The 98,254-nt window shown below is 55.9% G+C and carries 77 protein-coding genes (1 of these 77 cut by a window edge); 29 read left to right on the top strand and 48 right to left on the bottom strand.

From position 1 onward, the window contains the following. Nucleotides 1-812: 812 nt before the first annotated feature. From BUE18_RS09475 to BUE18_RS09455, 5 genes are all read right to left on the bottom strand, one after another. Entirely contained in the window at nucleotides 813-2,081 is a 1,269-nt protein-coding gene (locus BUE18_RS09475; RefSeq protein WP_073475137.1) for a spinster family MFS transporter, read from the bottom strand. 17 nt (nucleotides 2,082-2,098) lie between these two features. Continuing rightward, the gene (locus tag BUE18_RS09470) at nucleotides 2,099-3,808 is read right to left on the bottom strand and encodes a thiamine pyrophosphate-binding protein (protein ID WP_170868313.1); all 1,710 of its coding nucleotides are present in this window, start codon (nucleotides 3,806-3,808) and stop codon (nucleotides 2,099-2,101) included. Nucleotides 3,809-3,819: 11 nt separating this feature from the next. Continuing rightward, complete coding sequence (locus BUE18_RS09465; protein ID WP_073475136.1) at nucleotides 3,820-4,800, bottom strand: NAD-dependent epimerase/dehydratase family protein; 981 nt, start codon at nucleotides 4,798-4,800, stop codon at nucleotides 3,820-3,822. Nucleotides 4,801-4,921: 121 nt separating this feature from the next. Next, entirely contained in the window at nucleotides 4,922-5,530 is a 609-nt protein-coding gene (locus BUE18_RS09460; RefSeq protein ID WP_073475135.1) for a Crp/Fnr family transcriptional regulator, read from the bottom strand. A 202-nt stretch (nucleotides 5,531-5,732) separates the two neighbouring features. Then, the gene (locus tag BUE18_RS09455) at nucleotides 5,733-6,716 is read right to left on the bottom strand and encodes a rhomboid family intramembrane serine protease (RefSeq protein ID WP_073475134.1); all 984 of its coding nucleotides are present in this window, start codon (nucleotides 6,714-6,716) and stop codon (nucleotides 5,733-5,735) included. Between the two features lie 176 nt (nucleotides 6,717-6,892). Here BUE18_RS09455 and BUE18_RS09450 point away from each other — a divergent pair, with 176 nt between their 5' ends. Further along, complete coding sequence (locus BUE18_RS09450) at nucleotides 6,893-7,471, top strand: flavodoxin family protein (protein ID WP_073475133.1); 579 nt, start codon at nucleotides 6,893-6,895, stop codon at nucleotides 7,469-7,471. Between the two features lie 248 nt (nucleotides 7,472-7,719). Here the strand turns inward: BUE18_RS09450 and BUE18_RS09445 are convergent, their stop codons facing one another. Continuing rightward, nucleotides 7,720-9,366 carry a fumarate hydratase gene (locus BUE18_RS09445; protein ID WP_073475132.1) on the bottom strand — a complete coding sequence of 549 codons (1,647 nt, stop codon included), beginning with the start codon at nucleotides 9,364-9,366 and terminating at the stop codon, nucleotides 7,720-7,722. Nucleotides 9,367-9,552: 186 nt separating this feature from the next. On the opposite strand from BUE18_RS09445, the gene BUE18_RS09440 reads away from it, so the two are divergent. The 4 genes from BUE18_RS09440 to BUE18_RS09425 all read left to right on the top strand — a co-directional run bounded on the left by BUE18_RS09440 (nucleotide 9,553) and on the right by BUE18_RS09425 (nucleotide 11,320). After that, nucleotides 9,553-9,735: a hypothetical protein gene (locus BUE18_RS09440; protein WP_073475131.1), complete on the top strand. Its 183-nt coding sequence runs from the start codon at nucleotides 9,553-9,555 to the stop codon at nucleotides 9,733-9,735. Nucleotides 9,736-9,955: 220 nt separating this feature from the next. Then, nucleotides 9,956-10,363 (top strand): Fur family transcriptional regulator, encoded by a 408-nt coding sequence (locus BUE18_RS09435; RefSeq protein WP_073475151.1) that lies wholly within the window; start codon nucleotides 9,956-9,958, stop codon nucleotides 10,361-10,363. A gap of 44 nt (nucleotides 10,364-10,407) precedes the next feature. Next, nucleotides 10,408-10,599 carry a rubredoxin gene (locus BUE18_RS27885; RefSeq protein WP_073475130.1) on the top strand — a complete coding sequence of 64 codons (192 nt, stop codon included), beginning with the start codon at nucleotides 10,408-10,410 and terminating at the stop codon, nucleotides 10,597-10,599. Continuing rightward, nucleotides 10,553-11,320 (top strand): TIGR02757 family protein, encoded by a 768-nt coding sequence (locus BUE18_RS09425; protein ID WP_073475129.1) that lies wholly within the window; start codon nucleotides 10,553-10,555, stop codon nucleotides 11,318-11,320. The genes BUE18_RS27885 and BUE18_RS09425 overlap by 47 nt, the downstream gene beginning before the upstream one ends. Before the next feature lie 12 nt (nucleotides 11,321-11,332). On the opposite strand, the gene BUE18_RS09420 is transcribed toward BUE18_RS09425, so the two are convergent. Continuing rightward, entirely contained in the window at nucleotides 11,333-12,217 is an 885-nt protein-coding gene (locus BUE18_RS09420; RefSeq protein WP_073475128.1) for a cation diffusion facilitator family transporter, read from the bottom strand. Nucleotides 12,218-12,370: 153 nt separating this feature from the next. On the opposite strand from BUE18_RS09420, the gene proC reads away from it, so the two are divergent. The 5 genes from proC to BUE18_RS09395 all read left to right on the top strand — a co-directional run bounded on the left by proC (nucleotide 12,371) and on the right by BUE18_RS09395 (nucleotide 18,571). Beyond that, nucleotides 12,371-13,216, top strand: a complete 846-nt coding sequence (gene proC / locus BUE18_RS09415) for a pyrroline-5-carboxylate reductase (RefSeq protein ID WP_073475127.1) — start codon at nucleotides 12,371-12,373, stop codon at nucleotides 13,214-13,216. A 62-nt stretch (nucleotides 13,217-13,278) separates the two neighbouring features. Next, the gene (locus BUE18_RS09410) at nucleotides 13,279-14,037 is read left to right on the top strand and encodes a cytochrome c biogenesis CcdA family protein (RefSeq protein WP_073475126.1); all 759 of its coding nucleotides are present in this window, start codon (nucleotides 13,279-13,281) and stop codon (nucleotides 14,035-14,037) included. 12 nt (nucleotides 14,038-14,049) lie between these two features. Then, nucleotides 14,050-14,532 (top strand): thioredoxin family protein, encoded by a 483-nt coding sequence (locus BUE18_RS09405; protein WP_073475125.1) that lies wholly within the window; start codon nucleotides 14,050-14,052, stop codon nucleotides 14,530-14,532. A 21-nt stretch (nucleotides 14,533-14,553) separates the two neighbouring features. Further along, complete coding sequence (locus tag BUE18_RS09400) at nucleotides 14,554-18,030, top strand: UvrD-helicase domain-containing protein (protein WP_073475124.1); 3,477 nt, start codon at nucleotides 14,554-14,556, stop codon at nucleotides 18,028-18,030. A 70-nt stretch (nucleotides 18,031-18,100) separates the two neighbouring features. After that, nucleotides 18,101-18,571 carry a hypothetical protein gene (locus BUE18_RS09395; protein WP_073475123.1) on the top strand — a complete coding sequence of 157 codons (471 nt, stop codon included), beginning with the start codon at nucleotides 18,101-18,103 and terminating at the stop codon, nucleotides 18,569-18,571. A gap of 142 nt (nucleotides 18,572-18,713) precedes the next feature. Here BUE18_RS09395 and uvrA read toward each other — a convergent pair whose 3' ends face one another. From uvrA to BUE18_RS09340, 11 genes are all read right to left on the bottom strand, one after another. Further along, complete coding sequence (uvrA, locus tag BUE18_RS09390) at nucleotides 18,714-21,536, bottom strand: excinuclease ABC subunit UvrA (RefSeq protein ID WP_073475122.1); 2,823 nt, start codon at nucleotides 21,534-21,536, stop codon at nucleotides 18,714-18,716. After that, nucleotides 21,537-22,319, bottom strand: a complete 783-nt coding sequence (locus BUE18_RS09385) for an SH3 domain-containing protein (protein ID WP_073475121.1) — start codon at nucleotides 22,317-22,319, stop codon at nucleotides 21,537-21,539. Next, on the bottom strand, nucleotides 22,316-24,103 hold the full coding sequence (locus BUE18_RS09380; RefSeq protein WP_170868312.1) for a BatD family protein: 1,788 nt from the start codon (nucleotides 24,101-24,103) through the stop codon (nucleotides 22,316-22,318). The genes BUE18_RS09385 and BUE18_RS09380 overlap by 4 nt, the downstream gene beginning before the upstream one ends. Before the next feature lie 14 nt (nucleotides 24,104-24,117). Next, complete coding sequence (locus BUE18_RS09375) at nucleotides 24,118-25,044, bottom strand: tetratricopeptide repeat protein (protein WP_073475119.1); 927 nt, start codon at nucleotides 25,042-25,044, stop codon at nucleotides 24,118-24,120. Then, a complete protein-coding gene (locus BUE18_RS09370) occupies nucleotides 25,016-26,026 on the bottom strand; it encodes a vWA domain-containing protein (protein WP_073475118.1) in 1,011 nt (336 codons plus the stop codon). The genes BUE18_RS09375 and BUE18_RS09370 overlap by 29 nt, the downstream gene beginning before the upstream one ends. Then, nucleotides 26,023-26,949, bottom strand: coding sequence for a VWA domain-containing protein (locus BUE18_RS09365; protein ID WP_073475117.1), 927 nt, complete (start codon nucleotides 26,947-26,949; stop codon nucleotides 26,023-26,025). The genes BUE18_RS09370 and BUE18_RS09365 overlap by 4 nt, the downstream gene beginning before the upstream one ends. Before the next feature lie 6 nt (nucleotides 26,950-26,955). Next, the gene (locus BUE18_RS09360; RefSeq protein WP_073475116.1) at nucleotides 26,956-27,927 is read right to left on the bottom strand and encodes a hypothetical protein; all 972 of its coding nucleotides are present in this window, start codon (nucleotides 27,925-27,927) and stop codon (nucleotides 26,956-26,958) included. Next, on the bottom strand, nucleotides 27,924-28,811 hold the full coding sequence (locus tag BUE18_RS09355; protein WP_073475115.1) for a DUF58 domain-containing protein: 888 nt from the start codon (nucleotides 28,809-28,811) through the stop codon (nucleotides 27,924-27,926). Before BUE18_RS09355 ends, BUE18_RS09360 begins: the two co-directional genes overlap by 4 nt. A gap of 104 nt (nucleotides 28,812-28,915) precedes the next feature. After that, nucleotides 28,916-29,896, bottom strand: coding sequence for an AAA family ATPase (locus BUE18_RS09350; protein WP_073475114.1), 981 nt, complete (start codon nucleotides 29,894-29,896; stop codon nucleotides 28,916-28,918). Nucleotides 29,897-30,004: 108 nt separating this feature from the next. Further along, complete coding sequence (locus BUE18_RS09345) at nucleotides 30,005-30,928, bottom strand: formylglycine-generating enzyme family protein (RefSeq protein WP_073475113.1); 924 nt, start codon at nucleotides 30,926-30,928, stop codon at nucleotides 30,005-30,007. A 1-nt stretch (nucleotide 30,929) separates the two neighbouring features. Then, nucleotides 30,930-32,816 carry a caspase family protein gene (locus tag BUE18_RS09340; protein ID WP_073475112.1) on the bottom strand — a complete coding sequence of 629 codons (1,887 nt, stop codon included), beginning with the start codon at nucleotides 32,814-32,816 and terminating at the stop codon, nucleotides 30,930-30,932. Between BUE18_RS09340 and BUE18_RS27880 the strand changes: the two genes are divergently transcribed. Next, the gene (locus BUE18_RS27880; protein WP_170868311.1) at nucleotides 32,815-32,952 is read left to right on the top strand and encodes a hypothetical protein; all 138 of its coding nucleotides are present in this window, start codon (nucleotides 32,815-32,817) and stop codon (nucleotides 32,950-32,952) included. The two genes, BUE18_RS09340 and BUE18_RS27880, sit on opposite strands and share 2 nt — an antisense overlap. A 68-nt stretch (nucleotides 32,953-33,020) precedes the next feature. Here the strand turns inward: BUE18_RS27880 and BUE18_RS09335 are convergent, their stop codons facing one another. Both BUE18_RS09335 and BUE18_RS09330 read right to left on the bottom strand, forming a co-directional pair. Further along, on the bottom strand, nucleotides 33,021-33,971 hold the full coding sequence (locus BUE18_RS09335; RefSeq protein ID WP_170868310.1) for a D-Ala-D-Ala carboxypeptidase family metallohydrolase: 951 nt from the start codon (nucleotides 33,969-33,971) through the stop codon (nucleotides 33,021-33,023). A 35-nt stretch (nucleotides 33,972-34,006) separates the two neighbouring features. Continuing rightward, entirely contained in the window at nucleotides 34,007-35,698 is a 1,692-nt protein-coding gene (locus tag BUE18_RS09330) for a L,D-transpeptidase family protein (RefSeq protein WP_170868309.1), read from the bottom strand. Nucleotides 35,699-36,119: 421 nt separating this feature from the next. Between BUE18_RS09330 and carA the strand changes: the two genes are divergently transcribed. The 4 genes from carA to BUE18_RS09310 all read left to right on the top strand — a co-directional run bounded on the left by carA (nucleotide 36,120) and on the right by BUE18_RS09310 (nucleotide 42,820). After that, nucleotides 36,120-37,250, top strand: coding sequence for a glutamine-hydrolyzing carbamoyl-phosphate synthase small subunit (carA, locus tag BUE18_RS09325; RefSeq protein WP_073475110.1), 1,131 nt, complete (start codon nucleotides 36,120-36,122; stop codon nucleotides 37,248-37,250). Then, entirely contained in the window at nucleotides 37,250-40,477 is a 3,228-nt protein-coding gene (gene carB / locus BUE18_RS09320; protein WP_073475109.1) for a carbamoyl-phosphate synthase large subunit, read from the top strand. The genes carA and carB overlap by 1 nt, the downstream gene beginning before the upstream one ends. A gap of 129 nt (nucleotides 40,478-40,606) precedes the next feature. Next, a complete protein-coding gene (gene purF, locus BUE18_RS09315) occupies nucleotides 40,607-42,019 on the top strand; it encodes an amidophosphoribosyltransferase (protein WP_073475108.1) in 1,413 nt (470 codons plus the stop codon). 72 nt (nucleotides 42,020-42,091) lie between these two features. Continuing rightward, nucleotides 42,092-42,820: a DUF429 domain-containing protein gene (locus BUE18_RS09310; protein WP_073475148.1), complete on the top strand. Its 729-nt coding sequence runs from the start codon at nucleotides 42,092-42,094 to the stop codon at nucleotides 42,818-42,820. An 18-nt stretch (nucleotides 42,821-42,838) separates the two neighbouring features. Here the strand turns inward: BUE18_RS09310 and BUE18_RS09305 are convergent, their stop codons facing one another. The 8 genes from BUE18_RS09305 to BUE18_RS09265 form a co-directional block, all read right to left on the bottom strand. Beyond that, nucleotides 42,839-43,858, bottom strand: coding sequence for an AAA family ATPase (locus BUE18_RS09305; protein WP_073475107.1), 1,020 nt, complete (start codon nucleotides 43,856-43,858; stop codon nucleotides 42,839-42,841). Further along, entirely contained in the window at nucleotides 43,855-44,547 is a 693-nt protein-coding gene (pnuC, locus tag BUE18_RS09300) for a nicotinamide riboside transporter PnuC (RefSeq protein ID WP_083610896.1), read from the bottom strand. The genes BUE18_RS09305 and pnuC overlap by 4 nt, the downstream gene beginning before the upstream one ends. Nucleotides 44,548-44,751: 204 nt before the next feature. Next, nucleotides 44,752-45,951, bottom strand: a complete 1,200-nt coding sequence (locus tag BUE18_RS09295; protein WP_073475146.1) for a methyltransferase domain-containing protein — start codon at nucleotides 45,949-45,951, stop codon at nucleotides 44,752-44,754. A gap of 676 nt (nucleotides 45,952-46,627) precedes the next feature. After that, entirely contained in the window at nucleotides 46,628-47,398 is a 771-nt protein-coding gene (locus BUE18_RS09285; RefSeq protein WP_073475104.1) for an enoyl-CoA hydratase-related protein, read from the bottom strand. Between the two features lie 9 nt (nucleotides 47,399-47,407). Then, nucleotides 47,408-48,568 (bottom strand): 3-hydroxyacyl-CoA dehydrogenase family protein, encoded by a 1,161-nt coding sequence (locus BUE18_RS09280; protein WP_073475103.1) that lies wholly within the window; start codon nucleotides 48,566-48,568, stop codon nucleotides 47,408-47,410. Nucleotides 48,569-48,884: 316 nt separating this feature from the next. Beyond that, nucleotides 48,885-50,414, bottom strand: a complete 1,530-nt coding sequence (locus BUE18_RS09275) for an acyl-CoA synthetase (RefSeq protein ID WP_073475102.1) — start codon at nucleotides 50,412-50,414, stop codon at nucleotides 48,885-48,887. Between the two features lie 93 nt (nucleotides 50,415-50,507). Continuing rightward, a complete protein-coding gene (gene truA / locus BUE18_RS09270; protein WP_073475101.1) occupies nucleotides 50,508-51,245 on the bottom strand; it encodes a tRNA pseudouridine(38-40) synthase TruA in 738 nt (245 codons plus the stop codon). Nucleotides 51,246-51,290: 45 nt separating this feature from the next. After that, nucleotides 51,291-51,503 carry a hypothetical protein gene (locus BUE18_RS09265; RefSeq protein ID WP_073475100.1) on the bottom strand — a complete coding sequence of 71 codons (213 nt, stop codon included), beginning with the start codon at nucleotides 51,501-51,503 and terminating at the stop codon, nucleotides 51,291-51,293. Nucleotides 51,504-51,623: 120 nt separating this feature from the next. On the opposite strand from BUE18_RS09265, the gene BUE18_RS09260 reads away from it, so the two are divergent. Both BUE18_RS09260 and BUE18_RS09255 read left to right on the top strand, forming a co-directional pair. Next, nucleotides 51,624-53,051 carry an aminotransferase-like domain-containing protein gene (locus tag BUE18_RS09260; protein WP_073475099.1) on the top strand — a complete coding sequence of 476 codons (1,428 nt, stop codon included), beginning with the start codon at nucleotides 51,624-51,626 and terminating at the stop codon, nucleotides 53,049-53,051. Nucleotides 53,052-53,156: 105 nt separating this feature from the next. Beyond that, nucleotides 53,157-56,552, top strand: a complete 3,396-nt coding sequence (locus BUE18_RS09255) for a PAS domain S-box protein (RefSeq protein WP_073475097.1) — start codon at nucleotides 53,157-53,159, stop codon at nucleotides 56,550-56,552. On the opposite strand, the gene BUE18_RS09250 is transcribed toward BUE18_RS09255, so the two are convergent. The 12 genes from BUE18_RS09250 to BUE18_RS09195 form a co-directional block, all read right to left on the bottom strand. Continuing rightward, complete coding sequence (locus BUE18_RS09250; RefSeq protein WP_073475095.1) at nucleotides 56,549-58,198, bottom strand: GAF domain-containing SpoIIE family protein phosphatase; 1,650 nt, start codon at nucleotides 58,196-58,198, stop codon at nucleotides 56,549-56,551. The genes BUE18_RS09255 and BUE18_RS09250 overlap by 4 nt on opposite strands. 2 nt (nucleotides 58,199-58,200) lie before the next feature. Next, nucleotides 58,201-58,665, bottom strand: a complete 465-nt coding sequence (locus tag BUE18_RS09245; protein WP_083610894.1) for an ATP-binding protein — start codon at nucleotides 58,663-58,665, stop codon at nucleotides 58,201-58,203. Between the two features lie 84 nt (nucleotides 58,666-58,749). Then, nucleotides 58,750-59,088, bottom strand: a complete 339-nt coding sequence (locus tag BUE18_RS09240) for an STAS domain-containing protein (protein ID WP_073475091.1) — start codon at nucleotides 59,086-59,088, stop codon at nucleotides 58,750-58,752. 576 nt (nucleotides 59,089-59,664) lie between these two features. Continuing rightward, nucleotides 59,665-60,414 carry an ABC transporter ATP-binding protein gene (locus BUE18_RS09235; RefSeq protein WP_073475090.1) on the bottom strand — a complete coding sequence of 250 codons (750 nt, stop codon included), beginning with the start codon at nucleotides 60,412-60,414 and terminating at the stop codon, nucleotides 59,665-59,667. After that, entirely contained in the window at nucleotides 60,398-61,189 is a 792-nt protein-coding gene (locus tag BUE18_RS09230; RefSeq protein ID WP_073475088.1) for an ABC transporter ATP-binding protein, read from the bottom strand. Before BUE18_RS09230 ends, BUE18_RS09235 begins: the two co-directional genes overlap by 17 nt. A 114-nt stretch (nucleotides 61,190-61,303) precedes the next feature. Further along, nucleotides 61,304-62,494: an ABC transporter substrate-binding protein gene (locus BUE18_RS09225; RefSeq protein ID WP_073475086.1), complete on the bottom strand. Its 1,191-nt coding sequence runs from the start codon at nucleotides 62,492-62,494 to the stop codon at nucleotides 61,304-61,306. Nucleotides 62,495-62,533: 39 nt separating this feature from the next. Then, nucleotides 62,534-63,409, bottom strand: coding sequence for a branched-chain amino acid ABC transporter permease (locus BUE18_RS09220; protein WP_073475085.1), 876 nt, complete (start codon nucleotides 63,407-63,409; stop codon nucleotides 62,534-62,536). Between the two features lie 62 nt (nucleotides 63,410-63,471). Beyond that, the gene (locus BUE18_RS09215) at nucleotides 63,472-64,548 is read right to left on the bottom strand and encodes a branched-chain amino acid ABC transporter permease (RefSeq protein WP_073475083.1); all 1,077 of its coding nucleotides are present in this window, start codon (nucleotides 64,546-64,548) and stop codon (nucleotides 63,472-63,474) included. Nucleotides 64,549-65,429: 881 nt separating this feature from the next. After that, complete coding sequence (locus BUE18_RS09210; RefSeq protein ID WP_073475081.1) at nucleotides 65,430-65,927, bottom strand: YbhB/YbcL family Raf kinase inhibitor-like protein; 498 nt, start codon at nucleotides 65,925-65,927, stop codon at nucleotides 65,430-65,432. A 42-nt stretch (nucleotides 65,928-65,969) separates the two neighbouring features. Further along, complete coding sequence (locus tag BUE18_RS09205; protein WP_073475079.1) at nucleotides 65,970-67,079, bottom strand: DUF362 domain-containing protein; 1,110 nt, start codon at nucleotides 67,077-67,079, stop codon at nucleotides 65,970-65,972. 129 nt (nucleotides 67,080-67,208) lie between these two features. After that, nucleotides 67,209-67,784 carry a flavodoxin family protein gene (locus tag BUE18_RS09200; protein WP_073475077.1) on the bottom strand — a complete coding sequence of 192 codons (576 nt, stop codon included), beginning with the start codon at nucleotides 67,782-67,784 and terminating at the stop codon, nucleotides 67,209-67,211. 138 nt (nucleotides 67,785-67,922) lie between these two features. After that, on the bottom strand, nucleotides 67,923-70,958 hold the full coding sequence (locus BUE18_RS09195) for a PAS domain S-box protein (protein ID WP_073475075.1): 3,036 nt from the start codon (nucleotides 70,956-70,958) through the stop codon (nucleotides 67,923-67,925). 382 nt (nucleotides 70,959-71,340) lie between these two features. Between BUE18_RS09195 and BUE18_RS09190 the strand changes: the two genes are divergently transcribed. Together BUE18_RS09190 and BUE18_RS09185 are read left to right on the top strand one after the other, a co-directional pair. Continuing rightward, entirely contained in the window at nucleotides 71,341-71,862 is a 522-nt protein-coding gene (locus BUE18_RS09190; RefSeq protein ID WP_073475074.1) for a rubrerythrin family protein, read from the top strand. A gap of 9 nt (nucleotides 71,863-71,871) precedes the next feature. Next, the gene (locus BUE18_RS09185) at nucleotides 71,872-73,497 is read left to right on the top strand and encodes a thiamine pyrophosphate-binding protein (protein WP_073475072.1); all 1,626 of its coding nucleotides are present in this window, start codon (nucleotides 71,872-71,874) and stop codon (nucleotides 73,495-73,497) included. Between the two features lie 12 nt (nucleotides 73,498-73,509). On the opposite strand, the gene BUE18_RS09180 is transcribed toward BUE18_RS09185, so the two are convergent. The 8 genes from BUE18_RS09180 to BUE18_RS09145 form a co-directional block, all read right to left on the bottom strand. Continuing rightward, entirely contained in the window at nucleotides 73,510-75,399 is a 1,890-nt protein-coding gene (locus BUE18_RS09180) for a TonB-dependent receptor plug domain-containing protein (protein ID WP_083610892.1), read from the bottom strand. 181 nt (nucleotides 75,400-75,580) lie between these two features. Next, on the bottom strand, nucleotides 75,581-77,836 hold the full coding sequence (locus tag BUE18_RS09175) for a TonB-dependent receptor (protein WP_073475070.1): 2,256 nt from the start codon (nucleotides 77,834-77,836) through the stop codon (nucleotides 75,581-75,583). Between the two features lie 234 nt (nucleotides 77,837-78,070). Then, complete coding sequence (locus BUE18_RS09170) at nucleotides 78,071-78,703, bottom strand: DUF3786 domain-containing protein (RefSeq protein WP_073475068.1); 633 nt, start codon at nucleotides 78,701-78,703, stop codon at nucleotides 78,071-78,073. A gap of 57 nt (nucleotides 78,704-78,760) precedes the next feature. Then, nucleotides 78,761-80,590, bottom strand: coding sequence for a TonB-dependent receptor plug domain-containing protein (locus BUE18_RS09165; RefSeq protein ID WP_083610890.1), 1,830 nt, complete (start codon nucleotides 80,588-80,590; stop codon nucleotides 78,761-78,763). After that, nucleotides 80,587-84,492, bottom strand: coding sequence for a cobaltochelatase subunit CobN (cobN, locus tag BUE18_RS09160; RefSeq protein WP_073475064.1), 3,906 nt, complete (start codon nucleotides 84,490-84,492; stop codon nucleotides 80,587-80,589). Before cobN ends, BUE18_RS09165 begins: the two co-directional genes overlap by 4 nt. Before the next feature lie 18 nt (nucleotides 84,493-84,510). Next, nucleotides 84,511-85,278, bottom strand: coding sequence for an ABC transporter ATP-binding protein (locus BUE18_RS09155; protein ID WP_073475063.1), 768 nt, complete (start codon nucleotides 85,276-85,278; stop codon nucleotides 84,511-84,513). Next, the gene (locus BUE18_RS09150) at nucleotides 85,275-86,348 is read right to left on the bottom strand and encodes a FecCD family ABC transporter permease (protein WP_073475061.1); all 1,074 of its coding nucleotides are present in this window, start codon (nucleotides 86,346-86,348) and stop codon (nucleotides 85,275-85,277) included. The genes BUE18_RS09155 and BUE18_RS09150 overlap by 4 nt, the downstream gene beginning before the upstream one ends. After that, entirely contained in the window at nucleotides 86,332-87,261 is a 930-nt protein-coding gene (locus tag BUE18_RS09145; RefSeq protein WP_073475059.1) for an ABC transporter substrate-binding protein, read from the bottom strand. Before BUE18_RS09145 ends, BUE18_RS09150 begins: the two co-directional genes overlap by 17 nt. A gap of 703 nt (nucleotides 87,262-87,964) precedes the next feature. On the opposite strand from BUE18_RS09145, the gene BUE18_RS09140 reads away from it, so the two are divergent. The 10 genes from BUE18_RS09140 to BUE18_RS09095 all read left to right on the top strand — a co-directional run. Continuing rightward, nucleotides 87,965-88,720, top strand: a complete 756-nt coding sequence (locus tag BUE18_RS09140) for a DUF3450 domain-containing protein (RefSeq protein WP_073475058.1) — start codon at nucleotides 87,965-87,967, stop codon at nucleotides 88,718-88,720. After that, nucleotides 88,717-90,186, top strand: coding sequence for a MotA/TolQ/ExbB proton channel family protein (locus tag BUE18_RS09135; protein WP_083610888.1), 1,470 nt, complete (start codon nucleotides 88,717-88,719; stop codon nucleotides 90,184-90,186). The genes BUE18_RS09140 and BUE18_RS09135 overlap by 4 nt, the downstream gene beginning before the upstream one ends. Beyond that, nucleotides 90,183-90,818, top strand: coding sequence for a MotA/TolQ/ExbB proton channel family protein (locus BUE18_RS09130; protein ID WP_073475056.1), 636 nt, complete (start codon nucleotides 90,183-90,185; stop codon nucleotides 90,816-90,818). The genes BUE18_RS09135 and BUE18_RS09130 overlap by 4 nt, the downstream gene beginning before the upstream one ends. Next, nucleotides 90,815-91,237 (top strand): ExbD/TolR family protein, encoded by a 423-nt coding sequence (locus tag BUE18_RS09125; RefSeq protein ID WP_015948272.1) that lies wholly within the window; start codon nucleotides 90,815-90,817, stop codon nucleotides 91,235-91,237. The genes BUE18_RS09130 and BUE18_RS09125 overlap by 4 nt, the downstream gene beginning before the upstream one ends. Nucleotides 91,238-91,370: 133 nt before the next feature. Beyond that, nucleotides 91,371-91,961, top strand: a complete 591-nt coding sequence (locus BUE18_RS09120; protein WP_170868308.1) for an energy transducer TonB — start codon at nucleotides 91,371-91,373, stop codon at nucleotides 91,959-91,961. A 45-nt stretch (nucleotides 91,962-92,006) separates the two neighbouring features. After that, on the top strand, nucleotides 92,007-93,305 hold the full coding sequence (locus tag BUE18_RS09115; RefSeq protein ID WP_073475053.1) for a tetratricopeptide repeat protein: 1,299 nt from the start codon (nucleotides 92,007-92,009) through the stop codon (nucleotides 93,303-93,305). Between the two features lie 9 nt (nucleotides 93,306-93,314). Next, entirely contained in the window at nucleotides 93,315-94,406 is a 1,092-nt protein-coding gene (locus BUE18_RS09110; protein ID WP_073475051.1) for a FecCD family ABC transporter permease, read from the top strand. Between the two features lie 6 nt (nucleotides 94,407-94,412). After that, nucleotides 94,413-95,465 carry an ABC transporter substrate-binding protein gene (locus BUE18_RS09105; protein WP_073475049.1) on the top strand — a complete coding sequence of 351 codons (1,053 nt, stop codon included), beginning with the start codon at nucleotides 94,413-94,415 and terminating at the stop codon, nucleotides 95,463-95,465. Between the two features lie 72 nt (nucleotides 95,466-95,537). Continuing rightward, nucleotides 95,538-97,580, top strand: a complete 2,043-nt coding sequence (locus BUE18_RS09100; protein ID WP_073475047.1) for a putative cobaltochelatase — start codon at nucleotides 95,538-95,540, stop codon at nucleotides 97,578-97,580. Then, nucleotides 97,581-98,254, top strand: partial view of a magnesium chelatase ATPase subunit I gene (locus BUE18_RS09095; protein WP_073475045.1) — the 5' portion only. Its footprint extends 358 nt past the window's final position; the window shows 674 of its 1,032 coding nt (coding positions 1-674); its start codon is at nucleotides 97,581-97,583; its stop codon lies beyond the right edge, outside the window.

Below are 98,254 nucleotides of genomic sequence, written 5' to 3'. Positions count from 1 at the left end.
GCCGCAAAACATGTTGCTTTGCAACCCAGGCAGGATACTGCTCTGTCTGGGCTACCCTTGTTACGGGATCGAAGAATATTAACCACGGAAACAAATGTGTTTAAAAGGCTCCATTTCCGCATACTAAAGACGTCGGGTTGCTGCGCGCGTATTCTTTCTTTTTTACATTCGAATGCGGCGAAAAAGCATTTTTACGATTCAAGTTCACTTGTACAGCGCCGCGCAACCCGACCTGCACAACACACTGAAATGGCATCAATTAAATCCAACAATTGTAGGTCGGGTCATGCGGAGCCGGTTAGACAGGTATTAAAATCCAGGGCGTACAATCCTTTGGGATTGATGCGGATTCATAGGTTCCCATGCGAAGCGACCCGACAAAAATATCAAACCATGAGAAAAAACGGATGCCGCGCAAATTTTTATTTTCGTGTCTTCCGTGTCTTCCGTGGGTAAAAAATTGGGCGCTGGATTCCCGACAGGGACGTTTGGGAATGACGGGCGAAAATTCGGGCGGGGAAACCCTGCCCCTACGCGGGCGCGGCAAGCAGCGCCTATCCAAATGCGAAGAGTCTCCGACCATTATAAAACGCTAAGGTCCGGCTAAAACCAAAAGGACGCTGGGTCCCCGCTTGCGGGCGATCCTATAAAAAGCGGATCGCCCTTGCGGGGATGACGGTCTTTACCGGCGAATTTGAGTTCATTGGGGGAAAAAACCGGTTGCCGTTTTCCAGGCTATTTTTACGAACCTTGTAACCATAAATGTACCTATCCTACATTATTGCCACCCCTGCCAAACAAATCTCCAAGGGTTACTCTTCTGCGGCGCGCTGCAGGTCGTCGTGATAGGTTTTGGAACTGATCCAGTAGCATGCCGCGCCCAGAAAGCCTCCCAGGGTGGAAATGAGCAGGGCGATTTTCAGGCCGGAGGCGCCGCCGCCCAGCACGTCTGATATGCCCCCCACGATCATGGGCGCCCAGGCGCCTCCCAGGACGTAGCAGCAAAAGGCGTTCATGCCCCAGGACACGCTTTTCAGATGCGAAGGCGCCACGTCCTGGGTGACCGCCGTGATGGCCGGCAGGGGGATCACCGAGGCGGCGCCGTAAATCAGGCCCAATACAAAGCCGATCCCGGACAACTCCATCATTAGGGAAAGAACCAGCAAGACGGACGCCGCCGCCAGCCCCCAGAAGGCCGTGAGCATGCGGCCCCGTTTGTTGCGCTTTTGCCAGGCGTCGGCCGCAATCCCTCCCAGGATCGACCCCAGAACGGCCATCATGGCGATGAGGCCGATCTTCATTCCTGCTGCTGTGGCGTCCACATTGTGGGCGCGCATGACATAGGCCGGGGTCCAGGTCAGGAAGGAAAACAGGGTGATGTTCTGCATGGCGAACCCAAGGTAAAGCCAGCGCAGGGTCGGTATGCGATATAACGAAATCGCCGCCTTGAAAAAGGAGATGTCATCCTCGGTTTTTTCCATCTTGGTTTGTTTCGAAAAATCCTTCATCCACAGAGCCAGACATCCCAGGAGCACGCCCGGCGCGGCGAATATAAAAAAGGCCGCTCGCCAGGTCCAGGTGCTGGCAATCACGCCGCCCAACAACATGCCTACTGCCGATCCGATGGGAATGGCCATGTTGAAAATCCCCATGGCCAGGCCCCGCGCTTTTTCGGGAAAAGCCGAGGCGATGAGGGGAATGCCGCCGGAGGTAAAGCCGGCTTCGCCCACGCCCACCAGGGCCCGGGGCAGAAGTACCCCCAAAAAGCTCCGCCCCAGGCCGGTGATGAAGGTGAACAGGCTCCATAATACGGCCATGATCGCCACGCACTTGGGCCGGCTCCACCTATCGGCCAGATAGGCGGCCGGAAAGGCGAACACGGCCATGCTCATAAAAAATACGGTCTGGATGATTCCGATCAAGGTGTCGTTCAGACCCAGCTCCGCCTGAATATGGACCACCGTGATCGACAGAACCTGGCGGTCAATATAATTGACCATGTATAGGAGGCTGCAGATGATCAGGATGTACCAGGCCGAAAATCGGCCGTCATTCAAATGCGTCGTTTCACGATGGTCCATGGCGTCCTCATGTTTGGTTAGAATTCATTGCCGGCAATCATGGCCAGTCCGGCGGAGCCTGGCCCCATGATGCCGGGATCGGTCATGACGTTGACGATGGCCGGGCCGCCAGCGTCGAACGCGGCTTCCAGGGCCGGGCCGATGTCAGCAGGATTTTCCACAAAAAATCCCTGAATGCCGATGGCTTCCATCAACTTGTGGTATGGAACGAAATTCAGTTCCACGGTATCGGGGATGTGGCGCTTGAATTTCAGCTTCATGCTGTTGGCGGTCATGCCCCACAGGTTGTTGTTGCCTATGACGACCACGATGGACAGGCCTTTCCGCACGCAGGTTTCCAGTTCCATGAAGCTAAAGCCGATGGACCCGTCTCCGGTGCACAGCATGACCCGGCTTTGGGGGCGTATCAGCTTGGACGCGGCGGCGTAAGGCAGGCCGCAGCCCAGGCAGCCGTAAAGGCCGGAGGCCATTTCATTCCAGGGGGCGACGCAGGTGCGATAGGACAACATCCAGGTGGGCATATCTCCTCCGTCATAAACGATGATATCGTCGGGCCTATCCATGAACCGGTCGATTTCCTTGGCCAGTCTGGCTGGGTGGATGGGGACCTGATCGCTTGTATAGTGAAATTTGGACAATTCCTTGTTATTGTCGTTCTCTTCCTGCAATTGAGCGACCCAGGGAGTAAAACGCTCCCGCAGAAATTCTCCAGCGCCCTGGGCGTCAATCCATTGGTTGCATCCTTGCAGCAGCCTTTTGATGTCGCCGAAAATGGCCGCGTCCACGGAGCGATTCCGGCCGATTTCCTCAGGTTCGATGTCCACCTGGATGATTTTTGCGTCCCGGCGGTATAAATCTCCGGTGGCGTTGTACAGACACAGGCGGTTCCCTAAAAGGATGATGCAATCGGAATCGATGGTGGCCAGGGCCGCCGCGCCCGGCCTTAGGCCCACCGAGGACTCAAAGCACATGGGATGGGCGTCGGAGACGATTCCCCGGCCGAATTTTCCCGTGAATACGGGGATTCCGGCTTTTTCCACGAAGTCGGTCAGTTCCGGTCCGGCCTGGGAGAAATAAGCCCCGCTGCCCGCCATGATGACGGGTTTTTGGGACGCCTTGATAAGGGACATCATTTTTACCACGTCGTTGGGATCGATGGGCCGCGACTCCACCGAGGTGTGCAGCCGCACTGCGTTTTCGGATTCCACGGCGCCGTCCAGCACGTCGATGGGCAGTTCCAGAAAAACAGGCCCGGGCCTGCCGCCTGCTGCGCAGCGAAAAGCCATGTCGATGTAATCCGGCAGGCGTTCCGTGTGACGGCATACCAGGGACTTTTTGACGATGGATTCGATGATGGGCTCCTGCTTCATATCCTGGAGGCCCAGGCGATCCGGGGATTTTGCGCCGTGGGCCCCGGCCATGAGGATCAGGGGCGAATTGGACAGATTGGCGTTTTGAATGGCCGATAAGGCGTTGGTGAATCCGGGGCCGAAAGTGACGGCAACCAGGCCCGGCTTGCCTGTCATGCGGCCGTAGGTTTCGGCCATGAAGGTTGCGGCTTGCTCGTGCCTGGCGGAGACGATGGGGATGCCGGAGGCTTCGGCTGCGCGCTGAATGGGGGATATGCTTTCCCCCGGCACGGTAAAGAGGTATTCCACGCCCTTTTGGGCAAAGGCTTCGGCGATGAGCTCCCAGCCTTTTTTCAAGTTCTTGGGTTCATTATCCATGATTTCCTCCATTAATCGTTCAAAAGGTTTTCCTGCCGCAGCCAGTGGTAGCTGTCGGTGAACATTTCTTCGAGAGGCGCCTTTTGCAGACCCAGGTCATGGACGGCCAACTGGTCGTGGCACAACTGGGTTCCCACCAGGCGCTTATACTTTTCCAGGGTGATCAGCGGTTCTTTTCCATCGAACCACGACTTGATTTGCAACAGGTACATGAACGCCTTGAGCTTGCTTTTTGAGATGACCTTCCCCGAATGGGGTTTTCCGAGAATTTTTTCAATCACGGCGAAAACCTGTTCAAACGCGGCAGGCGTTCCGCCCAGAACGTATTGGATCTCCGGGTTTTCATGCCCGGCTGCGGCTATATGGGCGGCGGCAATGTCCCTGACATGGGCGAAAGTGCCTGTCCCCGGGGGATAGCCGGGCACGCGATCCTGATGTACGGCCTTGATCGTCTGCGCCCAATTGACCCGGTCGTAAGGACCGATGACGTTGCAGGGATTGAGGATCACCGAGCGGATTTCGTCGGCTTTTTTCCTGATTTCCTGTTCGGCGGTATATTTGCTCAGATGGTAATTCACGCCGGATTCCTTGGCGGTGGAGATGGTGGCTTCCGACATGGGGCCGTTGTGGAAGCCGAATGCTGAGATGGACGACGTGTAAATGAACCGGCCTGCGTTTTGGGCGATGGCCGCGTTCAGGACGTTAATGGTCCCGTCAACATTGATTTTCCATTGACGTTCATTGTTTTTGGACCAGGTGCTGGTGTCTCCTGCCAAGTGGAAAACCGCGTCCACGTTTTTCGGCATGGCCTTCTTGATGGATCCGGGATCAAGGATGTCGCCGGCTATGGCTTGAACCTGAAACCGTAACAATTGCCCAAGGTTCTCGCCCGGCAAATGCAGGGCATGGAGTTCCCAATCCTGGCGGCTCAGCTCCTCGATAAGATTTAGCCCAAGAAAACCGGTTGCGCCGGTGATAAACGCCTTTTTCATAAAACCTCCCGTCATCAAGCCGACCGTTCGCCCGCCGCGAGAGGCGGCGCCAGATTAGTCGGCGTTGCGCTTTATTTTCGGGAAGTTTAAGTCAGGTTAGGGTTTAGGGCATTAACATAGGTTAAGAGATTTGATTTTTGTTACGAAGGGCTTTGCGGATGCGGCTTAAGGCCACGGGGGTGATTCCAAGGTAGGAAGCGATCTGATATTGCGGGGCTCGGTCTTCGAGGCCGGGATATTCCCGCAGGAAGTTCAGGTACCGGGTTTCGGCGTTTTCGGTCAGGAAATCCCGTTCCCGCCTTTCTTTTTCGATAAAAAGGTTTTCCACATATTTGCGGCTGATCTGGCACCAACAGGGATGGCCGGCCATCAGGCGCTGGTATTGCTGCAGGTCAAAGCAAAGTAAGATGCTGGGCTCCAGGGCCTGGATGCCGTACCAGGAGGGCTGGCTTTCCAAAAAAGGGCTGAAGGCGGACAAAAAACGGTTTTCGCCCCTAAAAGCCATGATCCGCTCGTCGCCCTGTTCGGTAATGCAGAAAATCCGAAACAAGCCGGACCAGATAAAGCCCATTTTGTCCGGAACGTCCCCGATGCGGAGAAAATGCTCCCCCTTCTCGTATCGGACCGGCGTGAACGCCGTGCGGTCGGTCTTATCCCACTCGTCGTCGGGAATCGGGGCGTATTTCTCCAATTCCTTGCGGACGCGCTCCAAAAAGATGTTGGGATCCATTGGCATCTTGTCCTCAAAAGGGGCGTTAACCGCACCGGCCGCCCAAACTTAGGCGCGGGATTCATCCCGCCCATGGGCTGCGCTGATACGGGATTATTTTTTCATATATCAAGGCCAAAGAAAGAAAATTCGGATGCAACAGCTCTACCGTATATAACATGGAGCCATAAATATGAATGCATTTTTCCGGGAACGGCATGGATTATTGACGTTCCTGGGATCTTCTGTTCAGGGCGATCTCCAAATACAAATCGCCGCGGGTTCCGTCGGCCCGGGCTTTGCCAAGGCCTTTCAAACGGAGCTTGGCGCCGGGATTCATGCCCGGCGGGACGACCACGGTGAACAGCCGCTTTTCATATCCCCAAGGGATGTTCACCAGTTTTTTCGCTCCCAGGAAAGATTCCGAAGGCGTGATGTACAATACGCCGTGCAAATCCGCCGAGGAAGGCGCGGATTCCGGGTGCAGCACCTGAAGCCTGGGCGAACGTTTTCGCTGGGTCACGCTGCGTACGGCGCGGTCCGCTCCTATCTGGGGAACGGTGGAAAAAAGAGGAACCAAAAGCATGCCGAAAATAAAGCCGCCCACGTGCGCCCACCATGCCACGCCTTCGGAGGCCGATCCGGCGGCGTTCACAAACTGCATGAAAAACCAGACGCCTAAAAAGAAAAAGGCCGGAATCTCAAAAAACAGGGGAATGATTATGATGGGAATCAGGGTCAGCACCTTGGCCCGGGGATGAAGCAGAAAATAGGCGCCCATGACTCCGGCGATGGCCCCGCTGGCGCCCACGGTGGGCAGCTTGGAGTATGGGTCCGAAACAATATGAACCATGGCGGCCAGAACTCCGCAAGCCAGATAAAACACCAGGTATCGGAAATGGCCCAGCCTGTCTTCCACGTTATCCCCGAAGATGTACAACATCCACATGTTCCCCAAAATATGCATGAAACCGCCGTGGAGGAACATATAAGAGATCAACCAGAAAGCCTTTTGAGATAAAGTGAAATGAACGGAGTACTGCTCCACGGTCAACCTGGCCGGAATGAGCCCGAAATGGAAAAGGAATTGAGACGAAGCCTCGCCGTAGCTCAACTGCATCAAAAAAACCAAAACGTTTACGGCAATGATCAGGTTGTTAACAACCGGCACAGTGTTGGAAGGGATGGTGTCTCGAATAGGAAACATGGGCCTTTTATTTTCCTTTCATGGCCCCGGCGTTTTTATTCTCTCGGGACGCGATTTGATTAAATATAACCTCTTTTACCGAACATGCAAATAAGAAGCCTTGTTGACGTGGGTCCTTGAATTCTTATAATGTCAATAATACTCAATCTTGAATACTCTTATACGGAGGCGGAATCATGAAAATTTTAGGAATATACGGCAGTCCCAGAAAGGGCGGAAACAGCGATCTCTTGCTTGACGCGCTGCTCGAAGCGGCCAGGGAGGCTGGGGCGGAAACCCAGGCGATTTACGCCCGCGACTATAAAATATCAGGCTGCCGCGAGTGCGGCGGATGCGATAAAACCGGCAAATGCGTGGTCAAGGACGAGATGCAGGATCTTTATCCTATTTTAAAGGAAGCGGACGCCATTGTGACCGCCGGGCCCATTTTTTTCTATAATTTCCCGGCCCAACTGAAGGCCATTATCGATCGCACCCAGGCCATGTGGTCCGACAGGCTGCTGAAAAAGGGCCAGGGGCCGTCCGCGCCCTATGAAAGCGGGACAGGCTACGCCATTGGCGTGGGCGCCACCCGTGGCAAAAACCTTTTTGAAGGGTGCGAGCTGACCTGCAAATATTTTTACGACGCCATGGACATGGAATACGGCGGCGGCATCTTTTTCAGGCGGGTGGAAGACAAAGGCGCGGTTCTGGAGCACGAAGACGCCATGGACCAGGCCCGGGAGTTGGGGCGCAAGATCGTCAAGGGCGGATAAATTGTGGAAGAAGGTTTTGGGGACGGAAAACCATTTGTTGGGTTTCGCACCTATGTTTTTGGCTTTGATCATTATTTCCGCCGAGAAATGAACAGCCTTTGTAGAAAAAGTTCTGCATGCTCTACCCAACCTACTATTTTTATGGACAATACGTAGGTTGGATAGCGCGCCGAAACCGCGTGATGAAAAACGCCCGGCGGGCCTAAGCCTGCCGGGCGTTTTTTGCTTGATGGAATCCCGGCTGAGAATCAGTCCAGGTTCATTTTTTTGCGCAGGGCCTGGTAACGGTCCGTGAGGTCGGAGAAAAAGTCGTTGCCCTTGTCGTCCACGATGATAAAGGCGGGGAAGTCCCTGACCGTCATAAGCTGAATGGCTTCCATGCCCAATTCGGGATATTCCAAAACCTTCAAGGCCGTAATGCATTCCTTGCCCAATCTGGCGGCCGGGCCTCCGATGGAGCCCAGGTAAAAGCCGCCGAATTTTTTGCAGGCGTCGGTGACGACCTTGGTGCGGTTGCCCTTGCCCAGCATGACCATGGAGCCGCCTTCGGCCTGGAAGATGGGCACGTAGGGGTCCATGCGGCCCGAGGCGGTGGGGCCGCAGGAGCCGCAGGCATAGCCTTCGGGCGTTTTGGCGGGGCCGGCGTAATAGACCGGGTGATTCTTGAAATAGCCGGGCATGCCTTCGCCGCTGTCCAGGCGCTCCTTGAGTTTGGCGTGGGCGATGTCCCTGGCCACGACAATGTCGCCGTTCAGCATGACCCGGGTGGCCACGGGGTATTTGGTCAGGATGGCCCTAATTTCGTCCATGGGCATGTTCAGGTCGATCTGCACGGGTTCGGTTGAGGATTGGAGGCTTTCGGGCAGGAAGCGTTGGGGATTTTCCTCCAACTGCTCCAGAAAGATGCCGTCCGCGTTGATCTTGGCTTTTATGTTCCGGTCCGCGCTGCAGCTGACGCCGATGCCCACGGGGCAGGAAGCCCCGTGCCTGGGCAGGCGGATGACCCGGACGTCCAGGCAGAAGTACTTTCCGCCGAACTGGGCGCCAATGCCAAGATCCTGGGACGCCTTCAAAAGTTTGGCTTCCAGTTCCACATCGCGAAAAGCCTGACCGGAATCATTGCCCTGAACGGGTAGATTGTCGTAATATTTAGCGGTGGCCAGTTTGACGGTCTTGAGGTTGGCTTCGGCGGAGGTTCCGCCCACCACAAAGGCCAGGTGATACGGCGGGCACGCGGCCGTGCCCAGGCTGACCATTTTTTCCAGCATAAAGGCCAGCATGGATTTTTCGTTCAGAACGGCCTTGGTTTCCTGGAAAAGATAGGTTTTATTGGCCGAGCCGCCGCCTTTGGCCATGAACAAAAAGCTGTACTGGTCGCCCGGCGTGGACAGAATGTCAATCTGAGCCGGGAGATTGCACTTGGTGTTGACCTCCTGGAACATGGTCAACGGCGCATTTTGGGAATAGCGCAGGTTGTTTTCCAGGTAGGCTTCCCGGATGCCGGCGGAAAGGGCCGCAGCGTCGGAGCCGTCAGTCCAGACGGCCTGGCCTTTTTTGCCCATGACAATGGCCGTGCCCGTATCCTGGCAGGTGGGAAAGACGCCTTCGGCGGCGATGGCCGCGTTGCGCAGCATTTCAAAGGCCACGTATTTATCGTTGTCCGAGGCTTCGGGGTCTTCCAGTATGGCCGCTTGCTGCTCCAAATGGGCGGTGCGCAAAAGGTGGGAGACGTCCCGAAAAGCCTGTTTCGCCAACAATTTCAGGCCCTCGGGCTCAACTTTAACAACGGTTTTGCCTTCAAATTTCGTTGTGGAAACAAAATCTGACGTGATTTTTTTAAAAACGGTATTATCTTGTGTCAAAGGGAAAGGGTCCTGGTATTGCCAATTGTCCATTTTTAAGTCTCCTGTTTTTCGGACGCGGCCAAATTGCTTGCCGGGATCTAAAACATAAATATATGGGATTCTAATTTCAAACACAAGCTTTGCTTGGCTTATTCTGACACATAAGTCGTTAATATCATGGGCGGCGTGCATCGACTGTTCACCGCCCCGCACATTCACCTAAGAAAGGAGGCTTCTATGTCCAACACACCCCAACATTGTCCTGGTTTTGAGGCGAACAAAGACCTGAAGTCCTTTACCTGCAAGTGCCCTGAATGCGGGGAGGAAATGGAAATTTTTTCCGACGAATTCGACAAACCCCGTACTTGCAAGAAGTGCAACAAGCCCGTCGACTTCACCCAATGCAAGGCCGACTTTTAAGTGAGCAATCAAGTTCAACGCCCGGAGGAAAAACCGCCTCCGGGCGTTTTCTTACCTTGAATTTCCATATTAGACCATTATTTTCTCACGCCGGCGCTTGTTTTTTTGGTCAAGCCGCTTGATTATACGGTGTATTCTATTTCACACAACGAGTGGTGCAAAAAGTCTTGACTAATATACAAATAGGAATTAATACTGCCTGCGGTGAGAGATGATGAATATGGAATCCGACAAACAGCAATTCAGGATGACGCGGCAACGCAAGGTTATCCTTGAAGAGCTCAGAAAGGTTACGAGCCACCCCACGGCGGATCAGGTTTACGAGATGGTCCGTAAGCGTCTACCCCGAATCAGCCTGGCGACCGTGTACCGGAACCTGGAGACCCTCTCTGCAGCGGGAGAGGTGCTGAAACTGGAAGTTTCCGGCACGCAGCGCAGGTACGACGGCGACACAAGCGAGCATCATCATGCCCGCTGCGCCATGTGCGGTTCGGTGATTGACATACCTGCCAAGGCGTTTCCGATGCCTAAAATCCCCTCTGAAGCCATAGAAGGATTTGACATTTCCGGATACCGTTTGGAATTGACAGGGTTGTGCCAGAATTGCAGGGCCACCAAAGCCGTTTAGCTCAGAACCCACAATGAACCAGCCATGAAGGGGGAGGAACCTGAATGGACCAGTACCTTTGCGAGGTATGCGGCTACGTGTACGATCCGCACAAAGGAGACCGGGAGAGCCAGACTCCGCCCGGGACCGCATTTCAGGATTTGGAAAAAGATTGGACGTGTCCGGTCTGCAGCGGGTCCAGGAGACATTTTGAAAAGCGACAAGAAGACCTTAGAATCCGCCTACAAAAAGTATAACCGTCCTGAATATCTTTCCACCGATCCCTTAGAATTCGTCCATTTTTTCCCAGACCTTCGCGACCGGGAAATTGTGGCGCTGCTTGCCGCCTCCCTGGCGTACGGACGAGTTGCGCTCATCCGCCGGAGCATATCCCTGGTTCTGGACCTACTAGGCCCCCGCCCGGCCGAATTTCTGGCCGCATGCAGCCAGAGCGCCCTTCCCTGCCTTTTTGAGGGCTTTTGCCACCGATTTTGCAAAGCGGATCATCTTGCCGCTTTGTTCAGGGCCGTTAAACGCCTGAACCAGGATTACGGCTCCCTGGAGCGAGCCTACGCCCAGGGCGCGAGTCCGGATCATGAGCATGTCATGCCCTCCATGGCGGCGTTTTACGACCTCATGATGAAAGCGGGTTTGGAAGGCGCCGGGCATTTGGTCCCGGATCCATCCAAGGGCAGTGCATGCAAGCGCATGAATTTGTTTTTACGCTGGATTGTGCGAAAAGACGACGTGGACCCCGGAGGGTGGACCTGCGTGCATCCCAGACAGTTGATCGTCCCCATGGACGTGCATATGGGCAGGATATGCCGTTCTTTAAAGTTGACGAGCAGAAAGCAAAACGACTTGAAGACGGCTCTGGAGGCTTCCAGGGCCTTTGGCGAGATCTGTCCGGAAGATCCGGTGCGCTACGACTTCGCCTTAACCCGGATTTCCATGGCGGAGCCGGAGTTATTCATGTGAAGGCCTAAGCCGTTAATCGTCGGCCGGGTCCACGTGAACCACCACGTCCACCACTTCTCTGATTTCGTCAAAAAGGCATTTTTCCACCTCTTTGGCGATGCTGTGGCCCTGGCGGACGCTCAGGTTTCCGTCCACCACGATGTGGACCTGCATTTGGAGCATATCGGCTGAGGTGCGGACTTTCAGGTCATGCACGTCTTGAACTCCGGGCACGGCGCAAATGCAGCCGTTGATTTTATCCAGGGTGTCCGGGTCCGGGGCGGCGTCGGTCAGCTCCTTGATCGCTTCCCAGAACATTTTGACGCCCACCATAAGGACCACAAAGGAAACCAGGAGGGCGGCGTAAGAGTCAAGAACGGCAAGGTCCGGGTGAAACTGGGCGCCGGCCACGCCCGCGAATACCGCGACGGATGACCAGGCGTCGGATCTGTGATGCCAGGCGTTGGCTACGACCACCTTGCTTTTGATTTTATTGCCCACATGGGCGGTGTAACGGTAAAGGAGTTCTTTAACCAAAATGGAAAGGCCGGCGCCGATCAGGGCAATCCAGGAAGGAGGACAGGTGGTGTGAAAATAAATCGCCCGGCCTGCGTCCACCCCGATTCCAACGCCCGCCGCCGCCAGAAAGATGCTGACCACCGTCGTGGCCATGGTTTCCAGGCGTCCGTGGCCGAAATGATGGCGGTCGTCGGCGGTTTTTCGGCCGAAATGGAGGCCCAGAATAACCACAAAATCGGAAAAAAGATCGGATACCGAGTGAACCGCGTCCGCAATAAGGGCCTGGCTGCGCCCCACCACGCCGAGGGTAAGCTTAAGAATCGTGAGCGCCACGTTGGCAATCAGGCCTACCAGGGTTACTTTATAGCCGGCTTTTACTTGAATGGAAACGTCTTTCATGAATGGAATTTTGCCACAATTTTTCCATAAAAGTCAATGGGTATGAGCTATGGAAAAAGCCATTATCGTTGACAAAGAGAGCAAGGGTGTTTACCTCTATAGGGATGCTTATTGACAGCAATGCTTAAAAAGACAGGAGAAACAAACGCCAGTATGAATAAAAACCTATCTATCGGCTTTATAGGGGCAGGAAACATGGCCTGGGCCATAATCGGCGCATTGGTCAAGTCTGAGGTTCTTCCCCCAAAAAATATCATCGCCTCGGACATTGCAGTGGAGCGCCTGGAACTTGCGGAAAAGGAGTTCGGCGTGACAACCACCCAGGATAACGCCCAGGTTTTCGCCAAATCCAATGCCGTGGTGCTGGCTGTCAAGCCCCAGTTTCTTCCTGAAGTATTGGAAAACCTGGCAGCATCTCCCGAATTCCCCGGAGAAGGCCGTAAGCTGATTATTTCCATTGCAGCCGGCGTGGGCTGCGCCAAAATGGAGGACATCCTTTATACAGGATTGGACGAAGATGCCAAATCCAGGCTGCCCATCGTCCGGGTGATGCCCAACACCCCGGCTTTAGTGGGCCAGGGCATGGCCGGCATGGCGGCCAATGCATACACTGCCGAAGAAGACCGGCTAACCGCCCAGACGATTATGGACGCGGCGGGCAAGGCCTTGTGGTTCGACGAAAAGGACATCAACGGCGTGACCGCCCTTTCCGGTTCGGGCCCGGCTTACGTGTTTTATTTGGCTGAAGCCATGGTCCGGGGAGGCGTTGAAGCGGGTCTGCCTGAGGATAAAGCGCTTGCAATGGCCATCCAGACCATTAAAGGCGCGGCCCTGCTTATGGAGGAAACGGGCGAGGCGCCCGGCCTGTTGCGGAAAAAAGTGACCTCCAAAGGCGGCACAACGGCTGCGGCCCTAACTGTTTTCCATGAAAACAAGGTGCTGGAGGCTATTGTCAAGGGCATGCTGGCCGCTAAAAAGCGCGGCGAGGAGCTTGGGTAGGGAACCGGCCGGGGCAAGAAGATTATTCCCCATATCATCTGACCGATTCTGAGAGCGTAATCATGTTTCAAACTGATGTCAGTTTCTTCGCCGCCCTGATCCAGGGCCTGCTTTCCTTTTTCTCCCCCTGCGTGCTGCCCCTGGTGCCTGCTTATTTCGCCTTTCTGGCAGGGGCTTCGCTGGACCAATTGGTGGATAGGCCCGGTGGAAAAGAGCGCAAGGACCTGGTTTTCCACGACAGGGAGGGCGCCCCTCCCGGTCCGGAGCCTGAGGCCGTCCAGAAGAAAATCCGCAGGCGTCTGATTTTATCCACCATCCTTTTTTGCGCCGGGTTTTCCTTTGTGTTCACGGCCTTTGGCATGACCACCTCGGCTTTGGGCGCCCTGCTGCTGGAGCATATGGCGACCATCCGGATCGCCGGCGGCATTGTGGTGATTATTCTGGCCCTGCATGTCATGGGGCTTTTCCACATTAAGGCCCTGGACGTTGAGAAGCGTTTTCACTTCGCAGAGAGGCCCGCCAGCATGATAGGCATGTTCATGGTGGGAATGGCCTTTGGCGCGGGCTGGACGCCGTGCATGGGGCCGTTTATAATGAGCGTGCTCATGATGGCCGCCAACCAGGAAACGGCCATACGGGGCGGAGCATTGCTGGCGGTGTATTCCATTGGGCTGGCGGCGCCCTTTTTGATTCTGGCGATTTTTGTGAATCTGTTGCTGGAATTTCTGGCCAAGGCCAAAAAATATATGCGCTTTATTATGCCCACGGCGGGAGGCGTTATGTTTCTGCTGGGGGTTGCACTTATTCTGGACTGGATTTAAAGGAGACAAGACATGAAACCAGTGAAAACCATTATTCTGGCCCTGGCCTTATGCCTTGCCATGGCGAGTACAGGCCTGAGCGCCTCCACCATTAACTGGACCACCTTGGAGGCGGCCCAGGACAGCGTAAAAAACGGGGATAAGCTGGTTTATCTGCATTTTTATACGGACTGGTGCGGCTACTGCAAAAAAATGGACGCCAGCACCTTCAAGGATCCTAAAGTCGTTAAATACCTGAACGACAATTTTTTATCCGTCAGGCTGAATCCGGAAAAAAGCGACGCCGCCAAAAAAATGGCCTCCAAATTTTACGTCAGGGGATTTCCGGCCAACGGGTTTTCCAACGACGGCCTGGCGCCTTTGTCCACCAACTCCGGCCTGGCGATCAGCCCCGGATTCATGCCGCCGGAGCAATTTATGGTCATGCTGGAGTATTTGGGCTCAAAATCCTATGATAAAATCACACTCAAGGATTTTATGAGCCAAAGAAAATAACCCAAACACGGATTTCCGTTCATGCCATTCGCCGCTGACTTCCACATCCACTCTTGCTACTCCCGGGCGACGGCCCGGGACCTGAACCTGGAAAACCTGCATTATTGGGCGCAATTAAAAGGCCTGACCGTGGTGGGGACCGGGGATTTCACCCATCCCGCCTGGTTTGCGGAAATCCGGGAGAAGCTGGAGCCCGCCGAGCCCGGACTGTTCAAGCTCAAGCCGGAACTGGCGGCGCCCATAGACGCACAAGTTCCCGCATCCTGCAAAGGAGAGGTGCGTTTTATCCTCAGTGCGGAAATCAGCAACATCTACAAAAAAAACGACGCCACGAGGAAGAATCATAACGTCATCCTGATGCCGGACCTGGACAAGGCCGCCAAGTTCAACGAAAAGCTGGACTCCATTGGCAACATCAAATCCGACGGCAGGCCCATCCTGGGCCTGGACGCCAAAATCCTGCTGGAATACATGCTGGAGTTCGATCCTGACGGGCTTTTCATCCCGGCTCATATCTGGACGCCGTGGTTCTCCCTTTTGGGCTCCAAGTCGGGTTTTGACTCCATTGAAGAATGCTTTGAAGACCTTTCGCCCCACATCTACGCCCTGGAAACCGGGCTTTCGTCCGACCCGCCCATGAACTGGCGGGTTTCGGATCTGGACGGCAGAACTCTGGTGTCAAATTCCGACGCCCACTCGCCGTCCAAACTGGCCAGGGAGGCCAACCTGTTCGGCGCGGAGCTTTCGTTTCCCGCCATGAGCAGGGCTTTGAAAACCGGCGAGGATTTTCTGGGCACCATTGAGTTTTTTCCGGAAGAAGGGAAATACCACCTGGACGGGCATCGCAAATGCAACGTTTGCCTGACGCCTCCTGAAAGCCTGGCCAACGGATGCCTGTGCCCGGTCTGCGGCAAGCCCCTGACCCTGGGCGTTTTGCATCGTGTGGAAGCCCTGGCGGATCGCGAAGAGGGTCAACTGCCCGAGCGCCGCCACCCCTTTTACAGCCTGGTTCCGCTGGTGGACATTCTGTCCAACATTCTGGGCGTGGGGCCAGCCAGTAAAAAGGTCAAGACGGCCTATGACGAAACCCTCAAGGCTGTCGGGCCTGAGCTTTACGTCATCAAGGACGCCTCGCCCGAGGAATTGGAGAAGTCCCCCCTGCCGCTGCTGGCCGAAGCTGTCAGCCGCATGCGGTCCGGAAGCATCGTCCTCAAGGGCGGCTTTGACGGCGAGTACGGGACCGTGGCGGTCTTTGACGCCCAGGAGCGGGAAGGGCTTTTAGGGCAACAGGCCCTGTTCGACATTCCCAAGCCGAAAAAAAAAGCCATAACCGGAAAAAAAAAGTCCGTAGAAAATGAACCGGCGGTTGAGCAGGCCGGACTTTTCGACGCCCCCCAGGAAATTGAGGAATATCCACGGGAACCGGAAGAGGAAGTTTCTACGGAAAACGACCTGGAGCCCAAGGAGCTTCTTTCTCTGGCCGTCCGCAATCAAACGCCCAAGGAAAGACCGGCGCCCAAGCCCTTCGCCCTGAACGCGGTCCAGGAAAGCGCGGTCAATCATGAAGGCTCGCCCCTGCTTATCAAGGCCGGGCCGGGCACGGGAAAAACCCGGACCCTGACCCACCGGATCGCCCGATTGGTTGAAAAATCCGGCGCGGCGCCCGAATCCATCCTGGCCATCACCTTCACCAATCAGGCAGCCCGAGAAATGGCCCATCGGCTGAAAGACATGCTGGGCGAAAACGGCGGCAAGGTTTTTGTCGCCACCTTCCACGCCTTTTGCCTGACCTTGCTGCGGGAGCTTGCCGAGGCGGAAGGGCGCGCCATAAGCGTTTTGGGCGAGAAGGACCGGCTTTTTTACATCAAAAAGGCCTTAAAAGAGGCCGGGATAAAAAAGATCAAGCCGGAGCTTGCTTCCCTGCATATTTCTTTAGCCAAGCAGCAAATGGCGTCCCCCTCCTCGGCGGAATTTCAGGATTTGGAAAACAAGGCCGGGGCCATGCAAGAGGCTTACGCAGCTTATCAGACCACGATCTCCGGGCTGGGGCTTTTGGATTTTGACGACCTCATGTACAAGGCGGTCCGGGCTATCGAGGCGGATTCCCTGTATCGCGAATCCTTGCAAAAACGCTTCCCCCATGTGTGCGTGGACGAGTTCCAGGACGTCAACCACGTCCAATACCGGCTGTTGCGGCTTCTTTGCCCGCCGGAGGCCGACTTGACCGTAATCGGTGACCCGGATCAGGCCATTTACGGTTTTCGGGGCTCGGACGCGGGCTTTTTCAACCGGTTCGGGGAGGATTATCCCCAGGCGCGAATCATCGAGCTTTCCACCAATTACCGCTCCACGGAAACGGTGCTGAAAGTCGCCGGCCAGGTCATGGGCGAGCCGGGGCAGGATTTCGGGCTGCATTCCGGCATTGTGGGCGCGGATCAAATTATGGTTATTGACACGCCCACCTCGGCCGCGGAATCCGAAGCCATTGTGCACATCATGGAAAGCATGGTGGGCGGAGTCAGCCATTTTTCCCTGGATTCAGGACGAACGGACATGGACGCAGGCTCCGAGGATTGGAGCTTCGGCGACTTCGCCGTTCTGTTTCGCACCCGCATCCAGCTTCCGCCTATGATGGAGGCCCTGGACCGTTCGGGCATTCCTTACCAGGTGGTGGACAAAAAACGGTTGGCGGACCATCCGGGCGTGGAGGAGCTTTTATCCTATATCCGGCTGATTAATCAAACCGGGACCGACCTGGACCTGTTACGCATCATGAACTTCCCCAAACGGGGCATTGGGGATAAAACCATCGAAACTCTGCGCTCCTGGGGGGAGTCGCAGGGAAAAAGCCTGATCGAAGCCCTGGAAACAGCCCGCAGGCTGCCTTTGCCCGGGCTTTCCAACTCGCAGCAGATCAAGCTCCATACGGTTTGGAAGACCATTGCGGAAGCCCGGAAAAAAATCCTGGACGCCCCTCTTCCGGAAGCCCTGGAGCACCTGATGTACACCATCCCCCTGGAGCCGTTGTACACCCGGAGCGGCAACGGCCGCACCGCCAGCGCTTGCATTCTGGACATGGCCCAGGATTTTAACGGCGATTTGGGCAAGTTCTGCGACATGGTGAATCTGGCCAGCGACGCTGACACCCTGGAGCCGGAGGCGGACAGGGTTTCCCTCATGACCATGCACGCGGCCAAGGGCCTGGAGTTCCGCGGGGTGTTCGTAACCGGCTGCGAAGACGGCCTGATCCCCTATTTCCGGGAAGGCAAGGAGTCCGACCCGGAAGAGGAATTGCGTCTGTTCTATGTGGCCCTCACCCGCGCCCAAAGGCGCTTGTGGCTGACCTACGCCAAGCGGCGCCGTATGTTCGGCAAGGTTATCTCCCAAGATCCGAGTCCTTTCCTCGCACGCATCAAAGAGGAAATGAAAGACTTGAAAAAGCCCTTTAAACGCAAAAAAAAGCCCGCCCCCATACAAATGGGTTTATTTGGGGAGTAAAAAGGAATATTCTTCGGCCGTTTGACGGTCGCCGTCAGTTTATCGCCTAACCCAAACTTTGCGAGGCATTATGGGAAGCAGCCAAATCATTTATGAATGGACTCCGCTGGAAGGCATCGGGCCTTTCGTGTTCAACGAACCGGTGGAAAAGTACGCGTCAAAGTTTTCCCTGTTTCCGATTCCCGACGAGGTGGAAGAGGATGAAGATTGGGAAACCTACGGCATGCCGGGCGACGAAGACGCACGATTTTACTTTGAGGACGGGTTGCTGGAAAGCGTCATCGTCTCGTCCAACTTCTTCTACAACAACGCCAACCTGATCGGCCTTCCTCCTGACGAAGCTCTTGAGGTCCTTGAAATGGCGCCCGACGACGTCGAAAAAATCGAAACCGACGAGGGCGAGGAGGACGCCTATTCCTTTTATGACGTCAACCTCCAGTTCTACGTGCTGGACGGCGTGATCGACACGGTTCTCGTGGGCAGGGATTATGAGGACTATGAGTACGAAGAGGATGACGAGTACGACGACGAAGAAGACTAAAAGGAAGGATTTCCGGGGGACGCGATACTGATTTCCACCGTCTTTTCCCGCGCTGTTTCAGGTCTTGCGGAAATCAGTTCATGTCCCCGATATTCAGGCGCCGGGCTTTTCCAGCCTGACGCCTGTTCTCTTACAGCGCTTGTTATGTTCTTTCCGCTTTGAGGATGTTATCCAAAAACTGGCCGGTATAGGATCGGGCATTGGCGGCCAGTTCTTCGGGAGATCCCACCCCTACAATGGAGCCGCCGTTGTCGCCGCCTTCGGGCCCCAGGTCGATGACATGGTCGGCCGACTTGATCACGTCCAGGTTATGCTCGATGACCACCACAGTGTTTCCGTTATCCACCAGACGATTCAATACGTTCAACAATTTTTGGATGTCGGCGAAATGCAGGCCGGTGGTGGGCTCGTCCAGGATGTATATGGTCCGGCCCGTGCCGCGTTTGGAAAGCTCCCTTGCCAGCTTGATGCGCTGGGCCTCGCCGCCGGACAGGGTGGTGGCGGCCTGCCCCATTTTGATGTAGCCCAGGCCCACGTCAATTAAGGTCTGGAGCTTGGTGCGGATGCTGCCGATCTTGTCGAAAAACTCCCGGGCCTGATTCACGGTCATGTCCAGCACCTGGGTGATGTTCTTGCCTTTGTACAGAATTTCCAGGGTTTCCCGGTTGTATCGCTTTCCGTGGCAAACGTCGCAGGCCACATACACGTCTGGCAAAAAGTGCATTTCGATCTTGATGATGCCGTCGCCGGCGCAGGCCTCGCACCTTCCGCCTTTTACGTTAAAGGAAAAACGGCCGGGCTTGTATCCTCGCACGCGGGAATCCTGGGTTTTGGAAAAAAGCTCCCGGATATGGGTGAACACTCCGGTGTAGGTGGCGGGGTTGGACCGCGGAGTCCTGCCTATGGGCGCCTGATCGATGTGGATGACCTTGTCCACCAGGTGCAGGCCTTCCATTTCCCTATGCTCTCCGGCCTGGATGCGGGTTCTGTTGAGGTGCTGGGTCAGGCCTTTATACAGGGTTTCGATGACCAGGGTGGACTTGCCCGAGCCGGAAACGCCGGTGACGCAAATGAGCCGGGACAGGGGGAATTCCACGTCGATGTTCTTCAGGTTGTTTGCGTTGGCGCCCCGGATGACCAGTTTGCCGTTTTTGGGGGATCTGCGGGATTCGGGCAGTTCAATGCGCTTTTTTCCGGAAAGATATTGGCCGGTCAGGCAGTCGTCCTTGAGCAATTCTTCTGCATTGCCGGAGAAGACCACCTCGCCGCCGCGCATGCCCGCCCCAGGCCCCATGTCAATAATGTGGTCGGCCGCCAGCATGGTGTCGGCGTCGTGCTCCACAACCAGGACCGTATTGCCGATGTCGCGCATGTGGCACAGGGTGTTCAGAAGGCGCATGTTATCGCGCTGGTGCAGGCCGATGCTGGGCTCGTCCAGGACGTACAGGACGCCGGTGAGCTTGGAGCCGATCTGGGTGGCCAGGCGTATGCGCTGGGCCTCGCCGCCGGAAAGGGTGGCGGCGGTGCGGTCCAGGGTCAGGTAGTCCAGGCCCACGTTGGCCAAAAATCCCAGGCGTTCGTTGATTTCCTTAAGGATGCGGCGGGATATGTCCTGATCCCTTTTGCCCATTTTCAGGTCCCGGAAAAAGACCAGGGCTTTTTTGACGGAAAGGGCCGTGACTTCAAAAATCGCCTGGTCGCCCACACGCACATTGCGGCTTTCCAGCTTGAGCCTGGCGCCGTTGCATTCGCTGCACGGCTTAAAGGCCATGAAGCGTTCGATCTCCTCCCGGATTTGCTGGGAGGTGGTTTCCCTGTATCTTCGAATCAGGTTGGGCACCAGGCCCTCGTAAGGCTTGGTGTAGACGTAGCGCTGCCCTTTGCGTTCAAAGTAGAAATTAATAGGCGTTTTTGAGCCGTTCATCAGGACCTTTTTAAACTTCGGGTCCAGGTCCTTGTAGGGCGTGTAGATGTCCACCCCGTAATTGGAGGTGAGGGCGTCCAAAAACTCGAAAAAATGCACGGAACTGCGATTGGCCCAAACCGCCACGGCGCCCTCCCGCAGGCTGAGTTCGTGGTTGGGAATGAGCAGTTCCGGGTCGAATTCCATGGTGGAGCCCAGGCCGTCACATTTGGGGCAGGCCCCCTGGGGCGAGTTAAAGGAGAAGCTGGCCGGGGTGAACTCCGGATAACTGATATTGCATTGGATGCACGCGGAGTGCTCGGAGAACAGGATGGGATCCTCCCCGATGGGATGCACGGTGGCGAATCCCTCGCCCTGGCTGAGGGCCAGCTCCACGGAGTCGGCCAGGCGATTTTCCACGCCTTCCTTGATGACCAGGCGGTCCACAACAACCGATATGGTGTGCTTCTTGTTTTTTTCCAGGGGCCGGATTTCCTCCAGCTCGTAGATCTCGCCGTCCACCTGCACCCGGGCGAATCCCTGCTTGGTCAGTTGGGTGAACAGCTTTTCAAAGGTCCCTTTTTGGCCGGAAACCAAGGGCGCCAGAATCATGGCTCTGGTTCCTTCGGGAAGCTCCATGATCTGGTCCATAATCTGGTCGATGCTTTGGGAAGTGATGGGGCGGCCGCACTTGTAGCAATGGGGCTGGCCCACCCGGGCGTAAAGCAGGCGCAGGTAGTCGTAAATTTCCGTGACCGTGCCCACGGTGCTTCGGGGGTTGTGGGATCCGGTTTTCTGCTCAATGGCGATGGCCGGAGAAAGGCCTTCGATGGTGTCTACGTCCGGCTTGTCCATGCGCTCCAAAAACTGCCGGGCGTAAGCGGAAAGGGACTCCACGTAACGGCGCTGCCCCTCGGCGTATAGGGTGTCGAAAGCCAGGGTGGATTTTCCCGAACCGGACAAACCGGTGACGACCACCAGTTGGTTCTTGGGGATGTCCACATTGACGTTTTTCAGGTTGTGGACTCTGGCGCCCCTGACGATAATCTTGTCTTCTTTCAATTATGCCTCTGTATTTTGTCCGGCCGGCTCGTTACGGAGCGGACGGATAGCCGCAATGCCTTTGTTGGGGGTCCAGCCCCGTTTTTCCTGGGAAAAGCGCACAAGGCTCCAATCGCCCTCCCGCCTTTCCAAAACGACGGGGGACCCGTCGTGGAGTTGGAACAACAAGGTGTCATTGTCTCCCGGGCCCGCCCGCACGTCTATCTTATCTGCGATCACCACCGCGCGATGATCCTGGGAGGCATCATACCATTTTGCAATTCCAAAGAAAACCGCCGTGAGCCAGATGAGGCCCACAGCCATGACCACGTAAAAGTTCCACTCAGCGGGTTTGAACAGCCGCACAATGTAAAAGAAGCACAAGAAGAGATTGAGAACCGCAACTATCCAAAAAATTTCCATGCCCGTAAAACGGCGCACAAGATCGGACATGAAAAATGCGTTTTCCTGCTCGATTTGATCCAGCCTTTTATCCTGGGCGAACCCCAGGTTAAAATGGAGGTCCGGGTCCCGGGGCGTTAAAATCCTCGCTTTTTCATAATTGAGAATGGCCAGCCCGATCCGGTCCATTTTTAAAAACGCGTTGCCCAGGTTAAAATACACGCCGCCGCCCACCGGCGACTTGGCGATCATTTCTTCATACCGGGACGCCGCGTCCTGAAAATTACCTTCCTTGTACGCCTGGTTGGCGGAGTAAAACAGGGCGTGGTCGGCCTCTCCCGCCCAGGTCAGGGCCGGCGCCATCAATGCCATGAAAGCCGCTATGACAAGTAATCGTTTCATACCTTGACCTTTTTATCCACCGCCCTGACGACGTCCAAAAGCTCTTGCCTGACTTCCGGGCTGAACTGGCTGCCGCATTGGCTGAACACGCAGGTTTCCAGGCTGGAGAAAACCTGTTTCAAGCGGGACGCGGACTCGGGGTCGACGCCGGCGGCCAGCATTTTCTCCTCCGCCTCGTGGGAGGTGAGAGTTGCGGCCTCCAGCCCAAGGCGCAGGGCGAGATACTCCTGCAAAGCCCGGAAGGCTTCCACGCTTTTATCCGCCCCCAGGTCCCTTACCGCCTTAGCAAAGGCCGCGTAAGCTTTTTTGGAAGCCCTGACCCCGGCCTGTTGGGCGCGTTTTTCTCCGCCGCTGCGAATAATCAACGCGCCGGCCAAGGGGAGGAAGGGAAAGCCTATTATCAAAACGCCCAACCACACAGGCATGGTCTGGCCCATGCCCGGCGCTACGGCCTTGGGGGTTTCATGAATTTTAAGGATGTCCTCCCCAAGCATTTGCACCCGATGCTTGGAAGCGGAGTTCACCTGCATTTCCTGGGTCGGCGCAGGCGCTGCATGCACGGCGCCGGGCAGAACGTGCAGGTTTATCTCCCGGGTTTTGGCGTATTCGTACTTGCCGGTACCGGTATTAAAATAGGGCACGGAAAAAGCCGGAACGGCCACGTCGCCCTCTGTCTGGGGCACCAAAGCCCACTGCATGGTTTTCTTTCCAAAGGGGCCCTGCCCGTCCCGATTATCCTCCAATTGGGGATCACTGGGATACACCTTCACCCCGGGCAAAGGCGGCAAGTCCAGGTCCGGCAGCAATTGGACGTTTCCCCTGCCTGACAGCGTTACGGTGAGGGTGGCCGAGTCCCCGGCCTTCACCTCTTTGGGGTCCAGGTCCGCTTGGATGGAAAATCGGCCGATGAGTCCGTTAAATCCGCCGGGCGCCCCTTCCGTGGGCAAGGCTTTCACCGAAAACGAAACCGGTTCCGACAACACCCGGGTTTTAACCACTTGTTCGTTGCCGAAAAACTGATCGTCAAAAAACCCCCTGGGAAAACGCGAGGGCCTGCCGGAAGATTTGATCACCTCGGCTTTGACGGCCAGGGGAGGAATTTCATAATCGCCGGTTGCGGAGGGAATGACCTGATGCACCAGTTCGGCCACATTGAAGGCTTTGCCGTTAATGGTCTTTTGAAATTGGCGGGAGTCTCCGATTTGGGAAAACTCCAGATTTTCAATATCGGGAAAGCCCTCAAACTGGATGTCCCGCAGCGGAATGCTCCAATAAAACCGGACGCGGCAAAGGATGTCCTGGCCCGCATAGGCCTGTTTGGGCAGAACTTCCGCAGTGAAAAACATGGCGTCGTTTTCGCGGCCCTTGATTTCTCCCAACGGGTCCACGGTCACCCGCGCCGTGTTGCTGCCATACTGCTTGCCGCCAATGGTTACGATGGCCGGCCCCAAGGTGTAGGTTCCGGTTTTAGGGGCGCTGATTCCATAGGTGTAGGTAATGCTGCGATCAATCCGCCCATTGACGATGCTCGTCCGGGACGACTGGCCGGGCCTGCCCACTTCAAGCCCGTTGGTTCCCCTTAGTTGGATGTCATCCGCGGACCCGGCCCCGGAAACCGTGACGGACAGGTTAAAAACGTCCCCGGTCTGCACCCTGTTCGGGGAGGCGTCCAGGGAGACGGAAACGTCCGCCATACACAAGCCGGGCGCCAGCAGAAAAGCGAGAATCAGCAAGATAGGCATGATTGTAAACGCGTTTGCTATGTTTTCCCGTAATGATTTCATGGCTGCAGGCTTTTTTACCATCGTTTCCCTGAATTGGCGCGGTCGTCGCTTATGATCGCACTTTTGTTATCCGGTCTGAATACCCTGTTTTCCTTCACGTTGTCCAGCAGGGTGTCGGCCATCTTTTTTTCCATGGAGGACATTGCTGCCTGGGCGTCCTGATCCTGGGGGGCTTGCTCGGGTTTGTTCAGGGCCTGCATCCGGCCGTCCAGGTTGGCTTGATCCTGTTTTTCCTCATCTCCGGCCTGGGCGGCGGATTGTTCGTCCTGCTGGTCTTGCTGGCGCCCCTGAGCGCTTTCAGACTGTTGCTGCTGCTGATCCTGGCCTTGCTCCTGATCCTCGCCCTGGCTTTTTTGCTGCTGATCTCCCGACTGCTTTTGGTCCTGATCGCCCTGCTGCTTGCCGTCCTGTTTATCCTTGCTTTGAGAGTCCTGGCCCTGTCCGTTTTGATCGCCCTGCCGGCCGTCCTGCTGCTGTTGCTGGTCTCCCTGCTGATCTCCTTGCTGTTCCTGATTCTGTTGCTGCTGGACCTGCGCCTGGCGCCACAAGGCGAGCTTCAAGTTCTCCTTGGCGTCTTCGTCCTGGGGATTCAAAGCCAGGGCTTTTTGGAACTCTTTGGCCGCCTTTTCATAGTCCTCGTCTTTCATCAGGGTCGCGCCCAGGTTATAGGCGGACCGAAATTGGATTTCAGGATCCTTGCTGCGCACGCCGGCGCTGGCGAAAGCGGATTGGGCGGCTTCCATGTCTTCCGCCATGTACGAGGCCACGCCCCGGTTATAGCGCCAGCGGACGTCCTGAGGATTTTCCATGTCCTTATCAGCGAAGGCCTGGGCCGCGTCCTTATACTTTCCCTCCTTGAACAGGGCCTCGCCGTCGGCGGCGCCCCAGGCGAGGGAAGCGCACAAAAGCAGGCTAAGCGCGGATATCAAGAATTCTTTCACGGAGCACCCCTTCAATCAACAGCAGCGCCCACGCTGCTATCAGGAAGAGATAAAAACGCTCTTCCCGGATGGTTATTTTGCCGGTTTTTAATATCTCGGCTTCGGTTTTCTTTTTAATGCCGTTGAAATACAGCTGATCCAGGTCAAAATCCCCGGCCTCGGACCTAATGTAATCGCCGCCGGTTTCATTGGCAATGGCCTGCAGCGTATTTTCGTCCGGCTTGGACAGGATGATTTTGCCGTCGGCGTCTTTTTCGAAGCCGCTGCCGTCCAGGCTTGGCACGGGGCCGCCGGCCGGATCTCCTATGCCGAGGACGAAAATGCGAATGCCTTCATCAGCGGCTTTTTCCGCGGCTTTCAGCCCGGCTTCCTCGTTGTCTTCGCCGTCCGTGATGAGCAGGATGACCTTATCCGTGGAAGACTTGGGATCAAAAGCGGTCATGCCCATTTCTATGGCGGCGCCCAGGTCGGTGCCCTGGAATCGCAGGGGCAGCAAGTCCACGGTCAGTTGATCCAAGAACATTTGAATGGCCTGGTAATCCAGGGTCAAGGGGCACTGGGTGAAGGCCACACCGGAAAAAGCGACCAGCCCCAGCCTGTCGCCGGTGGCCACGCGAATCAGGTCCGCCACCTCGCGTTTGGCGCGTTCCAGACGATTCGGCTGGGCGTCCTCCACCATCATGCTGTTGGAGATGTCCACGCACACCATGATGTCCACCCCTTTGCGGGAGACCTCCTGGTAATGCTCGCCCCATTGCGGGCCGGCCAGGGCGAAAATCATCAAAGCGACTGCGCTGATGAACATCACCGCCCGCACTACGGCCCGGGCCCGGGATTCCAGGGGCGCCAGGCGCGGCAGCAAATGTTCGTCCGCATAAGCGGCCAGGCTTTTTCTTCTTCTCCGTTTGGCCAGAATCTGCAAAAACACCAGCAACGGAATGGCCAGCAAAAAATTTAATATCCACAGTTTATCAAAGGTCATGGGACGGCCCTCCCCAACAACCCGACGGCCTCCAAAAGAACCAAAGCCAGGGCGGCCAATAAGAACCAGCGGTAATGCTCTTTGTAATGAAAGAATTCCTTCACCTTGGCTTCGGTTTTTTCGGCCTTGTCGATTTCCTTATAGATGGAGTCCAATTGCTCCGTATTGGAAGCGTGGTAATATTTTCCCTGGCCAATGGCGGCGATCTGGGCCAGTTCCTTGGAACCGGCCTGCTGCGTGCCCATGCCGATGGTGTATATCTTGATTCCCAGGGCGGCCAGGGCTTCAGCCGCGGACTGGGGCGTCATGTCTCCGGCCGTGTTTTCGCCGTCGGACAACAATATGACCACCTTGGACATGGCGGGGATGTCCTTGATGCGTTTTCCGGCCACGCCCAAGGCGTCGCCGATGGCCGTCTTACGGCCCGCCATGCCGATTCTCAGGTTTTCAATCAAATTGAGCAAAAGCCCCTTGTCCAGAGTCAACGGCGCCTGGGTGAACGCGTAATCGCCGAACACCACCAGGCCGATTCGATCCGTGTCCCGGCGTTTTACAAAGTCGTGGACAACCTTTTTGACGGCGGTGAGACGGTTAACCCGCTGGCCGTCAATGGCGAAATCCGGCTGCGCCATGGACTCGGAAGCGTCCAGGCACAGGATGATATCCACGCCCGGGGTTTTGATTTCCCGCGAAGCGTCCACGGTCTGGGGCCGGGCGACGGCTGCAACCAGCAGGACCAGGGCGAGCGTCCTAACCAGGAGTGGGATGCGCGCCCGTATCTCTGCATTTTTTCCGGCGATCCACCCAAGACGGGAGGCTTCGGAATAGGTCACCGCCGGAGGCCTTTTTTTCAGGGAGACTCCGGCCCACAAAAATATGGGGATGAGCAGCAGAAAAAAATATGGATAGGCAAATTCAAACATAACGCCCTACTCCGCCTTTCCTTTGAATTCCGCCGGGCTTGGCTTTACTTCGTTGTCCACAACCTCGGCCTGAACTTCCTGCACTTCCTCCATCCAGGAACAGGTTTTGTTCACGTAATCCCGCGCCATGGCGATGTGCTCCTTCCGGGTCGCCTCGGCGATACGGGCCTTTGCGAACTTGACCATGTCCGCCTCTTCCAACAAGGGCATGATTTCCCGATCCTCTCGCTCCCGGACGCGGGCCCGGATTTCCGAGGTGGTCAATTCCTCGGCGGGAAAGGGCCTGATGGCGCCCATATAAGCCCGGACAATGGCTGACAGCCTGAAATAGCCTTCCTTGTCCTCGCCTTTGGAAGCCCACCACGACTCCAGCTTGTCCAGGTTTTCCAGGGCGACTTCATGGGGAGCGGCGGTCTGGATTTCCAGGGTTTGGATGCGGCGGCTCCGCAAATAGAACCACAGGGCGAAGGCGGCCAGGGCCAATAAAAGCAGCCCGGCTCCGATCCACGGCGCATATTTGCTGAAAAACGATTTGCCGGGAATCAGGCCTTTGATGGGCCGGGGCTGCAATTTGGAGGGATCGTCAGGCAGGCCGTTGTCCACCTGAATTTCCTGGGAGGAAAAATCCAGCCATTGCCTGGCGCCGTCCTTGTTAATAAAAGCCACGCTGAAACCGGGAACCTTGAAGCTGTCCAGAGAGTTGACCAGCAAAGAAAGCTCCAGCCCGTTTTTGGTGCGTTTTTTATCCAGGATCACCAGGTCGTCCAGACCGGTTATCTCCGCCGGATCGGTAAGCGCCGCTCCCTCGGGCAGGGAGGCTTCCAGGCTGAGGGAGACCGGTTCTCCCAGCACGGCTTTTTCGGCCAAGAACCTGGCGTTCCAGGAAGGCTGAGCCTTTGCCGTCTCGTCCGCCCACAGCGGCGCGGACGAGAACAGGAAGATCAGCAATATAAGCAGAATATTCAGGGAGCGTTTCATTTGCGCGCCTCCCTTCTGCGGAAATATTCCGTCAGGGGCTGGACCACGGACCCGCCCGTGGAAAGCTCCACCCTGTCCACGCCGGATTTTGTGAGCAAGGTCTTCAGCTCGGCGTCCCGGCGGGCCACGTCCTCCTCCCACCGGCGGCGGACTCCCTTATTGGATGTATCGACGGCCAGGGCCTGTCCGGTTTCCGGGTCCCGCATCCAGACAAGGCCCACGTTGGGCAGGATGCGCTCCGCAGGGTCCTGGATTCGGATGGCCGTAAGGTCGTGCTTGCGGGACGCCAGGTACATGGAGGTCTGGGTTTTATGATCGAACTCAGGAACCATGAAGTCCGAGATCAGAAACACCACGGCGTGGCGGCGCACCAGCTTGTTCAGATGATCCAGGGGAGCGCTCAGGTTGGTAGCTGCGGACTGAGGCTCGTGGGAGAAAATGTCCCGGATCAAGCCCCAGACATGGCCGGCGCCTTTTTTCGGCGGGATGAAACGTTCCACCTTGTCGGAAAACAGGATGGCTCCCACTTTGTCGTTGGTGCGTACGGCCGTAAAAGCCAGCAGACCGGCGACCTCTGCAGCCAATTCCCGTTTGAAGCGCTTGGAGGTCCCGAACAGGTTGGAGGCCGAAAGGTCCAGGAGCAGCAGAACGGTCAGCTCCCTTTCTTCGGAGAACACCTTGACGTAGGGATGCCCCATACGGGCGGTGACGTTCCAGTCGATGTCCCGCACGTCATCGCCCGGGACGTACTCCCGCACTTCGGCAAATTCCATACCCTTGCCTTTAAAGGCGCTCACGTACTGGCCCGCGAACAGGTCATTGGCCAAAAAGCGTGTACGGAAATGGAATTTTTGAATTTTCCCGATTAGTTCCTTGGGCAGCATAATTCCATCGCCATCATTTGATTTTGGGGAACTTCAATCCGTTCCAACAGGTTTCATGTCAGTTGGTCAGGCTCAACTCTCCTGGCCCTTGCCTGGCAAGGTTGTCAGGGGACTTCGATCCTCTCGAGCAAGGTTTTAATCAGTTGGTCAGAGTCGATTCCTTCGGCCTCCGCCTCGTAACTGACCATGATACGGTGGCGAAGCACGTCCGGAGCCATGGCTTTGACGTCCTGCGGGATTACATAGGCGCGGCCGTTGATGCACGCGTGGGCTCTGGCTGCTGCGCCAAGATAGATGGAAGCCCGGGGGGAGGCCCCGTAGCGTATGAGGTTTTGCGAATCCAGGCCATAGGCGGCGGGATCGCGGGTGGCCCTGACCAGAGAGATAATGTAGTCCGTGATTTTTTCTTCCATGTGCACGGCCTGCACTGCCTTTTTCGCCTCGTCAATGGATTGGGAAGACACGGCTGAGCACACGTTTTCGGTGACGCCCTGGCGGACGCGGTTCATGATCTCCTTTTCCTGGGCTTCGGTGGGATAGGTCACGTTGATTTTCAACATAAACCGGTCCACCTGGGCTTCAGGCAAAGGATAGGTCCCTTCCTGTTCGATGGGGTTTTGGGTGGCCAGCACCATAAAGGGCTTTTCCAGCTCAAAACATTTACCGGCCAGGGTGATCTGGCGTTCGCTCATGGCCTCCAGCAGGGCGCTTTGCACCTTCGCCGGAGCACGGTTGATTTCGTCGGCCAGAATAATGTTGTTGAAGATCGGCCCTTTCCGGATGACGAACTGTCCGGTGTCCGGCCGAAAGATCTGGGTGCCCAAAATGTCCGCGGGCAGCAGGTCGGGCGTGAACTGAATTCTTTGAAAGCCCACGTCAATGGCCGCCGCCAAGGTCCTGATGGCCGTGGTCTTGGCCAGGCCCGGCAACCCTTCCAGCAAAAGGTGCCCGTCGCAGAGCAGACCGACCATGAGCCGTTCCAGCAGGTCTTTCTGGCCTACGATCACCTTTTCCACCTCCGCCATGACCTGGCGGATTACCACATTTTGTTTTTCAACTTCCTGGGTGATTTCTTGGATTTCCATTTGAAACCGTCCTCGCAAAAAAGATCTGAAGACTACTGTTTCCGACAGGCCCCGTTTCCACCAAGAATTAAGCTAATGCAATTCTGAGCGGCGTCAACCTAATTAATTTTATCGGGTTCTTACCAGACGGAATCCGTTATTGTAGCGTTTAAAGGAAGGAGTGGCGTAACTGCGGTTGGCGCTGCGTATGCCCCGGCTTTCATTATCCCAGCTTCCGCCCCGCACCATGCGGCGTTTGCCGGTTTGAGGGCCGGCGGGGTTGACTTGCTCGCCCGGGCGGTAGGGGGCTTTCCAATCCTGGCAGGCTTCCCAGACATTGCCCATCATATCGTACAACCCGAATGCATTGGGAGAAAAGCTGCCCACGGGCGCCGACACGGCGAAGCCGTCGTTGCAGGGGTGCACATTCCAGGCGGGCCAGTACTTCCCGGCGGTTTGGTCCGCCACATTGGCGTATAGGCAGGTTTGGGACACGTCGTCGCCCCAATATCTGGACGTCCCGGTCCCCGCCCTGCAGGCGAACTCCCACTCCGCTTCGGTGGGCAGCCAAAAGGAGTACTGCCCCTGGTTTTGGGCGGACAGCCAGATGGCGAATGCCCGGGCGTTTTTCCACGAGACGTTGACCACGGGCTGGGCGTCCATGTTCAGGGGATGGCCTTCGTATTCCCCGCTGTCGTGTCCCGGGCGAAAAAAATGATATTGGGCGTTTGTAACCTCGTATCTGCCCATCCAAAAGCCGTCCAGGCAAACTTTATGGACCGGCCCTTCGTCCTGATAGCGATCCGGATCGGTTTTTTCGGTGCTCCCCATCACAAAGCATTGGCCGGGAATGAAAACGAACTCCATGCCCGTGACCGGCTCTACAAACACGTCACCGGGCTTGTCCCGGGGTTCGGTGGGGGCGTCGCCCTTGCTGGATATGATTCTCCACGAAAGGTCCATGCCTATCTTGGGCTGATGGGCCGCAACGGGGACGGCGAACACAGCGACCAGGAAGATTAAAGCGGTTATGGAAAGCAGCTGTTTTGCCAATTCACTTCACCTTGCTCAGCTTCACAGGGTTGTTGATTTCCGCATAGGGAATTTGCATGACGCCTTGCTCCTTCATTTCCCAGGAGGCCCAGTCAAACGCCTCCCGGGCGTCCACCCAGCCGTCCTGATTCAAATCGCCCTTCCCCATTAAGGCTTCAAACAAAAAATAACTGAAAGCCCCCTGCTCGCCCGGAGGAAGCTCCACCGCCTCTCGCGTCACGCCCGCCGCCGTCAGGATGGATGCCCCGGCCGCAAAAAGATCCGTAACCGGCGCGGGAACCACGCCTTTGCCCAGGCCCACGGATTTTCCGTCTCCGTAAAAGCCCGCATCCAAAATAATGTACACGTTGGAGGAGCCGCTGTTAGAAAAAGCCCTCTTGATCTCGGACAGCGAAATGGGCTGGCCTTTCTCCGGGTGGTCCGGGTCTGCGTCATAAGGCAGGATCAGGCAATCCAGGACGGTATGCTTGTCCTCGGCATACACCGGCATGCCTTTGCCGGAAAAATACAGGATGACCAGGGCGCCCGGGTTTTCGGAAGCCTTTCTTCCCAGCCAGGCCAGGTTTTGGCGGAGATCGCCGGATTTGGCTTCCGTGCCGAGGTTGAGTCGAATATTCCGCTTCTCATTGGGAAAGCCCATGCAGGAGAGCAGCAGATCGCGAAACATCAGGGCGTCTTTTTCGGCGTAACGAGGGCCTATCATGTGTTTGTAATTTTTCAGGCCCACAACCAGGGCGAAGGCGCCGTCTTCTTTTCGATCGAATTTCGGCCCCTGGTCAATTGATAGAGGATCGAACGCAACGCCATGGTCCGGGGGGTAAATGGGATCTCCGGGGGCGCGGAGATGCGGCAGGGAAGCTGTCTCGGGCAAATGAGCCGGCCGGCCTTCCAGTGCATCCTTCATGGCCGACGCCGCCTGAGAAAAAGGCTCCGCCTGGGGATATTCTTCCGCCAGGCTTTCCATGCTTGCAAGCGCGTCCTGTCCGCCTCCGGCCTGAAACGCCTTCCAACCTGCTGCAACCGCATATGCGACGGCGCGTTCTTCATACCGGGGCGTTGTCTGGCGTTCGTTGGCGAAAACCATCTGCACGGCATTTGTGTATTGCCCTCGGGCGAACAGCACTTCCAAGCGGATGGCCATGGCGTTGGGGGAATCCGGGGCGGCGGCCAGGGCTTGCATGGCATAGTGATCGGCTTGATCCACGTCGCCTGTCTCCAGGCAAAGCCAGCCCAAATTGCAGAGCAAAACCGTGTCCCAGGAGCGCACTCCCACCAGTTCCTTCCAGGTTTTACGAGCCTCGGAGACGCTTCCGGTCCGGTATTGGGCTACGCCCAGATTATAGGCGATGTCCGCGCCCTCCGGACAATAGAACTGCGCCAACTCCATGGCCGCCAACCCCCGGTCCGGATGCTTGCGGAAATTGCGCCGCCCCCATGAAGTCAAGCCCCGGGCCAGGACGCACATGGCGCCGTCGACCTGTTCGGGAGGATCGACGCTTTCCACCCCGCTTTTTACACCTCGCCGCCAGTCCTCCGCCAATGAAGCGAACAAGCGGTTCCTGGCTCTTTTAAGCACCTTGACGTCGGAAAAACGAATGGCCAGGTCCATGATTTCCAGAGCCGCCTCTGCGCGCTCGCCGGAATCGTATCGGCGCCGGATTTCGTCCACGGCATTGTCCACGGCCTTTTTGCGATACTCCTTGGGCATGGGCGCCGCCTCGCCAAAGACGTATTCCACAGCTTCAACGTATGCGCCTTTTTCGATGAGGTTGTCCAAATGGCTGGTTTTTTGGCGGAACTCCTTTTGATGGGCGGCTTCTGCGTCGGGCTCCAACTCGGTCCAGTCCATCTCGGCTGAAACACGTGCGGCGGCCAGCAGGCAGAGCATGCATAACGCCAGGACGAAACCGGTTGTTTTTAAAGAAGTTGCAACTCGCATTTTTATCAAGGCCAAGGCAAGCGGAGCGGATAAAATTATAAAAAACGATGTTTATATTCATTATGGCACAGGCGGCTGCAAATAACAAGCGGGATGCCGTTCAGGCCAAATGCAGGCTGGCAAATCAGAAGCCCTAATTGGATGCTTCGGTCTTTAGTCGCCCCACCTGGCCCGGAATCCGCGGACGTCCACGTGCACAAAAGGCCCGTGTTGAGACGTTTTTTTATAGTTCCCCAGGCCTCCCACAAAGCGTTCGTACCATTTTTTGCCGTAGAGTTTATCGACGATTTCGTAAAGCACCCTGGAGTCCCTATAGTTTATCTTTCCATCGCCGTTGAGGTCGTCCATCATGCCGTCGGCGGGATTTTCGTCGATGAAAATGTCCGCAGCCCCGCCCCATAGGTGTCTGCTGTATTTCACGTTGCCTATGGCTTCGTTGTAATAAGGCGTTCTGTAGCCGCTCATAACATGAAAACTGTTTGCTGCGATTCCCTGTTTGTTGACTTCTTCCAGAATAGCTTCCAGTTTGAGCAGAAGAAGACCGCGAAGGACGAGGTATTTGGGGTAGCCGCCTTCCTGCTTGCAGAGAAACTGCTCCAGGCGGAAATGAGGCGAAACCAGGGTGCGCCGGTTATCCTCCGTGACCTCCACGAAGCCCGCCGGCCACTTGTAGATGGGCAGTTTTTTCTTGTCCACCTTTGGATACTGGCCTATCCGGTATCCGTTCAGGCTTCCATTGTTTACGGACGAGAACGGCGTCATGACGAAGAGATTGAGCGTCATCCGCGTTTCGGAGTCATTTCTTTTTATGAGAAGCGCATACAATCCCGGTGAAGAGGGGCAATGAAAGGCCCAATGAGGCTCCGCCTTTTTTTCAAAACGGCCTTGGCCAGAGAGGCTTTCACAGGTAATTGCTTTTGCTTTTGTTTCCCGGAACTCCAAAACCTGGCCGGGCATGGCGAAAACGCCCATGACTTTGTAGGGCAGGATTTCGTCCCGGAACAGGATGGAAAAGCCGGCCTTTTGCGGGTCGAATCCGGCGAAACAGGTTCCTGCGGCGCCTATCAGGACGCCAAGACATAAAATGGCGGCCAAAACCTTCATATTCATCATCGCTCCAAACAGGGGGGGGACAGGCATTATTGTTGAGCATTGCTATCCAGCGCTTCCAAAAGGCGGGCGTCCCGCTCATAGATATCGTTGCGAAAATGCACCAGTCCCTGATTGTCGCCAAAGACCGTGAAATACATAACATGCACCGGAATCGGACGGGAAAGGGTCACTGTCTTTTCAGCCCTCCTTTCCACGGCCTCCTCGATGGCCGCCCTGCTCCATCCTGGGACGTCTCTTAAAAGGTATTCCGCCAGGCCTATGGGGTCCTGGATTCGAATGCATCCGGAGCTGAAATTTCTTTGACTCTTGGCAAACAGGTCATGAGAAGGAGTGTCGTGAATATATACATTGTGTTTGTTGGGAAACATGAATTTGATTCTTCCCAGAGCATTTCCCGGCCCAGGCTGCTGACGCAGCCTGTATGGGAAATTATCGGGTCCAAGCGTTTTCCAGTCCACCGAGGCGGGGTCGACCTCCCGGGAGTCGGCGCCCCAGCCCTGGTACACCACGAAATTGTTTGCCGTAAGGTAATTGGGATCCTTTTGCATCAAAGGCAATTTATCCTTGCGGGCTATGGAAGGAGGTACGTCCCAATAAGGGGATATGACCAGATAGGTCATACGGCCGCTGAAAACCGGGGTTTTACGATAGAGTTTGCCCACAATGGCCTTCATTGCCAGCAATTCTTCTCCGTTTTCCACCACGGCAAGATGGAAGTCCGCAATGTTGACAAGAATATGGCGGTCTCCCAAATTCTGCGGCATCCAGCGCCAACGTTCAAGATTCGCCCTGATGGCGGCTATGTTATCCTTTTCACTCCGGTTCACAGCATTCAGGGTGGCAGGGCCGCATACTCCGTCAGCCTCCAAGCCCCAACTTGCCTGGAATTTCTTCAATGCCGCTTCCAGGCTTTCATTGAAAACCTCTTTATCCTGTTCGGAATCCTGGCTTAAATAACCGGCCGCTTCCAGCCTGGCGCGCAGGGCGGCTGTTTGAGGGCCGCGGAATCCAAGTTTAAAAGACGGCGCAGCCTGCACCAGCGGCGCGGAAGGCCGCGGCGCCGCGGCTTGAAGCTGCTTTAATACGCCCTGCATGGATCTGTAGGCGGCATCCTGGGGAGCCAGGGAGTTCAGAGCCTTTTCCACATCATTGGTTATAAGGGCCTCTGCGAGCAATGCCGCCAAATCAGCCTCCCGCTTTCCCGCCGTCCAGTCGGGCTCTATAGTTTCCGGGTTGACCTTGCCGCCCAGAAGATGGGCGCCATATATGAGAAAAGCGTCGGAAAGCAGGAATTCCAGGTCTGCAAGCCTTCCCGGGTTCAGGGGTTTTTTAGCTCTCTGGTTTGCCTCGACTTCAGTGAGAAGGCCTGCTATCTTTTCCACATGATATTCGGAGGGGTTCAAGCCATGATCCCCGGCCGTTCCAACCGCCCTCACAAGCGCCTGGCAGTTGGAGGAAGGAGCGCCGGACTCCAGCCATGCGGGGCTGTACCCCCGCTGCTCATAGAAACGGGGGAGCGCCACCGAAGAATAGATGGTCTCGGCTGCGGCCGTTACGGCGTTTCCTCCGGTATATTCCATGCGCTGCCGGATTCTCTCACGGACGTTTTCAGATATATCCGCCGCCATGGGGGACGAGGAAAAACAACATAACCACAGCCAGGCAATGATTAATATAGCGGCAAAAAACGCGAGGCGTTCTTGGACTCCGGATTTCATGAAAGCGTCTCCTTGTGAACCTAACTGTCCGACCGTTTTTATTTTTACCCCGTTCAATCCCTTTGTTGAATTTTTCATAAGTTAAGTCAAAGGAATAAAGTCCGCAAGGCAGGCCGGGATTTAAACGAATTTTTCTGGACGAAGGGGGCTTGAATGCGCATTTTAGAAATGGTGAGACCGGCCGCCTTATATATGGTATGATATTTGAATATCAAAATGCGTCTGTTGCATTTTTCCGTAAAAAGGGCGAAGCGGATGCAACCGGACTCTCCCCCCTGAAAACAGGGAAAAACAGGTTGATAAAAACCGTGGGTATGATATGCGGAATCCGACGCTTTATCCGCGTCAGGAAAATGTTAAGTAATACTAATGGATTGTAAATTGCGATCATTCGCAATGAATTGAGCAACGAGGATCACACATGAAAGCCTTGCTGGCTTTAGAAGATGGCCGGACGTTCAAGTGCCGCTCATTCACCGGCCCCGGGGAAGCTCAGGGCGAGGTGGTGTTTAACACGGGCATGAGCGGTTACCAGGAGGTGCTTACCGACCCCTCCTACCGGGGGCAGATGGTGACCATGACCTACCCCTTGATTGGCAACTATGGAATCAATGACGAGGATGTGGAGTCAGACCGCATCCAGGTTGCCGCGTTTCTTCTCCGGCAATACCAGCCATATCCCAGCAATTTCACTTCGCTCCGAAGCCTGGCCGATTATTTGCAAAGCCAGGGGGTTCTGGGCGTGCATGATTTCGACACCCGGGCGCTCACCCGGCATATACGCAGCAAAGGCGCCATGCGCGCCATGATCTCCACCCAGGACCTGGATCCCGAGTCTTTGGCGGCCAAGGCCCGGGCCATTCCGTCCATGGCGGGATCGGATCTGGTGACCGGCGTAACCACGGACAAGCCCTACAGATGGGTTGACGGCAGGGTGGAAGCGGTCATGGAAAACGAATGGCAGCAGCCGGAAATCTGGCGTCATCGCGGGGACAAGCATTGCGTGGTCGCCTTTGACTACGGCATCAAATACAACATCCTGCGCTGTCTGGAAGGCCTGGGCTGCGAGGTGTTTGTGGTTCCGGCCTCCACCACGGCGGATGAAGTCAAGGCCATGAACCCGGACGGCGTGTTTTTAAGCAACGGCCCGGGCGACCCGGAGCCGCTTAAGTATGCGGTCAAGAACATCCAGCCGTTGATCGGCTACAAGCCATTGTTCGGCATATGCCTGGGCAACCAGTTGCTTGGTCTGGCTCTCGGCGGCAAGACATATAAGATGAAATTCGGACACAGGGGCATCAACCAGCCGGTGAAGTACTTGCCGACGGGCGCCATTGAGATCACCAGCCAGAATCACGGCTTTTCCGTGGATTTCGACTCCCTGCCCAAGGGGGAGGCTACGGTGACGCACATCAATCTCAATGACAACACGGTGGAAGGCATCCGGCATAACAAGCTGCCTGTTTTTTCCGTGCAGTACCATCCCGAGGCCTCGCCCGGCCCTCATGACGCCCATTACTTGTTTAAGGAATTTGTGGGGTTAATGAAATAATGCCCAAGAGAACCGATATTAAAAAGATTCTTATCATTGGCGCAGGCCCCATTATCATAGGTCAGGCCTGCGAGTTCGACTACTCGGGAACCCAGGCGTGCAAGGCCCTGAAGGAAGAGGGCTACGAAGTCGTCCTGGTGAACTCCAATCCCGCCACCATCATGACCGACCCGGAAACCGCGGATCGCACCTACGTGGAGCCCGTGACTCCCGACGCTGTGGAGAAAATCATCGCCAAGGAGCGTCCCGACGCCTTGCTGCCCACTCTGGGCGGCCAGACCGGCCTGAACACGGCCATTGAGGTCGCCAAAAGAGGCGTGCTGGAAAAGTACGGCGTGGAGATGATCGGCGCCCGGGTGGAAGTGATTGAAAAGGCGGAGGACCGGGAGCTTTTTCGCGCGGCCATGGAAAACATCGGCCTGAGCGTTCCCCAGAGCGAAATCGTCCATACTTTGGAAGAAGCCCGGAAGGCGGCCAAGGACATCGGTTTCCCCATCATCATCCGTCCCAGCTACACCTTGGGCGGCACGGGCGGCGGCATCGCCTACAACGTGGAAGACCTGGACGTCTTTGTAAAGAGCGGCCTGGACGCCAGCCTGATCCATCAGGTCATGCTGGAGCAATCCGTGCTGGGTTGGAAGGAATTCGAACTGGAGGTCATGCGGGATAAGGCCGACAACGTGGTCATTATCTGCAGCATCGAAAACATGGACCCCATGGGGGTGCACACCGGGGATTCCATTACCGTGGCCCCGGCCCAGACCCTGACGGACAAGCAATACCAGATCATGCGGGACGCCACTCTGGACGTCATGCGGGAGATCGGCGTGGATACGGGCGGCTCCAATGTCCAGTTCGCCATCAACCCGGAAAACGGGGACATGATCGTCATCGAGATGAACCCCCGGGTGTCCCGGTCCAGCGCCCTGGCATCCAAAGCCACGGGCTTTCCCATTGCAAAGATTGCGGCCAAGCTGGCTGTGGGATACACCCTGGACGAAATTCCCAACGACATCACCAAGGAAACCAAGGCTTCTTTCGAGCCCACCCTGGACTACTGCGTGGTTAAAATTCCCAGGTGGACCTTTGAAAAATTCCCGGAAACCGAGGATCTGCTCACCACTTCCATGAAGTCCGTGGGCGAGACCATGGCCATCGGCCGGACCTTTACCGAAGCCCTGCAAAAGGGCCTGCGGAGCCTGGAAATCGGGCGTTGCGGATTTGGCGCGGACGGCAAGGATCCCTATTGCAACGGAGTATTTCCCGACCCGCAGGAAATGCGGAAGAGGCTGGCGTCGCCCAACTCCCAGCGGATGTTCTACCTGAGGTACGCCATGGAGTCGGGCATGCCTTTGGAGGAAATCTATGAGCTGACCAAGATCGATCCTTGGTTCTTGTATCATTTGTCCACTATCCTGGAGATGGAAAAGAAGATCGCCGGCGCCGGGCTGGATATGGATGAGGACATGCTGCTGGAAGCCAAACGCTTTGGATTTTCCGACAAGCAGATCGCCTTCCTGACCGGATCGGATGAGGAAACCGTCCGGGCCAAGCGGAACGAACAGGGCGTCCGGCCGGTCTACAAACTGGTGGACACCTGCGCCGCGGAATTCGAGGCGGCCACGCCGTACTATTATTCCACCTACGAGGAAGAGGACGAAGCCAGGATTTCGGACCGGAAAAAAGTCATGATCCTGGGCGGCGGCCCCAACCGGATCGGCCAGGGCATTGAATTCGACTATTGCTGCGTGCACGCTTCCTTCGCCCTGCGCGAGGAAGGGGTGGAAAGCATCATGGTCAACTCCAACCCCGAGACGGTCAGTACGGACTACGACACCTCGGACAAGCTCTATTTCGAGCCTTTGACCGCGGAGGACGTGTTGCACATTGCGGAATCGGAAAAGCCTGCGGGCGTGATCGTCCAGTTCGGCGGCCAGACGCCTTTGAACATCGCCGCGGCCATTAACAAGGCCGGCGTGCCCATCATAGGAACCCAGCCCGAGAGCATCGACCGGGCCGAAGACAGGGAATTGTTCAAGGTCATGCTGAAAAAACTGGGCCTTGTGCAGCCGGAAAACGGCACCGCCATGGACATTCCCGGAACCCTGGCCATTGCCGAGGAAATCGGGTATCCCGTGATTGTAAGGCCCTCCTTTGTGCTGGGCGGCCGGGCCATGAAGATCGTCTACGATCAGTCCGCCCTGGAGGAGTTCGCCCGGGAAGCCATCGTTGCCAGCGAAGGCCACCCGGTCCTGATAGACAAATTTTTGGAAAACGCCGTGGAGGTGGACGTGGACGCCGTAAGCGACGGCGAAACCACCATTGTGGCGGGCATCATGGAGCATATCGAGGAAGCGGGCATCCATTCCGGAGATTCCGCTTGCGTCCTGCCTCCCAAAAGCCTTTCCGAAAACATCAAGAATCACATTCGCTCCGCCACCCAGGCCCTTGCCAAAGAACTTAACGTTATCGGGCTCATGAACATCCAATACGCCGTCAAGGACGAAAAACTTTTCGTCATTGAGGTCAACCCCCGTGCATCCCGGACCGTGCCCTTTGTGAGCAAGGCGACCGGCGTGCCCTGGGCCAAGGTAGCCACCAAGGTCATGCTGGGGCGTAAACTCGCGGACCTGGGCATTACCGGCGAGGTCATTCCCGAGTATGTATCGGTCAAGGAAGCGGTGTTTCCGTTTGACAGGTTCCCGGGAGTGGACACCTTGCTGGGGCCTGAGATGAAATCCACCGGTGAAGTCATGGGCGTGGATCGGACCTTCGGCCCTGCTTTCGCCAAGGCGCAGTTGGGCGGACGCCAGAACCTTCCCCAGGAAGGCACGATTTTTTGCAGCGTCATGGACTCGGACAAGGAAAAGATCCTGGAGCCCATGCGCAATCTCAAGCAATTGGGTTACACCATCATAGCCACCCGGGGGACTTCTGAGTTTCTCACGTCCCACGGGGTGAAAAACAAGATGATATCCAAGGTGTCCGAGGGAATCCGGCCTCATGTAGTGGACGCCATCAAGAATCAGGAAATCCACCTGATCATAAACACCGGCGTGGGAGAGCGCTCCACCAGGGACGGATACAAGATCCGCCGGGCCGCCCTGAGATTCGGAGTGCCTTATACAACCACAGTGCCGGGCGCCTTGGCCATGTGCGAAGGCATCGCCTCCATGAAAGAGGAGACTCTGGGTGTGTGCTGCTTGCAGGAGTACCACGCAGGATAAATATCTGTTTGCCGGGGGGATCGTCGCGGCGTGCGTTTTTACGCCGCCCCCCAGATTTTTAAGCCGGACGCTCCAGCGCCCGGTTTACCCGTGCCTGAAGAACCAGGATTGGGAAAGTGAGCGGTGATAATGTTTGAATCGGGAAAGCCCCGGGATGAATGCGGCGTTTTTGGAGTTTTCGGACATCCGGAAGCGGCGAAACTGACCTATTTCGGCTTGTACGCTCTGCAGCACAGGGGCCAGGAAAGCGCTGGAATAGCTTCTTATCAGGATGGAACCATCCACGCCCATAAGGCCATGGGGCTGGTGCCTGACATCTTTGACGACGACATCATAGCCAGCCTGCCGGGAGATACCGCCATCGGCCAGGTTCGGTATTCCACCACGGGCGGCTCCAATATTGTGAACACCCAGCCTTTTGTAGTCCGGCACAATATGCGGACGTACGCCCTGGCTCATAACGGCAATCTGGTGAACGCCCATATTCTGCGCAAGGAACTGGAAGAAACCGGCTCTATTTTTCAAACCACCATGGACACGGAGATTTTTCTCCATCTTCTGGTGAAAAATCTAAAGCTGGGCTTTGAGGGCTCCTTGTTGAAGACGGTGGAAAAGCTCAAGGGCGCTTATTCCTTTGTTTTGCTCACCAGCAAAGGGGAAATGATCGGCATCAAGGACCCCAATGGGTTCCGGCCTCTTTGCCTTGGCAAACTGGATAACGGAAACTACGTGCTGGCTTCCGAAACCTGCGCCCTGGACCTGGTGGAAGCGGAATTCGTTCGCCAGTTGGATCCCGGCGAAATTGTCATCATCAGCAAGGACGGCATCCGCAGCATCCACGTGCCCGTGCCCGAACAAAAATCCTTCTGCATCTTCGAATTCATTTACTTCGCCCGCCCGGACAGCAACATCTACGGACATAACGTATACACCATGCGCAAACGCATGGGGCAGATACTCGCCCGGGAATCCCATATAGACGCCGACCTGGTCATGCCTTTTCCGGACTCGGGCAACTACGCGGCCATAGGCTATGCCGAGCACTCCGCCCTGCCCTTTGAAATGGCCATGATCCGCAATCACTACGTGGGCAGAACCTTTATCCAGCCCAGCCAAACCATGCGGGACTTTGGAGTGCGGGTGAAGTTGAACCCCGTAAAAAGCGTTTTGGAAGGCAAGCGGATCATCATCGTGGAAGACTCCATCATCCGCGGCACGACCGCCAAAACCAGGGTCAAGGCCCTGCGCGACCTGGGCGTCAAGGAAGTGCACATGCGGGTGAGCTGCCCGCCGCACAAATTTCCCTGCCATTACGGCATTGATTTTTCCTCCAGCGGCGAGCTGGTGGCGTCGGATAAAAGCATCGATGAATTAAGGGATTACCTGGGCCTGGATTCCCTGCACTATCTTTCCCTGCCCGGGCTGCTGGAATCCACCAACGTGCCGAAGCCGGAAACCATGTTCTGCAAAGCCTGCTTTGACGGCTGCTACCCTGTGGCCTTTGACGACAGCGTTACCAAGGATTGTCTGGAACTTATGTAAAATCCAGTTCCTCTCATATTAACAATCAAAAGGCCTCTCTTGCAGGGGCCTTTTTTTGTTCCTGAATCCATTATGAAAACCTGCATCATCGGCATAGATTGCGCAACCTCGCACACCCGGACCGGCGTTGCTTACGGAGAATGCAAAGGGGCGGACGTTCGAATCCGCCATGTGGAGGTAGGCAACTCCAACATGGTCAAGGACATGGCGTCTGCTATCGCAAAAGCGGATCGGGTTTTTCTGGCCATGGACGCGCCTTTGGGCTGGCCCGCCCTTTTGGCCGAAGGGCTGGCCGATCATCAGGCGGGCGATCCCTTGCCCGGCAAAGCCAACGATTTGTTCCGCAGGCATACGGACAGGTTCTGCTGGAAAGCAATCGGGAAACTGCCCTTGGACGTGGGAGCGGATCGAATCGCCCGCACGGCCCATGCAGCGCTTGCAATTCTGGCGGAGTTACGGGAACTGACGGGAGAGCCCATCCCCCTGGCGTGGTCCCCGGACTATGAAGAAAAGGCCTGCGCGGGGGAGATTTATCCGGCGGCCGTGCTCATCAAATACGGCCTGCCCTCCTCCGGGTATAAGGACGATAAAAGCCAAAAATGCCTGGATATCCGTAAACAAATCCTGGATGGAGTCATCCCGCTCTTGAAAGGCGCCGAAAATATGGAATTGCTGCATAAAAACGCCGACGCTTTGGACGCGGCCCTTTGCATATTAGGCGGCCGCAACTTTTTAATGGGCGACGTGTGCTTTCCCGATAACGAAAAACTGGCCCGCAAGGAAGGGTGGATCTGGATTTGACGACGGGCGCAAGCCTTGTCAGGTTGCAGGCTCCGTAAAAAGCTCCGTCAGGTTGCCGAATTTTTTGTGGCGGCTTAGTACATGCTCCACCTGGGCGATTCGCTCTTCCACGCTTCCACGCAGGACAAAATACGGCAAACGCCTCTCGGCCAGGTCTCCTATGATCTGGTTTTGAAACCACTGCCTTTTTACGTCTCCGCTGCGGTCCCATGTGTCGGCGTAGGGGATGTCCGTATCGCACAGAAAAAAAAGATCGTACCGGCTTTCGGAGCCGCGCGCCGCCTTTTCCAGCACCGGGCCGGACTCGCCGTGGTAATCCTTTGCGAACACATAGGTGGTTATGGGGTTTGTGTCGCAAAAAAGGTATTGGTTGGCGTCCCGGACGAGTGCGTCTTCCCTGCGCATGTGCTCCAGGGGGATTTCCTCGAATTGATCCAGGGTAATGCGGCGGTCAACATGGTTTTCCCGCCAGTATTCCCCGCCGTACTCGGTCATGTATACGGTTTGATATTTTTCGGCCAGGGCCTGGACCAGGGTGGTCTTTCCCGTGGAGGGCGCGCCCATAAAGCACACCCAGGTCACCAGATCCCTATAAACCAGGGGATCCACAAACTTGCGATTGGCGAAAAAGTCTTGCCGGATTTGCGTCCCGGATACGGGAAGAATCTTCCGTTCCGGGTCTATGCGGCGGTCTATGGCCCCAAGGACTTTGCTGACATGCTCACCGTAAAACTCCCCGGAAAAAAAACAGGAAATTATTTCGTCCCCGATGACGGATAGAATGTAGTCGTTCTGCTTCTTGACGATTTCCGGAGAACTGCCATAGCCTGGAGGGCCGCCCCAGGCCTCTATAACGCGGGCCTGAGGATAGAGCTTACGAATCCAGTTGGCCCGAACCTGCAAGGGAACGTCCATGAGGCCGGTTTCGTAAACCAGGACGAAAAGCTCGTTCACTTCCCTGAGCGCGGTTTCAATCAGAAATTGGTGCCCTTTATGAAAAGGAGCGAACTTTCCCAGGGTCAGGCCGGTTTTCTTCATGCCGCCGCCTCTTGCTCCCGGATGGCGGACAGTTTTTTTGCGCCCGTATGCCACCGCCAGTATCCGAAAATGGCGTTGGCGAGGTATATCATCCACATGACGATCATCAAATCGCCGGACGCGCCGCCCGCCCGCCAACGGAGAATCCACATGGCCGTACTGACCGTGTTCAGGATGATGTACAGCATCCATTGCTCCTTGTATCTCCACATCATGAGCAGGGTGGCGATGATGGAAATCACGTTGGTGCTGGCGTCGATGTAAGGGGTGTTCTGGCCGGGAATCCTGCTGAGGATAAGCCCCAGCCCCAGGGTTCCCAATATGACGGCGGCTGCGACCATGGCCCGATGCCGCCAGATCAGCTGGCGCATTTCCACCACGTTGCCGCGCATTTTTTTCCGCCACATTATAAAGCCGATAATGTTTGTGGGGATAAAAAAACCCAGGTTCAGCATGACTTCTCCGAATAGGCCGTTTTGGTAGGCCATCCAGGCGTAGGTGCAGCTTGCGTACATGCCCGCGGCATAGCCTTCGATGCGCCCTATGGCGGTCAGGGCCACGCACAAGATGCCGGAAATCAACACGCTGGAGGCGAACAGGGAATCCCCCATGACGATGGAGAAGCAGATGGCTGCAATCAACAGCAATGCAACCCAAACAACATCCTTAACGTCCGTTTTTGTAGTCATTTGCAATGATCCGTTAGGAAAGAGACAATACCCGTTCAGGCGAGATGGAAATGAAGCCCTCGCCATAATTTAAGGGGATGAAACGGATTTTGAAGTATCACGGCAAAGATTTTTGATCAAGGAAAGGAATAAGCCCGTGTGTGAAACGCTTCCCCCCGAGGGAGGCCGGGGGGAAGCGCATGAGGATTGCATGATTCTGCGGCGTCAGGCTTTTTGGCCCCAAACGCCGTAAACGGGGTCCGAACAATAAAGCTGATCCGCGTATTTGTCATCGTCCGGCCGGGGCAGCCCTTGCATGGAATAGGTCTGCAAATCCTTGAACGCCTCGGACTGGAGGAAATATTCCAGCACCAGCCCCATGCGTTCAAAGTCGTGGGCCTCCTTCCACACGTCGATTGCCTTGGGCGGAAACCACCGGTTGGAGAAAGTCAGGGCGAAAACGCCTCCGGGCCTGAGCACCCGGGCGGCTTCCTTGAACACCTCCACCGGCTTGGTCAGGTACTCCACGCTCACGGTGCATATGATCGCGTCAAAGGAGTTATCGTCAAAAGGCAGCCTTGGGTTCTCGTTCAGGTCCTGGACCGTGAATCCGTTCAGGCGGCGGTTGCTCTCTAACTCCTCCTGGTTCATGCCCAGGCCGTGGACGCTTTTCAGGTTCAATTCGGCCGGAATATGGGAATTCCAGCTCGCCATGAGGTCCAAAACGTCCATGCCGTCTTTCAAAAGGCGGCCGTAGAGGCCGGAAACCACCTCCATGGCCTGGGAGTCGATATGATTGACCATCCTGGGCTGATCGTAAAAAACGGCGTCCGCGGCCTCGTCCTCCCGGTTAAAGGCGCCGGGATAAAAAAAGTCCGTGGCGCAGCCGTTGGCCCGGACCTGCATGCCGGGCCCTACGCCCAGGATGTCCTCCACGGCCAGGCAGCTTCCGCCCCGCTCTTCCTTGTTGCTGATTCCGCCCGCAATCCGGGCTTTGAGGGACAGATCCTTGCCTGCCAGGGGATGATTGAAGTCCGCGATCAGTTTGTTTTCGTTGATGGATTGAATGCGGAAAGGGGCGCGGTTCTGGGGAAATACCCCTCCCACGTCCTTCAGGATTCCCCGAGGATAAAACCGGCCTCCGTGCACCGGCCTGCCCAAAGCCTTTTCATTGACCTGGGCCGGCTTGAGCTCCTTTAGCCGGGCGGAGGACAAGGCTTCCACGCCTTCGCCCGGACGCAACTCAGCCGACGCCCATTCTCCGGGAGGACTCTCCAGCAAAGCCTTTTTGAGCTTATCCGGTAAAATGTCCCGCCAAAAATGGACCCGGTCCACGTAAAAATTTTCTTCATGGGCCGCGTGTTCGCTGCTCCACTTCACCTGGAACTCCACGCTGGCCGTTGATTCCGATTTTAGCTGTGTCATATAAGCCTCCTTGCAAACATCGTCATAGGAAGCCCGGTCCAGGACACTGTAGCCGGGAATAATGTCATCATGGTTTACGGAGATGTCAAGGGAGGAAGCCGCTGGGAAGCTCTCACTGAAACCGCCCGGCGGGACGGAGTCCGCGCCGGGCGGCGGAAAGCGATGGGCGCAGCAAGGCCCATCGCTCATCCGGGGGGAGTGTCTGTTTTCAGGCCGATATTTGCCGTTTTACGCCAAGGCGCCTTTAGGCAAATAATGATATTCATCGGAGCCCTTAAAAATGACGCTGGATTCCGGCTTACAGGACGATCCGAAAATTCCGATCGCCCCTTGCCGGAATGACGATCCTTCCGGGTGACAATAATTTTTGGGGACGCAAATCCATTTGTTGGGTTTCGCACGCATGTTTTCGGCGTTGGTCATTATTTCGGCGAGGACTGGACAGCCTTCCCTTGAAAAGTTCTGCAAACTCTACCCAACCTACTATTTTTATAGGTAAAATGTAGGTTGGGTAGAGCGTTGAGAAAGTATATTGAATCGGGAAAAATGCGTCATGCTTAAACGCATCATAAAATTTACAAAGCCGCCGCGAAACCCAACAATGCAGGACGGCTGCTACGACAGCCGCTCTCCGTCATCCCCGTGGAGAGAGGGAGCGGCAACCGGGTATAATGGCCTATTCGCCTTTGAAGACCGGCTTGGTTTTCATGGCGAAGGCGGTCATGCCTTCCATGCAGTCCTTGGTCTCGAACAGCTTGACCAGTTCCTGGCGCTCCAGTTGCAGGGCCATTTCCGGCGAAACGCTCTCCCGCATGGATAGAACCCGCAAGACGGCGGAAACCGCCAGGGGCGGCCGGGTGGCCAGGGTAGCGGCCAGTTCCATGGACTTGTCCATGACCTCGCCTTCCTCGCACATCTCATTGACCAGCCCGATTTCAAGCGCTTTTTCCGACCGGATCTGCTTGCCCAGGAGCATCATCTCAATGGCCTTGGCCCGGCCCACAAGGCGGGGCAGGCGCAGGGTTCCGCCATATCCGGGCATGATGCCCAGGTTGGTTTCTGTCAGGCCGATGCGGGCGTTCTTTTTGATGATGCGCATGTGGCAGGCCATGGCAAGCTCCAGGCCGCCGCCGAATGCATGGCCGATCATGGCCGCAATGATGGGCCTGGGAAAGGCCTCGATCTTGTTGAATATGTCCTGGGCGCGTTTGATAAAATCAATGGGCGAGAGATTGCCGAAGCCTCCCGAAAGGTCGGCGCCCGCGCAAAAGATTTTATCCCCGGAGCCCGTGATGATCAGCGCCCGCAAATCCTGATCCTGGGCGGCCAGGTCCAGGGTCATGCTCATGCCCTCGAAGACCTCGGCGCTCAACTGATTGGCCTTGGGCTTGTTGATGGTGAGGATGCCCGTGGTTTCCTTTTTTTCGTACAAGACAGCGTCCGACATAACGCCTCCTTATTTCATTTCCTTGAATGATCCGTCCGCGACTTCCGGCTCCGGCTTGAAGATCGCCAGGCCGAAGCGCTGGTGGAGTTTGTCCAGGGACGTCACCAACTGCTCGGGCTGCATGCCCGCGCACATGGCGAACGGCCCTGCCATGGCTTTCATACCATGTACCACAGCAAGGTCGATGTCGGCTACCGAAGCGGCGATTCCTTCCTTATGCACACGCACGGCCTCGTTGATCTGAATGGCCAGCATTTCCATGGGGGTGATGTCCTGGCACATGGTTGTTCCGTCGATGAGCGGCTTGCCGGAAGACCAGTCGTAGATGCCCTGGCCGGTTTTCTTGCCCAGGTCTCCGGCCTCCACCTTGGCGGTGAGATACTTGCCCGGCCTGAACTCGGGAGACAGGGTTTCGGCGTAATATTTGAGCGTATGCACGAACACGTCCAGGCCCACAAAGTCGGCCAGTTCGTAAGGCCCCTGGGGCATGCCCACCATCTTCATGGCCGTGTCTAATTCGTCGGGCTTGATCTTCCCCTCGTCCAGGATCGCGCTCAGCATGGCCTGGTTGGGCGCGTTGATCCTATTGACGATAAAGCCGGGGGAGTCCTTCAAGACCACCACGGGAATCTTCTTGATGGCTTCGGTGAACTTGACCAGGATGTCCGCGGTTGCGCCGCTGGTTTCCGCGCCTTTGATGATTTCCACCAATTTCATCCGGTTGACCGGATTGAAAAAATGCAGACCCGCAAACCGGGCGGGATTGTTTACGGCCTTGGAAATCTCCGAAATGCTCATGGTGGAGGTGTTGGTGGCCAGGATGGCGTCGTCCGGAGCGCTTGCCGAAACCTCGGAGAAAACGGATTTTTTGAGATCCATGATTTCCGGCACGGCTTCAATGACAATCTGGGCGTCTTGAACCGCCTCGGCCGTGTCCGTGGTCGCGGAAATCCGGCCCATGATATCCTTCTTGTCCTGGGCCGAGATCTTTTCCTTACCCACAAGGATGTCCAGGCTTTCCACAATCCGGGCCACGCCCCGGTCCAGGAACTCCTGCTTCACGTCCTTCATGGCTACGTTGTAGCCAGCCATGGCCGCCACCTGGACGATGCCGTGGCCCATGTCTCCCGAGCCGATAACCGCAATTTTCTTTACGTCCGAAAAATCCATTGGTCCCTCCACATTGTTTTTTCAAGGCCAAAATACTGATTGATTGAGTTGTCTGGGGTTTCGCCCTATCAAGACTGACATGTCAGTCTATAAACCCAAACCAATGGACTGTCAAGCCAAAAACTCAAAGTCGATGGATAAGATCATTTTGCCTTGGGTGCAAGGCATTCAGGCTGCTTGCCGCAAGTTACAGGGTGAACTGAGTCAATGCACTTTGCTATTTCATGAAGAACCAACGAAAACAGGGGAAAGAGCGGCGCTCCTTCCCCTATAAATGATCAATGCGTTTAACAGCTTGTTAGGTTGTTAAGCCAAATCAATATGCCCCGCCGCCGTACTGGGCGCGGAGGTCTTTTTTGAGTATTTTGCCGGTCATGGTTCTGGGGAGTTCATCCACAAAGGCCACCTTTTTGGGGCATTTATAGCCCGCCAGCTTCTCGCGGCACCAGGCGATGACTTCGTCCTCGGACAGGTCCTCGCCCGGAGCTTTCACCAGGATGGCCATGCCCACTTCGCCCCATTTTTCGTCGGCCACGCCGATGACGCCGGCGTCGGCGATTTTGGGGTTGCTCATGAGGGCGTCCTCCACCTCGGCGGGATACACGTTTTCCCCGCCCGAGATGTACATGTCCTTTTTCCGGTCCATGAGATACAAGTAGCCTTCCTCGTCAAAATACCCCATGTCTCCGGTGTGCATCCAGCCGTCCACAATGGTGTTGGCCGTGGCTTCGGGGCGTTTCCAGTACTCCAGCATGACAATGGGGCCCCGGACCACCACCTCGCCCATTTCGTGGGGGGCGAGTTCGTTGTTTTGCGCGTCCACCACCTTGACTTCCGTATGCAGCAAGGGCTTGCCGCAGGAGCCGATCTTTTTGAGGGCTTCCTCCTTGCGAAGCGCGCTGATAGCCGGGGCGGTTTCGGTCATGCCATAGCCCTGGGCGAAAAGCACGCCTTTTTTCTGATACGTTTCAATAAGGGCCTTGGGGCAGGGGGATCCGCCGGCCAGCAGGTATTTGACGGTGGAAAAGTCCGTGGTTGCAAACTCCGGCATCTGGCTCATGAAAAGATACATGACCGGAATGCCGAACATGACCGTAACCTTGTCCTCCTCGATCATCTTGAGAACGCCCACGGGATCGAAAAAGCGCTGGATAGTCAGGGACGCGCCGCCGTACAGGGCGGGGGTGGCCGAGCAGTTCAGGGCGCCGATGTGGAACAGGGGGGCGCAGCACATGACCACGTCGTTGTTGTCCGATCCGTAGGTGACGGCCGCGTTGATGGCGTTCCACTGGGTGTTTCCGTGGCTGAGCACGGCGCCCTTGGGCTTGCCCGTGGTGCCCGAGGTGTACATGATGAACTGGGGGTCGTCCATGACCACTTCGGATTCCGGCGTGGGCTCCGCTGTAGACATGGGACCGATGAGAGACTCGTATTCCCCGTCGTTGGGGGCGCCGCCGGCCATTTCACAAATGCGCTCTTTGACCGAAGGAATTTTGTCCTGCAGCGCGTCCCGGACCGGCGTAAACTCCGGGGAGTAAAAGAGCAGGGAGGGTTCGCAGTCATTGATGATGAACTCCAGCTCGGGAGGGGCCAGGCGGAAATTCAGGGGAACCATGATGGCCCCTATTTTTGAGCAGGCGAAAAGGATTTCCAAAAACACGTTGCTGTTGGCCATGAGGGCGGCCACCCTGTCTCCTTTGCGGATGCCTCTTTTTTGCAATAGATGGGCTAACTGATTGATGCGTTGGTTGAACTCCCGCTTGTTTAAGCGGAGATCCTGGTACTTGATGCAGGGTTCCTCAGGATAGAGCTTGGACCACTGAGCGGGCCATTGACCTACGTTCATAGCTGCCTCCTTGGTGGGAATAAATGAAATGTATTCGGGGGACAGGTCTCAAGAATAGGATTTCAGTATAAAGACGCTGTGGAGGGGCGTCAATCAATATTTTACGCACATCATGAACAACCCCACAGGGGGCGCGGTGGGGCCGGCCTGGCCCCGGTCTCCGGACGCCAGAATATCCATGACCGCCTGGGGGGGAATTTTGCCCATGCCGATATACACCAGGGTTCCCACGATATTGCGGACCATGTAGCGCAGGAAGCCGTTGGCCTCCACCCGGTAGATAATGTGATTTTCCCAGGACTGGATGTGGGACTGCATGATGTTCCGCACGCTGGTGGCCTTGGGGCTGCCCGCGCCTTCAAAGGCTGCAAAATCATGCGAGCCCAGGAATAATTTCGCGGCCCGGGACATGGCGTCCTGGTCCAAACGCCTTCGCACGTGCCATGCGTATTGACGGCAGACGGCCGGCGGCGTGGGGCCGTTTGTCATGTGGTATTCGTAGATTTTGCTCACCGCGCTCTTTCGCGCGTGAAAATCGTCCGGCGCCAGGGTGGACTCCTTGCATACGATGTCTTTGGGCAAGGTGGAATTCAAGGCCTTGACAAACACCCCGGCGTCCAGATGGGTGTTGCACCGGAAATTGGCGACGTAATTGAGCGCATGCACGCCGGAGTCCGTCCGGCCCGCGCCGTAGACAACGCACTTCTGCCGGGTGATTTTTTCCAACGCGCCTTCCAGCACCTCCTGTATGGTCAGGTCGTGCGGCTGCCTTTGCCACCCGTGGTAGTGCGTTCCGTCGTATTCCAGTATGAGCTTGAAATTCCGTTTCATACCCGCCCTGATAACCCATTCCTTCAAAGACCGCAAGCGCGGGTTTTAGTGAAGCTGCGCCAAGCCCACCGCCAGGATGAATCCCGCGCAGATCCAAAGGGCCGCCTTCAGGGCGCCCAGCCCGGCCCCGAACTCGGTGGGAGTACAGTCCTTTGGCAGGCCTCCACGCTGCGGGTCCTCAACCAAAGATTCCGTGGAATCCTCCGGCTGAAACAAATACAAAATCCTCCGCCCCCATGTGCTGTCCGTCGTTTTCATTGCATTTCCTCTTAATCTCCTCCGTTGTTATGGTGTTGCTTTTTATTACGGCATGTGAGAAAACAATAACAGATACAGTTTTATAGAAATTCTATCATAACAGTTTTCCGGGAGAAGGACATGCCCGCACAATTCCAATACGTATCCCTGGCAAATGAAATTCAGGACAAAATCGCCTCCGGGCAATATCGGGCGGGGGATCGCCTCCCGTCTTTACGCAAGCTGCACGCCCGGGCGAGGTTGAGCATTTCCACGGTGTATCAGGCTTATATTGAATTGGAGAAGCGCGGGCTGGTGGAAAGCCGGAACAAATCGGGCTTTTTCGTCAAAGCCAGGCTGCACGGGGAGCAGGCAGCGCCCAAACTGAAACTGGTGGAGCCGGTTCCCAAGCCGGTTAATGTGGACGCCCTGGCCAAAGTGATTGTGGAGAAAATCAGCGAGCCGGGAATTATCAACCTGGGCGGGGCCATGCCGGACCCGTCTCTTCTCCCCATAAAGCAGTTGACGCGGGAGTTAAAATCGGTATCCGGGGAAGACATGGCCCGGTTGCTGAGTTTGTACGAGCATCCCGCCGGCAGCCCGGAGCTGCGCCGGGAAATAGTCCGGCGCACCACGGGAACGGCCAAACGGGGGATGGTTGATGAGGTAATCATTACTCAGGGCTGTCTGGAGGCGGTCTTTCTCTGTTTGCGCGCCGTGGCCAAGCCGGGCGACGTCATCGCGGTGGAGTCCCCGACTTTTCACGGCCTGTTGCAATTGATCGAGGACCTGGGCATGAAGGCCCTGGAAATACCCACGGATCCCCAAACCGGCATCAGCCTGCCTCATCTTAAGGACGCTATAGACCGCATTTCGGTGGAGGCCTGCGTGTTCGTCCCCACTTTTCAGAACCCGACAGGCGGCTCCATGCCTTCGGAGGCCAAGGAGGAGTTGGTGGAACTGTTGGGAGAGAGGGATATTCCCATCATTGAGGACGATATATACGGGGATCTGTATTTTGGGGAAACCCGGCCGGCTACGCTAAAGTCGTTCGACCGCCGGGGCATGGTGCTTTTTTGCTCCTCTTTTTCCAAGACGCTGTCGTCCGGGCTTCGCGTAGGCTGGACCCTTCCTGGAAAATTTACGGAGCGGGTCATCCGGATGAAGTGCAACACAAACATCAGTTCCGCGAGCCTTCCGCAGCACGTGATAGCCCAGTATCTGAAAAACGGCGCTTATGAAAGGCATTTACGGCGTCTGAGAAACCTGCTGAAAAACAATGTGGCCAATATGTCCCTGGCTCTTCGGGAGCATTTTCCCGCGGATGCCAAGCTGACCATGCCTCAAGGGGGGATGCTTGTATGGGTGGAGTTGGACGAGCGGGTTGACAGTTTTGAGGTGTATAAGGTTGCGGAGAAGGAGGGCATATGTTTTTTGCCCGGGCTGATATGTTCGACTTCCAACAGGTATCGCAATTGCATTCGCATCAATTGCGGCGGAACGTTGACGCCCAAGGTGGATCAAGGCATCGCCCTGCTTGGACAAATAATAAAGGATTTCCAGCACTAATGAAATCCATGGCGCAAAGGCCGCCTGGTGTGATATTTGCATATTCACAGGAAGCAGTTCTCAGAATAAAAACTTCTTAAGGAACGCCCATTTATAAGGGCCATTATGCAGATTAGCAATCCCTCCCCACAATTCCTGCCGCGCCTGGCCGGGCGCTTGCTGTTGGTTGCTCTGACCTTTGCATGGGTTTGGGGTCTGTCCGGTTTTTCCCTTGCCGTTTCGCCGGACGGAACCCTCAAGGCGCGCGGGGACTGGGCCTACCCGCCTTATGAAACGCTTGAAAACGGAAAGCCCGTCGGGTTTAACCTTGATGTGTTGAACGCCGTCTGCCGCATCATGGGGTATAAGCCGGAAATCAGCTTAGGGCCCTGGAAAGAAGTCAGAGAGGACCTGGAAAAGGGCCGCATCGACATGATAACCGGGATGTTTTATTCTCCGGACCGGGATCAGCATGTGGATTTTTCCAGCCCGCATGTCATTGTAACCCATGGATTATTCGTCAAAAAAGGCTCCAAAATCCGTTCCATGGAGGGCATAAAGAACGCCCGCATAGCCGTGCAGGAGGGGGATATCATGCACGACTATGTCCTGAGTCAGAAATTAGGGAAGCAGATATTGACGGCCCGGGATCAAAGCGGCGTCCTTAAATTGGTTGCTTCAGGCAAAGCGGATTGCGCCCTGGTTCCTAAAATGCAGGGGCTTTACTACGCCCGGAAAAATGGGCTGAATAATTTAGTCACCGTTGGGCCGCCCATATTACCCCGGGAATATTGCTTCGCCGTTCGGGAAGGGGACGCATCCTTGTTGGCGGGATTGAACGAAGGATTGAGAATCCTTAGGGCCTCCGGGGAATTTGAACAAATCCACAGAAAATGGTTTGGAGTGTTTGAACCTGAGCCTGCTTCAAAGATGCTTAAAAAGTATCTTTTATGGGTGATTCTGCCTCTCATTTTTTTGCTGCTCATGGCTTATTTGTGGACCCGCGTGCTAAAAAGGCAGGTGCAAATCCAGACCCGGGCGCTGATGGCCAGCGAGCAGCGTTTTGCCGGTTTATTGGATCGTCTCAATGAGGTGGTCTATCGCATGAGCATTCCCGACGGAAAATACGAATACTGCAGCCAAGCCTCAAAACTGATATTCGGTTACACTCCCGAGGAGATTCTCAGCACGCCAAAGATCATCAAAGAAATTGTCCATCCGGATTGGATTCCCATGTTCAAAAGGGAATGGGAGAGCCTGCTGGCAGGCAAGGTTCCTCCCTCCTATGAATACAAAATCGTGGATAAAAACGGAAAGGAGCGTTGGATTTACCAGACCAACACCGGAGTGTTTGACGAAGAAGGAAGCATAATCGCCATTGAAGGCTGCTGCACGGACATCACGGAAAGGAAGGAAGCGGAGGAAAAGGTGCAGGAGCACCTGACCTTTTTCAAGCACCTGACTCGGGTGGAGCAGGAATTGTCCGGAGAACAGGAATTGGAGGAGGCCCTGGACAAGGTGCTGGGGGAGGTTCTGGATGTTTTCCAGTGCGACCGGGCGTGGCTTCTTTATCCTTTGGACCCGGAGGCCCCCTCGATTCAGATCAGTTGGGAGCGCGCCAGGCCTGAATATGAAAATCCGGAAATCCAGAGGAGGGACATTCCCATGACGCCGGGGATGGCGCGTATGTTCGCCGGGTATATAGAGACAAAAGCTCCTGGGGAGCAATACTTTGAGCCGGGCGATTTGGACATAGACCCGGAAAACCGGTTGAAAGTGCAGTCCTTGCTTGCCGTGGCCATGTTTCCGCAAACAGGCAAGCCCTGGTTGTTCGGCCTGCACCAATGCTCCCACTCCCGAGAGTGGACGGATTGGGAGAAAAATCTTTTCAATGAAATAGGCCTGCGTATAGGAGAAGCCCTGAACTCCCTGTTGCTGCTTCGGGATATCCGCCAAAGCGAGGAAATGTTCCGGGCCATCACGGAACACACCTCGGATAGCATATCCATATTTTCCCCGGAAATGACCATAAAATATGTAAGCCCCTCAACGGCTCGCCTTTCCGGTTTTGATTACAATCAGTTTATTGGAGCGGATTACCAAACGTTCATCCATCCGGAAGACCAGCTTGAATTTGAGGAGGTGCTCCATCGCGCCATGCAGTCGGAAGGGGAAACATTCACCATAGAGGACGCCAGGCTGATAAACGCTTCCGGCGAGTATGTGCATTACCAGGTCCTTGTGGTCTCCCTGTTAGAGACCCCGGGGATTAACGGCATTGTGGTCAATTGCCGGGACCTGACCAGCAGACAAGAGGCGGAGCGTGAAATGACCCGCTTGCGCCGCTTGTTGAGCGATATCATCAATTCCATGCCGTCTGCATTGATCGGGGTGGATGAAAACGGAGAAATAACCCACTGGAACCTGGGAGCGGAAAAATTCAGCGGGATTGGGGAATCCCAGGCCCTGGGGAGGACCTTGAGGGAAACGTTTTCCCACATTCTGACTTTATGCGATCTGGTGCAAAAATCCCAGAGCACCGGCAAGCCGCACAAAGAAACCAACGTTCCGGTAAAGATACAAGGACGGCAGCAATTCCTGGACGTCACCATTTATCCTTTGACGTCTGAAGACCGGGGCGGCGCCGTGATCCGGCTTGACGACGTAACGGAACAGATGCGTATCGAGGAAATGATGATTCAATCGGAAAAAATGCTTTCGGTTGGAGGACTCGCCGCCGGCATGGCCCACGAAATCAACAATCCCCTGGCCGGCATGATTCAAAACGCGGAGGTGCTGCTTAACCGCTTGTCGGAAAATCTTCCTGCGAATCTGAAAGAAGCCTCGAATCTGGGCATGGACCTTGGGAGCATCAAGGCCTATATGGAGAACCGCGGCATATTCACCATGCTGAATAACATCAGGGAATCAGGCCAGAGAGCTGCGGCGATTGTAGACAATATGCTCGGCTTTTCCAGAAAGACCGAGTCTTTGTTCCTGGCTCACGATCTAAAGGCGCTGGTGGAAAAAACCCTGGAGCTTGCGTCCAGCGATTACGATCTGAAAAGGGATTATGACTTTAAAAAGATCAAGATCGAAAGGGAGTTTGAAGACGGCCTTCCCCTGGTTGAATGCGAAGCCACGAACATTCAGCAAGTTCTTTTAAACCTGTTGAAAAACGGCGCCGTAGCCATGGCGGAAAAAACCTACAGCGCGGGCCAGCCTTGTTTTACGCTTCGACTAAAAAAAGAAGGCGATATGGTGAGGCTGGAGGTTGAAGATAATGGGAACGGGATGCCTGAGGATGTGAGAAAAAGGGTGTTTGAGCCTTTTTTCACCACCAAAGGGGTGGGCCAGGGCACTGGCCTGGGTTTGTCCGTTTCTTATTTTATCATTGTGGAAAAACACCGGGGCGCCATGCGCGTGGAGTCGCTGCCCGGCAAAGGGACCACATTCATCATCCACCTGCCCATAACCGCCGTCCGGGATGAGTTCTCCAGCAAACAAAGCCCGCCGATTTAATCAAAGACTACTTCCATGATGGAAAAATCGTCGTCCAGGGTGTCCTCTCCACACAGCTTTTTCGCATGTCCAAAAAGGCGGTCCATCTCCGCCCCTTCATTGGGAGGCACGTTGACCATAAAATCCTGGAACTCCTCATACTTCCACATAACCCCTTCGGGCGTTTCGATCTCGTAGACGCCGTCGGAAAAGACGAACAAGCGGCATTGGCCTTCGATCTTGACTTCGTTCTTTTTATATTTGACGTTGGGCATGCCGCCAATGAACATGTTGGGGGTCTTAAGGCCGATGGGGCGGATGCGCCCTTTGGGGCCGCTGGTCATGAGCAGGGCGGGCGGATGCCCCCCGCTGGCGTAAACCAGGGTGCGGGTTTTCCGGTTATAAACCCCGTACCACATGGTAAAGTACATTTCGTTATGCCGTTCCATGGGAAAGGCGTTGTTCAGGGCGTTCAGCACCTGATCCGGCTCCTTAAAATCAGTGCCGGGCAGGGATTGGGACTGAAGCACATTGATAACGGACACGGAAAGCAGCGCAGCATGAACCCCGTGGCCGCACACATCCAGCAGGTATATGGCGAAATGTTCTTCATCCACCCAATGGTAGCCGAAGGAGTCTCCGCCCAGGGACGTGGACGGTATAAACCGCCAGTGCGCCCTTAAAGGCCCGTCCGTTATGGGGGAGGGCAGCAGGGTTTTTACGTAGTCAGCGGCCTTGGACAGCTCGGAGTACAGCTTGCGAAGGGCCTCGTTTTTCTTGGTGACGTCCCGAAAGGTTCCTATGAAAAACTCTTCGCCCTGCTTGCCGCCGATGCGAACCACCGCTTCCATGGGAAAGGCTTCCCCGCTTTTTCGCAGGCCGGGCAGTTCGTGCAGTTCGCCGGAGAATATACGGTCCAGGATGTCCTCTTCCTCCCCGTGCTCCAGCAATGCCAGCATGGACATGTCCATGAATTCGTCGTGGTCGTAGCCGAAAATGCGCATGGCTGCGGGGTTGATTCCCCGGATGCGAAGGCTTTCAATGCCAAAGGTGATGATGGCGTCTGCAGCCGCCTCCACAATGTCTGCCGCGTTTTTGGCGGCCTGGAGCTTCTCCTGGGCGATGAGGTTTTCCAACAGCCTTGACCGGACGATGGCCACGGCGGCCAGGCCGGCGAAGGCCTCCAGGATTTCCAGGTCGCCGTCGTCAAAATTCCTCGAGCTTTTGGGGTTCAGAACCTGGACCACGCCCAGCAACTCGTTTTCGTGCAAAATGGGGGAGCACAGGATGGCGCGGGTGACGAACCCGGTTTCGCTGTCGGCGCGGCGGGAGAACCTTGGGTCGTTCTGGGCGTCCCGAATATTGACCGATTCTCTGTTCTCGCCCACCCAGCCTGCAACGCCCTCGCCCAGCTTCAGGGTGATTTTTTCCCGGAGAATCTTGTCCAGGTTGCCCGCCCCTTCATTGGACGCCAACTCAAACTCAAGCACATTCCGGTTGGGCCGATACCGCATGATGGACGAGGCCTCGGCGTTGGTCACTTCCTTGGCAAGGCTCATGAGCATGGGAAAAAGTTCTTCCAAAGACTCAACCCTGGCAATGGTCTGGTTGGCTTCGATCAGCTTTTTCAGCCTTACGGCCTGTTCTGATTGGTCGGTGGCTTCCATGACTAATCTTTACCGCTGCAAGCGGCCTCTCCCTTGATGCTAAGTTCTATAATATTCTTATCGTCCACCCGTTGGTAATTAATGGTATCCAGCATATTGCGAACCAGGTGGATGCCAAGGCCGCCGATGGTGCGTTCCGATATGGGGATGGATAAATCCGGCTCCGGAGCTTTTTCCAGGTCGAAGCTGTTTCCGTCGTCGACGATCTGCACGGAAACTCCCGGCCCCTCCACTTCCAGGCGCACGGAGATATCGTGGTCCTTGCACTCGTCGTCATAACCGTATTTGAAAATATTGGTCAGAATTTCTTCAAGGGCCAGATTGACGCCGTACAGCACCCTTGGACTAAGTTCATGAGACTCAAGAAACTCATTGACGGATATACAAATGCGTCCAAGCTCATCATAGTCGCTTTTTAAAGCAATTTCCAAAACCCGGGCCATAGCACAGCCTGCATCCCCTTCCATGCCAAACCCCGCCGGGGCGGGCGCGGCAAGTTAGTGATTCACGATAACGCCGCTAAAGCCAACGCGAATTGCCAAGGGAAGGTTCTATCCCTTTGCGATGGTCTGGGCTTCGCCTTCGTCGTGGGTGATAGGCATGAGCTCCGTGAGACCGGCGGTCTGCAGGATTTCCTCCACCAGAGGCTGGGGATTTAACAAAACCATTTTTGCGCCCCCGGCAAACAGCGTTTTCGCGCCCTGGAAAAGCATCCTGATGCCCAGGGAAGCCAAGAAGGAAACCTGGCTCAGGTCAACGATCAGGGACTTTCCGGCGCCTGCATAAGCGGCAAATTCCGTCCCAACAGCCTGTTCGCCCGCGACATCCAGCCTGCCGGCCAATGCCAGATGGGTATAAGCGTCACTCGACTGCACCACAGTCAATTCCATAGCTCGTCCCTTCCTTTCTACGATTCTTCACCAGTATGTATTCCCTCGATTAGACAGGCAAAAGCCCGCGTGACGGAGCCTTGCCCAACTGCAACGGCGGGAGCAGCTTCAAACTCTTATTCGTACAACTTTTCAGGCAAAAATTCAAACGACTTCATCTGAATGGACCTGTTCGGCAGCCAGCCGCGGCATTTCACTCGTATTCAGCAGGCAATGAACAGGACGCTGGAGGCATAAATTTAATACCTTCAATCCTTAAGCATATTTCACCGGGCGGCCCTCGTCAATCATGATCAGCCATACACGAAAAATTCCTGAATATCTCATCCCCCCCAAGAAAGTAAAAAGCGGATTGAAAAGTTTGCCGCCAACCCCTTCAAGAGCCCGCCCCCGTCCCGCTATCTCTTAAATCAACATTATTATCAATTGGTTGGCGAAACAAGTAAATCGGCTGTCCGTCCCCCCCTTCTCAAAACGATCCAGCGCTTTTGATGCAGGTCCGCTTTCTTATGAACTCGTAGTTTTTTGAATAAACCAACCAGGGAGCCGCCGGTCCGCCGTAAGAACGATCTTCAATTAGCAGGAAGGTTCCTGCGTTTCCCGGATATTTAATCCCAGGTAGAAATCCTTTATCCTTGGATCGTTTTTCAAGTCAGTGCTTGGCCCTGCGCTGACAAGCCTGCCGCTTTCCATAACCAGGGCGTAATCTGCTATCGCCAGAGCTTTGCGCACATTCTGCTCCACAAGCAAAATGGTTACGCCCTGGTTCCGGATGATCCTTATAATGTGAAATATTTTGCGAACAAGAAATGGAGACAGCCCCAAAGAGGGTTCGTCCAGGAGCAACAGGCGCGGCCTGGACATCATGGCCCGGCTGATGGCCAGCATTTGCTGCTCGCCGCCGGAAAGGGTTCCGGCCGGCTGGTTAACCCTGTCCGCCAGGATGGGGAAAAATTCGTATATCCGTTCCAGGTCGGTTTTTAAGGCGCGGCGGTCTTTCCGGACGTGAGCGCCCATGATCAGGTTGTCCTGCACGCTAAGCTGATGAAAGACAGCCCTGTTCTCCGGCACATAGGAGACGCCCAGACGGACGATGCTTTCCGTGTCCATGCCGTTGATGCGTTCGCCGTCCAGGAGGATTTCGCCTTTTTGGGGCTGGCCGGGAATCAAACCCATGACGGTTTTCAGGAGCGTGGATTTTCCCGCGCCGTTGTTGCCCAATAACGCTGTGACGCTCCCCCGCCTGACAGCAAAGGACGCCCCTCGCACCGCCTGTATGAGGCCGTAGCCGGTTTGAACGTCTTTTAGCTCAAGCGAGGCATTCATCCGGGTCGTCCTCCCCCAAATAAGCGGCCGCCACCTCGGGGTGAGCCTGCACCTGGCCGGGAGTCCCCTGGGCGACCGGCTTGCCGAAGTTCATGACCAGAACCTGATCGGATATGTCCATGACAATCGCCATGTCGTGCTCGATCAAAAAAACGGCGGCCCCCAAGGCCTCTTTCACGGTTTTAATGCGCATGATCATGTCGCGCCTTTCTTCGGCGTTCATTCCGGCGCACGGCTCGTCCAGCAAAATCAGTTTGGGCTCCATGGCCAGAGCCCTTCCAAGCTCCACCCTTTTTTGAATTCCGTACGGCAGGGCGCCCACGGGCCGCCCCCTGTACTCCTGAAGCTCCAGCAATTCAATGAGTTCTCCCGCCTTTTTTCGATGGAGAACCTCCTCCCGCCCTGCAAAGGATTTTCTTCCCCACATGAAGCCCCCTCGAAACAGGCCGGTTTTCATAAACAGGTGCCTGCCCAGCATGAGATTCTCCATGAGCGTCATTTGCGAGAACAGTTCAATATTCTGGAACGTTCGTGCGACGCCCAATTTGGCGATGGCGTGGGGTTTTTGGCCGGTCAGTTCCCGGCCGTTCAAGAGGATGGAGCCGCTTGCGGGCTTGTAGATTCCGTTGATGCAGTTGAAAAGCGTGGTCTTGCCAGCCCCGTTGGGGCCTATGACGGAAAAAATCGAGCCTTGCAGGATTTCAAATCCAACCCCGTCCAGAGCCGCCAGCCCCCCGAACCACATGGAAAGTTCTTCCACCCTGAAAAACGCCATGCACTATCCTTTTAAAGCCGGGGCCGCTTCGCCCGCCGATACGCAACGACTGCTACAAAGGCTTTTTATTAACGCCCGGGCGGTTTGCAGGCCTTCCGGAAAGGCTCCGCGAAATCAGTCGATTTTCAGCCAATCAGTCAACTGGACCATATCGCCGTCTTCCACGCATTTGGCGATAAACACTTCGGTCTGCCCCTGACGGCACATGGGGTCGTCCGGGTCAAAGGGGGCAAAGCTGATTCTGCCCATGACGCCCCGGAAATATTGCAGCTTTTCCAGCTCCTCCACCAGGCGTTCGCGGGAGAGGTCCCGTCCGCACCGGTGCAGGGCTTCCACCAGGGGTTCTGCAAAGCCAAAGCCTGCAGTGAAAAAGGTGCCCCATCTCTCGCCGGGAGCCGCAAATTTGTCGTAGGCGGCTTTATATTCCCGCATGAGGGGGCCGAAGGAGTCGGGCCCGTCCCCGAAAAAGGTGGTGATGACGCCTTCCCACAGGCCTTTGCTTATATCGTAGAGATAAGGATAGTCCGAACAGGTGCTGGTGCTCATCCACTGGGGATCGTACTTCATGGCTTTGGCCGCCCCCAATAACGCAATGGCGTGCTTGGGCGCCACCCACAAGAGGACCGTATCCGCATCCGACTGCTTGAGTTTTGCAGCGTGGGGCCTCAGATCGCCTTCCCCCGTGTCCACGGGTACTTGGGCGACCAGCGTCAGGCCGTGTTTTGCAAGCTCCTCCTTGGCGCCCTTGAGGCCGTTGGCGCCGTAGTCGTCGTTTTGATAGGCGATGGCGATCCGGTTTTTACCCAGAATTTCCACCGAGTAGCGGCATAAAGCCTTGGCTTCCATTTTATACAGGGGATAGGTTGCAAAAAGATATTTTTGCGGGGGATCTATCCAGTGCATGGAGCCGGAAGCCGGGCTGATCCAGGGCACTTTGCGCTCCATGAGGTAGTCTTTCACAGCCATTCCAGGGGCCGTACCCACCCCCCCCACCCAGGCGAAAATCCCCACGCTTTCCTGCAATTGCTTGACGCCCGCCAGGGTTTGAGCCGGGTTGTAGGCGTCGTTGAAAGTGTGGTAGATGATCTTCCTGCCGTGAATGCCGCCTTTTTCGTTGATCATTTCAAAAAGAACGCCCGTGCCCCTGGCCACCGAACCCCAGGCTGCGGCAGGGCCGGTCTGCGGCCCCCACTGGCCGATATGAATCTCCGTATCGGTCACGCCCTCTTCCGCAAAGGCGGGAAAGCCCATGCATGCAATCAGAAAGAATAAAGCAAATGATGCTAAAAGAATATGTGTTCTCATGCCAGTCCTCCTGTCCATGAGTGCTTTGAGTATGTTTAACTATACCTTTTTAACATAATGGCGAGAAAAAATCCCGCTTGGTTTAACACACAATACAATTACTATTAAAGCAAAAGCCACTGCAGACTTAAATTCCATAGACGCGTAACGGCCGAACAGGTTTTCCACTACGCCTATAAAATAGGCGCCGAACACCGCCCCGGGTATGGAGGTCATCCCTCCCACCACAGCGCCGGCGAAGCCTTTCAGCATGGGGTCCCACATCATGAAAGGCTCCATGGACCGGGGGGCCAGAAGCAGGCCGGCGATGCAGCCGACTAGGGAAGACAAGCCCCAGGTGAACATGAGCACCCGGTTGGTCCTCACCCCCATGAGTTTGGCCGCGGACCTGTTTTGCTGGGTCGCCTTCATGATCAAGCCTAAACGGGTGTAGCGGTAAAACACAAACAAGCCCAGCATGACAGCCCAGACAACGGAAAAGGTGACAGCCTCCAACGTGGTCACATAAAAGCCCCCCAGCCAAATGGAGTCGAACTCGGTAATGGGAAAGGGCATCACTTTGTGATCGGCGCCGAATTTCCAGGAAACCAGGCCCATGAGTATCATTTCCAGCCCTATGGTTACGATGATCATGCCCAACGTGGTTTGCCGCCGGGCTCTCCTTAGAACCGCAAACTCCAGCACACAGCCCACAAACACCGCGAACAAAGCGGCCAAAGGCATGGCGTAAACAAAGGGGATTCCGTAATTTTGAAGGATCAAATAGGTGAAAAAAACCGACGCCAGCGCCATCTCCCCCTGGGCGAAGTTCACCACCTCCGAGGTCTTGTATATGATGACCATGGCAATGCCCATAAGGGCGTAGCCGCTGCCCGCGGCGACCCCATTAAGCATTATTTGCAAAAACTCCGCCATTTCACCGTCCAACCCGTTGGCAGGCGCCGGCCCAGCCGGCGCCCTGCGGGTTTGCAAAAATTTTAACCGCGGCGCCCCCTGTCAGATCGGGCTTTCCAATACTGCCTGGTGCGAAGCCATATGCCGTGCAGGCCAAGAGGCTCAAACAGCATGATCAAAACCATGATGGAGCCAAATACAATATACTGGATATTGCTGACCCCGGTTATGGAAAAATAAGACTGGGACAGACTCTTCAGCCAATCCCCCAATACGGGGACGTCCAGGACGTTGCGCAGGGTCAGGTCCAGCCAGGTCAGCAAAACCGCCCCGGCGACGGCGCCCGATATGGAGCCCAGGCCGCCCACGACAATCATGGCCAAAAACATGATGGACATGAGCAAATTAAAGGTGTCGGGCTGTATATATCCCAAAACAAAGGCGTAAAGCCCCCCGGCCAGTCCCGCGAAAAACGCGCTGACGGCAAAGGCCAGGGTCTTGTATATCATGAGGTTCACCCCCATGGTTGACGCGGCCACGTCCGAATCCCGGATGGCGATAAAGGCCCGCCCCACCCTGGTTTTCATCAGGTTGCGGGCGAACAGGCAGGCTGCAAAGGCCATTGCGGCGAATAAATAGTACTTTTCCGCGTCCGAATTCAAATTAAACGGGCCGATCACCAAATCAGGGGCGTGCAGGCCCTGACGGGCCCCCAGATATTGAATTTTGCCGATAATTTGCGTGATGGTCAGCCCAAAACCCAACGTGGCGATGGACAAATACGGCCCCTCCAACCGCAAGGCGGGCAGGCCCAGTAAAAAGCCCAGCAAAGCGGAAAGGGAGGCGGCGATCAGCAAAGCCGGCAAAAACGGCGCCCCCAGTTTGCCGGTCAGCGCCGCTGTTGCATAAGCGCCTGCCGCAAAAAATCCGGCGTGCCCCAAGGATATCTGTCCCGTGCATCCCACGAGCAGATTAAGGCCTATGGCGGCGATGACATTGACAGCGATGCAGTTGGCGACATATATATAATAGGTTTTCAGATAGTTGGAAGCGATAAAAGGAAAAAGAAGCAGCCCGGACGCCAGGATGACAAACCAAAACACGCCCAAACGCGACGTAAAGAACGCTACATCCTCATAGTGGTCCCGTTCCATATCCATGCACAATGCTCCGGCATGCCATTCCATAAACGGCGCCGATATCTTGAAATCATTCAGGTCCGAAGAAACAACGGCTCCCCTTAAGCAGCGACCCAAGCATTAACACAAGCGGTCTTTCCATGTCACTCGCTTTTCAGAAACTTGGCCTTCCAATCAGGGAATGAGCCGGGAATTGTGTGAAACAGGCAACATTACCCCCATGAAATTGTTCATTGACTACTACCAGGATTTATGGCATAAAAGCCAAAATAGACGAGTAATAAACTCGTCGATTAGGGTGAGTCGATGCAAACGTTCGGTTTACGCCGTCTCGCCCGCCATCTTTCGGCAGGCGCACTTGTAGTATTAGGGTTTATCTGAGAACCCATCCCACCGTAGTTGCGGCAAGGCTCCCATAGGCGCCTCAAGCCGCCCACTTTTCCTAATTCCTTTCCCAATCTTACCTCAGCAATCTTCAACCAGCCTGCCTTTATTCAAAATGAAAATACCACTAAAAAATCATAAATTAGATTTTTAAATGAATTAGAAGTTGTGGACCTGCTTCAGGCTTTGAACTGCAAAAATTGGCGCCTGCCTTCGGCGAGTCGCTTTCCTGAAAGCTCCGCAAAGACCTTTTTTATGGCGCTGCGCGCAAGACAGCGGGAATGCGCTCCATCCCCAAACACATGACCTGCGGCCAATGGAGCGTATAGAAAAAACAGGGCAAGCCCTGGAACTACAATGCAACTTGAGTCCTTGGAGGCTGAATTCGGCTCGCAGGCGCAAGCCCCAGTTCCTGCCGCTGCACGCGCAACAGACGCCGACCATTCCCGAATTCCCCGCAGGGAAGCCAGATAGTTGCGTATTCTAAGGACGCCCATTGCCTATGAACGCAGGAGGATTCAGCCTTTTTTGTAGAGGCCGGTTATTTTTCCTTGGGCGAGGATGCGGCCTTGCATGGCTTTGATCAGGGCTTTTTTGCTGGTTTTGGCGGGATCCAGGCCCAACAGGCTGTCCAGGGCGTACACGGTGAAAATGTACCGGTGCTCGCCGAACGGCGGCTTGGGTCCTGCATAGCCGTTTTTGCCGTACCCATTTTTCCCTTGCTTGATTCCGTTTTCCAAAAGGGGTTTGACGGGCAGGCCGGGCTCCAGCAAGGCCATGTGGGGCGGAATGTCAAAAACGACCCAGTGGGTGAAGTTGAAAAGGCGCAGCCTGGGGGAGGGGGCGTCCGGATCGTTGGCGATGACGGCGTAGCTTTTCACGCCTTCCGGAGCCCCTTCCCAGGCTAGAGGAACGGAGCGGTTTGCTCCGAACTGAGTGTGTTCAAATGGTATGGTTTCCAAGTCTCCGAACGCGGAGCTGGACACCGTTAAATCCTGGATGCCGTTCGGTTTCATGCTTCCCCTCCTTAAGCAATTTCCTTGCATCCGGCCTCATGTCTAATCCAGTTGAATCAGGTTGTACTCCTGGGTTCCAAGGCCGATTTCCTCTCCGTAGGTCACCTGCACGGCGCCCTGGGTGTAACTCCTCATGCCCTGGAATTTGTCCAGGCCGGGATCGTGATTGCCTTTCAGCAAGTCGTGCTGATGGCCGATCTGGTTGTTCACCAGGTCCAGGCTGGCCTTGTCCAGGGCCACCGGGTCCGTGGATGCCAGGATGCCCACGTCCGGGACGATGGGCGTGTCGGTCCAGGGCACGCAGTCGCAATCCGGGGTGACGTTCTGGACAAAGTTGATGAAGCCCATTTTGCCCAATTTATCCTTGACCGCGCCGTAGGCGTATTCGGTCATGCGCTCCATGAAAGCGCCGATATCCGTGGCCCAGTCGGGGTTGATGGCTTTTTCAGGGCATACGGTCATGCATTCGCCGCAGCCGATGCACACCTTGGCGTCTATGGCGGAAATCTCGTCCTCCAGCTTGGCGGCGCCCACGGGGCAGACCTCCTCGCAGCTTCCGCATCCGGTGCATTTTTCTTTGTTCACCTTCATGGTGAGGTCGTGCTGCTGCTGTTTGCCGGCCGCCGGGGCGCATCCCATGGCCAGATTTTTTATGGCCCCGCCCCACCCCGCCAGTTCATGCCCCTTGAAGTGGGAAAGGGCGATAATGGCGTCGGAACAGACGATGTCGGAAGCAATTTTAACGGACTGGAAATGCTTTTTGTTGATCTCCACTTCGGTAATATTCTTGCTTGTCAGGCCGTCGGCGATGATCAGGGGCGCGCCGACCACGGCGTAGGCGAATCCGTGCTCGATGGCCGTAATGTAATGATCTATCGCATTGGCGCGGCTGCCCGAGTACAGGGTGTTGGTGTCGGTAATAAAGGGTTTTGCCTTGGCTTCCTTGATTTTGTCCACCACCTGGCGCACGTACACAGGATTGATATAGGAATCGTTGCCTCTTTCTCCAAAATGAAGTTTTACGGCCGTCAGGTCCTTTTTCTTCAAGAAGCCGGCAAAACCGGCTTTGTCGAAAAGCTCTTGAATCCGGTTGATCTTATTATGTTTCCACGATCTGGTTCTTAAACTCACGAAAAAGACGTCTGAAGCCATGATACCACCTCCTGGCAGAAGTTATTGGGTGCTGCGGGGATAATTTATACATTTGTATCAGATTGTCGGCGCTTCTTGCAACCGGTCTATCCGATTTGTTGGGGAGCCTGCTTTGCCCGAAGCCCAAACTCAGGCGCCCATGATTCTCAGGCCGGCTTCTTTGGCCATCTCCACCAGCTCTTCGCGATCTTTGGCGTCGTTCTTGTCATATACTCCGCATGCGCGGACCGGGATGACTTCCGTGAATCCGTACCAACGGAAAAAAGCCTCGTACCGGGGAAAGATATCCGCAAAAAGGGAGTCGTCCGGCTGTCCCTGAGCCAGGACGATGACCATTTTCTTGCCTGGGGCCAATCTGCTGGGAGTTTCCTTTTTGGCGTATTCGGGAACCAGGAAGCTGAAGCTCCTGTCCACAAAGGCCTTGGCCTGGCTGGTTATGTCCCCGAAATAAACCGGAGAGGCCAGCACCAGCACGTCGGACTCCAGGACGGAGTCGAGCACCGGGCCCATGTCGTCCTTGACCACGCATTTTTCCGACTTGCCCTTGCAGGACATACAGGCCTGGCAGCCTTTGAAATTCAATTTATTTAGAACAAAGGTTTCCACCTCCGCGCCCTTTTGTTCGGCGGTTTCCGCGATGACCTCCGATAAAAACGCGGTGTTCCCCCACCGGCGGGGGCTTCCCAAAACACATGTCACCTTCATTAATGCTCCTCCTATAATTGGTTCGGGTTAGGCGTCTTTTTTGATACCACACCCGGCACGGGCATATCAAAGTAAAACCTCCGGACCTTTTAAGGAGCGCGAAGGAAAATTTGAAACATTTTATATTTTTACAAGAGGTTAAAGTTCTAAAACGCGGTTGATGACGCGCATGAGATTTTCGGGGGTGAAGGGTTTGGCGATGACGCCGGAAAAGCCGAACTGCCGGAACTCGCTCATGATGGGATCCTGGGAGTAGCCTGACGACACGATGGCCTTGGCCTGTTTATCCAAGGCCCAGATTTTTTCCATGGCTTCCTTGCCGCCCATGCCGCCGGGGACTGTGAGGTCCATGATCACGATGGCATAGGGGTCGTTTTTGTCCATGGCTTCTTCATACGCGGCGACTGCCTGGGCGCCGTCTGCGACCGTTGTCACGGCGAAGCCGAGAAACTCAAGAATCTCGCCGGTCACGTCCCGCACCACTTCCTCATCGTCCATCAACAGCACTTTACCCTGGCCGCGGTCCAACGCCTGGGATTGGTTTTCTTTGGAAACCGGCTTGGAGTCGGATGCGGGCAGATAAACCGTAAAGCTGGTTCCCACGCCTAAAGCGGACTCCACCCCAATGTGGCCGTCGTGCTTTTTAACGATGGAGTAGGCCGTTGCCAAACCCAGGCCGCTGCCTTCCTGTTTGGTGGTGAAATAAGGGTCAAAGATATTGGAAAGGTCTTCGGGGGGAATGCCTTCGCCCTGATCCCGGATGGACATTTCCACATATTGTCCGGGCGGGAGCGGGAGATTGTCCTTTTCCTCCACTTTCACATTTTGGGCCGAAATATACAAAATGCCCCCTTGGGGCATGGCCTGGGTGGCGTTGATCACCAAATTCTGGATCACCTGCCGTATTTGGGAGGCGTCCACCTCGGCGGGCATGAGGTCCTCGGGCACAGAGTACTCGCACCGGACTTTGGAGCCGGACAAGACGAAGCCCACGCACTCCTTGAGGAGTTCCGCCAGGGAAGCGCTTTCCTTGACCGGCGCCCCGCCCCGGGCAAAGGTCAGCAGTTGCTGAGTCAATTCCCGGGCGGTAAGGCAGGCCCTTTCCGCTTCCTGAAGTTTGGACACGATTTTTTGGTTGCCCTGGCCGTAAAGCTTGGCCAGGGAAATGCTTCCCAGAACTCCGGTAAGGATATTGTTGAAATCATGGGCGATGCCGCCGGCCAGGACGCCGATGGACTCCAGCTTGTCTATCTTTTGCAATTCGGTTTCATATTTTCGGCGCTGGGTCACGTCCCGCAGGATCAGGATGGCGCCGATGGCCCGGCCGTTCTCGTCCGTAATAGGAGAGGCGCTGGAGGAGATGGGCGTGGAAATCCCGTCCATGGAAACCACCATGGCGTCCCCCCGAGGCTCCACCCTTCCGCTGGTCAAAACCGCGCCCGCCAGGTCCAGGCGGCCGTCTTCCCTGTTTACGTGGTGGATATGCAGCACGTCCCTGGCGGGCCTGCCCAAAGCGTCGGAGACGGACCAGCCGGTCAGGCGCTGGGCTTCTTCGTTAAACAACCGGATAAGCCCTTTGCCATCCGTGGCGATAACCCCGTCCCCGATGCTTCGCAGGGTGACGGCCAAGCGCTCCTTTTCCTCTTCCAGAGCCCTTTCCGCCTGGCGGCGTTCCGTCACTTCGCGAATGTTCAGGATCACGCCGTCTATCAAAGGGTCGGCCAAAAGGTTATTGCCCAACAATTCCAGGATGCGCCAGGTTCCGTCCCGATGCCTTAAACGGAATTCCGCCACTTGCGGCGTGCCGGGGCGCTCTATCATACTCAGCAGCAATTCCTCGAAATTTTCCGCATCCTGGGGATGGAACCAGTCCAGGACGCTGCGGCCCACCATATCCACGGGATCCAGGCCCAGAATGCGCTCCACCGAGGGGCTTTGATAGGTGATGATGCCATTGGCGTTCAGAATCGTGACAATGTCAGTGGCGTTTTCAATGAGGGCGCGAAACCATCTTTCCCGATCCGCAATGGTCTCCTTGGCTTGCTGCAACTGGTCGATCTTCACTTCCATGGCCGCATACAAAGCCTGCAACTGGCTGATCATGGAATTGAAATTTTCCGCCAGAACCCCCATTTCATCCCGGGATCGGACCGGCACCTTTTGCGTCAGATCGCCTTTCGCCGCCGCCTGCGTGGCTCTGGTGATTGCCGTAATCGGCCGCACAAATCGCAGAGACAAAAAATATACCGCCACCGCCAGGATGCAGGCCACGATGATGCCCGTCCCAAGCACCGTCCCGGCGATTCTCCTGGCTTGGGCGAGGCCGCGCTTTTCGTCCACCTCCACCAGCAGGCCAAGGTCCCATTCCCGGATCCACTGATACACGCCCATGACTTTGCGGCCGGCGTGATTCATATAAGCTCCGTATCCGCTCGCTCCGGCAAGGGACTTTCGGATGCCCTCAGTATTCAGGTTCCAGGATTCCCTCTGGCCGGGCGCAACATGCTTGTTAAGTATGCCGAACCTGCGGTCCACCAGAAAGACTTTGCGGCCTTCCTGAAAGGAGGTCCAGACCATGACTTCTTCATTCATGTCATCCAGGTTGAGCCGCCCGGCCAATACGGCCAATGTCTCCCCCTGAGAGTCCTTGATCGGGGCCGATACTGTCATGGCGGGAAAAGATTCGCCTTCAGGGAGATACAGGTTCTGCAAAAACACTCCGTCGCGGCCCATCTCAAAATAGGCTTGGCCGGATCTATCCAAACCCTCGTGGCTTTCATTCGTGGAGACCAGCACCTTGCCCTTTTCCCAGGAAAGTATAAACACTTCCGCCAGCCCGGGCACGGAGCTGGTCACCGAGTTCAGCAGCCCCCGCAGATACTCCTGGGCTTCAACAAAAACAGGGCCGTCCCCGTCCGGCGCCAGATCCTCGCATAAAATGCGCACGTCCGGGAGCTGCGACATCAATACTATCTGCTTGCGCTGCCGCTCCACCCATTCTTGAAGGTCCGCCCTTTTGACGGACGCGGCAGCCTGCAATTCGTCATACACGACTTTTTCAACCGTGGTTCGGGCTTGAATCCAGGAAAAAAAAGACGAAACGGCAATTCCGATGAGTAAAAGGCTTAGAAAAGAGGCTATCAGCCTGACCAGCAGGCTGCGGGGACGAAACATAACCACCTCAGGTTGATTAAGGACGCGCAGATAGTGATTCAAGATTTTTAAATTTCACGGAATTGAGGCGCCAATATACCACCAAACACCAGATCACTTTATATTCAACACTTTCCAACAAAGTCAAGCTCCTTGGACGCCGGTCGAAAAAGGGAATTGACCTTTTTTTATTCATGTATAGTTTATTGGAGCCGCCGGTAGCCATCATAGTACCCGTTGTTTTTGTTAGGAATTCATGATCGAAGAAAATTTGGAATTTTCTACTTGACAATGATTATCATTATCTGTTAGCTATTCTTCAAAACAATGGACGTCAAAAAGAACTTCCACTATAATACGGGACGACCCTGATCACATAACTCAAAAATCAAAGGAGGAAACCATGTCCAAGACGATGGAAAATCTGGCCGCCGCATTTGCCGGTGAATCTCAAGCTCGCAACAAATACACCTTTTTCGCCGAAGTCGCCAGGCAGGAAGGTTATCATTACATAGCCAAAATCTTTGAAGAAACCGCATTTAATGAAATGCAGCACGCCAAGGATCATTTCAAGAAAATGGGCGGCCTTGGCGACACCATCGCCAATTTGAAGGAAGCCATTGACGGAGAAGACTATGAGACCGTCACCATGTATCCCGACTTCGCCAAGGAGGCCGAGAATGAAGGGGATAAGGAAGCAGCTCGTCTTTTTATTCAGGTGGGCAAGGTGGAAGCCGAACACCGTGAAAGATACAAAAAAATCCTTGAAATGGTGGAAAACGGCACGGTATACAAGCGGGACGAACCCATCGCCTGGAAATGCGGCATCTGCGGCTACATTGTGGAAGCCAAAGAGCCCCCCAAGAAATGCCCCAGCTGTCAGTATCCCCAGGAGTACTATGAACCCGCATGCATGGTCTTCTAAAAGGGGTGTATGGAATCCCAATCCCGCAATGTGAGTGAACTCATGGTGGACACCCTGATTAATTGGGGCGTCCACCATATTTTTGGGATGGTGGGCCATTCCAACTTAGGATTGGCGGAAGCCATCCGCCAACGCTGTTTAACGGGCGATCTTCAATTCATAGGCATACGCCATGAAGGCGCCGCCGCCTTCGCCGCCTCCGGCTTCGCCAAGCTTTCCGGCAGGCCGGCAGCGTGTTTATCCATTGCAGGGCCCGGCGCAACCAATCTACTGACCGGCTTATGGGACGCTCATATGGACCGGGTTCCGGTGATCGCCCTGACCGGGCAGGTGAACTCCAACATGCTGGGGAGGAACAGCTTCCAAGAAGTGGACTTGCACAAGGCTTTCGACGGTGCGACCTGTTTTTCCCAGACCGTCTACAAATCCAGCAATCACGCTGAGCTCATGAATCTGGCCATGAAAAGCGCCCTGGAAAACAGGGACGTCGCTCATCTGGTTTTTCCCAACGACGTGCAGGAGCTGGAGGTGGATGAAAACGCCGCCCCGGGATCGCCCGAGGGAAGGTTAGTGCTGCAAAAAGTTTCTCCCGCGAAAAAGGATGTGGATCAGGCGGCGAAACTTTTTATGAGGGCGGAGCGGCCTGTCATTATCATGGGCCATGGCTGCCTGCAGTCCGTTGAAACCGTGGTGAGTTTCGCCAAGGCCTGGAACATCCCGCTCATGACCACCTTCAAGGCCAAGGGTTTCATCCCGGACTCGCATCCTTTGGCCTGCGGCGTGCTTGGCTTGAGCGGAACGCCCATCGCCATGCGGACCATGCGGAATGCGGACCTGCTGCTGGTGCTGGGGGCCGCCTTTGCGCCTCACACCCGCATTGCAGAGGACATCCCGGCCATCCAGGTGGATCTCGACCCCGAGGCCTTGGGAAAATTCCGCCCTGTGACCCTGCCCGTATGGGGCGATATCCAAATCACGATGGAGGAGCTTGGCAAGGCGCTTTCGGCGGACGTTCCCAAAGACAATCCCCGGCGCGAGTTGGCCGATCAATGGGAAAAATGGCGGGAAACCAAGGCCAACAGAGCGTCCAAGGATCAGGGCAAGGGGATCAGTTCTGCGGCCGTTTTTGAAGCCATGTCCCGCCGCACGCCCGCCAACGCGGTCATCGCCCTGGATGTGGGCGACAACGCCTATTCCTTTGGCAGATATTTTGAAGCCAAGCACCAGAGCGTGCTGCTTTCCGGCATGCTGGGCTCTATCGGGTCCGGGTATCCGGCCGCCATGGGCGCCTGCTGCGCCGCCCCTGACAGGCCTGTGGTTGCGGTTACGGGAGACGGCGGATTCGGCCAATACTTGGGCGAGTTGACCACGGCGGTGAAACACCGCATGCCGATCAAGCACGTATTGCTGAACAACAGCAGACTGGCCAAGATCGCCAAAGAGCAGAAGGCCGACAAAAAAACCGTGTGGTCCACATCCTTGCGCAACCCTGATTTCGCCAAATACGCGGAGATTTGCGGCGCCCGGGGAATTCGCGTGGAATCCGCCTATAACCTGGACGGCGCCTTGGAGCAGGCCTTTGCTTACAACGGCCCGGCGCTGGTTGAAGTGCTCACCGATCCGGACTTGGTTTAATCCTTTTTCCTTTTAAAAATCCATACTCAGCCCGGCGGTGAAGCGAAAGCCGTCGTCGGGATAGCCGTGGTGCGTCTCGTAATTGGCGTCAAAGAGGTTTTGAATTTTGACGTAAGCCTCGGCTGAGCGGCCGAAAAGGGGAAAGGGCTGAACTACTTTAGCGTCAAAGGATGCGTAGGCGTCCACCTGTTTTTCTTCGGTGTTGGAAATGTCCGAATACTGGTCGCTCACTACCCTGCCCACGCCTTCCAGGCGGGTTTTCCACGGGCCGGCCTTGGTTTTTGCGGTGAGTTTGAACGTGTGCGCCGGCGAATACGGAAGATCTTTGCCGTTGTGCTCGTTTTCGGTGGTTTGCAGCGCGTAGGAGCCTTCAAGCCCCACCGCGCCCACGGTCCACGACAGCGCCAATTCCGCGCCGGTCCTGTTGGTGCGGTCCAGGTTGACGGGCCGCTTGATCAAGTCCGTATAATCATCGTACTGAATTTTGTCCCATACGTCCTCCCTGAACAGGGTGCATTCCAGCCTGTTTTTCTTGGAGATGTCCCATTGCCAACCCAGGGAGCAGGAGACGATGCGCTCTTCAATCAGATCAGGGTTGCCGCGAACCTGGTCAATGGAGCCGTGGGCCGGCTGATACAACTGGCCGAAAGTGGGGACGTGGGTGGTATATCCGGCCCGGGCCTTTATTTGATGCCCTTTTCCAACGGGAACGCCCACGCCGGCCGTGGCGCCGGGCTGGAAGTCAAAGTCGGAGACGAGATCCCCCCTAACGCCCAGGGTCCAGGTAAAGGCCCCCTCGTCCCGGTCAAACTGGCCGTGGATGCCGCCTTGGGTGCGTTCGTGGTCCCCGGATAGAGTGTGGTCCGCGCCTTCCCATTTTCCGTTGGCGCCAAAACGCAAGGCCCACTTGCCCAGGCTGTCGGCGATGGTGGTTTCTTCCTTGATTCCAATCAGGTTGGAGTCAAGCAGGGAAGTGAGGCCGCTTTGGGACTCATCCTCCAGGCGCAGGGTTTCCCCGAATACCTTGACTTCATACTCGGCCTGATCATTAAAAAACCCCCGGGCTCGTAAATCGGCCGAGCCTTTGTTGTATTGCTGCCTGGCGTCGGGGGTGGGGTTATCCGTCCTGCCCGGAGAGCCGTGCTCGGAATGGTAATACCGGGCGCTGCCGTCCCATCGGGTGGGGGACGTTTTGGGGTTTTGCCAGCTGACGCTCGCCTTGGCCGTGTCCCTGTCGCTGTTGACGCGGAATCCATCCTGATGGATTGCGCCTGCGGACAACCCCCAAGCGTGTTCGTTGACCTTATATGACCCGGAAGCGCTGCCTCCGACCTTGCCGCGGGAGCCGCCGTAGGCTTCCGCACGTCCGGTAAAGGCTTTTTTTCTTTTGACGTCCTGCTGGAGCACGATGTTCACGGCTCCGCTGGAGCCTCCGGCGCCCAGCCAGACCGGAATGGGCGGCTTGTACACCTCGATGCGCTCCACCATTTCCATGGGGATGCTGTTGATGTCGGCGCCGCCGTATTGCGCAGCCCCTGCGGGACGGCCGTTTACAAGCACCAGAACATGCCCCTGGCCCGCGCCGCGTATGGCTATGCGCGTTCCTCCGGTTACGCTTTCGGTTGCGTCCACCCCGGGCATGGAGGCCAGAGCCTCGCTTACTTTGTGGTAGTGGCCCTGCTTTATGGCTTCCCGTTGAAGGATGTCCAGTTGTTGAGGGTAGTTTTTAACGTATTCATCCAATCGGGATTGGGTGACCACCATATCTTCCAGGGCGATAGGCTCCTGTTCATTGGCCAGGGCGATTGAATTGCAGATGCAAATAACAAGAAGGGCGGCGGCCAGGCAAAACGCGTCCCTTAAGGAAAAAGGCGTTTTCCCCGGAGAAAGTAATAAGCGCATAACTATCCTGTAACCTCTTTGATAAAGAGGATTTTTCCGCTCCAACTTAGAAAATACGTCAAAGCATTTAGCAGATATCAATAATTCTCACAATCCCTGTGCAGCTATTTCTCGAAAGCTCAAAAAGAGGCGGCGGGAGAAAAATCCCTCCCGCCGCCATGCGTTTTAGGTTGAATGTGTTTTACATTTCAAAACGGATTTCTCCGTATACGGTTTGGCCTTGCGTAAGAGAACCGCCCCAATACTCGCCTTCGTCAAAGACGTTGTTTACTGCGACAGAGGCGTGCACCTTATCCGTAGCGTTGAAGGTCAACTTGGTATCCCATTCCCAATGGGGAGAGAATCCATTGTAACATTCTTCGTCCGTATAAGAGTTGTCATCTTCCCAATAGGTTTTCCCGAAATATTGGCCGAAGATGCTGTACTGGAATTTCCAGAATCTGAAATCCGTCCCCACTTTGACAAGATCCCGCGGGAATTCCAAAAGGCTTTTTCCTTCCAAAGCCGTATCGATCTCGTATTCCTTAATTTCACTTTCATACCGGCCGTAATTCACAAAGAATTGCATCCAGTTGGTGGGATACACCCTGGCGTCCGCTTCAAAACCAATGATGTCCACTTCCCCCACGTTGGTTTTCTCCGTGACTTTCGCCGCGATATATCGAGAAGTGATCAGGTCCTGAACCTGGGAGTAGAACACGGTGCCGCCCAGTTTGATTTTTCTGTTCAAAAGGTACTGATCCACGCCGATTTCATAGTTCCACATGGTTTCGGGGTCCAGGTCCGGATTGGACATATACAGGGTGCCTGTGCTGCCCGTCCATGTACGGAACAGGTCATAGATTGTTGGCGGCTTAAAAGCCTGGCCGATGGATGCACGTACAAAGGTAGATCCTTTGACGGGCTCCCAGACCGCGGACACTCTTGGGCTGACAGCGCTTTTATCCTTGTCTTCAAGAATGGCAAGATCTTTCGGGTCGCCGGACTTGCCGTTTTTCGCCCACCACCAGTCAATGCGGGCGCCGGTGTACAAGGTTACCTTGTCGTGCAGGCTCCATTCCACCTGGAGGAAGGGCGCCAGGAAGGTTGTGTCGCCCTCTGTAATATCGATCACGCCGCCCCATGTGGAGCCTTCGTCCTGGTAATAGCGAAGGCGGGTGGTTTCCTGTTCAAAAACCCCTTGTTTGTAGAACAGGCCCGCCGTGAGGACATGTTTGCGCATCCAGTTGAATTCATAATCGCCCTGGATTTCAGCCATGTATTCGTTGTCTTCGGAAGCCACATATTGGCCTTTGGCGCTGTAATAGGTCTCGCTGCTGGAAGCTCCGCTAAGGGATGTGTACCAGGAGTCGCGCTTCTGCCAGGCCAGCTTGGTTGTGATATCCACATTCCCAAAGGTTTCCTCGTACTTCAAGGACGGGGCGTAATACTCACGGGCGCCCTTGCCCGCCAGAAAGTCTTTAGGATTAACCTTGGAAGTAACCTGACCGCTTCCGGCTTCGGCTACGCCGGAAAAAACAAAGTCATTGCCATCGCTAATGTAGCTGTGCGGCGCGTCATATTCATAAGAATGGCTGCCCCCCATAAACAGAAAAGTCAGTTTGCCGGTGTCCGTGGTCTTCCAGGTAGTCCGAAGGCTTCCGCCATAACGTTGGGAGTTTTTGTCGCCCTTGTCGCCCACAGCCCAACGTTTGCTTGTCTGATCCGTATTGGCGACGACGTCGTAATCAATTTCATACCCGCCGCTGATGCCGGTGGCTGCCCCTGCTTTGGTGGTCTTGGTCACCAATTGCGTGGGGTAGCCTTCCTGGGCCTCCCAATCCATAGTGATCCGGTATGTAAATTTATCCCCGACCTTGTCGCCCACCCAGGCGCCGGCTTTTTGATTATTATAGGTTCCGCAGCCCAGCCTTCCTCCGGCTTCCAATTCCTTGGGGTCCTTGGTGATCAAATTGACCGAGCCGCCCACTGCGTTGCCGCCGTACAAGGCGGAGCCGGGGCCCAAAACCACTTCGATCTGGCTGATGGCGTTGGGATCGATCATGTTGTACGGCGCCAGCGAGGAATAGGGATCGTTAACCGGAATGCCGTCCACCATGATCAGGGAGCGTTCGTCTCCCGGAAGGCCGCGCATGGTGGTTGCCGGCAAAGCGTCGCCCAATCCGCCGGGGCGATCCAGATACACGCCCTTTTCATAACGCAGGGCTTCGTCAATGGTATTGATCTGCATGACCTCCATGTCTTCCTTGGTGATAACGCTCACGCTGGCCGGGGCCAGGTCAGCCTTTTTCTGGGTTCTTGTGGAGGTCACTTGCATTTTTTCCATGCTTTTGGCTTCCGGGGCCGCATCTGCGTCCGCGGCAAAGGCCGGAACCGCCATAAGCAACCCGACGAGAATAGCAATAACGCCCGTCAGAATTTTTCCCCTGTACTTCATTTTACTTCTCCTTTTTCGCAATAAGTTCATACACTTTTCGCCTTTTAACCATCCCCTGAAAAAAGGCGGCAAAAAGCCGTCCAGCGAAGACGCACGGATTGCGTCCGCCAAGGCCTTCGCGGCCTCCCGTTTTTTATGAATTGCTCCTAACCGAACGGAAAAACGCCGGTCAGGATTTTTTGGGAAGTCTTCGTGACTTTGTTAAGCAGTCAGCCGATTAAGGCTGCCGCCGCCCTACGGGGCGGGTTCAAAGGCCAGAGCCTTCAGGCTTCTGACCAAGTAGGCGCTTGTTACGGCGATGCTTTCGGGATCCAGGTAGTATTCCGTATGCTTTTGGAAAAGCACGGTCCCAAAGGCGGGAAAGCGCCCCTCAACGTCGTTGAACAGCAAGAGAACGGATATTTTCGGCAAGGCCTGAAATCTTTTGACCAGATCGTAGGACAGGCCGGAATCGTCCGGCTGGCCGCTTAGGGCGTTGCACGCCCTTTTGAGGTCATCCATTTTTCCGCCGAAATTTGCGGCGAGCGCCCGCTCCGTATCGCTGTTAAAATAGTTCACATTGGTAAAATGCGAGGTTTTCTTAAAATCCTTGAACGCCGCCCATTCGTCCATAAACGGCGCTTCGTCAGGACATAAGGTCAGGTACCTGGCCAAAATGATGCAGGCCATGTAATCCGGCTTCTTCCCCGATTCTTCCACAAGCCCCTTTCCCGATGCAATATAGTTGCGGCCATACAACGGAAGCAGATACCCGCCTTCTGCTTTTTCCAGTCCCAGTTTGTCCGCAACGGAAGACAAATCCATTGCTGCAACCCGCTCCTGGTACTCTTTGTAGTATTTTGCAAAAATTTCAGCTTGCTGACTCATATCGCCGATCCTCTCCCCGAATCGTTCAGGCTTTTATCTATTGGGTAAAAGACGGCCTCAAAACTCCACGGACATGCCGGCCATGACGGAACGCCGCGCTCCGGGCCATCCCCTGTAGACATAGTACTGACGGTCAAAAAGATTGTCCACTTCAAGATACCAGTTACACTTTTTCCAGCGATAGTCTATCTTGGCGTCCAGATACCAACGATGGGGCAAGCCCCACAGATTTTCCGAGTCGTCATAGCGGGAGCCGTTGTAGTTGGCCTCCAATTGGCTGACCAGCCCGGCGATTTCATGGCGCAGCCGAATTTTGGCCTTGTGCCGCGGCTTTTGGAACAGGTAATTGTCCGTATCTTTGTTTTTCGCCTCCAGATATTGATATTCCGCATTTAGCTTTAACGATTTCAGGGGCCTTAAGGTCGCATTGACGTTCACCCCGGTCGATTCCGTGCTGGACAGGTTCCTGTATTCGGCCTTCCCGTAATTGGGATCGCCTGCAGGCAAACCTGCATAACGGTAGTATTCGATCTTGTCATCGATCTTGATGTAAAAGGGCGTTAGCCCCCAACTGAAGTATTTATTCCAGTCGTGCTGAAACTGAAACTTGGCGCTGTATACGGTTTCCAAAGATAAGTCCGGGTTGGCCAGGCGGGTGCTGTTTTGATAGTAGCGCTGGTCAAAGGTCGGCATGGTGTTGGATCGTTCGAGAAGCAGGGAAAGACGCACCGGAGAGGGCTTCCAGGTTATGTTAAGCTGGGGATTGGCTTCCGCGTCGTAATCGCTGTAAAAATTGCCTTTTAAACCAGCCAGTATGGAAAAATTTTTTCCGGGCTGGAATTCCTTGGACAGGGAAACGCCGCCCACGGTTTCCTCTTTTTCTCCGTAGGTGTTGGAATCAATCTCGCGGTATTCCACATTGCCGGCGACGGCCACCCGTTTGATTCCCCAGGGATCGCCGTTCCATCGGGCTTCCTCGCCAAACACCCGGCTGTCCAACCGGCTGTCCAGGCCGGAGTCCGGATTTACCGTCTGATCGGAAAAGCTGTTGACGTAAACGCGATTGCCAAAGTTGCCTTTGCTGAGCAAAAAGGAGCCGCCCCATTCGTCGGTAGTGGATTCGGAATGGGGAGTCATCCGGTATTCCTTGCCTGGATTCTCCTTTTCCTCGTTCGATATCATGCCCGAAATGGTGGCCTGGAACTCCGCCGGGAGAGGAAAATCCATGTTGGCTTTCAAGGCCATCTTGTCTTCTTCGTCATTAATGCGGTCTCCTCCGTTCAGGTCGGCCAGAGCGTTGACGAAAAAGCCTACTTCGCCTTTCTGAGCGCCAATGTTGAATTCCGCTTTTTTTCTTTCGTAATAGTCTGGCTGCTCCCCTGCTGCGTCAAAGGTGGATTGGGGCTCGGCCAGGCCGTAGCCCACATCGATCTTGTTGACATACGCCTTTTCGCCCTTTTTGGAGGTGATGACGATCACGCCGCCGCCCGTATTGCCAACATAGCGCGCTGCTTCGGGCCCTTGCAGCAAGCGCACCTCCTTAACGCTTTGGATGGGTATGCCGCTCAGGTAAACCTTTCCCGAAGCCGGATTGAAAAGGGGCCTGCCGTCCATGATTACAGCCACGGTCTTGGAGGAACTGCCCTGCACCGTAACGCCTGTTGTGGAGGCGGAAACACCGGGCAGCAAATTAAGCAGTTCGCAAATGTCCCGAATATTATATTGGGTTACATGCTCCTCTGTTACGAGATATGAGTCGACTTTTTCCGTTTGTTCTTCAACTTCCTCCCTGCCTTCCTCCGTTTGAACCGTTTCCGCCCAAGCCCAGCCCTGGGGCCACGCCGCCAGGGCCAGGAGCATCGTCAAACAACATACTGCTTTTGTCATTTCCAGGAATCCTTCAGCTTGTCCATCTCTGCTTTCCAAGCGGCCACGTCTTCCGGCGTGAACATGTCAACAGCTCCTCCCTGGAAATCACCCTCAACATCGCCCATATACTCTTCGATCCAGCCTTCCAACTCCAGATAATGCTCTTTGAGTTCTTCCAGCACCTCAGGATCGGCTTCCCACAGCCCCCGGCTTTCCGCTTCCAGCAGCCGCCGGGAGATTTCCTCCAAGGCCCACGGATTGTGCTTGCGGAAAAACTCCCTGTTTTCCTCGTCAAGCACAAAGGTGCGGGTAATATCGTCAAAAATCCAGTCGTCCACTTCCTGGGTGGTTGACTCCCACCCGTAGACCCTGCCCACCCGCTTGGAAATATCGCCGGCGCCTTTGTATCCGTGGCGCTTCATGCCGTCGATCCACTTGGGGTTCAAGAGCTTGGTCCTGACCACGCGCCGCACTTCGTCGGCGAGGTCGCGCACCTGGACCCGCTCGGGCTCCCGGGTGTCGCCGTAGTAGGTCTTTACCGGCTTTTGGGACAAAGTGCGGGCCGCGGCGGTCATGCCGCCGTGTGTACCAAAGTAGCAGCAGCAGTTGAACAAATCGTTTTCGTCGGCGACTACTTTATTGAATGTCAGGCTTACGGTTTTCAGGCTGCCCGCCAATTGCTTGTGGGAGGGCTCGCCGAATACGCCTTTGCCGTAAGCGTAGCCGTTCCAGAACATAAAGATGTCAGAAAGGTCGGCCTCGGTTTTCCAGGCCGAGGCGTAAACAGCTAGGTTGACGCCGGCGCGATAGGTGCCGGGTTGGGCCGAAAACACCCGATAGGTTGCACGGCGCAAAGCCAGGGAGTCGGTTTCGTCCCCGCCTTCTTCGGCAAGCTGCTCCAAGGTATGCTTGCGTACGTAATTCTGCTCCACCGGCTCGTCCAGAGCGGCCACGGCCTGAATCACTTCGTCCACGTATTCGATGCAGTTGGGGAAATTGTCCCTGGCGATGCCGGAAACCCGAATGGTCACGTCCACGCGCGGGCGTCCCAGCTCTTCCAAGGGAATAATCTCAAAGCCCTGCACCCTGCCGCCGGCCAGCCACTTGGGCCGGGCGCCGATCAAAGCCAAAATCTGGCCCATGCCCTCGCCGTCCGACCACATGATGTCGCCGGCCATCCAGAAGATGCCAACATTTTCGGGATAGGCGCCTTCTTCGGTCAGGTATTTTTCCAGCACGGCTTCGGAGAGTTTTTCGCCCACCCTGAAGGCCGCCTTGGTGGGAATTTTATTGGGATCCAAGGAGTAAAAATTGCGGCCTGTGGGCAGAATATCGTCCCTGCCTCGCATGATCAGGCCCGAAGGGCCTGCCGGTATGTATTTGGCTTCAAAGCCGGAAAGCAGTGCGTCAATTTCCTTGGACTCCCCAACGCGCACGTTCAGGTCCAGGATGCGATCCAGCAAGGAAGCTATGCCCGTCAAAGCCTGCCTGTCCACGACCAGGTCGCCCAGCAAATCCAGGGTTCGATCCAGAAATTCCTCTCCGTTCACGGATTGCAACGCCTGCTCCACAACCTTGACGCCCAGGGCTTCGATCTCCTCCATTAACATGCCGTGGCTCTTGCCGGTGCGGGGATCCACCGCGCCCTCGTCGTTCATGAGGCTCAGCAATTCGTGGCCCATGGAGCGGCACAGGATTTTCCGCAGGCTGTTTGGGTCTCCCGCGTCGTAACGCAAGATGGCCCACAGGAACTCGATGCGGGCTTCTTCTTCGGGGACCTTGCCGAACACATGCATGCCGTCCGGGATGTAGGTGTTGCGGATTTTGGACAAAGCGTCGTGAGTGCGCCGGACGATTTCGTCCATGGGCATGTCGTCGGTCAGTTTGATCTGCTTATCCAGGTTGGTTTTCCTGACCGTATCCACAATCAAATGCGACAAGGTGTGGGCGCGGTTTTTCTCCGTGGTTTTCGCCTTCTCGTACTCGTCCAGATACCCGTCCAACTCCTCCAGATCGCCGTACAGCCCGCCCTGCCCCATGACCGTCTGCATGTGGTTGACCAGGGTCGCGTAGCTGCGGCGCTTGGCGATGGTTCCTTCGGAAGGGTTGTCCGAGTTATAAATATACAGGTGCGGCGTTTCGTGAATGCAGATGTCCGGCAGGCAGGATTCGGACAAGCCCACGGACTTGCCGGGCAGAAACTCCACGTTGCCGTGGGTGCCCACGTGCACAAAGGCGTCGGCGCCGAACTCGTTTTCCAGCCACCGGTATGTGGCGATGTACTGATGGGGCGGCGGCACGTCGGGATCGTGGAGGATTTTGCAGACCACGCCGTCGCATTTTGTGCCTGCGCAACCGCGTTTGGGCTGCACGCACACCACGGCGTTTCCGTAAGAGACGCCGGTGATGAGAATTTTGCCGTCATAGAGCATGGCGGCGGGCACGCCGTTCTTTTCCTCTCCCGGAGGGGCGCCCCAGGCTTCTGCAATTCGCTCCTGCATGGCCGGGGGAAAGGTTTCCCACCATTTCAGATAGGTGGGAAGGTCAAGCTGGCAAAGGTCTCCGCCTTTTCGCACGATTTCGTCCGTGGTGGTCCAGCGGAATTCCGAAACCGCCTTGCGGTCCATAATGGTTGTGATCAACTCCTCGCCCGTCTCCGGAGGATCGACCGAGTAGCCCTTGGCCTTCATGGCCTGCAAAACCCTGGCCACCGACTCCAAAGAGTCCAGCTTGGCCGCCCCGCCCACGGTGGCCTCCACCGAGGCGCAGGGGTTGTTATGCAGGATAAAGGCAACCTTTCTTTCCGAAACCGGTTTCAGGCCCATGGACACCCAGCGGGCGACGCGCTTGCTCAAGCGGCGGACCCTCTCGGGGATGGGGGTCCGTTTTTCCATGACGGCGCCCGTCGCGTCATCCTGTTCGCGTTCTGCACAGCCTACCATCATGGGCTCGATCACCCCTTCAAACTCGGGCAGGGCCACGGTAAAAGCCACGTTGGATAATCCCTGGGGGCTGGCCTCCCATTCTTCGGGAGTCATTTCCAGGCTGACAATGGGCTGAAAAACCGGCACGCCCAGGCGCTTGAAAAAAGCCACGCCGTCGCGATTGGCCCTTTCGTCGGAAAACTGGTCCGCGCCTTTGATGCCCAAGAGGAACATCTGGAGTTTAATAAAAGCATGGATCCGGGGGCTGTTTTCCGAATTAAAAAAGACTTCCTCCAGCATGGCAATGCTGCCTTTGGCGCCGTTGTCCTTGTCCGGGGAACTGTAGGAAAACACCGGGGTGCAGGCCAGGCCCTGGTTTTCAAGCTCCCGGATCAGGCAGTCCTCCAACTCCATATTGCCGGTGATCCAGGTGTGACGGGGGATTAGAATGCCGACTTGCGGGGCGTTTTCCAGGCCTTTGGTTTTGAGGTATTCATTGTACCAGGTTTGGTACGACTCCAGGTTTTCAAAATGGGTGACCTGAGACTCGGGGTGGTACAGGCCTTCCCATGGCATGAAAACCGGCTTGGGCGCGGATTCCGCATCGCCTTCCGCCAGGCCTTTTACAAAACGGAGCAGGTTGAAAAAGTTATTGTCGCCGCCGAAGCTGATATAGTTGTACGCCTGCTGCACGGTTTCCGGGCTGAAGGTGGAAAGGCTCCATAATGAGGGATCGTACCCGGTGCAGACGATAGGGACCTTTTTCCCGATTTCCTCGATTCGCTCTTCCAAAGCGTCCCAGAAACCCGTGGCGGAGCGGTACAGCAAAATGATGTCCGCCTGCTCCAGGGCCTTGAAAACCTCGTCAAAGCGTTCCGCCTCGTTTTCCAGGGTTTTGGAGGAGTACATGACAAGGTCAATGTCTTCCTGCTGCTTTGCCGCCCGGGCCAGCATGGGGACGTGAGTGTTCCACATGATCGATGCTATGCGTGTCATTTTTCTTCTCCTGTAATCCTATGCAACCCTCAACGGTATGACCACCTGGCTGCCGTTAACGCAGGCGCTTTCCACCACTACGCCGTAGACTGATTGAATATTTTCCGAGCTCAGGACGTCGGCGGGGGGGCCGCAATCGTGGACCTTGCCCCCCTGGAGCATGACGATGCGATCCGAAAACCTGGCCGCCGTGTTCAAGTTGTGGATGGTGACCAGGGCGCCGCGGCCTGTGGTTTCCGCGTACTCCCGCACCATGTTCATGACCTCCATCTGATGCCGCAAATCCAGGTTGCTGGTGGGCTCGTCCAAAAGCAGGTATTCCGCCTCCTGAGCGAAAGCCCGGGCCAGCATGACCTTCTGCTTTTGACCGCCTGAAAGGGTATCGAAATCCCGCATGGCAAGGGCGTCCAGATCCATTCTGGCCAGGGCGGCCCAGACCTTTTCCACATCCTTGCTGGATGGCCGCCAGGCAAGGTGGGGGCGCCGTCCTAGCAAAACCGTGTCGAACACGGTCATGGGAAAGCGGCTGGGCAGGGCCTGGGGCACGTAGGCCAGGCTTAAAGCGCGCTCCTTGCGGGAGAGGTCGTCCACTTTCCTGCCGTTTACCATCACCTCTCCCCGGCCGGGATTCAGCAAACGGAGGATACATTTCAGCAGGGTGCTTTTTCCCGCGCCGTTGGGGCCGATCACCGAGACGACCTCATTGCCGCCCACGGACAAATCCACCCCGTTCAGGATGGCGGCCTTGCCGTAGCTAAAGCCCAGATTGTTTACTATTAGCGTCACCAGAACCTCCTGCTTTTCTTTACAAGAAGGTAAAAGAAAAATGGGACTCCCAATAAGGAAGTCATAATGCCTATGGGAATAACTTGGGGCGGCCAGATTATCCTGGAAATAACGTCGGCCAGAGTAACCAGCGATGCCCCCACCAGGGCGGATGCAGGCAGCAGGTAACGGTGGTCGCTGCCCACCAGCATGCGCGAGATGTGGGGCGCCACCAGCCCCACAAACCCGATCACGCCCACAAAGCAAATGGCGCCCGCGGTCATAAGCGAGGAAAGAAGGATGCCCTCCATCCTGAGCCGTTCCACGCTGACGCCCAAAGTACTGGCGGTTTCGTCGCCGGACATGAGGGCGTTGTAATCCCACGCCCGGGCGTAGACGAACGGCATGGGGCCCAGCACCATAAAGGCCGAAACCCAAATATGAGACCACCCGGCCTTGGACAGGCTGCCGAAAAACCAGAAGACCACGTCCTGCACTTCCTCCATGGTGCCCGTGTATTGAACAAAGGAGGTGAGAGACGAAAACAAAAACATGACGGCCACGCCGCCCAGAATCAGGGTTTCCGTGCCTGCGTTTTTCAACCGGCTGACGCCCAGAATCAAAAGCGTGGAGACTAAGGAAAAAACAAAGGCCGACAAAGCCACGGCATTATGATGAACCGCCCTGAAAAATACGATGCCCACCACGGCGCCGAAGCCCGCGCCGGAGGAAACGCCCAAAGTAAAGGGCGAGGCCAAAGGGTTTTTAAGAATGGCCTGGCAAATGCACCCACCCACTGCCAGGCCTGCGCCCACCAAAAAGGCCATTACAACCCTGGGAAGCCGCAAACCCAATAGAATGACGCTTTTTGGACTTTGCTCTCCGGCAATGGCGCGAAACAAATCTCCCAGAGAAGTCTCGGAGGTTCCTATAAGAACTCCCGCGGCCCCCGCCCCCGCCACCATGCTCGCCAATAATCCCAACCCAAGCAGGGTGCGGAGTTGCATGCGTTTATAGGCTTGCTCCCCCCGGATTTGACGGGCGTCCTCGGCGGAAGAGCCGGTTTGCGCGGCGCTATTCTGGAAAAACATAATACCCCTTTAGCGGAAGCCCCTGGAACCGCTCCATATACTCTCTATGCATGGCGGCGGGGTCCAGGCCGCCGCAAGAATCCGGATAAAACCACTTTGCCATGTAGGCCAGGCCGACCACATACCTTGGCCCAGGTCCAATGTCCCCGGCCAGGATATGAAATTGACCGTTTTTTACGGCCGGAAGTTGGCTGAACCCAGGACGGTCAAGAATATGCGTATACAAATCCCTGATTTCCTGATCCGAATCCGTGGAATACGCTCGTTTGATGCTGCCGGCTTTAATTACGGCGTCGGGCGCCATGGACAATACCCACTCGGTGGTGACTTCCGGATTTTGCAGTTCCGTGGTCTCGGCAATGTTGACGCCGCCGGACATTTTGCATAGCTCATGCATGGCGGTTCCTGTTCCTGAAGCCTTAAAATCGGAATACGCTTCCATGTACGCGACGATTGGCTTGCCGGAATGGTCGAAGCAATCCAAAACGGCCTTTTCGTGCGCTTCCAGCCAGGAAAGAAATTCTTCGGCTTTTTCATCCCGGCCGAATATCCTGCCCAGAGTGCGTATTTCACCCTTAATTGTGGAAGGCCTGAAGCAATCGATGCGCAAAATTTGGATGCCCAGGCCGCCGACCTTTTCCTCCAGGGAGGACCCCGGGTTATGGCCGTAGCAAAGCACCAGGTCCGGCATGAGGCGCACGATGGCTTCGGGGTCAGGGTCGTTCCACTTGCCCACATTGGCCACATTCTGCAATTCGGGCCAGAGTTCAGGCTCTTTCCAGATCAGGCTGCTTGCTCCAACAATCAGGTCTCCGACGTCCAGGGTCCTGAGCACTTCTATGCCGTCCGTCGTGAGAACCACGGCGGACTTGATGGGAGTGCGCAGGACGATCTTTTTTCCCCGTGCGTCCATGACCTCCACCCTATCCCGCCCCGCAAAAACCAAGGCCGGAAAAAGGAGACAAGCTACTGTAAATACAAATAAATTTCGAGCAAACAACAAACAACCTCCCTGGGCCATAAACACAAAAAGCCACGAGACTCAAAAGGGGAATCCTCTTGAAGAGCCTTCGTGGCTTTTCTAAACATCCGTCCGGTTTGATGGGTTCGGACGGCTCAATTTTTCTTTGTTAAAAATAGTGTATTTTCAGCCGGTTTCTTACCAGCGGATGCTTCGGGGTCTTTTCCGAAGCGTGATTGGCAGCCTATAGCCGTGCGTGGGGGGCGTGTCAAGTTTTTTCATGCCATGGGATGAATAGCCCCATCCCCACCTGGCAATTAATATACAAGGTATCAATAGTTTATATCTAAAAAGAGAATTATTTACCCGGATGGGAATAAATCTGCTTGACTCCATTATGGCATGCGTTTATGCTTTTGACCGCATCAAGCCGGATATTGAAGTCCGAAAAGCAAATCAGGGATTGCGCATTGCATCGGGGAAGGCGCATCCTGAATTAGTTGGAAAAGTCGGTTAGAAAATCAATCAGGCCATGAAGGTCAGTCATCCCAGTTTTTTGGGAGCGACCTTGATGGCCTTTTTTATTGCCAAAACAGAACCAGCAACCTTGCCAGGCCTGGAGGCCTGAAATTTTTGGCTGCCAAAGGAGTACGGCTTGAACCCGAAATACTTTTTATGCTTTCTGCTGATGCTGGCTGCTTCGCCGGCGTTAGCGGGAAATGTGCTGGACACGGTGGAAAAGCCTCTTGGCGATTCAATTCACATCCGCCAAGACGCTCAGAAGAAAATGGACGAATGGGGCGCTGAACGCCAGGAACTGGAAGCCCGTTACAGAGAACTGCAGTCTTTGGTGGAACAACAGACCAAGACTCTGAAAGCCTCTAAAGAACAGGAGCAGTCCCTGGAACAGGCGGTGGTTCAAAAGCAGACCCGGCTTGAAAACGCCCGCCGCATGGGCGAGGAGTTGACCCCATTTCTGCATGACTCTTTATCCCGCCTGGAACTGCTTATCTATGAAGGCGACGCATTTTTAATACCCGAAAGACAGGCTCGTCTGGACAGGCTCAGGACAACCATTTCCGCGCCCGACATCTCTCCCGGAGAAATGTACCGCAAGGTCATGGAATCTTTTTTGGTGGAGGCGGAATACGGAAACACGGTGGAAGTGTATGCCGAAACCTTGAACGTGGAAGGCGCGGACATCCGGGCCAATGTGCTGCGATTCGGCAGGCTGGCCATGTTCTGCCAAACCCTGGATGAAAAGCAGTGCGGGATCTTGGATTCCGCGACCGGTCAGTGGCGGCGCCTTCCGGCAAAGTTCGTCCCGGAGCTTTCCAGGGCTTTTTCCATGGCGCAAAAGCAGCTTCCCATGGACATCGTCTCTCTGCCGCTGGGAAAGGTGAATCCATGATGAAACAAATATCCAAGATAAAAGTGTTCACGTCCATCGTCATGGGGCTCTTTTTTATTGCCGGCGCAGCCTGGGCCGGAGATGTGCGCACGGCCCGCGTGGAAGCGCAAATGGCCAGGGAGCGGCTTGCAAAAGAAGCGCAGGCCGAAAAGGCGGAAGCCCTGGAAGAAGCCAGGAAAATCCAGGCGGAGATCTTTGCGGACAGAGCCAAACTGAAGCAGGCCGTTGCTGAAATGGAAGTTAAAAGCAAAGGGCTTGCCCAGGAAACCGACGCGGTTGAAAAGCATATCGCCGAACTGGACGCCCGGAATAAGGAATTGACCAAAGAGGTTGCTATTGCGGAAGCCGACGTCAAGGAGTTGCTGGGTTTCATCCGCAGCAACGCCAAAGACCTGGACGCCCTGCTGCTGCAAAGCCCCCAGAGCGCTTTGGGGTTGGACCCGCGCATCGAAGGCATCAGGAAATTATCTCAGGGTCAGGGTTACCCTTCCATGGACGATCTGTCGCTCATGGTGGAACTGCTGGTTTCGGAAATCGTCCACAGCGGCCAGGTGCGCAGGGAGCAAATTCCCATTGTCACCAGAGAAGGGAAAACCCGGGAGGCCCAGGTTATGACATTGGGCAATTTCTCCGCCATGGCCAGCCTGGACGGAGACGCGGATTTTCTGCTGTATTCCGAGCCGTCCCAAACGTTTTTCCAGTTATCAAAACCCTCGCCCGCCCGCATGCGCGCTCAACTGGCGGACTACATGGCGGGAAAAACCGAGACGGTTCCGGTGGACGTATCCCGAGGCGCGGCCCTGCGGCAGTTCGCCCATCGGCTGGATTATAAGGAGCAAATCAAAAGCGGCGGCCTGATTGTCTGGCCCATTCTGTTCATCGCGGTTTTGGCCTGCCTATTGGTGATCGAGCGCCTCATCTTTTTGCTGAGAGTCCGCACCAACGTGGACGTGCTTATGGAAAAGGTGGTGACCCTTGCGCGTCAGGGCAAGTGGGACGCCTGCATGCAGGCGTGCACCCAAAAGGGAAACCGGCCGGTTCCTTTGGTGCTGGCTGCAGGGCTATCCTGCCGGGGACGCTGCCGGGCGGACATGGAGAATATCCTGGGCGAAGCCATTTTAAGGCAAATCCCCCGGCTGGAACGTTTTCTGCCCACCCTGGGCATGCTGGCCGCCATCGCTCCCTTATTGGGCTTGCTGGGAACCGTGACCGGCATGATCAACACCTTTCACGTAATCACCGTAGCGGGAACGGGAGATCCCAGGCTCATGTCCGGGGGCATTTCCGAGGCCCTGGTCACCACCATGCTGGGCCTGGCCGTGGCCATACCGGTCACCGTAGCTCACGTCCTGCTTTCGAGGATGGTGGAGCGCAACGTGGCGCAGATGGAGGAAAAATCCATGGTTCTGGTGAACGAACTATGCTCCGAGCCCGCCGGCAATGTTTCCGTGGAGAAGGCGGCATGAGTGCAGCAGTCTATTGGGCGCTTTGGGACGTAGCCGCGCATTTCAGGGCCGGCGGACCGGTGATGATTCCCCTGGCTCTGACGTCCCTGGCTTTGGGTTTTTTAATCGCCCACAAGGCGTTGGTGGTTTTTCGTCTTTCCCGGGGAGACGCAGGCCGCGCCCAGGCCGAAGAATGGGTTATGAAAGGCCGGGTGGAAGGCCCGGGCAACCCCCATGGCGCCGCCCGTATGATGATCCAGGCTTTTCTCGCCCGCAGAACGGGCCAGCCTGAAAGCGACCGGGGCATTTTGCTGGAAGTGGAAAAAGCGCTTTCCACCCGTCTGGACGACAACCTGGCGTCCATCGGCGCCCTGGCTGGCATTGCGCCCCTGCTGGGGCTCTTGGGAACGGTGCTCGGCATGATGGCCGCGTTTGACGTGCTGTCAGCCTTCGGAACGGGCAACGCCCAGGCCATGGCCCAAAGCATTTCCGAGGCATTGGTCACCACCGAGACGGGGCTGCTGATCGCCATCCCGGCCGTGTACATGAAAGCGTTTTTGGAAAAACGCGTGGAAAATATAAAAAACAGGCTTTCGCGGATCGTGATTCATCTTTCGGTCCACGCGGCATCCATACAGGAGCATCCGGCATGATCGGAATATCCAACGCCCGCAGGGCGGCCAGAAAAGACCTGGAAATCAACATGTCGCCGCTGATCGACATGGTTTTTATTCTGCTGATTTTTTTTCTGGTGACCACCAGCTTCGTCCGCGAGACAGGCATCGACGTTCACCGCCCCACCGCCAGCACGGCTGTTTCCAAGGAAAAAGCCACCATCCTGGTGGGGGTGACCAAAGATAATCGCATATTCATGGAAAAGCGGGAAATCGACGTGAGGGCCGTAAGGCTGCATGTAGAAAGAGCGCTGGCTGAAAACCCGGAAGGCTCGGTGGTTGTGGTTGCAGACCGGGACAGCAGCACCGGCACGGTGATTTCCGTCATGGACGACGCCCGCCTGGCCGGGGCGAAAAACGTCTCCCTGGCGGCTAGCTTGGATGGAGAGGGGGCTTAAGTTGGGCGATAGCGCAGCCATAAAGTCCATGAATCCGCATTTCAGTCTGGGGGGAGGACCTTTGCTTTGGGCGGCCGCAGTCGCTGTGGGTCTTGCTTTTAACCTCCTTTTGTTTGGGATGATGCCTTTGCTCATGTCAAAGGCGACGCCGGATCGCACCAAAGGTCCGGATATCGCCGCTGTATCGGTTATCCGGCAAAAGAAAATCGAACAACCGGCGCGTAAACGGGAACCGCAAAAAAAACAGCAGGAACCGCAAAAAACCAAAACAAAGGCCCTCAAAACAATCACGCCGCCTAAGCCGGCGGTCAACAAGCCGCGCCTGGCCTTTGACGTCAACCCCAGATTGCCGGCGGCCCCAGGCGGGCTGACGCTTCCTCCCTTGGAAAATTTTTCCATGACCGCGCCGCCTGAGCCGCCGGATTTGCAAATGGACTTCCTGGAGAGCGAGTTGGACTCGCCGTTGACGCCTGTGTATACGCCCCGGCCTATGTTCCCGTTCAGGGCCAGAAAAATGGGCATAGAAGGCTCCGTAACAGTTCTGTTCGATATCAATGAAAAGGGCGAGGTTACCAAAGTGACTATCTTGGGCGCAGAGCCTGAAGGGATCTTTGAGCAGGAAGTGCTCCGCACCCTGCCTTCCTGGAAGTTCAGTCATCCCACCGTGGACGGCAGGCCGGTCAGGACGCAGCGTAAAAGGACTATTGAGTTTGTTTTTGAATAAGCAAAAAGGCCTTCCAACAATAAGAAGGCGCATAAGGATGGCATCATGTTCAGATGTAGATTCAAAAATGTGATGTTGGCGATTGTGACTGTTGGACTGCTCGTTCCGGGAATCTGCTTTGCCAAGGCGGACTCGCAGGAATCGCTGCCTTTGCCGGTCCGGCAAGTTCTCTACAAAGCCTATACGGCTATGAATGAAAACAAGCCAGCGGAAGCTGCGGCCTTGCTATGCAAGTTCAAGCAAGATCCCAAAAACGCCAAAGACATGGAAGAAGCCCGGGCCATGGTGGAATTCGGCGAGGGCAACGCCCGGTATATGGCCAAGGACTACAAGGGCGCCCTGGCCTGCTTTGAGCAAGCCGTCAAGGCGGATCCCAATTATTCCGCAGCGTGGAGCAACATGGCCGTACTGTGTCACGAAATGGGCGACACTCTGAAGGCTGGCCAGTGCTTTTTGCAGGCGTACAATACTGGAGAGGAAAAAAAATCCGACCTTTTGTATTCGGCGGCGGCGGCCTTTCTTATGACGGAGCAATATGCGGACTCCATCGCAGCCTTTGAACGCCTTTTTAAGGAGTTTCCCCAGCAGGTGACCAACCAATGGAGAGAATACGCGGTACATGCCTATTTGGGAAACAAGCAGCCCAAGAGGGCGTTGCAGCTGGTGGAATATCTGGCCGTCAATACGGAAGGCAATGAATGGCGCAGATGGAACGAGTTCCTGCTGCATCAGTATCTTGATTTGGAGATGAACAAAAAAGCCCTGAGTCTGGTGAAACGGCTTGTGGATAAGGAGCCCGGGGATCCCATATGGTGGAAAGCCCTGGCTAATCTGCATCTGTCTGAAAACCGCCTGGAGGAAGGCCTGATGGCCTTATGGGCTTATGGAAAAATCACCCCATGGAATGAAGAAGAACAGAAGCTGGCCGCCGACCTTTTTCTGGTCCTGGACGTTCCGGCGGAGGCCGTGGCCATCTTGGAGCTTTTGCCGGAAAAGGAGTTGACCGCATCCATGGTGAGGCAGGGGGTGTATTGCTACCGGCGCATGCAACAGACCGACAAAGCAATAGCTTTGCTGGACAAGCACGCGGGGCGTTTGAAGGACAAAGAGCTGACCATGCTGCGGGCCGACATTTTTTATGAGTCGGGGAAATTCTGCGATGCTTGTGCAGCCTACGAAAAGGCCGCCAAGGAAGGATGCTCTCCGGGCAGAGCCTGGCTCATGGCCGGATATTCGGCTTTGGCCCATGGCGATAAAAACAAGGCCAACCTGGCTTTTCAAAAGGCGACGACCTTCCAGAGCCACAGCAAGGAAGCGAAGAATATGCTCAAGAGGTTGTCCTAAAACCGCCCTATGAAAGCAAGTGCAATAGCTCACTCGGCCCCTGAGGAGATTAAAGGCAAGGCGCTCAACATTCCCGGCCGTCAAAAAAAATGGGCGGCGATTCTCTTTGGAGGCGGGATTGTAATTATCGCCTCCATTTGTGCAGCGGCGTTAGGCAGCGTGACCATTTCTCCCTGGGAGGTTTACTCTTCCATTCTGGAAGGACTGATCAGGCCCGGCGGCGTTCTTTCAGAAAGCCTGGAATATAAAATCGTCTGGGATATTCGTTTGCCCCGGGCTGTTATGGCGGTGGTCGCCGGCATGGGTCTGGCTGTCTCCGGCGTGGCGATTCAGAGCGTGTTGCGAAACCCTCTGGCCAGCCCGTTCACCGTGGGAGTTTCATCCGCGGCGGGGTTCGGCGCGGCCATGGCGGTGGTATTGGAGTTCGGCATTACCAGCAACCCGAAAACCATGGTGGCTTCCAACGCCTTTTTCTTTTCGTTGGTCGCCGTGCTTTTCATGTACGCCCTGGCCAGTTCCAAAAAAGGCGGGCCGACCATGATGGTGTTGGCGGGCATTGCGGTCATGTATCTTTTTTCCGCCATGACCACCCTGCTTCAATACCTGGGCACGGAAAGCGAACTGGCCCAGGTGATTTACTGGCTGTTTGGGAGTCTGGCCTCGGCCGATTGGGGACGCATCGCCTTTGTGGGGGGCGCCTTGGTTATATCCCTCCCCATCATGATGTGGTTCGCCTGGGACCTGAACGTCATGGCCGCCGGAGACGACGTGGCCGAAAGCCTGGGCATCCGGACCTCCCGGATCAGATTGATTTGCGTGACGGCGTCGGCGTTTTTAACGGCCGCCATCATTTGCATGACCGGAGTCATCGGCTTTGTCTGCCTTGTGGCGCCCCATATGGCCCGGTTGATTTTAGGATCGGACCATCGGTTCTTATTTCCCGGCGCCGCTATATTGGGGGCCTTGGTGCTCTTAAGCGCCGACACCTTGGGCAGGACCGTGGTTTCCCCTTTGGAGATCCCGGTGGGCATCGTCACCTCGTTTGTCGGGGTTCCCTTGTTTTTATACCTTTTGCTGTCCTCCAAGCAGGATAAAGGATAGGCCAAAATGAAAAGACTAAGGCCGGCGTTGACGGCCGTAATATTCATGTTTCTTATGATGGATCCGGCCCTGTCTTGCCCGGACCGTCCTCTCACTATACAGGACTCTTTGGGCCGGACCATCACCCTTAAAAAACCCGTGGAACGCATGGTGGTGCTTGGCAATTACCGGTGCGAGGCGGTCAAGGTTCTGGGCTGCATCCATAAGGTGGTCGGGGTGGACGGCAATTCGGCCAAAGGCAGCCGGAATTATTTTCCCGAATTGGAAAAACAGCCCTTGGTGGGAACCTGGCAGACGCCCAATGTGGAAATCATCGTCAGCCTTCGGCCGGACCTTGTCATCACCAGCGCCAATGCCCTCCGGGTGGAGCGTCTGGAAGAAAAGCTCGAAAACTTCGGCATACCGGTGGTTGGGTTTGATTTTTACCGGGACGACATTCTTGTCAGGGAGGTCACCACCCTTGCAACTCTGCTGGGCGCGGAGGAAGCGGCGAATGAATACGTACAATGGCGAAAGGGCTATGAGTCCATCCTTGAAAAATATGCGTCCACGCTTTCCGAGGAGCAAAAGCCGCGCATCTTTTTGGAATGGGGTCCAAGGCCTGGACAGTCTTATGCCAGAGGATCTTCCGGGGACGCCAAATGCCCAATCTGCGGGGTGCGGAACATCCTGGCGGAAAACGATGTGGAAACGCCCACCGTCAGCCTGGAATGGGTAGCCCGGGAAAACCCGGACCTTATCTGCAAGCATGTCTCCCCGTACCCGGACTGGGGATACTGGGACGACAAGGAGCCGGAAAAACTTATTAAAACCTTGAGTGAAAGACCCGCATGGAGCGCCATATCCGCCATCCGGAACAAACGGGTGGGGTTGATCTGCCCGGAAGTGGTGTGGGGGCCGGACAGCGTGATCGGGCTGTTGGCTTTCGCCAAATGGGCTCACCCGGACCTGGACATCTGCCCGGAGCAGGTCTACCGGGAATATTGCAGAAAATATATGAACCTGGACGTTCCCAAGGGGTTGATGGTGGTTTATCCGCCTTTTGAATGCGCGGAATAGCCGGGTTTGCAATCGAATTTTTTACGCAACGGTCTGCAGAAGCAGGCTAATTTTAGCGTCAGGAAGCGACAAATGAAAAACAACGTATTTCCCTTTTCCGCCATTGTGGGCCAGGACGCCTTACGGCGCGCTTTGTCATTGTGCGCCGTTAATCCCGCCGTAGGCGGCGTTGTGGTGCGGGGAGAAAAAGGCACGGCCAAATCCACGGCTGTCAGGGCTTTGGCGAAGCTGCTGCCCCGGATTCCGGTTTATGAAGACTGTCCGTACGGATGCAATCCCGATATCCCGGAGGAGCGATGTCCGGTCTGCCAGGCAAGGGTTCAAGAAGCCAAGGTTCGCTTTAAACGCAGGCCTGTGGTCACCTTGCCGCTGAACGCCACGGAGGATCGGGTGGCCGGCGGCCTGGATTTTGACTTGGCCGTAAAAAACGGGGTGCGGGTTTTGCAGCCCGGCCTGCTGGCCAAGTCTCATCGCGGCATTTTGTATGTGGACGAGGTCAACCTGCTGGACGATCACATTGTGGATCTGGTTCTTTCGGCTGCAGGCGCCGGTGAAAACCGGGTGGAGCGGGAAGGCCTTTCCGTTTGCCACGCCTCCCGGTTCATGCTGGTGGGCACCATGAATCCCGAGGAAGGAGAGCTTCGGCCCCAGTTTTTGGATCGCTTCGGCTTGTGCGTGGAAATCGGGTCTGAGCAGGACGTGGAAACCCGGGCGAGAATCATGCGCCGCAGAGAAGCCTTTGACCTGGACAAGGACGCCTTCCACGAGAGATTCGCCAAAGCCGAAGCCCAGACGGCCGACTCCATCCAGGCGGCCTCGGCGCTGCTGCCCAGAGTGAAGATGAAAGACAGCCTGCGGGATCTTATTGCAAACTTATGCGCGGAAAAATACGTCGCAGGACATAGGGCGGAGCTGGTCATCGAGCAGGCGGCCAGAGCCCACGCAGCCCTTGGCGGAAGAACGGAGGTCACGGAAGGCGACATTGAGGCCGTGGCGCCCATGGCGCTTTTGCACCGCACCCGGGACGCCGCGCCGCCGCCCCCGCCGCCGGAGCCCGAAGAGCAGGAAGAGCAACAGCAGGAGCCGCCGGAGCACGATCCTCCGGAGAACGAGGAAGAGGATCAGGAGCTTCCGCCGGAACAGGAGGAAACTCAGGAGCAGGAAGACGCCGGTCCGCCGCCTCCGCCCGAGCAGGAGGAAGCGCCTCCCGAAGAAGAAATGCAGCCTCCTGAGCAGGAGGAAGAGCGGGAGTCCAGCTCGATGGACAAAATTTTCGAGGTGGGCCAGAGCTTTAAGGTCAAACGCATCCAGGCGCCTAAGGACAGGGTTTTCCGCCGGGGCTCCGGCCGGAGATCCCGCACCCGGGTTGCGCAAAAGCAGGGCCGGTACGTGAAAAGCAGGCCCAGAAAGCATTCGGACGATATCGCCCTGGACGCCACCTTAAGAAACGCGGCGCCTTTTCAAGCCGGAAGAAAAGCGGAGGGCGATTCCAACCTTGCCGTCATCCTGAAAAAAGAGGATTTGCAGGAGCGAATCCGGGAAAAACGCATCGGCAACTTTTTGCTGTTTGTGGTGGACGCCAGCGGATCCATGGGCGCCAAAGGAAGAATGGTGGCGTCCAAGGGGGCGATCATGTCTCTGCTTTTGGACGCCTATCAAAAGCGGGACAAAGTGGCCATGGTGTCGTTCCGCAAGGACGAGGCGTTGGTCAACCTGCCGCCCACGTCCTCCGTGGAGTTGGCGGCCAAGCTGTTGGCGGAGTTGCCGGTGGGCGGCAAGACGCCCCTGGCCGCCGGACTGGTCAAGTGCGCCGAGATGGTCCGCAACGCCCTGGTGCGCGATCCCTCCATGCGGCCCATTGTCCTTTTTATTACGGACGGCAAGGCCAACGTGGGGCTGAACGGCGGCAAGCCCGTGCCTGAAGCCATGGAGCTGGCCGAGCGGCTGTCCCTGGACGAACGGGTTCACTACGTGGTGGTGGATACGGAAAGCCGGGGGCTGGTCCGGTTCGGCCTGGCAGGCAGGCTGGCCGAAAACCTTGGCGCCAGGTATTTTCAAGTGGAAGACCTCCGGGCGGAACAGCTCGTAGATATTACAAGGAACGAGGATTGGTAAATGAAACGTAAGACGGTATTTCCCTTTGCAGCAATCGTGGGTCAGGACATGATGAAACTGGCCTTGATCTTGAACGTGATCAACCCCACCCTTTCCGGCGTACTGATTCGCGGCGAAAAAGGAACGGGAAAATCCACGGCCGTGCGCGCCCTGGCCGACATTCTGCCGGAAATCGACGTGATTTCCGACTGCCCTTTCGAGCTTTCGCCCGAAGACGAACAGGAGGCCTATGAAGAGTGCATGACCGCCCTGACCGGGGAAGCGCCGAAAAGCGGCGACCTGGATTCCTACAAAAGAAAAGTCCGGGTGGTGGAGCTTCCCGTAGGCGCCACGGAAGACCGGGTTGTGGGAACTCTGGACCTGGAGCACGCCTTGCGTAAAGGGACCAAAAGGGTGGAGCCCGGCCTTTTGGCCGCCGCACACCGGGGCATTTTGTACGTGGACGAGGTCAACCTTTTGGACGACCATATTGTGGACGTGCTTCTGGATTCCGCAGCCATGGGCGTGAACACCATCGAACGGGAGGGCGTCAGCTTTTCCCACCCGGCCAAATTCACCCTGGTGGGCACCATGAACCCCGAAGAAGGGGAGCTTAGGCCCCAGCTGCTGGACCGCTTCGGACTGTGCGTGCATGTGACCGGCGTGGAAGACATGGAATCCCGGGTGCTGATCAT

Source organism: Desulfatibacillum alkenivorans DSM 16219 (genome assembly GCF_900142135.1).
Lineage (GTDB): Bacteria > Desulfobacterota > Desulfobacteria > Desulfobacterales > Desulfatibacillaceae > Desulfatibacillum > Desulfatibacillum alkenivorans.
The sequence above is the reverse complement of the archived record's forward strand: the minus strand, read 5'-3'. Positions and strand labels throughout refer to the sequence as shown.

Coding starts and splice junctions, on each gene's coding strand:
- BUE18_RS09475 (WP_073475137.1), bottom strand. CDS start 2,081: ATGGACCATCGTGAAACGACGCATTTGAATGACGGCCGATTTTCGGCC.
- BUE18_RS09470 (WP_170868313.1), bottom strand. CDS start 3,808: ATGGATAATGAACCCAAGAACTTGAAAAAAGGCTGGGAGCTCATCGCC.
- BUE18_RS09465 (WP_073475136.1), bottom strand. CDS start 4,800: ATGAAAAAGGCGTTTATCACCGGCGCAACCGGTTTTCTTGGGCTAAAT.
- BUE18_RS09460 (WP_073475135.1), bottom strand. CDS start 5,530: ATGGATCCCAACATCTTTTTGGAGCGCGTCCGCAAGGAATTGGAGAAA.
- BUE18_RS09455 (WP_073475134.1), bottom strand. CDS start 6,716: ATGTTTCCTATTCGAGACACCATCCCTTCCAACACTGTGCCGGTTGTT.
- BUE18_RS09450 (WP_073475133.1), top strand. CDS start 6,893: ATGAAAATTTTAGGAATATACGGCAGTCCCAGAAAGGGCGGAAACAGC.
- BUE18_RS09445 (WP_073475132.1), bottom strand. CDS start 9,366: ATGGACAATTGGCAATACCAGGACCCTTTCCCTTTGACACAAGATAAT.
- BUE18_RS09440 (WP_073475131.1), top strand. CDS start 9,553: ATGTCCAACACACCCCAACATTGTCCTGGTTTTGAGGCGAACAAAGAC.
- BUE18_RS09435 (WP_073475151.1), top strand. CDS start 9,956: ATGGAATCCGACAAACAGCAATTCAGGATGACGCGGCAACGCAAGGTT.
- BUE18_RS27885 (WP_073475130.1), top strand. CDS start 10,408: ATGGACCAGTACCTTTGCGAGGTATGCGGCTACGTGTACGATCCGCAC.
- BUE18_RS09420 (WP_073475128.1), bottom strand. CDS start 12,217: ATGAAAGACGTTTCCATTCAAGTAAAAGCCGGCTATAAAGTAACCCTG.
- proC (WP_073475127.1), top strand. CDS start 12,371: ATGAATAAAAACCTATCTATCGGCTTTATAGGGGCAGGAAACATGGCC.
- BUE18_RS09410 (WP_073475126.1), top strand. CDS start 13,279: ATGTTTCAAACTGATGTCAGTTTCTTCGCCGCCCTGATCCAGGGCCTG.
- BUE18_RS09405 (WP_073475125.1), top strand. CDS start 14,050: ATGAAACCAGTGAAAACCATTATTCTGGCCCTGGCCTTATGCCTTGCC.
- BUE18_RS09400 (WP_073475124.1), top strand. CDS start 14,554: ATGCCATTCGCCGCTGACTTCCACATCCACTCTTGCTACTCCCGGGCG.
- BUE18_RS09395 (WP_073475123.1), top strand. CDS start 18,101: ATGGGAAGCAGCCAAATCATTTATGAATGGACTCCGCTGGAAGGCATC.
- BUE18_RS09385 (WP_073475121.1), bottom strand. CDS start 22,319: ATGAAACGATTACTTGTCATAGCGGCTTTCATGGCATTGATGGCGCCG.
- BUE18_RS09380 (WP_170868312.1), bottom strand. CDS start 24,103: ATGAAATCATTACGGGAAAACATAGCAAACGCGTTTACAATCATGCCT.
- BUE18_RS09370 (WP_073475118.1), bottom strand. CDS start 26,026: ATGACCTTTGATAAACTGTGGATATTAAATTTTTTGCTGGCCATTCCG.
- BUE18_RS09365 (WP_073475117.1), bottom strand. CDS start 26,949: ATGTTTGAATTTGCCTATCCATATTTTTTTCTGCTGCTCATCCCCATA.
- BUE18_RS09360 (WP_073475116.1), bottom strand. CDS start 27,927: ATGAAACGCTCCCTGAATATTCTGCTTATATTGCTGATCTTCCTGTTC.
- BUE18_RS09355 (WP_073475115.1), bottom strand. CDS start 28,811: ATGCTGCCCAAGGAACTAATCGGGAAAATTCAAAAATTCCATTTCCGT.
- BUE18_RS09350 (WP_073475114.1), bottom strand. CDS start 29,896: ATGGAAATCCAAGAAATCACCCAGGAAGTTGAAAAACAAAATGTGGTA.
- BUE18_RS27880 (WP_170868311.1), top strand. CDS start 32,815: ATGCATAACGCCAGGACGAAACCGGTTGTTTTTAAAGAAGTTGCAACT.
- BUE18_RS09340 (WP_073475112.1), bottom strand. CDS start 32,816: ATGCTCTGCCTGCTGGCCGCCGCACGTGTTTCAGCCGAGATGGACTGG.
- BUE18_RS09335 (WP_170868310.1), bottom strand. CDS start 33,971: ATGAAGGTTTTGGCCGCCATTTTATGTCTTGGCGTCCTGATAGGCGCC.
- BUE18_RS09330 (WP_170868309.1), bottom strand. CDS start 35,698: ATGAAATCCGGAGTCCAAGAACGCCTCGCGTTTTTTGCCGCTATATTA.
- carA (WP_073475110.1), top strand. CDS start 36,120: ATGAAAGCCTTGCTGGCTTTAGAAGATGGCCGGACGTTCAAGTGCCGC.
- carB (WP_073475109.1), top strand. CDS start 37,250: ATGCCCAAGAGAACCGATATTAAAAAGATTCTTATCATTGGCGCAGGC.
- purF (WP_073475108.1), top strand. CDS start 40,607: ATGTTTGAATCGGGAAAGCCCCGGGATGAATGCGGCGTTTTTGGAGTT.
- BUE18_RS09310 (WP_073475148.1), top strand. CDS start 42,092: ATGAAAACCTGCATCATCGGCATAGATTGCGCAACCTCGCACACCCGG.
- BUE18_RS09305 (WP_073475107.1), bottom strand. CDS start 43,858: ATGAAGAAAACCGGCCTGACCCTGGGAAAGTTCGCTCCTTTTCATAAA.
- pnuC (WP_083610896.1), bottom strand. CDS start 44,547: ATGACTACAAAAACGGACGTTAAGGATGTTGTTTGGGTTGCATTGCTG.
- BUE18_RS09295 (WP_073475146.1), bottom strand. CDS start 45,951: ATGACACAGCTAAAATCGGAATCAACGGCCAGCGTGGAGTTCCAGGTG.
- BUE18_RS09285 (WP_073475104.1), bottom strand. CDS start 47,398: ATGTCGGACGCTGTCTTGTACGAAAAAAAGGAAACCACGGGCATCCTC.
- BUE18_RS09280 (WP_073475103.1), bottom strand. CDS start 48,568: ATGGATTTTTCGGACGTAAAGAAAATTGCGGTTATCGGCTCGGGAGAC.
- BUE18_RS09275 (WP_073475102.1), bottom strand. CDS start 50,414: ATGAACGTAGGTCAATGGCCCGCTCAGTGGTCCAAGCTCTATCCTGAG.
- truA (WP_073475101.1), bottom strand. CDS start 51,245: ATGAAACGGAATTTCAAGCTCATACTGGAATACGACGGAACGCACTAC.
- BUE18_RS09265 (WP_073475100.1), bottom strand. CDS start 51,503: ATGAAAACGACGGACAGCACATGGGGGCGGAGGATTTTGTATTTGTTT.
- BUE18_RS09260 (WP_073475099.1), top strand. CDS start 51,624: ATGCCCGCACAATTCCAATACGTATCCCTGGCAAATGAAATTCAGGAC.
- BUE18_RS09255 (WP_073475097.1), top strand. CDS start 53,157: ATGCAGATTAGCAATCCCTCCCCACAATTCCTGCCGCGCCTGGCCGGG.
- BUE18_RS09250 (WP_073475095.1), bottom strand. CDS start 58,198: ATGGAAGCCACCGACCAATCAGAACAGGCCGTAAGGCTGAAAAAGCTG.
- BUE18_RS09245 (WP_083610894.1), bottom strand. CDS start 58,665: ATGGAAGGGGATGCAGGCTGTGCTATGGCCCGGGTTTTGGAAATTGCT.
- BUE18_RS09240 (WP_073475091.1), bottom strand. CDS start 59,088: ATGGAATTGACTGTGGTGCAGTCGAGTGACGCTTATACCCATCTGGCA.
- BUE18_RS09235 (WP_073475090.1), bottom strand. CDS start 60,414: ATGAATGCCTCGCTTGAGCTAAAAGACGTTCAAACCGGCTACGGCCTC.
- BUE18_RS09230 (WP_073475088.1), bottom strand. CDS start 61,189: ATGGCGTTTTTCAGGGTGGAAGAACTTTCCATGTGGTTCGGGGGGCTG.
- BUE18_RS09225 (WP_073475086.1), bottom strand. CDS start 62,494: ATGAGAACACATATTCTTTTAGCATCATTTGCTTTATTCTTTCTGATT.
- BUE18_RS09220 (WP_073475085.1), bottom strand. CDS start 63,409: ATGGCGGAGTTTTTGCAAATAATGCTTAATGGGGTCGCCGCGGGCAGC.
- BUE18_RS09215 (WP_073475083.1), bottom strand. CDS start 64,548: ATGGATATGGAACGGGACCACTATGAGGATGTAGCGTTCTTTACGTCG.
- BUE18_RS09210 (WP_073475081.1), bottom strand. CDS start 65,927: ATGAAACCGAACGGCATCCAGGATTTAACGGTGTCCAGCTCCGCGTTC.
- BUE18_RS09205 (WP_073475079.1), bottom strand. CDS start 67,079: ATGGCTTCAGACGTCTTTTTCGTGAGTTTAAGAACCAGATCGTGGAAA.
- BUE18_RS09200 (WP_073475077.1), bottom strand. CDS start 67,784: ATGAAGGTGACATGTGTTTTGGGAAGCCCCCGCCGGTGGGGGAACACC.
- BUE18_RS09195 (WP_073475075.1), bottom strand. CDS start 70,958: ATGTTTCGTCCCCGCAGCCTGCTGGTCAGGCTGATAGCCTCTTTTCTA.
- BUE18_RS09190 (WP_073475074.1), top strand. CDS start 71,341: ATGTCCAAGACGATGGAAAATCTGGCCGCCGCATTTGCCGGTGAATCT.
- BUE18_RS09185 (WP_073475072.1), top strand. CDS start 71,872: ATGGAATCCCAATCCCGCAATGTGAGTGAACTCATGGTGGACACCCTG.
- BUE18_RS09180 (WP_083610892.1), bottom strand. CDS start 75,399: ATGCGCTTATTACTTTCTCCGGGGAAAACGCCTTTTTCCTTAAGGGAC.
- BUE18_RS09175 (WP_073475070.1), bottom strand. CDS start 77,836: ATGAAGTACAGGGGAAAAATTCTGACGGGCGTTATTGCTATTCTCGTC.
- BUE18_RS09170 (WP_073475068.1), bottom strand. CDS start 78,703: ATGAGTCAGCAAGCTGAAATTTTTGCAAAATACTACAAAGAGTACCAG.
- BUE18_RS09165 (WP_083610890.1), bottom strand. CDS start 80,590: ATGACAAAAGCAGTATGTTGTTTGACGATGCTCCTGGCCCTGGCGGCG.
- cobN (WP_073475064.1), bottom strand. CDS start 84,492: ATGACACGCATAGCATCGATCATGTGGAACACTCACGTCCCCATGCTG.
- BUE18_RS09150 (WP_073475061.1), bottom strand. CDS start 86,348: ATGTTTTTCCAGAATAGCGCCGCGCAAACCGGCTCTTCCGCCGAGGAC.
- BUE18_RS09145 (WP_073475059.1), bottom strand. CDS start 87,261: ATGGACGCACGGGGAAAAAAGATCGTCCTGCGCACTCCCATCAAGTCC.
- BUE18_RS09135 (WP_083610888.1), top strand. CDS start 88,717: ATGATGAAACAAATATCCAAGATAAAAGTGTTCACGTCCATCGTCATG.
- BUE18_RS09130 (WP_073475056.1), top strand. CDS start 90,183: ATGAGTGCAGCAGTCTATTGGGCGCTTTGGGACGTAGCCGCGCATTTC.
- BUE18_RS09125 (WP_015948272.1), top strand. CDS start 90,815: ATGATCGGAATATCCAACGCCCGCAGGGCGGCCAGAAAAGACCTGGAA.
- BUE18_RS09120 (WP_170868308.1), top strand. CDS start 91,371: ATGTCAAAGGCGACGCCGGATCGCACCAAAGGTCCGGATATCGCCGCT.
- BUE18_RS09115 (WP_073475053.1), top strand. CDS start 92,007: ATGTTCAGATGTAGATTCAAAAATGTGATGTTGGCGATTGTGACTGTT.
- BUE18_RS09110 (WP_073475051.1), top strand. CDS start 93,315: ATGAAAGCAAGTGCAATAGCTCACTCGGCCCCTGAGGAGATTAAAGGC.
- BUE18_RS09105 (WP_073475049.1), top strand. CDS start 94,413: ATGAAAAGACTAAGGCCGGCGTTGACGGCCGTAATATTCATGTTTCTT.
- BUE18_RS09100 (WP_073475047.1), top strand. CDS start 95,538: ATGAAAAACAACGTATTTCCCTTTTCCGCCATTGTGGGCCAGGACGCC.